The 112,415-nt window shown below is 63.7% G+C and carries 111 protein-coding genes (2 of these 111 running past the window's edge); 68 read left to right on the top strand and 43 right to left on the bottom strand.

The window, feature by feature from the left end; genetic code table 11:
• The 3 genes in view from BMI91_RS06540 to BMI91_RS06530 are tightly spaced (each overlapping or abutting the next) and all read left to right on the top strand, a layout consistent with a single transcriptional unit that may run on beyond the window.
• On the top strand, positions 1-94 hold the end of the coding sequence (locus BMI91_RS06540) for a flagellar motor switch protein FliM (RefSeq protein ID WP_078604335.1). The gene continues 860 nt to the left of window position 1, outside the view; 94 of the gene's 954 nt are visible here — the last part of the coding sequence; the start codon falls outside the window, past its left edge; the stop codon is at positions 92-94.
• On the top strand, positions 78-455 hold the full coding sequence (locus BMI91_RS06535; protein WP_078571478.1) for a hypothetical protein: 378 nt from the start codon (positions 78-80) through the stop codon (positions 453-455). The genes BMI91_RS06540 and BMI91_RS06535 overlap by 17 nt, the downstream gene beginning before the upstream one ends.
• The gene (locus BMI91_RS06530) at positions 449-1,081 is read left to right on the top strand and encodes a MotE family protein (RefSeq protein ID WP_078604334.1); all 633 of its coding nucleotides are present in this window, start codon (positions 449-451) and stop codon (positions 1,079-1,081) included. Before BMI91_RS06535 ends, BMI91_RS06530 begins: the two co-directional genes overlap by 7 nt.
• A gap of 77 nt (positions 1,082-1,158) precedes the next feature.
• Here the strand turns inward: BMI91_RS06530 and flhB are convergent, their stop codons facing one another.
• From flhB to BMI91_RS06490, 8 genes are read right to left on the bottom strand one after another with little or no spacing between them, the layout of a single operon-like run.
• Positions 1,159-2,292 (bottom strand): flagellar biosynthesis protein FlhB, encoded by a 1,134-nt coding sequence (gene flhB, locus BMI91_RS06525; RefSeq protein WP_244176563.1) that lies wholly within the window; start codon positions 2,290-2,292, stop codon positions 1,159-1,161.
• Between the two features lie 10 nt (positions 2,293-2,302).
• Complete coding sequence (locus BMI91_RS06520; protein ID WP_078604332.1) at positions 2,303-3,064, bottom strand: flagellar biosynthetic protein FliR; 762 nt, start codon at positions 3,062-3,064, stop codon at positions 2,303-2,305.
• Between the two features lie 3 nt (positions 3,065-3,067).
• Positions 3,068-5,158: a flagellar biosynthesis protein FlhA gene (flhA, locus tag BMI91_RS06515; RefSeq protein ID WP_078604331.1), complete on the bottom strand. Its 2,091-nt coding sequence runs from the start codon at positions 5,156-5,158 to the stop codon at positions 3,068-3,070.
• Positions 5,159-5,165: 7 nt separating this feature from the next.
• Positions 5,166-5,978, bottom strand: a complete 813-nt coding sequence (locus tag BMI91_RS06510) for a lytic transglycosylase domain-containing protein (protein WP_078604330.1) — start codon at positions 5,976-5,978, stop codon at positions 5,166-5,168.
• Positions 5,978-6,247, bottom strand: coding sequence for a flagellar biosynthesis protein FliQ (gene fliQ / locus BMI91_RS06505; protein WP_078540262.1), 270 nt, complete (start codon positions 6,245-6,247; stop codon positions 5,978-5,980). The genes BMI91_RS06510 and fliQ overlap by 1 nt, the downstream gene beginning before the upstream one ends.
• Positions 6,248-6,263: 16 nt before the next feature.
• Positions 6,264-6,584 (bottom strand): flagellar hook-basal body complex protein FliE, encoded by a 321-nt coding sequence (gene fliE / locus BMI91_RS06500; RefSeq protein ID WP_078604329.1) that lies wholly within the window; start codon positions 6,582-6,584, stop codon positions 6,264-6,266.
• A 7-nt stretch (positions 6,585-6,591) separates the two neighbouring features.
• On the bottom strand, positions 6,592-7,002 hold the full coding sequence (gene flgC / locus BMI91_RS06495; RefSeq protein ID WP_078604484.1) for a flagellar basal body rod protein FlgC: 411 nt from the start codon (positions 7,000-7,002) through the stop codon (positions 6,592-6,594).
• Between the two features lie 21 nt (positions 7,003-7,023).
• A complete protein-coding gene (locus BMI91_RS06490) occupies positions 7,024-7,350 on the bottom strand; it encodes a flagellar basal body rod protein FlgB (protein ID WP_244176562.1) in 327 nt (108 codons plus the stop codon).
• A 131-nt stretch (positions 7,351-7,481) separates the two neighbouring features.
• Here BMI91_RS06490 and BMI91_RS06485 point away from each other — a divergent pair, with 131 nt between their 5' ends.
• A complete protein-coding gene (locus tag BMI91_RS06485; RefSeq protein ID WP_208607950.1) occupies positions 7,482-8,831 on the top strand; it encodes a FliI/YscN family ATPase in 1,350 nt (449 codons plus the stop codon).
• Positions 8,832-8,852: 21 nt separating this feature from the next.
• Here BMI91_RS06485 and BMI91_RS06480 read toward each other — a convergent pair whose 3' ends face one another.
• Genes BMI91_RS06480 through BMI91_RS06470 form a run of 3 tightly spaced genes read right to left on the bottom strand, consistent with a single transcriptional unit; the run spans position 8,853 to position 13,192 of the window.
• Positions 8,853-10,709, bottom strand: coding sequence for a tetratricopeptide repeat protein (locus BMI91_RS06480; RefSeq protein WP_078604326.1), 1,857 nt, complete (start codon positions 10,707-10,709; stop codon positions 8,853-8,855).
• Entirely contained in the window at positions 10,706-12,052 is a 1,347-nt protein-coding gene (locus BMI91_RS06475) for an FkbM family methyltransferase (protein WP_078604325.1), read from the bottom strand. Before BMI91_RS06475 ends, BMI91_RS06480 begins: the two co-directional genes overlap by 4 nt.
• Positions 12,053-12,055: 3 nt before the next feature.
• Complete coding sequence (locus tag BMI91_RS06470; protein ID WP_078604324.1) at positions 12,056-13,192, bottom strand: hypothetical protein; 1,137 nt, start codon at positions 13,190-13,192, stop codon at positions 12,056-12,058.
• 232 nt (positions 13,193-13,424) lie between these two features.
• On the opposite strand from BMI91_RS06470, the gene motA reads away from it, so the two are divergent.
• From motA to BMI91_RS06455, 3 genes are all read left to right on the top strand, one after another.
• Entirely contained in the window at positions 13,425-14,294 is an 870-nt protein-coding gene (gene motA, locus BMI91_RS06465) for a flagellar motor stator protein MotA (protein ID WP_078521940.1), read from the top strand.
• A 7-nt stretch (positions 14,295-14,301) separates the two neighbouring features.
• Complete coding sequence (locus BMI91_RS06460) at positions 14,302-14,733, top strand: flagellar FliJ family protein (RefSeq protein ID WP_078604323.1); 432 nt, start codon at positions 14,302-14,304, stop codon at positions 14,731-14,733.
• Between the two features lie 79 nt (positions 14,734-14,812).
• Entirely contained in the window at positions 14,813-15,205 is a 393-nt protein-coding gene (locus tag BMI91_RS06455) for a DUF805 domain-containing protein (RefSeq protein WP_078602092.1), read from the top strand.
• A gap of 62 nt (positions 15,206-15,267) precedes the next feature.
• On the opposite strand, the gene ileS is transcribed toward BMI91_RS06455, so the two are convergent.
• Positions 15,268-18,252, bottom strand: coding sequence for an isoleucine--tRNA ligase (ileS, locus tag BMI91_RS06450; RefSeq protein ID WP_078604322.1), 2,985 nt, complete (start codon positions 18,250-18,252; stop codon positions 15,268-15,270).
• 384 nt (positions 18,253-18,636) lie between these two features.
• Here ileS and BMI91_RS06445 point away from each other — a divergent pair, with 384 nt between their 5' ends.
• The 17 genes from BMI91_RS06445 to BMI91_RS06360 all read left to right on the top strand — a co-directional run bounded on the left by BMI91_RS06445 (position 18,637) and on the right by BMI91_RS06360 (position 34,698).
• Positions 18,637-19,362, top strand: a complete 726-nt coding sequence (locus BMI91_RS06445) for a hypothetical protein (RefSeq protein ID WP_371326886.1) — start codon at positions 18,637-18,639, stop codon at positions 19,360-19,362.
• Complete coding sequence (gene ybgC, locus BMI91_RS06440; protein ID WP_078521933.1) at positions 19,352-19,753, top strand: tol-pal system-associated acyl-CoA thioesterase; 402 nt, start codon at positions 19,352-19,354, stop codon at positions 19,751-19,753. The genes BMI91_RS06445 and ybgC overlap by 11 nt, the downstream gene beginning before the upstream one ends.
• Positions 19,754-19,868: 115 nt before the next feature.
• Positions 19,869-20,564: a protein TolQ gene (gene tolQ / locus BMI91_RS06435; protein WP_078521931.1), complete on the top strand. Its 696-nt coding sequence runs from the start codon at positions 19,869-19,871 to the stop codon at positions 20,562-20,564.
• 2 nt (positions 20,565-20,566) lie between these two features.
• The gene (gene tolR / locus BMI91_RS06430; protein WP_078540251.1) at positions 20,567-21,046 is read left to right on the top strand and encodes a protein TolR; all 480 of its coding nucleotides are present in this window, start codon (positions 20,567-20,569) and stop codon (positions 21,044-21,046) included.
• Positions 21,047-21,065: 19 nt separating this feature from the next.
• Entirely contained in the window at positions 21,066-22,310 is a 1,245-nt protein-coding gene (locus tag BMI91_RS06420; RefSeq protein WP_158522108.1) for a cell envelope biogenesis protein TolA, read from the top strand.
• Positions 22,311-22,412: 102 nt separating this feature from the next.
• Positions 22,413-23,735 (top strand): Tol-Pal system beta propeller repeat protein TolB, encoded by a 1,323-nt coding sequence (gene tolB / locus BMI91_RS06415; protein WP_078540249.1) that lies wholly within the window; start codon positions 22,413-22,415, stop codon positions 23,733-23,735.
• A 71-nt stretch (positions 23,736-23,806) separates the two neighbouring features.
• Positions 23,807-24,340, top strand: coding sequence for a peptidoglycan-associated lipoprotein Pal (gene pal, locus BMI91_RS06410; protein ID WP_078604319.1), 534 nt, complete (start codon positions 23,807-23,809; stop codon positions 24,338-24,340).
• Between the two features lie 5 nt (positions 24,341-24,345).
• Complete coding sequence (gene ybgF / locus BMI91_RS06405; RefSeq protein WP_341853190.1) at positions 24,346-25,179, top strand: tol-pal system protein YbgF; 834 nt, start codon at positions 24,346-24,348, stop codon at positions 25,177-25,179.
• Positions 25,180-25,189: 10 nt separating this feature from the next.
• On the top strand, positions 25,190-26,413 hold the full coding sequence (gene tilS / locus BMI91_RS06400; RefSeq protein WP_244176561.1) for a tRNA lysidine(34) synthetase TilS: 1,224 nt from the start codon (positions 25,190-25,192) through the stop codon (positions 26,411-26,413).
• Between the two features lie 82 nt (positions 26,414-26,495).
• Positions 26,496-28,409 carry an ATP-dependent zinc metalloprotease FtsH gene (gene ftsH, locus BMI91_RS06395; protein WP_078521918.1) on the top strand — a complete coding sequence of 638 codons (1,914 nt, stop codon included), beginning with the start codon at positions 26,496-26,498 and terminating at the stop codon, positions 28,407-28,409.
• 18 nt (positions 28,410-28,427) lie between these two features.
• Positions 28,428-29,237 carry a methyltransferase domain-containing protein gene (locus BMI91_RS06390; RefSeq protein ID WP_078604318.1) on the top strand — a complete coding sequence of 270 codons (810 nt, stop codon included), beginning with the start codon at positions 28,428-28,430 and terminating at the stop codon, positions 29,235-29,237.
• Positions 29,237-29,827: an MOSC domain-containing protein gene (locus BMI91_RS06385; protein WP_078521914.1), complete on the top strand. Its 591-nt coding sequence runs from the start codon at positions 29,237-29,239 to the stop codon at positions 29,825-29,827. The genes BMI91_RS06390 and BMI91_RS06385 overlap by 1 nt, the downstream gene beginning before the upstream one ends.
• Positions 29,828-29,908: 81 nt before the next feature.
• A complete protein-coding gene (locus tag BMI91_RS06380; protein ID WP_078604317.1) occupies positions 29,909-31,576 on the top strand; it encodes a formate--tetrahydrofolate ligase in 1,668 nt (555 codons plus the stop codon).
• A 67-nt stretch (positions 31,577-31,643) separates the two neighbouring features.
• Positions 31,644-31,964 carry a chorismate mutase gene (locus BMI91_RS06375; RefSeq protein ID WP_078521910.1) on the top strand — a complete coding sequence of 107 codons (321 nt, stop codon included), beginning with the start codon at positions 31,644-31,646 and terminating at the stop codon, positions 31,962-31,964.
• A complete protein-coding gene (locus BMI91_RS06370; protein ID WP_078604316.1) occupies positions 31,945-32,823 on the top strand; it encodes a bifunctional 5,10-methylenetetrahydrofolate dehydrogenase/5,10-methenyltetrahydrofolate cyclohydrolase in 879 nt (292 codons plus the stop codon). Before BMI91_RS06375 ends, BMI91_RS06370 begins: the two co-directional genes overlap by 20 nt.
• A gap of 12 nt (positions 32,824-32,835) precedes the next feature.
• A complete protein-coding gene (folD, locus tag BMI91_RS06365; protein ID WP_078540244.1) occupies positions 32,836-33,738 on the top strand; it encodes a bifunctional methylenetetrahydrofolate dehydrogenase/methenyltetrahydrofolate cyclohydrolase FolD in 903 nt (300 codons plus the stop codon).
• A 138-nt stretch (positions 33,739-33,876) separates the two neighbouring features.
• On the top strand, positions 33,877-34,698 hold the full coding sequence (locus BMI91_RS06360) for a LytTR family DNA-binding domain-containing protein (RefSeq protein WP_158522107.1): 822 nt from the start codon (positions 33,877-33,879) through the stop codon (positions 34,696-34,698).
• Positions 34,699-34,703: 5 nt separating this feature from the next.
• Here the strand turns inward: BMI91_RS06360 and BMI91_RS06355 are convergent, their stop codons facing one another.
• From BMI91_RS06355 to BMI91_RS06295, 13 genes are all read right to left on the bottom strand, one after another.
• Positions 34,704-36,014 (bottom strand): ATPase, encoded by a 1,311-nt coding sequence (locus BMI91_RS06355; RefSeq protein ID WP_078604314.1) that lies wholly within the window; start codon positions 36,012-36,014, stop codon positions 34,704-34,706.
• A gap of 142 nt (positions 36,015-36,156) precedes the next feature.
• The gene (locus tag BMI91_RS06350; protein WP_078540242.1) at positions 36,157-36,657 is read right to left on the bottom strand and encodes a prepilin peptidase; all 501 of its coding nucleotides are present in this window, start codon (positions 36,655-36,657) and stop codon (positions 36,157-36,159) included.
• A gap of 4 nt (positions 36,658-36,661) precedes the next feature.
• Positions 36,662-37,534, bottom strand: a complete 873-nt coding sequence (locus BMI91_RS06345; protein WP_078521900.1) for a tetratricopeptide repeat protein — start codon at positions 37,532-37,534, stop codon at positions 36,662-36,664.
• Positions 37,535-37,561: 27 nt separating this feature from the next.
• Positions 37,562-38,131 carry a tetratricopeptide repeat protein gene (locus BMI91_RS06340; RefSeq protein WP_078604313.1) on the bottom strand — a complete coding sequence of 190 codons (570 nt, stop codon included), beginning with the start codon at positions 38,129-38,131 and terminating at the stop codon, positions 37,562-37,564.
• 4 nt (positions 38,132-38,135) lie between these two features.
• Entirely contained in the window at positions 38,136-39,143 is a 1,008-nt protein-coding gene (locus BMI91_RS06335) for a type II secretion system F family protein (protein WP_078602079.1), read from the bottom strand.
• Positions 39,144-39,153: 10 nt separating this feature from the next.
• Positions 39,154-40,113: a type II secretion system F family protein gene (locus BMI91_RS06330; RefSeq protein WP_078604312.1), complete on the bottom strand. Its 960-nt coding sequence runs from the start codon at positions 40,111-40,113 to the stop codon at positions 39,154-39,156.
• A 12-nt stretch (positions 40,114-40,125) separates the two neighbouring features.
• Positions 40,126-41,583, bottom strand: a complete 1,458-nt coding sequence (locus BMI91_RS06325; protein ID WP_078571446.1) for a TadA family conjugal transfer-associated ATPase — start codon at positions 41,581-41,583, stop codon at positions 40,126-40,128.
• Positions 41,584-41,602: 19 nt separating this feature from the next.
• The gene (locus tag BMI91_RS06320) at positions 41,603-42,871 is read right to left on the bottom strand and encodes a CpaE/TadZ family protein (RefSeq protein WP_078604311.1); all 1,269 of its coding nucleotides are present in this window, start codon (positions 42,869-42,871) and stop codon (positions 41,603-41,605) included.
• A gap of 262 nt (positions 42,872-43,133) precedes the next feature.
• On the bottom strand, positions 43,134-43,778 hold the full coding sequence (locus BMI91_RS06315; protein WP_078604310.1) for an OmpA family protein: 645 nt from the start codon (positions 43,776-43,778) through the stop codon (positions 43,134-43,136).
• A gap of 17 nt (positions 43,779-43,795) precedes the next feature.
• Positions 43,796-45,187 carry a type II and III secretion system protein family protein gene (locus tag BMI91_RS06310; protein ID WP_078545230.1) on the bottom strand — a complete coding sequence of 464 codons (1,392 nt, stop codon included), beginning with the start codon at positions 45,185-45,187 and terminating at the stop codon, positions 43,796-43,798.
• Positions 45,188-45,397: 210 nt separating this feature from the next.
• Positions 45,398-46,267 (bottom strand): Flp pilus assembly protein CpaB, encoded by an 870-nt coding sequence (gene cpaB / locus BMI91_RS06305; RefSeq protein ID WP_078604309.1) that lies wholly within the window; start codon positions 46,265-46,267, stop codon positions 45,398-45,400.
• Positions 46,268-46,371: 104 nt separating this feature from the next.
• Positions 46,372-46,599 (bottom strand): hypothetical protein, encoded by a 228-nt coding sequence (locus BMI91_RS06300; protein WP_078604308.1) that lies wholly within the window; start codon positions 46,597-46,599, stop codon positions 46,372-46,374.
• A 206-nt stretch (positions 46,600-46,805) separates the two neighbouring features.
• Positions 46,806-47,048, bottom strand: coding sequence for a hypothetical protein (locus tag BMI91_RS06295; RefSeq protein WP_078604307.1), 243 nt, complete (start codon positions 47,046-47,048; stop codon positions 46,806-46,808).
• 354 nt (positions 47,049-47,402) lie between these two features.
• On the opposite strand from BMI91_RS06295, the gene BMI91_RS06290 reads away from it, so the two are divergent.
• Positions 47,403-48,293 carry a lytic transglycosylase domain-containing protein gene (locus BMI91_RS06290; protein ID WP_078604481.1) on the top strand — a complete coding sequence of 297 codons (891 nt, stop codon included), beginning with the start codon at positions 47,403-47,405 and terminating at the stop codon, positions 48,291-48,293.
• Between the two features lie 37 nt (positions 48,294-48,330).
• Here the strand turns inward: BMI91_RS06290 and BMI91_RS06285 are convergent, their stop codons facing one another.
• The 5 genes from BMI91_RS06285 to tldD all read right to left on the bottom strand — a co-directional run bounded on the left by BMI91_RS06285 (position 48,331) and on the right by tldD (position 55,361).
• Complete coding sequence (locus BMI91_RS06285; protein ID WP_078521878.1) at positions 48,331-48,960, bottom strand: CoA transferase subunit B; 630 nt, start codon at positions 48,958-48,960, stop codon at positions 48,331-48,333.
• Between the two features lie 3 nt (positions 48,961-48,963).
• Entirely contained in the window at positions 48,964-49,668 is a 705-nt protein-coding gene (locus BMI91_RS06280) for a CoA transferase subunit A (RefSeq protein WP_078521876.1), read from the bottom strand.
• Positions 49,669-49,902: 234 nt separating this feature from the next.
• Complete coding sequence (topA, locus tag BMI91_RS06275) at positions 49,903-52,506, bottom strand: type I DNA topoisomerase (RefSeq protein ID WP_078604306.1); 2,604 nt, start codon at positions 52,504-52,506, stop codon at positions 49,903-49,905.
• Positions 52,507-52,608: 102 nt separating this feature from the next.
• Positions 52,609-53,739 (bottom strand): DNA-processing protein DprA, encoded by a 1,131-nt coding sequence (dprA, locus tag BMI91_RS06270; RefSeq protein ID WP_078604305.1) that lies wholly within the window; start codon positions 53,737-53,739, stop codon positions 52,609-52,611.
• 197 nt (positions 53,740-53,936) lie between these two features.
• A complete protein-coding gene (gene tldD / locus BMI91_RS06265) occupies positions 53,937-55,361 on the bottom strand; it encodes a metalloprotease TldD (RefSeq protein WP_078540231.1) in 1,425 nt (474 codons plus the stop codon).
• 222 nt (positions 55,362-55,583) lie between these two features.
• Between tldD and coxB the strand changes: the two genes are divergently transcribed.
• The 10 genes from coxB to BMI91_RS06215 all read left to right on the top strand — a co-directional run bounded on the left by coxB (position 55,584) and on the right by BMI91_RS06215 (position 64,525).
• On the top strand, positions 55,584-56,408 hold the full coding sequence (gene coxB / locus BMI91_RS06260; RefSeq protein ID WP_134332878.1) for a cytochrome c oxidase subunit II: 825 nt from the start codon (positions 55,584-55,586) through the stop codon (positions 56,406-56,408).
• Positions 56,409-56,442: 34 nt separating this feature from the next.
• Positions 56,443-57,378 (top strand): heme o synthase, encoded by a 936-nt coding sequence (gene cyoE / locus BMI91_RS06255; RefSeq protein WP_078540230.1) that lies wholly within the window; start codon positions 56,443-56,445, stop codon positions 57,376-57,378.
• A 3-nt stretch (positions 57,379-57,381) separates the two neighbouring features.
• A complete protein-coding gene (locus BMI91_RS06250) occupies positions 57,382-57,576 on the top strand; it encodes a hypothetical protein (protein ID WP_078540229.1) in 195 nt (64 codons plus the stop codon).
• Positions 57,573-58,166: a cytochrome c oxidase assembly protein gene (locus tag BMI91_RS06245; protein ID WP_078521866.1), complete on the top strand. Its 594-nt coding sequence runs from the start codon at positions 57,573-57,575 to the stop codon at positions 58,164-58,166. The genes BMI91_RS06250 and BMI91_RS06245 overlap by 4 nt, the downstream gene beginning before the upstream one ends.
• A 17-nt stretch (positions 58,167-58,183) precedes the next feature.
• Complete coding sequence (locus BMI91_RS06240) at positions 58,184-58,987, top strand: cytochrome c oxidase subunit 3 (protein ID WP_078604304.1); 804 nt, start codon at positions 58,184-58,186, stop codon at positions 58,985-58,987.
• 72 nt (positions 58,988-59,059) lie between these two features.
• Complete coding sequence (locus BMI91_RS06235) at positions 59,060-59,740, top strand: SURF1 family protein (protein WP_078604303.1); 681 nt, start codon at positions 59,060-59,062, stop codon at positions 59,738-59,740.
• Between the two features lie 9 nt (positions 59,741-59,749).
• Positions 59,750-61,147, top strand: coding sequence for a threonine synthase (thrC, locus tag BMI91_RS06230; RefSeq protein WP_078604302.1), 1,398 nt, complete (start codon positions 59,750-59,752; stop codon positions 61,145-61,147).
• A complete protein-coding gene (locus BMI91_RS06225) occupies positions 61,144-62,403 on the top strand; it encodes a M16 family metallopeptidase (RefSeq protein WP_078604301.1) in 1,260 nt (419 codons plus the stop codon). Before thrC ends, BMI91_RS06225 begins: the two co-directional genes overlap by 4 nt.
• Positions 62,403-62,987 carry a GNAT family N-acetyltransferase gene (locus BMI91_RS06220; protein WP_078604300.1) on the top strand — a complete coding sequence of 195 codons (585 nt, stop codon included), beginning with the start codon at positions 62,403-62,405 and terminating at the stop codon, positions 62,985-62,987. Before BMI91_RS06225 ends, BMI91_RS06220 begins: the two co-directional genes overlap by 1 nt.
• Before the next feature lie 134 nt (positions 62,988-63,121).
• The gene (locus tag BMI91_RS06215; protein ID WP_078604299.1) at positions 63,122-64,525 is read left to right on the top strand and encodes an FAD-binding oxidoreductase; all 1,404 of its coding nucleotides are present in this window, start codon (positions 63,122-63,124) and stop codon (positions 64,523-64,525) included.
• A 123-nt stretch (positions 64,526-64,648) separates the two neighbouring features.
• Here the strand turns inward: BMI91_RS06215 and BMI91_RS06210 are convergent, their stop codons facing one another.
• Genes BMI91_RS06210 through BMI91_RS06200 form a run of 3 tightly spaced genes read right to left on the bottom strand, consistent with a single transcriptional unit; the run spans position 64,649 to position 66,478 of the window.
• Positions 64,649-65,071 carry an NUDIX hydrolase gene (locus BMI91_RS06210; protein WP_078604298.1) on the bottom strand — a complete coding sequence of 141 codons (423 nt, stop codon included), beginning with the start codon at positions 65,069-65,071 and terminating at the stop codon, positions 64,649-64,651.
• A complete protein-coding gene (locus tag BMI91_RS06205; protein WP_078521850.1) occupies positions 65,068-65,598 on the bottom strand; it encodes an adenine phosphoribosyltransferase in 531 nt (176 codons plus the stop codon). The genes BMI91_RS06210 and BMI91_RS06205 overlap by 4 nt, the downstream gene beginning before the upstream one ends.
• A 7-nt stretch (positions 65,599-65,605) precedes the next feature.
• Positions 65,606-66,478 carry an S-methyl-5'-thioadenosine phosphorylase gene (locus tag BMI91_RS06200; protein WP_078604297.1) on the bottom strand — a complete coding sequence of 291 codons (873 nt, stop codon included), beginning with the start codon at positions 66,476-66,478 and terminating at the stop codon, positions 65,606-65,608.
• A 137-nt stretch (positions 66,479-66,615) separates the two neighbouring features.
• Between BMI91_RS06200 and BMI91_RS06195 the strand changes: the two genes are divergently transcribed.
• Positions 66,616-67,494 (top strand): DMT family transporter, encoded by an 879-nt coding sequence (locus tag BMI91_RS06195; RefSeq protein ID WP_078602064.1) that lies wholly within the window; start codon positions 66,616-66,618, stop codon positions 67,492-67,494.
• Here the strand turns inward: BMI91_RS06195 and BMI91_RS06190 are convergent.
• The gene (locus tag BMI91_RS06190; protein WP_078604296.1) at positions 67,484-68,083 is read right to left on the bottom strand and encodes a flavin reductase family protein; all 600 of its coding nucleotides are present in this window, start codon (positions 68,081-68,083) and stop codon (positions 67,484-67,486) included. The two genes, BMI91_RS06195 and BMI91_RS06190, sit on opposite strands and share 11 nt — an antisense overlap.
• A 77-nt stretch (positions 68,084-68,160) precedes the next feature.
• Between BMI91_RS06190 and BMI91_RS06185 the strand changes: the two genes are divergently transcribed.
• Together BMI91_RS06185 and BMI91_RS06180 are read left to right on the top strand one after the other, a co-directional pair.
• A complete protein-coding gene (locus BMI91_RS06185; protein ID WP_078545268.1) occupies positions 68,161-68,643 on the top strand; it encodes a GNAT family N-acetyltransferase in 483 nt (160 codons plus the stop codon).
• 48 nt (positions 68,644-68,691) lie between these two features.
• The gene (locus BMI91_RS06180; RefSeq protein ID WP_078545270.1) at positions 68,692-69,447 is read left to right on the top strand and encodes an EcsC family protein; all 756 of its coding nucleotides are present in this window, start codon (positions 68,692-68,694) and stop codon (positions 69,445-69,447) included.
• Between the two features lie 139 nt (positions 69,448-69,586).
• On the opposite strand, the gene BMI91_RS06175 is transcribed toward BMI91_RS06180, so the two are convergent.
• The gene (locus tag BMI91_RS06175) at positions 69,587-71,182 is read right to left on the bottom strand and encodes a GMC family oxidoreductase (RefSeq protein WP_078604295.1); all 1,596 of its coding nucleotides are present in this window, start codon (positions 71,180-71,182) and stop codon (positions 69,587-69,589) included.
• A 168-nt stretch (positions 71,183-71,350) separates the two neighbouring features.
• On the opposite strand from BMI91_RS06175, the gene BMI91_RS06170 reads away from it, so the two are divergent.
• The 4 genes from BMI91_RS06170 to ptsP all read left to right on the top strand — a co-directional run bounded on the left by BMI91_RS06170 (position 71,351) and on the right by ptsP (position 76,755).
• Positions 71,351-72,559 (top strand): 3-deoxy-D-manno-octulosonic acid transferase, encoded by a 1,209-nt coding sequence (locus BMI91_RS06170; RefSeq protein WP_078604480.1) that lies wholly within the window; start codon positions 71,351-71,353, stop codon positions 72,557-72,559.
• A 67-nt stretch (positions 72,560-72,626) separates the two neighbouring features.
• Positions 72,627-73,061, top strand: a complete 435-nt coding sequence (locus tag BMI91_RS06165; protein ID WP_078545274.1) for a DUF1178 family protein — start codon at positions 72,627-72,629, stop codon at positions 73,059-73,061.
• A gap of 156 nt (positions 73,062-73,217) precedes the next feature.
• Positions 73,218-74,471 (top strand): aspartate kinase, encoded by a 1,254-nt coding sequence (locus tag BMI91_RS06160; protein WP_078521836.1) that lies wholly within the window; start codon positions 73,218-73,220, stop codon positions 74,469-74,471.
• Positions 74,472-74,511: 40 nt separating this feature from the next.
• Positions 74,512-76,755, top strand: coding sequence for a phosphoenolpyruvate--protein phosphotransferase (ptsP, locus tag BMI91_RS06155; RefSeq protein WP_078604294.1), 2,244 nt, complete (start codon positions 74,512-74,514; stop codon positions 76,753-76,755).
• Between the two features lie 143 nt (positions 76,756-76,898).
• Here ptsP and BMI91_RS06150 read toward each other — a convergent pair whose 3' ends face one another.
• On the bottom strand, positions 76,899-79,967 hold the full coding sequence (locus tag BMI91_RS06150; RefSeq protein ID WP_078604293.1) for an efflux RND transporter permease subunit: 3,069 nt from the start codon (positions 79,965-79,967) through the stop codon (positions 76,899-76,901).
• Between the two features lie 10 nt (positions 79,968-79,977).
• Entirely contained in the window at positions 79,978-81,234 is a 1,257-nt protein-coding gene (locus BMI91_RS06145; RefSeq protein ID WP_078602059.1) for an efflux RND transporter periplasmic adaptor subunit, read from the bottom strand.
• A gap of 318 nt (positions 81,235-81,552) precedes the next feature.
• On the opposite strand from BMI91_RS06145, the gene BMI91_RS06140 reads away from it, so the two are divergent.
• A complete protein-coding gene (locus BMI91_RS06140) occupies positions 81,553-81,855 on the top strand; it encodes a hypothetical protein (RefSeq protein ID WP_078545282.1) in 303 nt (100 codons plus the stop codon).
• A gap of 50 nt (positions 81,856-81,905) precedes the next feature.
• Here BMI91_RS06140 and BMI91_RS06135 read toward each other — a convergent pair whose 3' ends face one another.
• From BMI91_RS06135 to BMI91_RS06125, 3 genes are all read right to left on the bottom strand, one after another.
• Positions 81,906-83,006, bottom strand: coding sequence for a quaternary amine ABC transporter ATP-binding protein (locus tag BMI91_RS06135; protein WP_078602058.1), 1,101 nt, complete (start codon positions 83,004-83,006; stop codon positions 81,906-81,908).
• Positions 82,999-83,910: an ABC transporter permease gene (locus tag BMI91_RS06130; RefSeq protein ID WP_078571404.1), complete on the bottom strand. Its 912-nt coding sequence runs from the start codon at positions 83,908-83,910 to the stop codon at positions 82,999-83,001. Before BMI91_RS06130 ends, BMI91_RS06135 begins: the two co-directional genes overlap by 8 nt.
• A gap of 92 nt (positions 83,911-84,002) precedes the next feature.
• Positions 84,003-85,010 carry an ABC transporter substrate-binding protein gene (locus BMI91_RS06125; RefSeq protein ID WP_078602056.1) on the bottom strand — a complete coding sequence of 336 codons (1,008 nt, stop codon included), beginning with the start codon at positions 85,008-85,010 and terminating at the stop codon, positions 84,003-84,005.
• Between the two features lie 249 nt (positions 85,011-85,259).
• Here BMI91_RS06125 and BMI91_RS06120 point away from each other — a divergent pair, with 249 nt between their 5' ends.
• Together BMI91_RS06120 and BMI91_RS06115 are read left to right on the top strand one after the other, a co-directional pair.
• Positions 85,260-86,345, top strand: coding sequence for a diacylglycerol/lipid kinase family protein (locus tag BMI91_RS06120; protein ID WP_078604292.1), 1,086 nt, complete (start codon positions 85,260-85,262; stop codon positions 86,343-86,345).
• Positions 86,342-87,127, top strand: a complete 786-nt coding sequence (locus tag BMI91_RS06115; RefSeq protein ID WP_078604291.1) for a metallophosphoesterase family protein — start codon at positions 86,342-86,344, stop codon at positions 87,125-87,127. Before BMI91_RS06120 ends, BMI91_RS06115 begins: the two co-directional genes overlap by 4 nt.
• Here BMI91_RS06115 and BMI91_RS06110 read toward each other — a convergent pair whose 3' ends face one another.
• Positions 87,128-87,607, bottom strand: coding sequence for a MarR family winged helix-turn-helix transcriptional regulator (locus BMI91_RS06110; RefSeq protein ID WP_078522117.1), 480 nt, complete (start codon positions 87,605-87,607; stop codon positions 87,128-87,130).
• Between the two features lie 253 nt (positions 87,608-87,860).
• Between BMI91_RS06110 and ectA the strand changes: the two genes are divergently transcribed.
• From ectA to BMI91_RS06075, 7 genes are all read left to right on the top strand, one after another.
• Positions 87,861-88,391 carry a diaminobutyrate acetyltransferase gene (gene ectA / locus BMI91_RS06105; protein WP_232621702.1) on the top strand — a complete coding sequence of 177 codons (531 nt, stop codon included), beginning with the start codon at positions 87,861-87,863 and terminating at the stop codon, positions 88,389-88,391.
• Positions 88,392-88,439: 48 nt separating this feature from the next.
• Positions 88,440-89,726, top strand: a complete 1,287-nt coding sequence (gene ectB / locus BMI91_RS06100) for a diaminobutyrate--2-oxoglutarate transaminase (RefSeq protein WP_093476885.1) — start codon at positions 88,440-88,442, stop codon at positions 89,724-89,726.
• A 53-nt stretch (positions 89,727-89,779) separates the two neighbouring features.
• Positions 89,780-90,181 carry an ectoine synthase gene (locus BMI91_RS06095; protein ID WP_078521813.1) on the top strand — a complete coding sequence of 134 codons (402 nt, stop codon included), beginning with the start codon at positions 89,780-89,782 and terminating at the stop codon, positions 90,179-90,181.
• On the top strand, positions 90,150-91,622 hold the full coding sequence (locus BMI91_RS06090; protein ID WP_078604290.1) for an aspartate kinase: 1,473 nt from the start codon (positions 90,150-90,152) through the stop codon (positions 91,620-91,622). The genes BMI91_RS06095 and BMI91_RS06090 overlap by 32 nt, the downstream gene beginning before the upstream one ends.
• Before the next feature lie 165 nt (positions 91,623-91,787).
• Complete coding sequence (locus tag BMI91_RS06085; protein WP_078604289.1) at positions 91,788-93,206, top strand: cytochrome ubiquinol oxidase subunit I; 1,419 nt, start codon at positions 91,788-91,790, stop codon at positions 93,204-93,206.
• On the top strand, positions 93,203-94,216 hold the full coding sequence (cydB, locus tag BMI91_RS06080; RefSeq protein WP_078604288.1) for a cytochrome d ubiquinol oxidase subunit II: 1,014 nt from the start codon (positions 93,203-93,205) through the stop codon (positions 94,214-94,216). The genes BMI91_RS06085 and cydB overlap by 4 nt, the downstream gene beginning before the upstream one ends.
• Positions 94,217-94,402: 186 nt before the next feature.
• Positions 94,403-96,685, top strand: coding sequence for an FdhF/YdeP family oxidoreductase (locus tag BMI91_RS06075; RefSeq protein WP_078604287.1), 2,283 nt, complete (start codon positions 94,403-94,405; stop codon positions 96,683-96,685).
• On the opposite strand, the gene BMI91_RS06070 is transcribed toward BMI91_RS06075, so the two are convergent.
• Together BMI91_RS06070 and BMI91_RS06065 are read right to left on the bottom strand one after the other, a co-directional pair.
• Positions 96,682-97,860, bottom strand: coding sequence for an MFS transporter (locus BMI91_RS06070; protein WP_078602049.1), 1,179 nt, complete (start codon positions 97,858-97,860; stop codon positions 96,682-96,684). The two genes, BMI91_RS06075 and BMI91_RS06070, sit on opposite strands and share 4 nt — an antisense overlap.
• 84 nt (positions 97,861-97,944) lie before the next feature.
• Entirely contained in the window at positions 97,945-98,958 is a 1,014-nt protein-coding gene (locus BMI91_RS06065) for an NAD-dependent epimerase/dehydratase family protein (RefSeq protein WP_078604286.1), read from the bottom strand.
• A 421-nt stretch (positions 98,959-99,379) separates the two neighbouring features.
• On the opposite strand from BMI91_RS06065, the gene rplO reads away from it, so the two are divergent.
• The 16 genes from rplO to BMI91_RS05985 all read left to right on the top strand — a co-directional run.
• A complete protein-coding gene (rplO, locus tag BMI91_RS06060; protein WP_078545309.1) occupies positions 99,380-99,847 on the top strand; it encodes a 50S ribosomal protein L15 in 468 nt (155 codons plus the stop codon).
• 103 nt (positions 99,848-99,950) lie between these two features.
• Positions 99,951-101,321: a preprotein translocase subunit SecY gene (gene secY / locus BMI91_RS06055; RefSeq protein WP_078521797.1), complete on the top strand. Its 1,371-nt coding sequence runs from the start codon at positions 99,951-99,953 to the stop codon at positions 101,319-101,321.
• Between the two features lie 30 nt (positions 101,322-101,351).
• The gene (locus BMI91_RS06050) at positions 101,352-102,002 is read left to right on the top strand and encodes an adenylate kinase (RefSeq protein WP_078521795.1); all 651 of its coding nucleotides are present in this window, start codon (positions 101,352-101,354) and stop codon (positions 102,000-102,002) included.
• 184 nt (positions 102,003-102,186) lie between these two features.
• Positions 102,187-102,555 (top strand): 30S ribosomal protein S13, encoded by a 369-nt coding sequence (rpsM, locus tag BMI91_RS06045; RefSeq protein ID WP_078521793.1) that lies wholly within the window; start codon positions 102,187-102,189, stop codon positions 102,553-102,555.
• Positions 102,556-102,570: 15 nt separating this feature from the next.
• Positions 102,571-102,960, top strand: coding sequence for a 30S ribosomal protein S11 (gene rpsK, locus BMI91_RS06040; RefSeq protein WP_078521791.1), 390 nt, complete (start codon positions 102,571-102,573; stop codon positions 102,958-102,960).
• Between the two features lie 120 nt (positions 102,961-103,080).
• Entirely contained in the window at positions 103,081-104,097 is a 1,017-nt protein-coding gene (locus tag BMI91_RS06035) for a DNA-directed RNA polymerase subunit alpha (protein ID WP_075775948.1), read from the top strand.
• A 140-nt stretch (positions 104,098-104,237) separates the two neighbouring features.
• Positions 104,238-104,657 (top strand): 50S ribosomal protein L17, encoded by a 420-nt coding sequence (gene rplQ / locus BMI91_RS06030; protein WP_078521789.1) that lies wholly within the window; start codon positions 104,238-104,240, stop codon positions 104,655-104,657.
• 245 nt (positions 104,658-104,902) lie between these two features.
• Positions 104,903-105,514, top strand: a complete 612-nt coding sequence (locus tag BMI91_RS06025; RefSeq protein ID WP_078521787.1) for an autoinducer binding domain-containing protein — start codon at positions 104,903-104,905, stop codon at positions 105,512-105,514.
• A 52-nt stretch (positions 105,515-105,566) separates the two neighbouring features.
• Complete coding sequence (locus BMI91_RS06020) at positions 105,567-106,157, top strand: acyl-homoserine-lactone synthase (protein WP_078545313.1); 591 nt, start codon at positions 105,567-105,569, stop codon at positions 106,155-106,157.
• 86 nt (positions 106,158-106,243) lie between these two features.
• Positions 106,244-107,560, top strand: a complete 1,317-nt coding sequence (locus BMI91_RS06015; protein WP_078571386.1) for a replication-associated recombination protein A — start codon at positions 106,244-106,246, stop codon at positions 107,558-107,560.
• A gap of 44 nt (positions 107,561-107,604) precedes the next feature.
• Positions 107,605-107,982, top strand: coding sequence for a fluoride efflux transporter CrcB (gene crcB / locus BMI91_RS06010; protein ID WP_078545316.1), 378 nt, complete (start codon positions 107,605-107,607; stop codon positions 107,980-107,982).
• Positions 107,979-109,019, top strand: a complete 1,041-nt coding sequence (locus BMI91_RS06005) for an RluA family pseudouridine synthase (protein WP_078604285.1) — start codon at positions 107,979-107,981, stop codon at positions 109,017-109,019. The genes crcB and BMI91_RS06005 overlap by 4 nt, the downstream gene beginning before the upstream one ends.
• Positions 109,016-109,681: an HAD-IA family hydrolase gene (locus BMI91_RS06000; RefSeq protein ID WP_078604284.1), complete on the top strand. Its 666-nt coding sequence runs from the start codon at positions 109,016-109,018 to the stop codon at positions 109,679-109,681. Before BMI91_RS06005 ends, BMI91_RS06000 begins: the two co-directional genes overlap by 4 nt.
• A complete protein-coding gene (locus BMI91_RS05995) occupies positions 109,678-110,388 on the top strand; it encodes an ATP12 family chaperone protein (RefSeq protein ID WP_078604283.1) in 711 nt (236 codons plus the stop codon). Before BMI91_RS06000 ends, BMI91_RS05995 begins: the two co-directional genes overlap by 4 nt.
• A 219-nt stretch (positions 110,389-110,607) precedes the next feature.
• Positions 110,608-111,624: an amino acid ABC transporter substrate-binding protein gene (locus BMI91_RS05990; RefSeq protein ID WP_078521773.1), complete on the top strand. Its 1,017-nt coding sequence runs from the start codon at positions 110,608-110,610 to the stop codon at positions 111,622-111,624.
• A 137-nt stretch (positions 111,625-111,761) separates the two neighbouring features.
• Positions 111,762-112,415: the 5' portion of an amino acid ABC transporter permease gene (locus BMI91_RS05985; RefSeq protein WP_078521770.1), read on the top strand. 609 nt of this gene lie beyond the right edge of the window; 654 of the gene's 1,263 nt are visible here — the first part of the coding sequence; its start codon is at positions 111,762-111,764; its stop codon lies off the right edge, out of view.

Here is a 112,415-nt window from a genome sequence, read left to right as displayed (position 1 = left end):
AATGGGCAAGAAGCAAAACGGGTCGATGGCACTGAAAGTGACCGCGAACCTCATGGGAAAGGACGAGTGGAGCAATGATGTCGATGCTGATTAACGCGATTATTCTCGTGTCTCTTGTCGGGCTGATGGCCTATGGCGTGGTGATCACGCGGCGGGTGAAGAAGCTCATGCTCGTTCTCGAAGAGATGGAGCCGCTCGTCGCGGCCTTCTCCGCGGCCGTGGACAAGTCGCAACTCTCCGTCGAGGAGATGAAGGACGCCGTGGCCGAGGCGCAGAAAGCGCCCGCGCCCGAACCGGCACCCTCGCAAGAGGCCGCGCCCGCCCTGACCTTCAACTCGCGCCGCGCCGCGCCGAAAGCGCCGATGGGTCTGACCCGCGTGACCGGCAAGGCCGAACTGGTCAAAAGCTTCTTCGAGCAGACCCGCGTGCGCCGGGAGGCGCAGGGCCAATGGTAAAGAACCGCCCCGTTCAGGTTCTCGTGGGCGTATTGCTGCTCTCTGGCGGCGCGAAACTCGCGACCAGCCTTCCATCCGACATGATCCCGTTTCCGGATTCGCTGTTGCAGGCCGCGCTTGCAAGCGGAGCGGAGAAGGATGCCGCCGCGACGCCGGCGAGCGATGCCTCCGCCGATGCGACCGGCGGCTGCGGGCCGACGCCGGAAGAGCTGCTGATGTCCGTGCGGCAGGAGCGCGACCTCCTCGCCGAGCAGAAGAAGAAACTCGACGCCCGTAGCGCCGAGATCGAGCTCGCCAAGCAGGGTCTCGACACCCAGTCGCAGCATCTGACCGAGTTGAAGGACACGGTGACCAAGCTGCTCGACAAGGTCGACAAATCGCATAGCGACGACGTGGATCGCCTCGTGTCGATCTACAAGAACATGAAGCCCGCGGCGGCGGCGTCGATCATGAATGACCTCGATATCGAGGTGACGGTCATGGTGCTGGCCACGATGAAGGAGCGCGACGTCGCCCCGATCATGGCCGAGATGAACCCGGTGCGCGCGCGAGCGGTCTCCAAGATCATTCTCGAACGCTCGAAGCTGCCGGGCGACCAGAAGCTGGTGAACGTCAAGCTCAACTGAACCGCGCGGGCGTCATGGTCCGTGCCGCGCGACGCAGTTGTTGCTGATTGGGGAAAGGGGGCGCGCAGCCCCCTTTTTTAGTCTTCGTCGACCCGCAACACCGAGCCTTTCGGCGGCGCGCGCCGGATGTTGCGGCGCAGGTCCATGACGTAGCCGATGATCTCCGCGACCGCCTGCCAATGCTCGACCGGCACCGTGTCGTCCACTTCGATCGTGGCGTGCAGCGTGCGGGCGAGGGGCTTGTTCTCGACGATCGGCACCTCGTTCTCGCGCGCGATCTGGCGGATGCGGGCGGCCACGGCATCGGCCCCTTTCGCGACGCAGACCGGCGCGGCGTCGCTGCCCTGCTCGTATTTCAGCGCGACGGCGTAATGCGTCGGGTTCGTCACGATCACGCTCGCGGTCGGCACCGCCTGCGCCATGCGTTGACGGGCCCGCTGGCGCGCGATCTCGGCGCGGCGGCCCTTGATCTGCGGATCGCCCTCGGAATCCTTCATCTCGTCACGGATTTCCTTGAGCGACATGCGCAGCTTTCGCCGCCACTCGAACCGCTTCCAGATGATATCGCCAATGGTGATCGGCACGAGAAACACCATCGCCGCGCTCAGCAGCCAGCTCGCCCAATGAGCCGCGTAGCTCGGGATATGCTCGGGCAGGAAATTCTCGCCCTGCCAGATCCCGGTCACCGCGCGTTTTGCCACCCAGAGCGCGAGCGCACCGATGACCAGAACCTTGGTGATGCTTTTCGCGAATTCGACCAGCGCGCCGGGCGAGAACATCTTCTTGAGCCCTGCGAGCGGCGAGAGCTTCGACAGTTTCGGCTTCATGCGCTCGGACGAGACTACGGTCTCGCCCTGGATCAACACGCCGAAAACCGCGGCCAGAAGCATCACGCCGAAGATCGGGGCGGCCCAGCCCGCGATCTCGCCGAAGAGCAGGCTGAGGATGTCGCCGATATCGCGCGCGCCTGCCGACCCCTGGCCGATCTTCACCTGGCCCGCCCCGGCGAAGACCTGACCGAGCGATGTCATTGCCCGGCCCGCGACGACCGGAAGGACGAACACCACGATGAGCAGCAGCGAGAAGACCGACATCATGTTGCCGGTCTCGCGCGAGGAGGGCACGTCGCCTTTCTCGCGCGCCGATTTCAGCCGCTTGTCTGTCGGCTCTTCGGTCTTGGAGGATTTGTCCTGTTCGTCGCCTTCGGCCACGGCGTGCTCCTTAGGGTATGACGAACGTGCCGAGCCAGTCGGTGAACTGGCCGAGGAAGACATGCAGCATGCTGGGGGAGGCCGCCGCGAGGATCAGCAGGCCCGACGCGATCAGCGCAGGCGCTGCGACGAAGAAGACCGGCAGAGCGGGCATCATCCGGTTCGCAAGCCCCATCCCGAGATTGAAGATCAGCCCCATGACGAAGAACGGGGCCGCGATCGCCGCCCCGATATAGAGGCTGGCCGATGCGGCTTTGACGATCTGCTTCGCCATGTCGCCCAGCAGAAGCGTGCCCGGCGGGAAGACGTCGTAGGAATAGAGCAGCGCGCGGATGATGATGTGATGCGTATTTGTGACGAAGATCAGCGCAACGCCGGAGATCAGCAGGAAGCTCGCGATCATGGTGGAGCCCTCGAACGATCCGAGGCTCGGTGCGAAAGCATTGGCGAGGCCCGAGACCTGTCCGGCCTGATGGCCCGCGAATTGCAGCGCGCTGAACAGCACCCGCGCCGTCAGCCCGATCCAGAGGCCCGTGGTCACCTCGAGGCCAAGGTAGATCGCGAAGGTCACGAGATTGTCGGGCTGCATCGGCATCACCGGCGTGGCGGGATAAAGCGCGAGGCTGAACACCACCGCCATCGCCAGACGGCTGCGGGTCGGCACCTGCATCTCGCCGAAGCCCGGCATGAACATCAGCGCGCTGCCCAGCCGGGCAAACACGATGAAGTAGCCGAAGAGCTGCCCGTCGAGAAATGCGCTCAGCCCGCCCATCGCTCAGGCCCCGATCGTCCCGACCGTCTTCATCGCGGCCTTCCGGTGCACCTCGTTGTGCGAGATTACCTGCGTCATCGGGCTCACGCGTTCGAGCATCGAGCGGACATAGCCACGCACTTCCGGCGCGACCATCAGCGCGGGCCATTCGTCGCGCGCCGCGTGGCGCTGGATTTCCTGTCGCGCTTCCAGCACGAATTCCTGCACGCGCTGCGGCGACATCAGGAAGGTCCGGTCCTTGCCGTTGATCTTCACCGCCTCGCCGAATTCATGCTCCCAAGCCCCCGACATGGTCAGCACCGGCACGAAGCCCGAACCATCCGCCAGCGCGCGGCAAATCTGGTTCGCAAGGCGGGCGCGGACCCGCTCGGTGATGACGGCGGGGTTGGTGCTAGACGGCGCAGCCTCGGCCACCGCCTCGATGATCAGCGGCAGATTGCGGATCGAAATGCGCTCGGCCAACAGCGATTGCAGCACGTGTTGCAGCAGAATCTCCGGCGCGGAGTTGGAAATATCGCTCGCAAGTTTCTGGTAGTCGCGGTCCAGTTCGGCCAAGAGCTTTTTCACCGCGCCATAGGTGAGCAGTTCGGACATATGCTCCTTGATGATCTCGGTGAGGTGGGTGGTGATCACGCTCTCGGGGTCGACGACCGTATGACCCTGCTGTTCGGCCTCGGACGCGCGTGCCGGGTCGATCCAGACCGCGCTGAGGCCAAAGGTGGGCTCCTTGATCCGTTCGCCGGGCAGCTTCACCTGATCGCCGGACGGGTCGATCACCATCACCAGATTGGGGCGCAGCTCGCCTTTCGCCGCCTCGACGCCCTGCACGAGGATCGAATAGCTGTTCGTCGGCAGCATCGGGTCGTCCTTGATGCGCACCGATGGCAGGACGAAGCCGTAATCCTTCATGAAGAGATTGCGCAGGCTTTTGACCTTGCCGGGCAGGGCGGCATCCATGCTCGAAATCAGCGGTACCAGACCCGCGCCGAGGCTGAGGCGCAGCTCGTCGAGCTTGAGTTGCTGCTGCGTCGTCTCGGCCGATGTCTCTTCCATCTGGGCCGCGCGGGCCTCCGCTGCCGCCTCGTCGCTCGCGCGCAGCGCAGCCTGCTCCTGCATCACATAGCCCAGCCCGGCGAGCAGCCCGGCCAGCGCGAAAAACACCACGATCGGGAAGCCGGGCAGCAGGCCGATCCCGAACAGCAGCACCGCCGCCATGTAGAGCGCCTTGGGGAAGTTCGACAGCTGCCCCAGCACCGCTTCGTTCGCTGCGCCTTCCGTGCCGCCTTTCGTGACGATCAGGCCTGCCGCCAGCGAGACCACCAGCGCCGGGATCTGTGTCACGAGGCCGTCGCCGATCGTCAGAACGGTGTAATTGCCCGCCGCCTGAGAGACGCTCAGCCCGTGCTGGACGACGCCGATCAGAATCCCGCCCACGACATTGATCAGCGTGATGATGATCCCCGCTACCGCATCGCCGCGCACGAATTTCGACGCACCGTCCATCGCGCCGAAGAAGCCGCTCTCGTCCTCCAGCTCCTTGCGGCGGCGCTTGGCTTCAACCTCGTCGATCAGCCCGGCACCGAGATCGGCGTCGATTGCCATCTGCTTGCCCGGCATCGCATCGAGCGAGAACCGCGCGGAGACCTCGGCGATCCGGGTCGAACCCTTGGTGATGACGACGAAGTTGATCACCACGAGGATCGCGAAGATCACGATCCCGATCACGAAATCCCCGCCCACGATGAAGCGCGAGAACCCTTCGATGACGCCGCCCGCCGCGCCGGGCCCAGTATGGCCCTGGCTGAGAATAAGCCGCGTCGAGGAGATGTTGAGCGACAGCCGCAGCATCGTCACCACGAGCAGCAACGTCGGGAAGGAGTTGAACTCCAGCGGCTTCGGGATCCACAGCGCCACCATCAGGATCAGCACCGACAGCGACAGCGAGATCGCGAGGCCGAAATCGAGGATAATTGGCGGCAGCGGGACGAACAGCATCCCGAGGATCAGCGTCACGCCAATCGCGAAGCCGATATCGCGGTTCTTGATACCAAGCCCTACGAGGTTCTTGCCGAAACTGGTCTGATTTTGGCTCATCCGTTGCTCAATTCGTTCGCGTGAAATTGGGAAGCACGGGTTGCAGGTCATTGGTCGAATAGATCGACAGCCGCATGTCCTGATCCGCCGTCAGGTCGGCCGACCAGAAGACGGGCAGTTTCCGGCGCGCAGGGCGCGGCGAGGGGCTCGGCGCGGGCGTGTCCACGGCGGCGGCGCCTGCGAGCTGGACGAAATAATCGCCGCGTTTCTGCGCCACCGCGAGATTGCGCTTGAGCGCGGTCAGATAGGTTTGGCGCGCCTCTGGCGTGAAGGAGTGATACGAGCCCGCCGCGAGCCACCAATCCCCCGTCCGCCGGTGCAGATCGACCAGAAACCGCGCGGCATAATCCACATTCGCCGCCGGATCGAAGGACTGGGCCAGCGAGTCGAAGGCGTCCGGGTGCCATTTGCGGTTCACCTGCATGCAGCCCGTATCGATTGAGGAGACGCCCGCGGCCTGTTTCTGGTGCACCCACGCCATCGCCGCCTCGCGGCTGTCGAACACGCGCCCTTCGCCAGCGGCGTTGACGCTCCACGGCCAGACCGTCAGGCGGCCTTCGTTGCGAAACCCTGCCTCCTGCAGTCCGATTGCGAGCAGCAGGTTATCGGGGATGCCGTAGCGGTCCTGCGCCGCGAAAATCTGGCGCAGGCATTGCTGGTCATTGCCGAGGGTGGCGGGAAGTGGCGTGGTTGCCTCCGGCACGCTGGGGCGGCTGGAGGTGTAGAACCCTGCCCAGCCTTCGGCCCGTGCGGGGCCTGTCGCGGCGAGGCTCGCAATCGCAAGCGCCGCCAAGGCCCGAAACCACCTCGCCCGCGCCATCACGCGGGTCCGTTCATGATGAGATCGAAGACGGTGTCCGACAGATGCGACAGCGTTGCGTAGATGAAGGGCAGGGCAAGCACGAGACCGACGAAGATCGCGACGATCTTCGGCACGAAGGTCAGCGTCATCTCCTGAACCTGGGTCAGCGCCTGAAAGATTGCGATGCCGAGCCCGACGAGCAGCGCGAGCGCAAGAATAGGGCCGGCCCCCATAAGGATCGTCCAGATCGTGTCCGACATGATCGCATAGACATCGGCTTCTTCCATGTCGCCCCCGCCTGCCTCAGATCGGCATCCGCATGATTTCCTGATAGGCCTCGACCAGCTTGTCGCGCATCGCCACCGTGACCTTGACGGTGGATTCCATCGCCATGGTCGCCTCGACGACCTGCTGCGTGCTGGCCTGCCCGGTCAGACCTGCCTGCGCCGTCGTATCGGCCGTGCGCATCGTCTGCACCGCCTCTTCGGCGGCGCCTTTGAGCATGTCGCCGAAGCTCTGCCCGGCAGATTTGGCTTCATGTGCGGAGGCCGGGCCGCCGCTCAGGCTGCGCGACGCGCCATAGGCGCCCCGGATCGCTGCATTGGAGAGGACTGGATCGCTCATGCTTCACCTATTTGAGGAGGTCGATCATCTCGCGGCGCATCTGGCGACCGGTCTCGAGCATGTTCAGGTTGGCTTCGTAGCTGCGCGCCGCTTCGCGCATATTGCTCATCTCGATGATCGGATTGACGTTCGGCAGTTTCACGAAGCCGTCGGCATTGGCGGCCGGATGAGCAGGGTCGTATTTCAGCACGAAATCCGACGTGTCGCGCCCGACTTCGGTGACATCGACCATCGAGGCGCCCGAGGCGTCATCGACCATTTCGCCGAAGGAAATGGTCTTGCGGCGATACGGATCCGCGCCCGGCGTCGAGCCGGTCGAATCCGCGTTCGCCACGTTTTCGGAGACGACCTTCAGCCGCTCCCCCTGCGCCCGCAGCCCGCTTGCCGCAATCGCACCGATTGATTTCAGAGGGTCCATGCTCATGGTCGTCTCCGCTCGTTATTCCTTGCCGCTGGCGGCGTTGAGAAGTTGATAGGCTTTGCGATAGAGGTTCGCCGCCAGCCGGTATTGATCGGCATTCTCGCTCGCCATCACGGATTGCTGTTCCAGCGCCACGTCGTTGCCGTCGAGGCTGCTGTCCCACGCGCTGCTGCCACCCACGGTTTCGACCGTGGTTTCGTGCAGCGGGCCGCCCGCCGAGCGGTTCGCGTCGCTCTTCTCGAGGAAACTCTGGAAGTCGGTCACATCCCGCGCGCGATAATTCGGCGTGTCGGCGTTGGCGATGTTCTCGGCCAGCACCTTCTGGCGGGCCGCAAGCCACTGCATCCGATCCGAGGCGAGGTTAAAAAAGGATATCGTATCAAGTTTCACGTTGGATCGCTCCGTTTTCATGGATAGTATATCGGTATGAGAATGGATTGGTAGGGTTTATCCTTGTGAATACGATTTTTTCTTCCTTGAATTATGCGGTTGATGAGGCCGACGAGGCAAGAATTGTCGGTCATGTCCATTCGGTGACCGGCCTGTCGCTGACTGTCGTCGGACTCGAACGCGCGATGGGAATCGGTCAGCGGTGCATCGTGCACGGTCGGCGCGGCCCAGTGCTGGCCGAGGCGGTCGGGTTGAACGAGGCCGGAACCCGCGTTCTGCCGTTCGGCAGCTGGGATGGCGTCTCGGTGGGGGATCGAGTCGAACTCGATCAGCATGGCGATCTGATTCATCCCGATGAAAGCTGGATCGGTCAGGTCGTGGATGCGCTGGGTCGTCCGGTGCGCAGCGGCACTAGTTGGGTTCCCGGCGAGACGGCGCGCGACCTCAAGGCCGCGCCCCCGCGCGCCTTCGACCGCAAGCGGGTCGGCGCGAAGCTGGAGACGCAGGTCAAGGTTTTCGATATCTTCACCCCGATCTGCCGGGGCCAGCGCATGGGCGTCTTCGCGGGCTCTGGCGTCGGAAAATCGACGCTGATGGCGATGCTTGCGCGCAATACCGATACGGATGTGATCGTGATCGGTCTGGTGGGCGAGCGCGGCCGCGAGGTGCAGGACTTCATCCAGAACGACCTTGGCCCCGAAGGGATGGCGCGCGCGGTTGTCGTGGTGGCGACCGGGGACGAGCCGCCTTTGCTGCGCCGTCAGGCAGCCTGGACCGCCACCGCCGTGGCCGAGCATTTCCGCGATCAGGGCAAGCAGGTGCTGCTGCTGATCGATTCCGTTACCCGCTTCGCGATGGCGCAGCGCGAGATTGGTCTCTCCGGGGGCGAGCCGCCGACCACCCGGGGCTACCCGCCGACCGTCTTTGCCGAGCTGCCGCATCTGCTGGAACGGGCCGGCCCCGGCGTCGAAGGGACGGGCGATATCACCGGGCTCTACACGGTTCTGGTGGATGGCGACGACATGAACGAGCCCATCGCCGACACCGTGCGCGGGATCGTGGACGGCCATATCGTGCTGGATCGTCACATCGCCGAGCAGGACCGCTACCCGGCGGTGAACGTGCAGAAAAGCATCTCGCGGATGCTGCCTGACTGCCACACCGATGCCGAGTATCGCATCATGCAGGCAGCCCGGCGCGCGCTCGGAAAATACGCGGATATGGAGGATCTGATCCGGGTGGGCGCCTATCGCCCCGGCGCGGATCCCGACACCGATGCCGCGATCCGGTTCCACCAAAGCGCGACGGTGTTCTTCTCGCAGCGGAAATCGGAGCAGCTTGGATCGATGCGGGCCTTCGCGGAAACCTACAGGCTGCTACTGGAAGCGGGGTTCGACGTGCCGCTTCCCGAAGAGGTGGATGGCGAGGGCGCGTAAGCCCCCAATCCCGAGCGGCCCTTAAAGCGCGGCGATCTCGGAGAGCGGACCGCTCCAGTCGCCAAGTTGCGTCTGACGATGAAGCTGCAGATTGCCGTACCAGCGATCCGGGCTTCCGTGGCGGCCCCAATACCACATGCACGCCGCCCCTTTCGGGATCAGCACATGGCTGTCGGGATGCCCCAACGCGCCACAGCCATGAGCGGTGGTGTTGTCGATGCTCACCACCCGGTCGAGCGCCATGATCTGCGCCGCGAACCCGTCGAGATCGGCGAGCTGGTCAATCTCTGGATCGTCGAAAAGCGTCAGATCGGGGCGCGTGCGGGCGGCCTGTGCAAGCTCTGCTTCCCGGTCGCCATATTGCAGGTTCACGACCAGCGCGCCCTCGGGCAGCGCCGTCAGCAGGGTCTCGAGCGCGAGGGAGCGATGCGCGCCGGTGATCGGGTCGTTGCTGTGCCAGGCGATGCCCACGACCGGGCCGCCCTGCGCCATCTCGCGGTAGCGGGCGCGGATCGCCTCGACCCGCGCGGCATCCGCGCGCAGATAGCCGCCCAGCGGCTGTTCCGCGAGCGCCTCGACGCTGAGATAGCGCACCAGATCGCCCACGAAGATCATCTCTTCCGGCGCGACGTTCATCTTGTCGACCTCGGTGGTCTCCGCGAAATCGACGCCAAGGCCGCAGCGCTCGATCAGCGGCTTCATCCGAGCCTCGCCCACGAAAGTCACCTTCGCCCCAGGGGGCAGGGGCGCACGGTCGATGATGGGCAGCAGCGCAAGCTGATCGCCGATCCCCTGTTCGTCGATCAGAAAGACACGCTCGCGCGCGGCGAGGCGATCGGGTTCGGAGTTCTCGTAGGGAATACGGCGACGGTTCGCCTCGGGTTGGCGTCCCGCGTAGTAAGGCGCGCCGCCAGCGAAATCGCCCTGACCCATCAGGAAGGTGCCATAGGCACGCTTCACCCAGAGCCCGCCACCATCGACAAGATGCAGCGCCTCCCGGAAGGCAATATGGGCCTCGTGGAACTCCTCGCGGTCGAGGTGGCAATTGGCGGAGAACCCGAGGGCACGCTGAAACTGGGCCGGATCCTGGAAGCGATGTGAGAGCGTCTCGAGCGCGCGCGGAATATCGCCATGCGCTCGCAGCGCGGCCATTCGCAGAGTCACGACGTCGTCTCGATGCGCGTTCGTTTCCTCAAGTTCGGACAGCAGGGCGTCAGCTCCGGCGATGAGACCCTGATAGTCCTGTCGGAAAAGTTTCGCCTTGAGCAGGCCGATCCGGTGGGAAAGCGGCTGCGGGGCGAGACGCGCGGCTTCCTCATAGGCGGGTGCGGCCTCCGCGTTGCTTTCGCCGGAGGCAAAGGCATCGGCGGTGATGAGCCACATCTCGGCCGTTTTCATGCGCTGAGCCATCTTGCGCAGATTTCGCCCGGCCGTGGTCGAGCGATCGAGCCGCCCCATCAGATCGGCATAAAGGCGGGCCATCGGGACGTCCTCGCTGCCACGCTCGATCGCCTGCGCGAACAGATCGATGGCCGCGAAGATGTCGGCTTTCAGAACCCGCGCTTTGCCTAGCCCCGCCAAACCCATCGCATCGGTGGGCGCGATCAGCAGCGCGCGGTCGAAGAACTGCGCGGCCGCCTCGGCCTCGCGGCTATCCAGCGCGACGGTGCCAAGCACGAGCCACGGGTGGCGGTTGGCCGGGTGGGTCTGGCTGACCTCATGCGCCAGTCGCGCGGCTTTCGGGCCGTCGGCCGCAGCCAGCGCCTCATAGGCTTCGTGCATCGTCAGTGCCGCGGCGCCATCAGCGATGCCGTAATACTTCGACGCCTTGGCGGCCCGGGCGCGCCGGTCTCTGCGCGAGAGGGTTGTCTGGGTCATGCGCGTTCCCTCGGAATGGCGAAGTAGTCGATCGAGTGGACGTAGAACACGCTGTCGATCAGCACGTAGTCATGCGCGCGGCACCACTCCTGCGCGAAGGCGAGGAGGTTGTCGCGGCGGGTCTCGACCCAGATCAGTGGGCGGTCGCGTGCAATCAGCGCCTCTGCCCCGGCGAGCACGTCCAGCTCCATCCCCTCGGCGTCGATCTTGAGGAAATCGGCGCGGGCATCGGCCATCAGCGCATCCAGCGTCACGACCTTCAACTCGCCCGCCTCGTCGGCGACCAGTGTCGTAGCCCCGAGGTTGTTTTCCTCCGTCGTCTCGGCGCGGAAACTACCTTCCGCGCGTCCGACGCCGAAGCCCATCCCGCGCCGGTCGATCAGGTCTTCGATCCTGTTCGCGGCGATATTGCCGTCCAGAAGCGTCAATGCGGCCGGGTTCGGCTCCACCGGATAGATCCGCGCCGGGCTCAGATGCTGCGCATACCAGACGACGTGGTTGCCGATATTCGCGCCGACCTCGACGATATGCGGGTGCGCCACGCCGATCAGATCGCGCAGCTTCTCGAGCGAGCTATCCTCGAAGAACCGCCCCTGAAGATGAGTGTTCTGGATGATGTCGAGCGGGTTGGTGATCTGCATCTTCGCAGCCACGCCCCGATGTTCGAGCTGCGCCCAAACCGGATCGCGTTCGACCGCGTCGGCCCACATCCGTTCGACTTGTCGGGCCCAATCGGCCCCCGTCGCAGAGCGCGGACCGGTGGAGTGTTGATCGCGGCGATTGACGAAGAAGATCTCGGGGCGTTTCGCGCAATTCCCGGTCTGCCAGAGCTGCAGGTAGAGCTTGTAATCCTCGCCCGTATCCATCGCTTCATCGAAGCCGAAGCGCGCGACCAGTTCGGTGCGGATGAAGGCGCCGATCTGAACCGCGAAGAAGGGCGGCGTGGCGAGAAACTCCGCATAGGCGGATATCTCGGCAGGCTGGCCGTCGCGCAGCTGCGGCTCGCCCGCCGCGTCGAATTCGCAGATCAGCCCCCAAAGCGCGTCGAGATCAGGCTCCGCCGCAAGTCGCGCGCCGAAGGCCTCGAAGGCGTTCGGGGTCAGCACGTCATCCGCATCGAGGAAGAAGATCCACGCGATGCCCGCTTCCTGCGCCTGCCGGATCGCGGCGTTGCGGCGTGCCGAGCGGCCGTGAAGCCCTTGCGTGTCGTCCATCGCGTAGTGATGGATCTGATCGAACGGGCCCTTGGAAAAGCCGATCGCGGTCTCGACGGAAGGCGCACAGCTCTCTTCGAACAGCGCGCGGTGGCCGGGGCCGATGGGGGTGATGATGGCGCAATCCATGGCTCAGCGCTCCTCGCCTGTTTGGTCGTCCGCAAGCGACTGGAAGACGGACTCGCGGATCGTATCGAGCGAGACCTTCCGCGCCTCGCCGTGGCTGAGCGCGGGCGTCAGGCCAAGTTGCAGCGCCAGCGCGGAGAAGAAGATCAGCGCCGCACCACCCAGCATCGTGCGCATCTGCGGCTTCGCGCCTGCGCGCTTCACCGGGAGCTTGCCGGTGGCCTCGCGCGGCGGGGCGGCGAGGGGGGCAGCCTGCGGTTTCGCGGCTTCGGGCGCGATGAAGATGAAATGGTCGAGTGCCGTCAGCCTCGCCGAAAGCGGGGTCCGCCGCAGCGTCGCAAGAAGCGAGGCAGGGAAATGGTCTGCGGGGGCGTGAATCTGACCGGGCATGGCGGTCGCGCCCTGTCGTGCCAGTTCGGCGACCGGAATGGCGAAGCTGTGCAGGTCGTCCCGGAAATACACGTCCCGCACCCCGAAGCTTTGCGCATCGGCACCGGCGTCTTCGATGGAAATGCGTACGGTATCGGCGCTGAGGCTCAGTTCGCACGTCGCCATCAGCGCTTCGGCCCGGTGCGTATCGCTCAACCGCCGGAAGCCGGGCGGGCCGCCATCCTCGCCGGCGGGGCGCGCGGGCTTCGCGTTGGCACGTGGCGCGGGCGCGGCGATCTTGCTTGCGGGCGGCGTGGTCGTGGATTGCTCCGGGTTCAGCTCCGACAGAAGCCGCTCCACCTCTCGCATCGCGGGCGAGACAGAGGCCGATTTCGCATCGGTCAGCGCTTCCGGGTCGAGCCCCTCATCGGCGGCATAGGCGAAATTGATCGCGTAATCGCGCGCGACCTCGGGAAGATCGTCGGTCTCATGCACGAGGGACAGGATCTTCTGCTCGTCGGAAAACAGCATCCGCCGGGGCCGGTAGCCCTCGACCTTCGGGATGACGGCGTACTCATCCGCCCGCCAGTTCATCGAGCGCGCGAGCCGGGGCAGGACGCGCTCGGCCTCGCTCGCGTGAAAGACCAGCATCGCGCAGCCGCCTTCCGGGTCGAGGCCGACGGCCAGACACATCTGCTGCGGCCATTGCTGGAACAGATGACGCAGGTCCTGCTCTTCGAGCAGAAAGGCTATGGCTTCCGCGCTGGCGCTCATGAAATGCCCTGAATGCAAGATCCGTGTTGGATTGAATCTATCTATTCATGGATAATCGGTCAAGTTTCCTTGTTAAGCCTCTGAAATATTAGATTTATGCTTAAACTTGCTCTCAATATCGGCATTTATACTTGACTTAACGGGAGCGTCACCGGAGATTTAGCCAAGAATTTCAGGAAACGGCGGCTGTCGGTGAAAGACCGCAGGGCGCGAAACACACGGACAAAGAATAATGACGATCATCCTTGGCCTGTTGGCCGTCGTGGGCCTCGTGTTCGGCGGCTTCCTTCTCTCCGGCGGCAGCATGGACGTTCTCATTCACGCTCTGCCCTTCGAGGGGATGATGATCGGCGGCGCGGCCTTGGGCTCTTTCCTGATCGCGAACTCGTTCAGCATGATCCGCCGCTCGGGGCGCGGGCTTGTGAAAGTGATGAAGGGCAGCCAGTGGAAGACCGCGGATTACACCGATCTGCTCAATCTGCTGTTCGAACTGTCGCGGCTGTATCGCAACAAGGGGATCATCGCGCTCGACTCGCATATCGAGACCCCGGAAGAGAGCGAGATCTTCGGTCGCTATCCGCGCATCCTGAAGGACCATTTCGCGATCCAGCTGATTACCGACAGCTTCCGGATGCTGGCGATGAACTTCGATGACAAATACCAGACCGAGGACGTCATCAACCGCAAGCTCAAGAAGCATCACCGCGAGGTCATGGCGCCGGCCTCGGCGCTGCAGACCGTCTCTGATGCACTGCCCGCCATCGGGATCATCGCGGCCGTTCTGGGCGTGATCAAAACGATGGGGGCGATCGACCAGCCGCCGGAAATTCTGGGCGGCATGATCGGCGGCGCGCTCGTCGGTACCTTCCTTGGCGTGTTCCTTGCCTATTGCTTCGTGCAGCCGATGTCCGGGCGTCTGCGCCAGATCGAGGAAGAGGATTCCGCGTTCTATGCCGTGATCCGCGATATCTTCGTGGCGCTGGTGAGTGACCACCCGCCGAATATCTGCATCGAGATCGGTCGCGGCAGTATCCCCACCGTCTATCAGCCCGATTTCTACGCCGTCGAACAGGCGCAGAAAGAGCTGCCGCAGGCGGCGTAAACAGGCGATGGCGCGCAACCGGATCGCAGCTCTGGAAGTGATCGGGCGGCTGCGGCGGCGCGAGCTCGAAGAGCAGGCTGGCGAGCTATCGAAACTGAATGCGCAGGTCGCGCGGCTGGAAGGCGAGCGTGATACGCTGACGGAGCGCGCCCGCGCCGAGCTTCACGTCACCTCGCCCGAGACCGCGCCCTATGCGGCCGGGTTTCGCGAGGCGGTGCGCGAGACGGTCTCGTGGCTCGATCAGGAAATCGGCACGCTGAACGAACGCCGCGTGCCGCTCGAAGACCGGATGCGAGAGCTGTTTCGAGAGGCGAAGACCTACGACACGCTTCTCGACCGTGCCCGCGCCGAACGCGCGGCGGAACTGGCAAAGCGCGAGCAGGCACAGGCCGAGGAGCGCACGCTACAGCGCTGGCTGCGCGACAGGGATGTCGTCTGAACCTGCATTGAGGCTGGCGTCGAGAGCGACCCTGCGGCTAAGCTTTCCCTACGGCATATAAACAGAGGGAGACGCTCCGATGGAGTTCAGCGACGCAATCCGCAAATGTTTCTCGAACTACGTGACATTCACTGGCCGCGCAGCCCGGCCCGAATTCTGGTGGTTCGTTCTGTTCATCTTTCTAGGCAACATCGTCTTCGGCATCTTGGACCGTATCCTCTTTGGTCCGATGATGATGCGGCACGACGCGTCGCTGCTCGGCGGGATCTTCTCTCTCGTCGTGTTCCTGCCAGCGCTCGCGGTGCTGGTGCGGCGGCTGCACGATCTCGACCGGACCGGCTGGTGGGCCCTGATCGCGCTGATCCCGGTGATCGGGACGCTGGTTCTGCTCTTCTTCACCGTTCAGCGCGGCTCCACGGGCGGCAACCGGTTCGGGCCTCCGGCTCTGCCGCCGCATCAGATGCCGTCCTGAGGTGACATGAAAAAGGGCACCCGCGCGGGGTGCCCTTCATTCTGTCTTTGGTAGCGGTCTGCTCAGTCCAGCGCCGCGTCGCACCGTTTGCAGGTGCCGGGATGCTTATGCGTGCCGACATCGGGCAGGATCTTCCAGCAGCGTTCGCATTTCTGGCCATCTGCCTTCTCGAAGACCACCGAGATGCCCGAGACTTCGGGCAGGCGGTACGCTTCCTGCGGGGCCGGATCGGCGGTCAGCGCGATATCCGAGGTGATGCAGAGATCCTCGAAGGGCACCGATTTCAGCGCCGCCAGAACGTCAGCATCCTCGACATGCACGACAGGTGCCGCCTCGAGCGAGGCCCCGATCACCTTGGCCGAGCGCTGCACTTCGAGCGCCGCCGTCACCACGCGACGGGCGCGGCGGATGCCGTCCCATTTCGCGGCAAGGCTCGCGTTGGCCCAGTCCGCGGGCGTCTCGGGGATGTCCTGCAGGTGGACCGAGGCGTCATCGCCCGGGAAGCGCGACAGCCACACGTCTTCCATCGTGAAGACGAGGATCGGCGCGAGCCAGGTCGTCAGGCGGTGGAACAGCAGATCGAGCACCGTGCGCGCCGAACGGCGACGCAGGCCGTCTTCCGGGTCGCAATAGAGCGCGTCCTTGCGGATGTCGAAATAGAAGGCCGACAGGTCCACGGTGCAGAAGTTGAACAGCTGCTGGAATACGCCCTGGAAGTCGAACGCGTCATAGCCCTTGCGCACTTCCACATCGAGCTGTGCCAGACGATGCAGCACCCAGCGCTCCAGCTCCGGCATCTCCGCCGGATCGACGCGCTCGGCGTCGGAGAACCCGTCGAGATTGCCCAGCATGAAGCGCAGCGTGTTGCGCAGACGGCGGTAGCTGTCCGCGACCCCTTTCAGGATTTCCGGGCCGATGCGCTGATCCTCGGTGAAGTCGGTCTGCGCAACCCAGAGGCGCAGGATATCCGCGCCATATTGCTTGATGACTTCCTCGGGCACGATCGTGTTGCCCAGCGATTTGGACATCTTCATGCCCTTCTCGTCGAGCGTGAACCCGTGCGTCACCACGTTGCGATAGGGCGCGCGGCCCTTCGTGGCGCAGGCCTGCAGCAGCGAGGAGTGGAACCAGCCGCGGTGCTGGTCGGTGCCCTCAAGGTAGACATCGGCGATGCCATCCTCGGCCCCGTCTGCGCGGTCGCGCAGCACGAAAGCATGGGTGGACCCGCTGTCGAACCACACGTCGAGCACGTCGAAGACCTGCTCGTAATCGTCGGGGTTCACCAGACCTTCGAGAACCTTCGCTTTGAAGCCGTCCTCATACCACGCATCCGCGCCCTCGGTCTCGAAGGCGGCGATGACGCGCGCATTGGCTTCGGCATTGCGCAGCAGGAAGTCCTCGTCGGTAGGCTTGGCGCCTTTCTTGACGAAGCAGGTCAGCGGCACGCCCCAGGCGCGCTGACGGCTCAGCACCCAGTCGGGACGGTTCTCGATCATCGAATGCAGGCGGTTCTTGCCCTTCTCGGGCGTGAAAGTCACCAGCTCCTCGATCGAGGTCAGCGCGCGCTTGCGGATCGTGTCACCATAGGTGCCCATGCCATCGTTGAGCGTGTGGTCGATCGCGGCGAACCATTGCGGCGTGTTGCGATAGATCAGCGGCGCTTTCGAGCGCCAGCTATGCGGGTAGGAGTGCTTGATCTTGCCCTTGGCGAGAAGCGCACCGGCCCAGGCCAGTTGCTTGATGTTCGACACATTTGCCGGGCCGTCCTTGCCGTCCGCCGCGACGATCGCCTCGCCGCCGAACAGCGGCAGATCCTTGCGGTAGCTGCCGTCGGGCTCGACGTTGTAGGTCATCGGCAGGCCGAACTTGAGGCCCATCTGATAGTCGTCGTCACCGTGCGACGGCGCGGTGTGCACGAAGCCCGTTCCCGCCTCGTCGGTCACGTGATCGCCCGGCAGGACCGGCACGTCGAAATCCCATTCGCCATTCGCGCCATCGACGCCGGCATAGGGGTGCGACAGCGTCAGCCCTTCCAGCTCCGCCGCCGACACATCGCGCACGCGGGTGAAGCTCTCGACTTTCGCCTGATCCATCACCGATTGCGCCAGCGCATCGGCCATCAGCAGCAGCTCGCCTTCTTCGGCGGTCGATTTCTCGCCCAGCGTGTCGACCCGGTAGAGGCCGTAGCCGATCGTCGGATGGAAGGAGACGGCGCGGTTCTGCGGAATCGTCCAGGGCGTCGTGGTCCAGATCACGACGCTCGCCTCATGCAACTGATCGGCCAGCAGCGCCTGATCGGCTGCATCATACTCGACCGCATCCTCGGTCGGCATTGCCGCGTTGCCGCCCCGGCGGACCTTGAAGCGCACCCAGATCGTGTGGCTGGTGTGGTCGTGATATTCGACCTCGGCCTCGGCCAGCGCGGTCTTCTCGACCGGCGACCACATCACGGGCTTGGAGCCCTGATAGAGCGTGCCGTTCATCAGGAACTTCATGAACTCCTCGGCGATCACCGCCTCGGCATGGTAGTTCATCGTCAGATACGGATCGGCCCAGTTGCCATAGACGCCCAGACGCTTGAATTCCTCGCGCTGGATGTCGACCCAGTTCTCGGCAAACGCACGGCATTCGCGGCGGAAGTCCACGACGTCGACCGCGTCTTTGTCGAGCCCCTTGGCACGATACTGCTCTTCGATCTTCCACTCGATCGGCAGGCCGTGGCAATCCCAGCCCGGAACGTAGCGCGCATCGCGGCCCATCATCTGCTGCGAGCGGGTGATGAAGTCCTTCAGGATCTTGTTGAGCGCGTGACCGATATGGAGATGGCCGTTCGCATAGGGAGGGCCGTCATGGAGCACGAAGCTCGGGCGGTTGTCCTTCGCGGCCTTCTCGCGCAGGCGGTCATAGACGCCGATCTTCTCCCAACGCGCCAGCCAGTCGGGCTCGCGCATGGGCAGGCCCGCGCGCATCGGGAAATCGGTTTTCGGCAGGAAGACGGTGCCGCGATAATCGGGGGCGGTCGTCTCGGTGGTCTGGTCGGAACTCATGGAATTGTCGTCCTTGGGAAAGGGAAGGGCGTGCGCGCGCACGCCTCGGGGCTTGGCGCAATATCCCGGCTACCCTGACGCGTCAGAGCGCCGGGCAGGTAATTCGCGGATATGCAGCCAGCAAGAACATGCCGCCCTTATAGGCGTGCGACCGCAGGGCGGCAAGCGCAGATCAGGAAGCGCTGCCGCCCGTCTCTGTGGGGGCCCGAGATGCCGAAGAAGAGGGGGCGCTGCCCCCACGCCCTGTCGGGCGCTCCCCCGGGATATTTGTGCCAAGCCGAAATAAGGCTGGAGGCAAGAGCCGGGGATGCGCGGCAGATGGGGTTGGCCCCTTTCCCCCTCCGGCGCGATCTCTTAGGGTCAGGGCGAAGCGAGGGAGGCGGCATGTCGGAACAGGCAGAGATCACGGGCGAAATGGTGGAGCAGCTCTTCCGGCGCTCTTCCGACGAGTATCTGTTCGCGCGCTGGGGGCGTCCGGTCGTGCCGGTGGTGTTCGGGGTGGAGGCTGCGACGCTGGCGACCGTGAAGGGCGCGGTCGAGGCGGTCGTGGCACTGGCCGGGCACAAGATGGCCGAGACCGATCCTGAGCTCGGTGCGAACCTGATGATCTTCTTCTTCCGTGACTGGCAGGAATTGCTCGAGGTGCCCAATCTCGATCATCTGATCGACGGGCTGCAGGATCTGGTGATCCGGCTCGACGATCAAGGCGCGAACCAGTATCGCGTCTTCCGCTTCGACAAGGACGGCGCGATCCGGGCCTGTTTCGCCTTCGTGCGGATGGATGCGGGGCTCGACGAGGTGCCCGCCGAGGTGATTGCGCTGAGCCAGGCGGTGCAGATGATCCTGCTCTGGTCCGACAAGGCTTTCGTGAAACGCTCGCCGCTTGCGGTGGCGCGCGGCGTGACCGTGCTGCGCCCCGAGATCGCGGCGATCATTGCGGCGGGCTACGATCCGACGATGCCGGCTGTGGCGAAAGATCCGAGCCACGCGCTGCGCCTTGCCGCCCGCGCAGGTCTGCGTCAGGGCGAGGCCGCAGAGGCGGTGCGGGAATTGTCGCGCGAAGTGGGCGAGGCGGAGCCGGACGATCAGGAGAACGAGAATGGCGCATGAGTTTCCGATCCGGGTCTATTACGAGGACACCGATCTTGCGGGGATCGTCTATTACGCCAATTACCTGAAGTTCATCGAGCGCGGGCGGTCCGAATTCGTCCGCGCGCTGGGCGTGGATCAGGTCGCGCTGAAGGCCGATCACGGCGTGGTCTTCGCGGTGCGCCGGGTCGAGGCCGACTATCTGCGCCCCGCGAAATTCGACGACGAGCTGGTGGTCACGACCGATCTGGTCGCCGAAACGGGCGCGCGTTTCGTGATGGAGCAGACGGTGCAGCGCGACGGCGAGGTGCTGTTCACCGCGCAGGTCACCATCGTCTGTCTCAATGAGGCGGGCGCGGCTCAGCGGCTTCCCGCCGATATTCGCCGGAAACTGGCCCCGAAACTGCATTGAAAAGCGGCGGGGTTTCGCCGGTTACATTGTTGTTATGGCGTTCCCCTTACTGCTGATATAGAATCGCTGGTAATCAGAGGCCCGATAACGTGGCCCCAACCGGCGAGCAGTACCTATGGACCAATCTTCGCTTGCGATGGCGCAGGAGATCGACTTCTCCCTGCTTGCGCTCTTTCTGCGCGCATCGCTGACCGTCAAACTCGTGATGATCATTCTCGTGGTGGCCAGCTTCTGGTCCTGGGCGATCATCATCCGCAAATTCATCGCCTACCGCGCAGCGCGCTCCGAGGCGGAAGCCTTCGACCGGGCCTTCTGGTCGGGTGAGCCGCTCGATGAGCTGTTCGACCAGATCGGCCCCGCGCCCGAGGGTGCGAGCCAGAAGATCTTCGCCGCCGGCATGCTGGAATGGCGCCGGTCGCACCGTCAGGACGGCGCGCTGATCACCGGCGCGCAGGCGCGGATCGAACGCTCGATGGATGTCGCGATCCAGAAAGCCACCGAGAACCTCAATTACGGGCTGAATTTCCTTGCGACCGTGGGCTCGATCTCGCCCTTCGTGGGCCTGTTCGGCACGGTCTGGGGGATCAAGGTCGCCTTCGAGGAAATCGCGATCTCGCAGAACACCTCGCTCGCCGTCGTGGCGCCCGGCATCTCGGAAGCGCTCGTCGCGACCGCGCTGGGCCTGCTCGCGGCGATCCCGGCGGTGATCTTCTACAACAAGCTGTCGTCCGATGCCGATCGCATCGCGGGCAACTACGAGGCCTTCGCGGACGAGTTCTCGACCATCCTGTCGCGCCAGTTGGATAGCTGATCATGGGCGCGGGTGTTGCAAAACGCGGATCGGGCGGATCGCGGCGCCGCAGGAGCGGACGGGGCCGTCATGCCGCGATGAGCGAGATCAACGTCACGCCGATGGTCGACGTGATGCTGGTGCTCTTGGTGATCTTCATGGTCGCCGCGCCGATGATGACCGTGGGCGTGCCGCTGGAGCTGCCGAAGACCGCAGCCAAGGCCGTGCCGACCGAGCAGGAAACGCCGCTGACGATCTCGCTTCAGGCGGACGGGAAAGTCTCGTTGATGAACTCGGAAGTGCCGCAGGATCAGCTGATCGACCGTCTCAAGGCGATCTCGGCCGAGCGTAACAGCAACAAGGTGTTCCTGCGCGCGGATGGCAAGATTTCCTATTCTCAGGTGGTGCAGGTGATGGGCGCGCTCAACGGCGCGGGGTTCTCGAACATCACGCTCGTCACCGATACCGGAGGGCCGCAATTGACGGCGCCTGCGGGGAACTGAGCCCAGGGGGCAGCATCGCATGAACCGTGCGGACAAGATCGGTTACGGCCTGTCGGGCGCGCTGCATGTGGGCGTGCTCTTCTGGGTCATTGCAGGGGGGCAGTGGTTCTTCCCGAAGCCGAACGAGCCGGTGGTAATCAGTCAGGTCGCGGTGATGTCCGAGCAGGACTTCAACACGATGATGGCCTCGGCGCCGAAGGATGCGCCGCAGCCGACGCCGGATCCGGTTGCGCCCACGGCGCCCGATACACCTTCCGAGACGACACCGCCGCCCGAGACGCCCGCGCCCGAGCCGCAGGCCAAGCCGGAACCCGAGCCGCAGGCGATGCAGCAGCCCGATCCGGCCCCTGATGCGCAGCCCGACGTCTCGGCCCTGCAAGAGCCGACGCCGCCCGCAGAGGTGAGCGACACGCCGCCCGAAATCGTCCCGCCGGTCGAGGAGCCCTCGCCGACGGTCACGCCCGATATCTCTCCCGCGCCGAAGCCGAAACAGGCGCCGCGCGTTGCGCCGACCCCTGCGCCCGAGCCGCCGCCCGAAGCGAAGGTCGACCCGCAGGCGCAGCCGCAAGAGGCCCCCAAGCCCGCCGACACGCCCGATCAGCCGGTCGAGAAGCCGAAGGAGGCGACCGCGCCGCCGGAAGCCTCGACGGAGATTGTGACCGAGGCGAACAAGACCGAAGACAAGCCAGAAAGCTCCGCGCCGCTGGCCTCGCCGCGTCCGAGCGCCAAGCCCAAGCCGCCCGCGCCGAAAGAGACGCAGACGGCCGCCGCGCCTGCCGAGAAGAAGCCTGAAGAACCCAAGCCCGCCGAGAAGAAACCGGCAGAGACCAAGCCCGCGCCGAGCGAGCCGAAGAAAGTCGACAGCGCCTCGGTGAACGATGCTCTGGCGGCAGCTTTGGGTGGCGCGGGCACGGGCGGCACCGGCTCCGCGCCGACCGGTCCGCCGATCACCGCAGGCGAGAAAGACGCGCTGATCGTCGATATCAAGCAGTGCTGGAATACCGGCGCGCTCAGCTCGGATGCGCTGCGTACCACGGTGACGCTGTCGGTCGACATGCAGCCCGACGGCCACCCGATCATCTCCTCGATCAAGCTGGTCGGGGCGACGGGCGGCACCGGCAACGCGGTCGATCAGGCCTTCGAGGCCGGGCGTCGCGCTATCGTTCTGTGCGGCTCGGACGGGTTCCCGTTGCCGCCGGAGAAATACGACCGCTGGAAAACGATCACCATCGACTTCAATCCCGAAAAAATGAGGATGAAATGACGGTGGATCGGCGAATTTCCGCGCGGTGTCATGGGGTTGTGATGCACGATCGTGCCGCAGCGCGTTACAAACCGGGCAAGACCCGGAAAGGGAGTGTGTGACATGATGCGTTTCGTTCTCAGTTTGCTGGCGGCTGTGATGCTGGCACCCATCGCCGCAACCGCGCAGGATTCCGAACCGCTGCATATCGAGATCACCGACGGTGTGATCGAGCCGATGCCGTTCGCGATCGCGGGCTTCATCCCCGAAAGTTCCGAGGCCGCCGATATGGCGAGCCAGATCACGCAGGTGATCTCGAGCGATCTGACGGGCACGGGCCTGTTCCGCGAAATCCCGAAATCCGCCTATATCCAGAACGTGTCGAGCTTCGATACGCCGGTGAAATATTCCGACTGGCAGGCGATCAACGCGCAGGCGCTGGTCGTGGGCTCGGTCGGGATGCAGGGCGGCAAGGTGGTCGTGAAGTTCCGCCTCTTCGACGTGTTCTCCGGTCAGCAGATGGGCGACGGGCAGCAACTTGCAGCCTCGCCGGCCAGCTGGCGGCGTCTGGCGCACAAGGTCTCGGACGTGATCTATTCGCGCATCACGGGCGAGGGCCCCTACTTCGATAGCCGCGTGGTCTTCGTCTCGGAAAGCGGGCCGAAGGACAACCGCCAGAAGCGGCTCGCCGTGATGGATTACGACGGCGCGAACGTGACCTATCTCACCGATGCCTCGACCATCGTGCTCGCCCCGCGCTTCTCGCGTGACGGCACCAAGGTGCTGTTCACCACCTTCGAGACCGGCTTCCCGCGCATCAAGATGCTCGACGTGGCCACCGCCTCGGCGCGGCTTCTGCCGGAAGTGCCCGGCACGATGACCTTCGCGCCGCGCTTCTCGCCAGATGGCACGAAGATCGTCTATTCGATGGAGCAGAACGGCAATACCGATCTCTGGATGATGAATATCAGCTCGGGACAGACCCAGCGCCTGACGACCTCGCCTGCGATCGAAACCTCGCCCAGCTTCTCGCCCGACGGTTCGCGGATCGTGTTCGAATCCGACCGCTCGGGCACGCAGCAGCTCTACATCATGCCCGCGGGCGGCGGTGACGCGACGCGGATCAGCTTTGGCGACGGGCGCTATTCGACCCCCGTGTGGTCGCCGCGCGGCGACATGATCGCCTTCACCAAGCAAAATCAGGGCCGTTTCCATATCGGCGTGATGCGCACCGATGGCTCGGAGGAGCGTCTGCTGACCTCGTCCTTCCTCGACGAGGGGCCGACCTGGTCGCCCAATGGCCGCGTGATCATGTTCACCCGGGAGAGCCCTGGCGCCCAAGGGTCGGCCTCGCTCTATTCGGTCGACATCTCCGGGCGCAACCTGAAGAAAGTCTCCACGCCGGGAGCCGCATCGGACCCGGCCTGGTCGCCGCTTCTGCCCTGAGGGCGGATTAACAAGCGTTAGAGAAACTGGTAGGCTCGCCCGCAATGGGCAGATCAACAAAGGCGGAACCAATGAATTTTGCAGTGAAGGCCGTGTTGGCCATCTCGATGCTGGGCCTCGCGGCCTGTTCGAACCCCGATCAATACGGCTCCGGCGCGACCGGCCCCGGCGGCGCGCTCGGCCCGGGCGGCGCTGGCATGGACGGCGTCAGCCAAGGCGGGATCAACGATCCCAACTCGCCGGCCTATTTCAGCCAGACCATCGGCGACATGGTGCATTTCCAGGTTGACCAGTCGACGCTGACCGACACCGCGCGCGGCATTCTGTCCCAGCAGGCAAGCTGGCTTGTGAGCCACCCGAGCTACACTGCGATCATCGAAGGCCATGCCGACGAGCAGGGCACCCGCGAATACAACCTCGCGCTCGGCGCACGCCGTGCCTCGGCCGTGCAGGAATACCTGATCAGCCAGGGCGTGGCCGGCAACCGTCTGCGCACGGTCTCCTACGGCAAGGAACGCCCGCTGGCGATTTGCTCCACTGAAGAGTGCTACATGAAGAACCGTCGCGCCGTGACGGTGATCTCGCAATCGGCGGTCGGGAGCTGATCGCGATGCTGAGAGCTTTGCTTCTCGGTGCGGCTGTTCTCGCAGCCGCGCCCGCGCTGGCTCAGGACGCGAACCGCGCCCAGACGCTGGCTGACATCAAGACCGAACTGGGACAGCTTCAGACCGAAATCGGTAGCCTGCGTCAGGAACTGCAAGCCTCTGGCCAGGCCGGTCTGCAGAAAGCGGGCGGCGATTCCGCTCTGCAGCGGATGGATTCGATGGAGCTGTCGCTGTCGCATATGACCGACCGTGTCGAAGAGCTGGAAAACAAGATCAACCGCGTCGTCGCCGATGGCACGAAGCGGATCGGCGATCTGAACTTCCGGGTCTGCGAGATGGAAGAGAACTGCGACATCTCGCAGCTGGGCAAGGCCAAGCCGCTGGGAGGCGACGCGCCGACCAACGCGCCTTCGGTCACTGGCCCCGCGCCGGATTCGACGCCCGGTCCCGATCTTGCGATTAACGAGAAATCGGATTTCGAGGCGGGCAAGAAAGCCTATGAGGATGGCGATTACGCCTCGGCGGCGGATCTTCTCACGACCTTCCGGCAGACCTATCCCGGCTCTCCGCTAACCAGCGACGCGATGTATTATCGCGGAATGGCGCTGCAAAAGCAGGGCGATGAGGCGGGGGCCGCGCGCGCGTGGCTCGACGGGTTCTCCGCCGATCCGAAAGGGTCGCGGGCGGCGGACAACCTGCTGTCGCTCGGCAAGGCTCTGGGCCAGCTCGGTCAGCAGAGCGAGGCCTGTACCACTCTGGGGCAGGTGAGCGCACGCTTCCCGGGCTCTTCGGCGGCGGGCGAGGCGCAGGGCGCGCAGCAATCGCTGGGATGCCAGTGAGCGCGGTCCGGTGACGCTGGACGACATCGCAAGACACGGTTTTGACCCCGATGCGCCCCGGCGCGTCGGGGTTGCCGTTTCCGGGGGCTCGGATTCGATGGCGGTGCTGGTGCTGCTGGCTGCGCATTTCGAGGTTGCCGCGGTGACGGTGGATCACGGGCTGCGCCCCGAGGCCGCCGAGGAAGCCGCATTTGTCGGGCGGTTCTGCGCGGATCGCGGCACTGCGCATACCGTCCTGCGTTGGGATGGCGCCAGTGCCGAAGGCAACCTGATGGATGCTGCGCGCCGGGCGCGTCTGTGGCTGATCGGCGCTTGGGCACGCGAAAACGGGATTGCCCATGTCGCGCTGGGGCATACCGCCAACGATCAGGCCGAGACCTTCCTGATGCGGCTCGCCCGAGAGGCTGGGCTGGAGGGGTTGTCGGGCATGCGCCCGCGGTTCGAGGCCGAAGGCGTGACATGGCATCGTCCGTTTCTTGGCCAGACACGCGAGTCGTTGCGCGACCATCTGCGCGCGGAAGGCATCACGTGGATCGACGACCCCTCCAACGCGAATGACCGCTTCGACCGGGTCAAGGCGCGTCAGGCGCTCGGGGCGCTCGCGCCTTTGGGCGTCGATGCGCAGGCGATCGCCGGCGTGACGGCGAACCTCTCGGCTGCGAATGCGGCGCTGCATCGGTTGCTGATGGCGGAGGTCGCGCGTCACGTCTCCGAGGCGTCGGGCGATCTGCTGATCGATGCCAAAGGCTTCGCCGCGATGGACCCGGAATTGCAACGTCGCCTGATCGTGGCCGCGCTGCGCTGGGTGTCCGGGGCGGAGTATGCGCCGCGCGCCGCGAAAGTGCAGGGCTTGCTGTCGGAGGTCGCGCAACCCGGCGACCGCACCCTGCATGGCTGCCGCATCACCTCCAGCAAAGACGCGATCCGCATCACCCGCGAGGCGCAGGCTGTGGCTGATCTGCGCGTGGCTGTCGAAGCTGGCGCCGCGCTTTGGGACCGTTGGGAGCTCACCGGGCCCGCAGCCGACGTGGCGGAAGTCGCGGCGCTGGGGGAGGCGGGATTGCGCCAATGCCCCGACTGGCGCGACACCGGCCTTCCGCGTGCCTCGCTTGCCGCAAGTCCTGCCATTTGGCGCGGCGAGACGCTTGTCGCGGCCCCGATCGCGGGCTTTGGCGCAGGCTGGCGGGCGCGGATTTCCCGCGACGCATTCGCCACTTGGCTAATTCGACGTTGAACCCCGGCGCGTAATGCCTATTTTCACTGAGGAAGAGGCGGCGACCGCAGGTCAGCCGCCCGATACGATTGGAGGATATTCCTTGGGTAATGCGCGCAATCTGGCCTTTTGGGCGGTGCTGTTCCTGTTGATTTTAGCCCTGTTCAACCTTTTCGGTGATGGGCAATCTTCGATGAACTCGTCCCAAGCGACCTACTCGGAGTTCATGGACGCCGTCGATAAAGGCGAGGTGAAGAACGTTCGCCTCGATGGCGAAGAGGTGCGCTACCAGCTCGCCGATGGCACAAGCTTCACCACCATCAAGCCGATGGAAGATCAGATCGCAGAGAAGCTGATCGACAAGGGCATCGCGGTGAGCGTCGTCAAACAACAGCAGTCGGGCTTCATGTCGCTGCTGGGCGTCTGGCTTCCCTTCCTCGTGCTGATCGGCATCTGGATCTTCTTCATGAACCGGATGCAGGGCGGCGGCAAAGGCGGCGCGATGGGCTTCGGCAAGTCCAAGGCGAAGCTCCTGACCGAGAAACATGGCCGCGTGACGTTTGACGACGTGGCGGGCATCGACGAAGCCAAGGAAGAACTCGAAGAGATCGTGGAATTCCTGCGCAACCCGCAGAAATTCTCGCGCCTCGGCGGCAAAATCCCGAAAGGCGCGCTGCTGGTGGGCCCTCCGGGTACCGGTAAGACGCTTCTGGCCCGCGCCATTGCGGGCGAGGCGGGCGTGCCCTTCTTCACCATTTCGGGCTCCGACTTCGTCGAGATGTTCGTGGGTGTGGGTGCATCCCGTGTCCGCGACATGTTCGAGCAGGCCAAGAAGAACGCGCCCTGCATCGTCTTCATCGACGAGATCGACGCGGTGGGTCGTGCCCGCGGTGTCGGCATCGGCGGCGGCAATGACGAGCGCGAACAGACCCTCAACCAGCTTCTAGTCGAGATGGACGGCTTCGAGGCCAATGAAGGCATCATCATCATCGCGGCGACGAACCGTAAAGACGTGCTCGACCCCGCGCTGCTGCGTCCGGGCCGCTTCGACCGTCAGATCCACGTCCCGAACCCCGACATCAAGGGCCGCGAGAAGATCCTGACGGTCCACTCGCGCAAAGTGCCGGTGGGGCCGGATGTCGATCTGCGTACCATCGCGCGCGGAACGCCGGGCTTCTCGGGCGCCGACCTGATGAACCTCGTCAATGAGGCCGCGCTGATGGCGGCCCGCGTCGGGCGTCGCTTCGTCTCGATGGAAGATTTCGAGAACGCCAAGGACAAGGTGATGCTGGGTGTCGAGCGCCGCTCGATGGTGCTCACCCCCGAGCAGAAGGAAATGACCGCCTATCACGAGGCCGGTCACGCCATCGTCGGCCTGTCGCTGCCGAAATGCGATCCGGTCTACAAGGCCACGATCATTCCGCGCGGTCAGGCCTTGGGTATGGTCGTCTCGCTGCCCGAGATGGACAAGCTCAACTACCACAAGGACGAAGCCAAGCAGAAGATCACCATGACCATGGCGGGCAAGGCAGCCGAGATCCTGAAATGGGGCGAAGAGCATGTCTCGAACGGCCCCGCGGGCGACATTCAGCAGGCGTCGGCGATTGCCCGCGCCATGGTGATGCGCTGGGGCATGTCCGAGAAGGTCGGCAATATCGACTATGCCGAGGCGCATGAGGGCTATCAGGGCAACACCGCCGGCTTCTCGGTCTCGACCAAGACGAAAGAGCTGATCGAGGAAGAGGTGCGCGGCCTGATCGAAGACGGCTACCAAGAGGCGCGCCGCATCCTGACCGAGCGGATCGAGGATTGGGAACGTTTGGCGCAAGGCCTTCTGGAATACGAAACCCTCACCGGCGACGAGATCAAGAAGGTCCTCTCCGGAGAGCCGCTGGGCGGTGACGACGACGACAGCTCCTCGGGGAGCCTGCCGTCGGTGACCGCGCTGCCCAAAACGTCCAAGAAGAAGGATCAGGGCGACGGCGGGGCGGAAACCACCCCCGAGCCTTCGGCCTGACCGCGAAGGTTCGCGAGAATGGTCACGCGTGACGCTTCAGTGCCGGGCGCAGCCGATTGGGACCCAGACGCTTATGCGCGGTTCCGCAATCTGAGGCTGCGCCCGGCACTCGACCTTCTGGCGCGGGTGCCGCAACTGCCCGAACGCGGCAAGATCATCGATCTGGGCTGCGGTAATGGCGCGGTGGCCGAGGCGCTCAACCACCACTACCCCAAGCGCAAGATCGTGGGCGTCGACAATTCCGAGGCGATGCTGAAGCGCGCCGCGGCGACCGGCGCCTATCATCGCTGCGATCTGGTCGACATTTCCGAATGGGTGCCCAACAAGCCGCCCGCGATGATCTTCTCGAACGCCGCGCTGCACTGGCTGCCCGATCACGCCGCGCTGTTTCCGCGTCTGGCCGGAGAGCTGCGCGAGGGCGGTGTGTTGGCGGTGCAGATGCCCGCCCAGCATGGCGCGCCGTCGCATCGCATCCTGCGCGACCTTTCGCAGGAGATGTTCCCCGACCGATTTAACTTCGCGGGCTGGGTGCCGCCCGTGGCCCCGGCGGTGGATTACGCGAAAATGCTTAGCCCTCTGGGCGAGGTCGATATCTGGCACACCGAATATCTGCAGGAGTTGCAGCCGACGCAGGGCGCGCATCCGGTGCGCCGCTTCACGGAAAGCACGGCGATGCGTCCTTTCCTGCGACTCCTAGGCGACACTGAAGCGCAGGTTCTCATCGAACGCTATGAAACCGCGCTCGAGACGGTTTATCCTCTGCGGGACGACGGCAGCGTCTTTTTCCCGTTCCGTCGTCTGTTTGTCGTCTTGTCAAAGAGGGGCTGATGGCCGCGCTGAAACCCACGCAATATCAAGGGGAGGTCGTCTGGCTCGGCCTGGTGACCACCGAGGGACAACTGACCTCGACCCCGGTCGAAGAGATCGACTTCACCTTCGACGGTCCCGTGGGAGAGCTGCATGGCGGGCGCACGCGTCCTTCCTGCTCGCGGGTGACCGATCAGCATCCCAAGGGCACCGAGATCGCCAATGTCCGCCAGCTGACGATCCTCTCGGCGGAGGAACTGGCCGAGACCGCCTTCGCGATGGGCGTGCCGGAAATCGACCCTTCCTGGGTCGGCGCGACGATCGTGCTGCGCGGTCTGCCGGACCTGACCCATATCCCGCCCTCGGCGCGGCTGCAGAACGAGACCGGGCTGACCTTCGTGGTGGATATGGAGAACCGTCCCTGTGTCCTGCCGGGCCGGGTGATCGAGGAGCACTATCCCGAGAAGGGCAAACGCTACAAACCGGCCGCCCAAGGTCGGCGCGGCGTGACCGCATGGGTGGAGCGTCCCGGTCGTCTGGTGGTGGGCGAAACGCTGCGGCTGCATATTCCCGATCAGCGCGCCTGGGAGCTGATGGACGAGGTCCGCTGAGGCGATTTAATCCCGCAACGGTCGCTTCTTTCCCTTTTACTACGCCGTCAAATGGCTACCCTCCCTCAGCAGGAGGACCCGATGACGAGTGACTTAGAGATTGCCCGTGCCGCGACGCTGCGCCCGATGCCGGAAATCGCGGCGAAGCTGGATATTCCCGAAGACGCGCTGATCCCCTATGGCCGCGACAAGGCGAAGCTGGAGGCGGAGTTCATCGCGGGTCTGGACGCGCGCGAGACCGGCAAGCTGATCCTCGTCACCGCGATCTCGCCGACCCCTGCGGGCGAGGGCAAGACCACCACGACAGTTGGCCTCGGCGACGGGCTCTCCCGGATCGGCAAGCGCGCCGCGATCTGCCTGCGCGAAGCCTCGCTCGGTCCGAATTTCGGGATGAAAGGCGGGGCCGCGGGCGGCGGCTACGCGCAGGTCGTGCCGATGGAGTCGATGAACCTCCATTTCACCGGCGATTTCCACGCGGTCGGGGCGGCGCATAACCTGCTCTCGGCGATGATCGACAACCACATCCACTGGGGCAACGCGCTCGAGATCGACGCGCGCCGGATCACATGGCGGCGTGTGCTCGACATGAACGACCGGGCGCTGCGCGACATCGTCGTCAGCCTTGGCGGCGTCTCGAACGGCTTTCCGCGCCAGACCGGCTTCGACATTACCGTGGCCTCGGAGGTCATGGCCTGCCTCTGCCTCAGCCGCGATCTGACGGATCTGCAGGAGCGGCTGGGTCGGATCGTCGTAGGCTATCGGCGCGACCGCTCGCCCGTGACCTGCGCCGAGATCGGCGCGGATGGTGCGATGGTGGTGCTGCTGAAAGACGCGCTGCAGCCCAATCTCGTGCAGACGCTGGAGGGCACGCCCGCCTTCGTGCATGGCGGGCCCTTCGCCAATATCGCGCATGGCTGCAACTCGGTGATCGCGACGCAAAGCGCGCTGAAGCTGGCCGATTACGTCGTGACCGAAGCGGGCTTCGGGGCCGATCTGGGGGCGGAGAAATTCTTCGACATCAAATGCCGCAAGGCCGGGCTAAGCCCGAATGCTGCGGTGGTCGTGGCGACGGTGCGGGCGCTGAAGATGAATGGCGGTGTCGCGAAAACGGATCTCGGCGCGGAGAACGTGGCCGCCGTCGAGGCGGGGTGCGCCAATCTCGCGCGTCACATCGCGAATATGAAGAAATTCGGCGTGCCGGTCGTGGTCGCGATCAACCGCTTCACTGCCGATACCGAGGACGAGATCGCAGCGGTGCGCGCCGCCGCCGAAGCGCAGGGCGTGGAGGCGGTTCTGTGCACCCATTGGGCCGATGGCGGCGCGGGGACCGAGGCGCTGGCAGAAAAGATCGTCGCGCTGACTGAGCGCCCGTCGCAATTCGCGCCGCTCTATCCCGATGACATGCCGCTACTGGAAAAGATCGAGACCATCGCAACGCGCATCTACCACGCGAGCGATGTCTATGCCGATCAGAAGATCCTCAACCAGCTTCGCGACTGGGAGGCCGCGGGCTATGGCAACCTGCCGATCTGCGTGGCCAAGACGCAGTATTCCTTCAGCGCGGACCCGACGCTGCGCGGGGCGCCCTCGGGCCATACGCTGCCGATCCGCGAAGTGCGGCTCTCGGCGGGGGCGGGGTTCGTCGTGGTGATCTGCGGTGAAATCATGACCATGCCGGGCCTTCCCCGGCACCCGGCTGCGGAGACGATCGGCCTCGATGCCGAAGGCCGCATCACGGGTTTGTTCTAGGGGCGCGGTCTTGAGCTTGTTGGGCCAAGCTGCGATAGGGGGCGCGAGTGTTCCGGGAGCCTTGTCGATGAAATCTCCGTCAGACCTGCACACGATGGAAGAGCTGCGCGTCGCCATCGATGCGCTCGACCGGGAGCTGGTCGAGATGCTCGGTGCGCGCACCCGGCTGATCGCCCGTGCGGCGGAACTCAAACAGGGAAATGGCTGGCCCGCACGCATCCCCGACCGGGTCGAGGATGTGGTGGCAAAGGTCCGCGCCGCCGCCGGTCCTGCCGGGCTCGATCCCGATCTCGCCGACCGTCTGTGGCGCGAAATGATCGAGCATTTCATCGCGCAGGAAGAACAGGTTCTGGGCAAGGGAGACCCCGATGAGCGCCACGATCATTGACGGAAAGGCGCTTGCGCAGGTCAAGCTGGACGAGACCTATGCCGAGGCACAGAGGCTTTCGGAGGCAGGCTGGGCGCCGCGCCTCGTCTCGATCTCGGTCGGCGATGTCGCAGCGGCCGAACTTTATGTGCGCAATCAGAAGAAATACGCCGAGAAAGCCGGCGTGGCCTTCGAGGTGCGCAACTACCCCGAGACGATCAGCCTCGAACAGCTTCAGGGCGTGCTGGCCGGTCTGAACGCCGACCCGCGCGTCAACGGCATCATCATCCAGCGCCCGCTGCCCGCCCATATCCCGGTCAAGGTTCTGCAGAAGGCGGTTCATCCGCTCAAGGACGTGGAGGGGATGCACCCGTCCTCGATCGGCAACATCGTCTATAACGAGCTGGAGCTCGGCCCCTGCACCGCCGTCGCGGCGGTGGAGATCCTGAAATCCCTTCCGCTCCAGACCGAAGGGCTCAATGTCTGCGTGATCGGCCACTCGGAAATCGTGGGCAAGCCGATCGCCTTCCTGATGATGGGACTCGGCGCCACCGTCACCGTGTGCCACCATATGACGCGGCAGGTCTCGGTGCATTCGCGCGCCGCCGATGCCGTGTTCGTCGCGGTCGGTAAGCCGGGGCTGGTGCATGGCGAAATGCTCAAGCCGGGCGCGGCGCTGATCGATATCGGCATCAACCGGGTCGAGGGGCGCACCGTGGGCGACGCCGATTTCGACAGCTGCGCCGAAGTGGCGGGCTGGATCACGCCCGTCCCGGGCGGGGTGGGGCCGGTCACGGTCTCGACGCTGATGAACAACGCGGTCCGCGCGACCCGCATGCAGATGGACCATTACCGCACGACCTTCGCGGCGGCGGAGTGACGGAGGAATGAAATGACGGCGACGATCATCGACGGGAAGGCCTTCGCAGCGAGCGTGCGCGAGAAAGTGGCCGAGCATGTCACCCGGCTGCAAGAGGAGCACGGCATCACGCCGGGCCTCGCGGTGGTTCTGGTGGGCGAAGACCCGGCCAGTCAGGTCTATGTGCGCAACAAGGGCAAGCAGACGCTCGAAGCCGGGATGAACTCCTACGAGCACAAGCTGCCCGCGGAGACCTCCGAGGCCGATCTGCTGGCACTGGTCGAAAAGCTCAACGCCGATCCGGCGGTGCATGGCATCCTCGTGCAGCTGCCGTTGCCCGATCATATCGACGAGGAGAAGGTGATCAACTCGATCACCCCCGCGAAGGATGTCGATGGCTTCCATATCCTCAATGTGGGCCTTCTGGGCACCGGGCAGAAATCGATGGTGCCCTGCACGCCGCTGGGCTGCCTGATGATGCTGCGCGACCAGCTGGGCAGCCTCTCGGGGCTGAACGCCGTCGTGGTGGGGCGCTCCAACATCGTCGGAAAGCCGATGGCGCAGCTGCTGCTGCGCGACAGCTGCACCGTCACCATCGCGCATAGCCGCACCAAGGATCTCGCTGATGTCTGCCGGGGCGCCGATATCCTCGTGGCAGCCGTGGGCCGCCCGCGCATGATCCCGGGCGACTGGGTGAAGCCCGGCGCGACCGTGATCGATGTCGGTATCAACCGGATCGACGCGCCCGAGAAGGGCGAGGGCAAGACCCGGCTGGTGGGCGATGTCGATTTCGACAGCGCCAAGGAGGTCGCGGGCGCGATCACCCCGGTGCCGGGCGGCGTCGGCCCGATGACCATCGCCTGCCTTCTGGCCAACACGGTCACTGCCTGCTGCCGCGCGAACAATCTGCCCGAACCTGAGGGTTTGACTGCCTGACAAAGGTAGGTAAGGATTTCCACAGGTTGGGTGGGGTAAGCGGCCTTTGCCGTTGTCGGAACCGTAACGCTTGCGTTACCCAAGCGTCATTGGGGCGTGACGGCAATGGCAGGTTTCTGGAAAATATATTGGCGGGCATTGAAGATCCCGGCTCTGCCGGTGATCTGGGTCGTGGCATCGCTATTCGGCATCGTCGCCGGACCGTTCAACACTCTCGAATCCATGTCGCTCGGCGCGCGCGTAATTTTCTGGCCGCTCAGTGTCGCGGCCGGCATCCTGATCGGCGCGGCGATCCGCATTTTTGTGCGGCGGAAGCTGGGTTTGCGCCGGTTCCGTTACGAGGCGCCCACGCTTGCCGGCCTTTCCGCTTTGGTGCTGACTGTGCCGCTTTACCTGCTCGTTCTGCTGCTTGCGGCGAAGCCCAACTTCCGGGGGTTCGAGATATTCCACATGGCTGGCTATATCCTCGGCCTCTCGATGGCAGGCTCCACCCTGCGGCACTGGATGGCGCCTCAGCAGGGGCATCCGAGGCGGGCGCAGGAGGCCTCGGTGGCCGCCGCGGAGAAGGAGGCCCGCCGGGACGTGAAGGCAGCGAGTAAGGGGGCTCTGTCTTCGCCCACGCCGCGTTTGCTTTATCGGCTCGAGCCTGACCTGCGCGCACCGCTGATCCGTCTCGCGGTGAATGATCACTATGTCGACGTGGTGACCGAGGCGGGGCAGACGAGCCTGTTGATCCGGCTTGCCGATGCGATTGCCGAGACCGAGGGCACGTCGGGCCTGCAGGTCCATCGCTCGCATTGGGTGGCGCGCGATGCGGTGCGCGGCCTGCGCAAGGAGAAGGGGCGCGTCTTCCTGCAGATGGCCGACGGCGAAGAAGTGCCCGTCTCGCGCACCTATCAGCCGCAAGTCGAGTCGGCACGGTTCCGCGCGCCCGGTGCAGATGGGATGGCCGCCCAGTAACGCCCTTAGTGGACGATCACCTCGTCTCTGACGAACATGTTGTCCCAGGCGCGATCCACCAGTTCCGGCGTCATCTGATAGGGGATGCCCTCGAATTCGCAGATCGAGATCATCTGGTCGATCAGGAAGACCGGCTGATAATTCGCGTAGATATTGTCGATGGTGGGGTACTTCACCTTGAGGAGATGCAGCAGCGCCTTCTCGTCGAGCGGCATGTTGCGCTTCTTCGCCATCATCTGGAAAATCTTGAGATAGTCGGACTGGTTCGGCCCGTCGATCTTGATCTTGAAGAAGATACGACGCAGCGCCGCCTTATCGAAGATCTCGTTCGGGTGGAAGTTGGTCGAGAAGATCACGAGCGTATCGAAGGGCACCTCGAATTTCTCGCCCGATTGCAGCGAGAGGATGTCGCGGTTCTCTTCGAGCGGCACGATCCAGCGGTTTACCAGCTTCTGCGGCGGTTCGGCCTGACGGCCAAGGTCGTCCACGATGAACACGCCGCCGGCCGATTTGAACTGCAGCGGCGCGGTATAGGTGCGGGCGGTCGCATTGTATTTCAGGTCGAGCATGTCGAGCGACAGTTCACCGCCGGTGATCACGGTCGGGCGCTCGCAATAGACGTAGCGCTGATCGAACTGCATCCCGCGCTTGCGCAGCGAGGTCGGGTCGTCTTCTTCGACCGGAACGGGGGTATGCACGATCGGGTCGTAGACGGTGATGATCTGGCCCGCATATTCGATGGCGCGCGGGATGAAGATATTGTCCCCGATCGCGTCGCGGATGCCGTTCGAGATCGAGGACTTCCCGTTGCCGGGCGGGCCGTACATCAGGATCGAGCGCCCCGAGGAGACCGCCGGGCCAAGCTGGCCGATCAGGTCCGGCGGCAGGATCAGGTGGCCCATCGCGCCCAGAAGCTGCTGGCGGGTCAGCTGGATGTTGCGGATCGACTGGCGCTTCACCTGCTCGCGATAGACGGTCAGCGGCACCGGCATCGCGCCGTAATATTCCGACTGCGCCAGCGCATCGAGCGCGCGCGCCTTGCCGGTGTCCGACAGCTGGAAGCCCATCTCGCCGCCGGAATTGGCGTGCAGCGTGCCCATCGCCTCCAACAGGCCCTGCTTGCGGCACATGTCGATCAGGTCCTGCACCATCGTCATCGGCAGGCAGAGCAGCTTCGACAGCGCAGAGGCCGTGTCCGTATTGGTGCGGAACATCGTCTTGAGCAGGATGTCCCGCATCATCACGACGTTTAGCCCGGTTTCCTCCAGCGCGCGCGGCGGGGCCGGGGCGATGACATTCGAGGTCATCATGTTCATCTGGCGCGTCCTCTCGGCTGTGCACCCCGCTTTGGTCCTGCGCGGGGGCTAAGATCGGTCCGGGCCAATCTTGCCGGTGATTGTGGCCAAATGTTGGAGAAACCGGGTAATCGCCGCGATACCCGATCGGGAGGCTCAACAATCAGCCGAGGGCCACGAGCAGGAGATACGCCCAGAGCGTGCCGACCAGCGCCAGCCCCATCGGGAAGTCCTTGCGCTTCCAGCTCACCCAGTCGGGCGTGGCCTTCACCACGGCCGGGATTGCGCGAAAGATCCGGTGCGCGGCGAAGGCCGCAAGCAGGAAGGCGCAGAGCAGGAACATCGTCAACTGCACGTCGAACAGTTCATGCGAGAAGAACGGCGCGGCTGCGGCTGCGAATTTCGCGTCGCCCGCACCGAAATGCGCGATCTGGTTCAGGATGTAGCCGATCACGAAGACGACCAGCGCGTGGCTCCACCGCCAGGCATAGACGTCGATCGGCAAGAGGAACGGCCCCGCAAAAGCGAAAATCACCAGAAGCGCCAGCACCGCCTTGTTGCGAATTTTCATGTATTTGAGGTCGGTGAAGACCACCCAGGCGCAAACCGGGGTGATCAGCACCAGAAAGATCAGCGCCGACAGGGGCGGGGCGAGACCGAGCATCCTCTTAGCCTTTCAGTGCGCTCGACGATCCCTGATCGAGCGCCTTCAGCGCCCGGTCGGCCTCCGCGAAATACTGCGGATTGGTGTCGATCGCGTCCTGCAACAGCGTCTTGCCGATATTGACGTCGCCGCGCTTCACCGCCGCCAGACCCGCCGTATACAGAAGCTGCGCGCGTTCCGTCTGAGTCATGTCGATCACGGGCAGGTCGTATTTCCCCTGGCTGGCCCGCGCGAGCACGAGGTTGTTCTTCGTGGTGAAGCGGGTCGGATCGTAGGTGAGCGCTTCCTTGAACAGCTTCTCGGCGCCTGCGGCATCTCCGCGGCTGAGCTTGGAGAAGCCCCAGTTGTTGTAGATACCCGCGGGCTTCGTGGTCAGGCCCGCCGCGGTTTCGTAGAAGCTGTCGGCCTTCTTCCACTGTTTGTCACTATCGGCCACCATCGCTTCGAGACGGTAGCGGTCATAGGTCTCGTGGGTCGGCGGCACGGTGTTCAGCGTGGCCTTCGCCCCGGACCAGTCATTGGAGCGGATCTGCGCCTCGGCCAGCGACACGCGGTCGTCATTGGTCGCGCCCGGCATCGTGAGAACCTCTTGCCAGACCTTCACGGCCTGCACGGGCTTTTGCGCGCGCACCAGCGATTTCGCGAGCCCGCGCTTGGCATCGATGCGGTCGGGATGGTCGTTGGACAGCCGGGTGAAATAGGTCACGGCCTCGTTCGGATCGGCGACCGTCAGCATGATGTCGGTAAGGTTGGTCTCATCGACGGCATTCACGCTTTTCATCGCGCGCGCGACTTCGGCGTCGCTGTTATTGCCCATACAGCCGGAGAGAGTCATCGCGCAGCCAGCCAAGGCTGCCAGAAAGATCGGGTGGCGCATGTTACCTGCGTCCTTTTTGCTCGAGCCTCAGTGCTTCGTCAGCAGCAGGTAGTCACCGACCCCTTTCCTGACGAGCGTGAACTGCTTGTCCTGTGGCGCAGCGTAACCCGGCTCTTCTATTTTTGCGAGCGCCCGCTTGAGGTTTTGCTTGATCGCGTCCGATTCGCCACTGTCCAGCGCGAAGGCGAGTTTGAAGACGCGCGCGGCTTCGGCGTATTTGCCGCGCTCCATCAGAACGACGCCAAGGTTGTTCCACGCCGGCACGAAGGTCTGATCGGCCTCGGTCGCACGGCGCAGCATCTGCTCGGCCTGGTTCAGGCGCCCCAGTTTCAGGTCGGCCGAACCGATGCCCGAGAGGATTTCCGCCGTCGCGCCATGCTGGCCCGCCGCGCGGTAATAGGCTTTCAGGGCAAGCTCGTATTCACCCGCTTCCATCAGCCGATGACCGACGAGAAGCCCGTCGACCGCCTCCGCACCGGGTTTCGTGCCGGGGGCGAAAGCGCCCCGTTTCTCAGCCGAAAGGCCGCCCGGGTTGCAGGCGGCCAGTGTGGTTACTGTCAGCGCGGCCAGTATCAGGCCGCGGCGCTTTGGGATCATGCCGTCAAATGCCCATATTCTTGAAGTTCTCAAGCATATCATGGATCGACGGGCCAACAAGAATGATCAGAAGCGGCGGCACGGTGAACATCATCGTGCCCAGCGTCATCTTGGTCGGGATCTTGTTGGCGGCTTCCTCGGCGCGCATGATCCGCTTGTCGCGCATGTCGGCGGCATAGAGGCGCAGGGCTTCGGCGATCGAGGTGCCGAATTGCTGCGACTGGATCATCACGGTCACGAAGCTTGCAATATCCGGCACGCCCGAGCGTTCGCCGAAATTGCGCAGCACGGTCGACTTGTCGAGACCGGCCTTGATCTCGTGGGCGACCATCGCGAATTCCTCGGACAGGGCAGGGTAGGATTTGTTCAGCTCTTTCGAGACGCGGATGATCCCCTGATCGAGCGACTGGCCCGCCTCGACGCAGACGAGCAGCATGTCGAGCGAGTCCGGGAAACCGTTCTGCATCTCGTCGGTGCGCGCTTTCACGCGCTTGTTCACCCAGTATTTCGGGCCGTAATAGCCGACGCCCCCGGGGCCGAGCACCCAGAGCACCGTGCCCAGCATCCCCATGCTTTGCCCCTCGGGCGCGCCGGAGTTGTAGAGCACGACATAGAGCGAGCCGAGCGCGAGCAGGCCGATACCCGCCGCGAACTGGACCGCGTGGAAGGTGCGCACGGCATTCGGGCCGCGATAGCCGGCCGATTGCAGCCATTTGCGCGACTCCGACAGTTCCTCGGCGTTTTGCGGCTCGAGGAAGGCCGAATATTTCTGCAGCTTGTCGCTCTGGGTGTCGCGCAGCTTCGGGTTGGTTTTATCCGCGTTGCCGCCGGTATTCTGGCGCGGCTGGCGCGGGGCTTTCCCACGGATCTTGTCGAACGGATCCTCGCGCTTCTTCAGGAGCGCAGGGATCGCGGCGAGCACCAGAAGCCCGCCGAGCGCCGCCAGTGCGATCATCGGCCCCATCGGCCCGAGCGCATCGGTCAGCATCTGGTTGATGGCAGCGAAATCCATTGGGCTCTCCTCAGACCTTGATGGTTGTCATGACCTTCATGAAGATCACGTTGGCGCCGAGCAGCAGGAACACCACGATGGCGGCCGGGATGAAGGCGGCGGTCGTTTTCACCTCGTCGTAATAATCGGGCGAGACGACCTGAATGATCACCATCACCACGACGGGGAAGGCCGACAGGAAGATGCCCGACCAGCGCGGCTCTGCGGTGATCGCCTTCACGCGGCGGAACAGCCGGAAGCGCGAGCGGATGACCTTCGACAGACCTTCGAGAACTTCGGCGAGGTTGCCGCCCGAGGTCTGCTGGATCGACACGGCGACCGCGAGGAAGCGCAGATCCTGCATATCCAGACGTTCGGCCATTTCCGAGATTGCCTCGGCCACGTTGCGCCCATAGGCGGCCTCATCGGCGATGATGCCGAACTCGGTGCCCATCGGATCGGGGATTTCGCGTGCGACCGCCTGGATCGCGGAGGCCAGCGGATGGCCAACGCGCAAGCTGCGCACCATCAGTTCCACCGCATCGGGAAGTTGCTCCTCCATCAGCGCCATGCGCTTCTTGGCCTTCGAGTTGACCCAGAAGAACACGCCGCCCACGCCCATGAAAAGCGCGAGGAAAATACGGATGAAGAGCCCCGCCTGCGAGGCCACCGTGAGCGCGATGAAAGCGGCGAAGCAGGCGAAGGCCATGATGCCGATCAGAGCCATCGGCGAGAAGGCGATGTTGCCCTTCTGCGCCTTGTCGGCCAGCAGCGAATAAAGCGGGATCGAGCGCGCGTCGTTATGCTGCGTCGCTTCCTTGCGCAGACGTTCCAGAACCTCTTCGCGCCGCTCGCCCTTGTTGAGCATCTCGAGGCGGCGATTAACCCGCTTGTTGAGCGAGATCGATTTGCCGAAGAACAGCAGATAGACGCCTTCGACGAGCAGAAGCACTGCGACGAAGATCAGCAGGTAGATAATGGGGGTCGCCATGGCGGGGTGTCCTTAGTCCTGCACGGGTTCGTAGATCGAAGCCGGCAGGTCGTAGCCCCATTGCCGGAACCGATCGGAATAATGCGAGCGAACGCCGGTCGCGGTGAAGCGACCAATGATCTTGCCGTCGGGGGCGAGGCCGAGACGCTCGTAGCGGAAGACTTCCTGCATCGAGATCACGTCGCCTTCCATGCCGGTGACTTCCGTCACCGAAACCATGCGGCGCGAGCCGTCCTGCAGGCGCGAGGCCTGCACGATCAGGTTCACAGCCGACGCGATCTGGCTGCGCATCGCCTTCATCGGCATCTCGATGCCCGACATCGAGATCATGTTTTCCAGACGCGCCACGCCGTCACGGGCGGAGTTCGCGTGGATCGTGGTCATCGACCCGTCGTGGCCGGTGTTCATGGCCTGCAACATGTCGATGACTTCCTCGCCGCGCGTTTCGCCAACGATGATACGGTCGGGACGCATCCGCAGCGCGTTCCTGAGACAGTCGCGCTGAGTGACCGCGCCCTTGCCTTCGACGTTCGGCGGACGGCTTTCCATCCGGCCCACATGGGTCTGTTGCAGCTGAAGTTCGGCCGTGTCCTCGATCGTCAAAATCCGCTCGGCGTTGTCGATGAAGGACGACAGCGCGTTGAGCGTCGTCGTCTTACCCGAGCCCGTCCCGCCCGAGACGATCACGTTGAGACGCGTCGCGACGGCGGCTTGCAGATAGGCCGCCATTTCCTCGGTGAAGGCACCGTAATTGACGAGATCGTCGATCCCGAGCTTGTCCTTCTTGAACTTACGAATGGAGACGAGCGAGCCGTCCACCGCGATCGGCGGTACCATCGCATTGAAACGCGAGCCGTCAGCGAGACGGGCGTCGACGTAAGGGTTGGATTCATCGACGCGACGACCCACGGCCGACACGATCTTGTCGATGATGCGCAGCAGGTGGCGTTCATCCTTGAAGGTGATGTCGCTCAGTTCGAGCTTGCCATCGCGTTCGATGAAGATCTGCTGCGGGCCGTTGACCAGAATATCGTTGACGGTCTCGTCCTTGAGCAGCGGCTCGAGCGGGCCGAGACCCATGACCTCGTCGTAAAGCTCCTGCTGCAGCGCCTGACGGTCCTGCGCGTTCAGCGCGACCGATAGCTCGGTCATCGCCTCGGCGGTGATGTCGGCGATCTCTGCGCGCAGTTCGCGTTCGGAGGCGTGCTCGAGCGCGGCAAGGTTCAGGTTCTCCAACAGCCGCTTGTGCAGCTCCACCTTGAGTTCCTGAAGGCGCTGCTTGCGCTTCTTCTCCTTGTCGACGGCCACCGGGTCGGCTGCGACCTTCGCGGGGCCCATCTTGCGATGGACCACCTGCGTTTTCGGCGCAGCGTCGATCGGCGGCGGCTTGGCGGCACCGGGCGCGGGCGGCGGGGGGGCGGCCTTGCCGTTGGTGGGCTTTGCCCCGTCTTTCTTGTAGCGCGAAAACATCTGGACGTGTCCTTTCGGGTCAGGCGGCCGCTTCGACGGCTTCGTTCAGCTCCACCAGCGAGCCGGCGAGCTTCTGGAATTCCTTGCGCAGCGGCACTTTCGGCGCCGAGAGCGCCAGCGGAAGCCCGTGGTCGTTGGCCTGCGTGATCTGCTTGCCGCCATCGCTCATCAGCAGTTCGAGCGAGATATCGAGGCTCTCGGCCAGTCGCTTCACGCGCGCCTTGCCGTTCAGATCGGTGAATTTCGGTGCGCGGTTGAGCACGTAGCGCAGCTTCTCGGTCGGCAGCCCTTCGGATTTCAGCGCGCGCTGCATCCGCAGCACGTTCTGGGCCGAGCGCATGTCCAGCTCGATCAGCGCGAAGTAGAGATGCGCCTTGTTCAGCACCGTCTCGGTCCAGCTGACCACGGTCGAGGGCATGTCGATCACGACGAAATCGTAATGCGCGCGCGCCATGTCGATCAGGCGCTCCAGATCCTCGCCGCTCAGCAGATCGAGCGGCAGCATGTCGGTCGGCGCGGTCAGCACATCGAGCTTGTCGTTGAAGCTGAGCATCGCCTGCCGGAAGGTTTCCTTATCCATATGCTCGGTATCGGCGAGCATCTCGTAGATCACCTCGCGGCGCGGCAGGTCGAGATAGGTCGCCGCAGCGCCGAACTGCAGGTCGAGATCGAGCAGGCAGACTTTCGGCGAGGTGGACGAATCTTTCTTCTTCTTTTTGCCGTCGTGGATTGTCGCCATTTCCCAGGCGAGGTTCACCGCGAAGGTGCTTGCGCCGACACCGCCCGAAAGGCCGTGGACCGGAAGAACGACGCCGTCATGGTTGCCGCTGGCCGAAAAGGTCGGGGCGTTCATGTTGGGCGCCATCTCGGGCGGCGGCGCGGCTTGGCCCAGACGCTCAATCGCGTCATGGAGCGCGCCTTCGGGAAGCGGGTAGGGGACGAAATCATCGGCCCCGAGGCGCAGCAGCTGATGCAGCGCGATCGGGCTGACCTCGTCGGCGATCAGGATGACGCGAATATTACGGTCCTTGGCCTCGGTGATGATGCCGGAAATCTTGGTCAGCTCATCCTCGTCTTCGCCATCCACGGCAATCGCAATGAACTCGAGCTGTTCCGCATCGGGTTGGCTCAGGAAGATTGCCGCTTCGTCAAAGGTCAGGTCGCCCCAGCTTTCACCAAGCTCGGTCTCCATATCCTCGATCAACAGGTCGAAATTCGACACATCGCGTGACACGGTGCACGCCTGAATCGGGGCCGGCTCCGAAGTCATGATAGCTGCTGCAGTCATTGCCTCTGTCCTCTTTTTCGTGACCCGCGGCGGGGTTCGGTTAACTCTGTTGCTACGCCGCAGACCGGACGCGACTCGCTGGACGCGCCTATTCCGTCGAGGATCAATCTCGTTTCCAATCTGGGCGACATTGGGGCCAGACTGTTTCAATTGTGGGATAAAGAGAGACGATAAAGAAAAACGGCGGGCTTTGTTGAAAAGCGCCCGCCGTCAAAAGATGTTCTTTGCCGCAAAACGCGACTATGTTCGCAATTTCAGAGGCTTAGTTGCCGCCGCCACCGCTATCTCCGCCGCCGGCCGCAGCCGAGGCGATGTAGTCGCGATAGATCACCGCCGCGTACTTGCCGTCGAGCAACATCGGTTTGCCCTTGGTCACGAAACCCGAGACCTCAGTGACGGTGCGACGATTCTGTTCGTTCGGGGCTTGGGTGTAGACCAGCGGATGTGTTTCGCCGTAGGATACGAGCGCCTCGAGCCGAGACCGCGAGATGCCCTGCGAGACGAGGAAATTCACCACGGCCCGCGCGCGGCGCAGCCCCAGAGCCTTGTTGTAAGCGTTGGAACCGACAAGGTCGGTATGTCCGTAGACGCGGAAGCGCACTTCCGGGTTCTGCCGGATCCAGTTCGCCTGCATCAGCAGCGCATTGCGCGCCTGCGCATCGAGCACCGAAGAGTTAAAGGCGAAGTGCACCGTGTTGGGCACGTCAGCGGCGAATTTGCGCGTCATGTTGATGACGTAGCTTTGGTTGCCGCTCATCATCGCCTGGTTCTGTGCGATGGCGGAGCCGAAGCCCAGCGAGCCTTCCGTGGTCGAGCCGACCTCCGAGTTGAAGGTCTTGGTGCCTTCCGAACAGCCAGCCAGCACGGCCATGGTGCCGACGGTGATCGCGAGAGTGCGTAGTTTCATGTTTCCAGCCATCTCGCTCACTCCATCACATAGCCATAGGAGCCGGAGAAGTCCTGCTTGGCGACTTCCGCGGCAGGGCCTTTTTGCGGCGCTTTGCCACCCGAGGTTCTGCCGTTGAGGAACAGCTCGGACTCGGTTGGCGGCTTCAGGCGATCCGTCGGCAGCGCCAGCGTGTCACCCTTGACGGGCGAGACAAGATGCGGCGTCACGATGATCACCAGTTCGGATTGCTTGCGTTCGAATTCGGTCGAGCGGAACAGCGCGCCGAGCACCGGAACATCGCCGAGCCACGGGATCTGGCCCACGGAATCGTTGAAGTCGTCCTGAAGGAGGCCCGCGATCGCGAAGCTTTCGCCGTCGCGCATCTCGACCGTGGTCGAGGTCGAGCGTTTCTTGAAGGCGCTGACGTTGAACGTACCACTCGTATAACCGTTCGCCGTATCGATCGAGGAGACCGAGGCGGCGATTTCGAGGTTGATCACGTCACCGTCCACCACACGCGGCGTGAAGGACATCTCGACGCCGAAGGGTTTGTACTGGATCGACACGTCGCCATTGTTGAGCACCGGGATCGGATATTCGCCACCGGCGAGGAAGTCTGCCGATTGGCCCGAAAGAGCGGTCAGGTTCGGTTCCGCGAGGGTGCGCACCACGCCTTTGTTTTCCAGCGCTTGGATAAGAACGCCCAGCTGGAACGTGCCGCGGCCGATGCCAATGCCGATCCCGTTGTCGTAGGTCTGCGCGGGTGCGGTTGCGGTGGTGGTCCTCGTGCCGCCGAAGCCCGCACCCGCGCCCAAGGTTCCGTTCGGCCCAACGCTTGCATTGATCGAGGAGCTGAGGCTTTTGGCAACCGAGCGCTGCATCTCTGCGAAGCGCACTTTCAGCATCACCTGCTGCGTACCGCCAACCATCATCAGGTTCGACACCCGGTCCGGCGCGTAGCGATTGGCCAGCTCAAGCGCGCGGCTGAGTTTCTGCGCCGAGGAGACCGTGCCTGAAAGGACGATCCCGTCATTCGCAGTGCGCACCTGGATGTTCTCGCCCGGCAGGATCTGTTTGAGGCGTTCCTTGAACTCCGCGAGGTCCGGGGTCACCTGAACGTCGACATTCGACACCAGCTTGCCGTCGGCACCAAGGATCGTCAGCGTCGTCCGGCCCGGCACCTTGCCCAGCACGTAGATCGAACGATCCGAAAGGGTCTGGATGTCTGCGATGCCGGGATTGGCGATCGAGAGTTCCGAAAACGGCGTGTCGCTTTCCACGACCACCGCGCGGTTCAACGGAACCGTCAGCGGAGCTTGAGTTGCCCCGGACAGAATCCGCAACGTGTCTGCTTGCGCCGGGCTCATTACCGCGACGCTCAGCGCCATGCCGCATAGGCAGGCCTGCATTAAGGTTTTCAATTTCATCTGTGACCCTGCCTCTCCGATCACGCCACTCGCAAATCTTTTGTCTGCTTAGGGACTGTTTTGGTCCATTATTGCAAAGGAGAATGCGCCAAGACCTGTTTTTTTGCAAGAATCAATGGATTGAGCGGCGTTGTTGATGTGGATAAACGGTCACATGTAAAAGCGGGGCCCCGAAGGACCCCGCGCAAATGACTGATATTTGTCATTTATTTAGTTCGTGCAGGGGATCGGTGTCTCGACGACGTCCGTGCCCTTACGGGTCTTGATCGTGCAAACCTCTGCCTTCTCGACCTTTTTGACCTCGTCTTTCTGGATGCCAAGCAGCTCGTCACGGTTGATTTCGATCTGGCTCACCTGCTCCGTGTTCGAAAGCCCGACGAGCGACAGCGTAATGTTCCCGGTATTCTGAGCTAGCGTCAGAGCCGCGACCTGTTCGGGGCTGACCTCGGCAGTAACCGAGCGCGCGATCTGCGTGGCGTTGCTGCGGTCCGGATCGGTGCTTTGATCGATCGCGATCAGTTTGAGGTTGGTGTCGATGAGCTTGGTCACCGGCTCGCCGTTAATCGTGCCGGACCAGTAGACGTCGACGAGATCGTTCGGACGCAGGAAGCCCGAGACTGCTGAGGTCGACGAGACCTGGATCGTAAAGGCACGGCGGTTGTCGGGCAGGCTTGCCATGATGCCCGCGTTTTCGCCGGGTTGAGTGACCCGCGACGCCAGAATGACTTCTCGCGGCGAAATCTCACGCATGGAGGCGCGCTTGCGCGTTTCGCCTTCAAGGAAGACGGCCTTCTTGGCCTCTTCGGTGCCGGGTTTTGCGGAGATCGTGTCGAAAGCATATTTCGGCACGGCATTTGCCTGCACCTTGATCACGGCGAGATCTTCCGGGCCAAAATGCTCGCCGTATTTGAGCGGTTTCCGCGCGACTACGACATCGGCGAGCTTGGGGGCATTCTTCTGCATCTCGGCCAATTGATCGCGTTCCGCTTGGAACTGCGCGATCTGTCCCTGCGCCATCATCACGGCGACACCAGCGAGGCCGACACCGGCCACGAGGAAAAGAACAAAAATCAGTCGCATCGCTTCTTCCTTCTGTTGTCTGATCGGCGACAATCCTGTGAATAGAGCCGCTTATTACAGATCAAAGTGGCGAAAACTTGGCGCATCCGCAGCACTGGTGAGTTTCAGCCCTCGTCGTCGGCGAGTTCGTCGGCCGTGAAGGCAGGGGTAACTTCCTGCTTGTCGATATATTTTGCGATCTTGCCCGAAGTGCCGGCGGTCTGGGTCCAGATCATGGCAGTCGCCATGAAACCCAAAGCGACCAGCGATGCCGTGAGTACGACCCAGTCGACCGTTACGGCGCCATCTTCCGCGCGAAGTACTTTCTTCAAATTGAAAATCAGTTTGTTCATCTCTGTGTCTCGACTTTCTCAACGGGACCTTTGGTGAAAACTTGGCGGGAGGGAGTGGCGGAAATTGGGCGGTCGCGGGGTATTTTCTGCAACCTGGCGCGCCTGCTGTGCGCGACGCGTTAGTGAAGATTGCATGAGCCCGCGATTTGAAATGATGAGACCGCCCGGGAAGGGGCGGTCTCTGCATCTTCCGACTGAGCCGGAAATTACTGCGGCAGGTAGCCGTCAGCTTCACCAGCGGTGACTTCGTCAGCGGTGAAGGACTCGGTCACTTCTGCGCCGTCGAGGTAGCTTGCGATCTTGCCCGACAGACCAGCGGTCTGGGTGCGGACCAGGGCCAGTGCAGCAGCGCCGAGGCCGACGACAGCAGCGGTCAGCACAACCCAGTCAACGGTCACAGCGCCGTCTTCTTCGTCGTGGAACTTCTTGATTTTGAAAAACTTCATCATGGTGTCTCTCCTAAGGTTTGTCTCTGCCCCGCGGTCTCGGCTGGCGTCCGTGCCGGTTTCCGTCTCGCGGTATGGGGACATATGGCCCCCGGAACGTGGCGCGATTTGGGCGCATCGCAGGCGATTTCGCGAAAATGAAAATCCTGCCTGACGAAGGCGCTAAGTCATTGTTAATTAAAGAAACAAAAAACTGAATTTTTGTGAGATTTGCATTTTGCGTCCGAGTTTCGGCCGTCAAACCGCGATTCGTCGGCCTGAAAACGGCGGATTTTCTGGAATTTTTCCGGGTTTTCAGGGATAGTCGGGCCAAAGCGGCCCTCGAGAGCCGCGCGAGGCAGTGAGCAGGTGGCGCAGATGCGCAAGGTTTTCGCAGGGATTCTCTGCAGTGCGATGGTGGCCGTGGTCGTGCCCGTGTGGGCCGAACCTGCAGCCCCCGTCTTCAAGAGCGTGAAGCCCAAGACGGTCAAGCCGCCTGCGCCCGGCACCAAACGCTTCATCACGATCCAGATCGATCCCGAGGAACAGAAACGCCAGCTTGCTGCGATGGCGAAGCAGCCTTGGGAGCCGGAAACAGCGCCTGCGAAAGACGACAGCGCGACGGGCGAGGCACCGGCCTCTACGCCCACGCCGCGCGCGCCTGCGCATTACGCGTGGTATTGGAACAAGGTCTCGCCGCGCCTTGGAGAGAGGGCGGGGCGGTTCGATCAGGCGATCTCAGCGCTGTCGCAAGGGCCGAAGGGCACACGGGTGCGCGAGCCGCGGCTCAATGATCTGGCGAAGATCGCGCGCGCCCATGGCACCGATATCCTGCGCTCCACCATCGGGACCGAGGTCTCGCCCGCGCTGGTGCTGGCGATGATCGCGGTGGAATCGGGCGGGCGCTTCGACGCGCAAAGCCATGCGGGGGCCGTGGGGCTGATGCAGCTGATACCGGCCACGGCCGAGCGGTTCGACGTCGCAGACAGCAAGGACCCCGCGCAGAACATCGCGGGCGGGGTGAGCTATCTCGACTGGCTGATGAAGGAATTCGACCGCGATCCGCTGATGGTCATCGCCGCCTATAACGCGGGCGAGAACGCGGTGAAGAAGAATGACGGTGTGCCGCCCTATGCGGAGACGCGCGACTACGTGCCGAAGGTGCTGGCGGCGTGGAACGTGGCGCGGGGGCTTTGTGCGACGCGGCCGCAGCTGGTGAGCGACGGCTGCGTCTTCCAGGTCACCCAAATGGCAAAGAGCGGCCCCTGAGGGCCGCTCTCTTCGTCTCTAGCCTATCGAGAGGCGATCAGTTGACGATCGTCGCCTCGGTCGCTTCGCGGATCTCGTCTTCGGTGACGCCCTCGGCGCACTCGACGATCTTCAGCCCGCCCTCGACCACATCGAGCACACCGAGATTGGTGATGATGCGGTTGACGACGCCGGTGCCGGTCAGCGGCAGGGTGCATTCCTTCAGCAGCTTGCTGTCGCCATGCTTGTTGGTGTGGTCCATCACGACGATGACGCGCTTCACGCCCGCCACGAGGTCCATCGCGCCGCCCATGCCCTTCACCAGCTTGCCCGGGATCATCCAGTTCGCCAGATCGCCATTCTCGGCCACTTCCATCGCGCCGAGGATCGCCATCGCGATCTTGCCGCCGCGGATCATGCCGAAGCTCATCGAGCTGTCGAAATAGACCGTGTTGGGCAGTTCGGTGATCGTCTGCTTGCCGGCATTGATCAGGTCGGGATCCTCTTCGCCCTCATAGGGGAAGGGACCCATGCCGAGCATGCCGTTCTCCGATTGCAGCGTGACGTGCACGCCCTCGGGGATGAAGTTCGGGACCAGCGTCGGGATACCGATGCCGAGGTTCACATAGGTGCCGTCTTCGAGCTCCTGCGCCGCGCGGGCGGCCATCTGATTTCTATCCCATGCCATGGGTCAGGCCTCCTTCTTTTCGCGGGTGGTGACTTTCTCGATGCGCTTCTCGTGCTCGCCCTGAATCAGGCGGTGCACGTAGATGCCGGGCAGGTGGATACAGTCGGGGTCGAGCGAGCCCACGGGCACGATCTCTTCGACTTCCATCACGCAGACCTTGCCGCACATCGCCGCCGGCGGATTGAAGTTACGCGCCGTCTTGCGGAAGATCGCATTGCCGGTCTCGTCGGCTTTCCACGCCTTCACGATGGAGACGTCGGCGAAGATGCCCTCTTCGAGGATGTAGTGCTCGCCGTTGAATACCTTCACCTCTTTACCCTCGGCGATCTGCGTGCCGTAGCCGGTCTTGGTGTAGAAGCCGGGGATGCCGTGGCCGGCGGCGCGCATGCGCTCTGCCAGCGTGCCCTGCGGGTTGAATTCCAGCTCGAGCTCGCCGCTCAGATACTGACGCATGAATTCTGCGTTCTCGCCCACGTAGGACGACATCATCTTCTTGATCTGCTTGGTGTCGAGCAGCTTGCCGAGGCCGAACCCGTCCACGCCGCAGTTGTTCGACGCGACCGTGATGTCCTTGACCTTGCTCTCGACCAGTGCGTCGATCAGCATTTCGGGGATGCCGCAAAGCCCGAAGCCCCCGGCCGCGATCAGCATTCCGTCGAAAAGAAGCCCGTCGAGGGCCTCTTCCGCGGAACCGTAAATCTTGTTCATGGATATCCTCCGCTCATGTGCGCGTGAAGATGACGCCGGGGCGGGGGGGAGTCAATTGCTGCGATGCGGCGAGCGGCGGTGCGGAAGGTAAACTTCGCGCGTAAATAGGCCGGGGGAGGGGGCTCTGCCCCCGTCGCCGTAGGGCGACAAGGCTTGAGTGAGAGGGGGCTCCGCCCCCGCGCTATCGCGCTCCCCCGGGATATTTTTACCAAGAGGAAGGGGCGCGCGAGCGCCTCACGCCTCGTCAGTCTTCTTGGTCGCCGTCTTTTTCGCCGCGGGTTTCTTCGTGGCGGTCTTCTTGGCGGCCGGTTTCTTTGCAGCGGGCTTTTTCGCGGCCGTCTTCTTCGGCGCGGCTTTCTTCTTCGTGCCGCCCTTCTTCGCCGCTTTCGCCTCGATCAGCGGAAGCGCGTCTTCGAGCGTGACGGATTCCGGTTCCAGCTCTTTCGGAAGGGTCGCGTTGATCTTGCCCCACTTGACGTAGGGCCCGTAGCGCCCGGGCATGACCGCGATCGGGCCGCCCTCGGGATGCTCGCCCAGCTCCTTGAGCGGTTTCGCAGCCGCGCCACGTCCGCCTTTGGCGGCTTTCTGAGCGATCACTTCCACGGCGCGGTTCATGCCGATGGTAAAGACCTCGTCGACCTCGGGCAGGTTCGCGTAGATCCGGCCCTTCTTGACGTAGGGCCCGTAGCGCCCGATCCCGGCTTCGACCAGCTCGCCATCTTCCGGGTGCGGGCCGATCTCGCGCGGCAGGCTCAAGAGCAGCAGCGCTTTCTCGAGGTCGATCTCTTCGGGCTTCCAGCCCTTGGGCAGCGAGGCCCGCGGCGGCTTGGGCACATCCTCGGTCGGCTCGCCCTTCTGGACGTAGGGGCCGAAACGACCGACGCGCAGCGTGATCGCCTGATCCTCGTCATAGCCCAGTACCTTGCCGTCGAGTGCCTGCACCTCGTCATCGCCATCGGGCGCGGAGAGGGGCCGGGTGAAGCGGCATTCGGGGTAGTTGCCGCAGCCGATGAAGGCCCCGCCGGAGCGCGCGGTCTTCAGGTGCAGCTTGCCACTGCCGCAAAGCGGGCAGATGCGCGGGTCGGACCCGTCGGGGCGCGGCGGATAGAGGTGGGGCGCCAGAACTTCGTCGATCTTGTCGAGCACTTCCGAGATGCGCAGCTCCGACGTCTCTTCCAGAGCCGCCGAGAAATCGCGCCAGAAGCGCTTGAGCACTTCCTTATAGTCGCGATCGCCCGCCGAGATATCGTCGAGCTGGTCTTCCAGATCGGCGGTGAAATCGTATTCGACGTAGCGCTTGAAGTAATTCGACAGGAAGGCCGTCACCAGCCGCCCGGTATCCTCGGGCATAAGGCGGTTCTTGTCCTTGCGCACATAGCCGCGGTCCTGAATCGTCGTGACGATCGAGGCATAGGTGGAGGGGCGCCCGATGCCGAGCTCTTCCATCCGTTTGACCAGCGTCGCCTCGGTGTAGCGCGGCGGCGGTTGGGTGAAGTGCTGCTCGGGCGTGATGTCGCCCTTCTTCGCCTCTTCGCCCTCGTGGATCTGCGGCAGGCGGTTGCTGTCCTCGCCCTCGTCATCGTCGCGGCCTTGGTCGTAGACTTTCAGGAAGCCGTCGAACACGACGACGGAGCCGGTCGCGCGCAGTTCGACCTGCTCATCGCCGGAGCCGACGAGAACGGTCGTGCGCTCGAACCGGGCCGCTTCCATCTGGCTCGCGATCGTGCGCTTCCATATCAGGTCATACAATTTCCACTGATCGTCGGAGAGCTTCAGCTTGTCGGGCGATTTCGACATATCCGTCGGGCGGATACATTCGTGCGCTTCCTGCGCGTTCTTCGCCTTGTTCTTGTACATCCGCGGGCTTTTCGGGACGTAGCTGTCGCCGAACTTGTCCTTGATCGCATCGCGGGCCTGCATCACGGCCTCGGGGGCCATGTCGATGCCGTCGGTCCGCATATAGGTGATGTGACCCGCTTCATAGAGACGCTGCGCCGCCGACATCGTGGCCCGCGCGCCGAAGCCGAACTTGCGGCTGGCTTCCTGCTGCAGCGTCGAGGTCATGAAGGGCGGGTAGGGGTTGCGATTGGCTGGTTTCGCCTCGACCGAGGTCACGCTGAGATCGCGCGACGTGATCGCCTGCACCGCCATCTCGGCTGCGGTCTCGTTCTCAAGGTCGTATTTCTCGAGCTTCTTGCCGCCCAGAACCGACAGACGCGCCTCGTATTCCTGACCGCGCGGCGTCGTCAGGATCACTTTCACCGTCCAGTATTCGCGCGGCTTGAAGGCTTCGATCTCCATCTCGCGCTCGACGATGAGACGCAGGCAGACCGATTGCACGCGGCCCGCCGATTTCGCGCCGGGCAGCTTGCGCCACAGGACCGGCGAGAGGTTGAAGCCCACGAGGTAGTCGAGCGCGCGGCGGGCCAGATAGGCCTCGACCAGCGGGGCATCGACATCGCGCGGATGCTTCATCGCCTCGAGGATTGCGGTCTTGGTGATCGCGTTGAAGGTGACGCGGGAGACATTCTTGCCCTTGAGCTTCTTCTCCAGCGCTTCCTGCAGGTGCCACGAGATCGCTTCGCCTTCGCGATCGGGGTCAGTTGCGAGGATCAGCGTGTCGTCATCTTTCAGCGCGTCGGTGATCGCCTTGATGTGCTTTTTCGAGTCGCTCGCGACTTCCCATTTCATCTCGAAATCTTGCTCGGGATCGACCGAGCCGTCTTTCGGAGGCAGGTCACGGACGTGGCCGAAAGAGGCGAGCACGGTGTAGTCAGACCCTAGATATTTGTTGATCGTCTTGGCCTTGGCAGGGGATTCGACGACAACAACAGCCATAAGGTCCTCACTATTCAGTGCAAAAAGGGTCTGGGCGCGGAACATGTGGGCGTTTGGGGCGAATTGTCAATGCGTCCTGACCCTGAGGTAATCCCTTCCCCCTTAGAGCGGACGACTGATCAGGCCGCCCCGATGCCGCTCTATCCGGCCCTCGATTTCGAGCGCGGTGAGGGCTTGCGAGAAGGCCGCCGCAGGCACGTCGAGATCGCGGATCACTTGGTCCTCGGCGGTGGGGGAGGGGCCGAGACGTTCGAGGATCTTCGCGCCGAGATCGCCGCTTTTCACGGCGCGGCGCGTTGGCGGAGGGGGCGGCGCAGGATGCGGTGCGGGAGGCGCCGCGCGGGCGTTCAGCGCGGCCAGCACATCCTCGGACCCGCGCACCAAGGTTGCCCCATCGCGGATCAGCGAATTGCAGCCGCCCGCGCGCCCGTCCATCGGATGGCCCGGCACGGCCATCACCTCCCGCCCCTGATCGAGCGCGTCGCGCGCTGTGATCAGGCTGCCCGATTTCAGCGCCGCCTCGACGACGACGACGCCCGCGCTCAGCCCCGAGATGATCCGGTTGCGCGCAGGGAAGTGGCGTGCCTGCGGCTGGGTGCCGGGCGGGGCTTCGGTCAGCCGCAGTCCGGTCTCGGCCATTTGCCGGGCGAGCGCCGTATTCTCCTGCGGATAGATCACATCGATGCCGCCCGCCTGCACCGCGATTGTCCCCGTGGGCAGGGCGGCCTCATGGGCGGCGGCGTCGATTCCGCGCGCCAGTCCGGAGACCACGCAGATGCCCGCCTCTCCGAGACCTTCGCTCAACCGCTTCGCCATGCGCAGGCCCAGCGAAGAGGCATTGCGCGCGCCGACCAGTGCGATCATCGGGCGGGTGAGCAATTCCAGCTGACCGAGCGCCCAGAGCACGGGCGGCGCGTCGTCGATCTCTGCAAGCGCAGTGGGGTAACCCGGCCCGCCATGGATCAACAGCCGAGCGCCGGCCGCCTTGCCCGCCTTGATCTCGGCGCGGGCCTGTTTCTCGGGGCAGGGGGTATAATCGGCGACGCCCGCCGCGCGGGCGACTTCAGGCAGGGCCGCGAGCGCTGCCGCCGCTGAGCCATGTTCACCGATCAATCTGTGGAAGGTTGTGGGTCCGACACGTCGGGAACGAATGAGGCGAAGAACCGGCAGTTCATCTTCTTCCGTGGTGGGTGGGGTGAAGGGGGTGGGGTAAGAAAACAAATCTGTTTCCATCCGACCCTCCGCCTCAATCGCTCACCCTTTCTGCCGCGTTAGTCTTAATAACTCGTTACCAAAACCCGTATCGCGACGGGTTTGGAATAAATTTTTCACGTTTTGGTTGCAGATTTTTTTGGCGCTACCGATTTGCAGCTTGGGGCCGCGGGGGAGACCTCGCCGGATCATCTCCCCCACGCCCGTCGGCGAAACGTTTACGCGGCCGAGCCGCCCACGGTCAGCCCGCCGATCATCAGGGTCGGTTGGCCGACGCCCACCGGCACCCATTGGCCCGCCTTGCCGCAATTGCCGATGCCGGGATCCAGCGCGAGATCGTTGCCGATGGCGCGGATATGCTGCATCGCGGTCGGCCCGTCGCCGATCAGGGTCGCCCCGCGCACCGGCGCGCCGACGACGCCGTTCTTCACGCGATAAGCTTCGGTGCAATTGAAAACGAATTTGCCATTGGTGATGTCGACCTGACCGCCGCCGAAGCCGACTGCATAGATGCCGTCCTTCAAATCGGCGAGAATCTCGCCCGGATCGGCATCGCCGCCCAGCATGTAGGTGTTGGTCATCCGCGGCATCGGGGCATGAGCAAAGCTCTCGCGCCGCCCGTTGCCGGTGGCCTCCACGCCCATCAGGCGGGCGTTCTGGCGGTCCTGCATGTAGCCCACGAGCACGCCATCCTCGATCAACACGTTCTTGCCCGAGGGGGTGCCCTCGTCGTCGATCGTGATCGAGCCGCGCCGGTCGGGGATAGTGCCGTCGTCGAGCACGGTAACGCCTTTCGCCGCCACCTGCTGACCCATCAGCCCGGCAAAGGCAGACGATTTCTTGCGGTTGAAATCGCCTTCCAGCCCGTGGCCAACCGCTTCGTGCAGCAGCACGCCCGGCCAGCCCGGCCCAAGCACCACATCCATCACGCCGGCAGGCGCGGGTTCGGCGCGCAGGTTCACCAGCGCGATGCGCAGCGCCTCGCGCGCGACCGGCTGCCAATGCGCGGGCTCGATCAGGCCCGACAGGCCGAACCGCCCGCCGCCGCCATGGCCGCCGGATTCGCGGCGTCCGTTCTCTTCCACGATGACCGAGATGTTGATCCGCGCCATCGGGCGGATATCCGAGACCAGCCCACCCTCGGGGCGCAGGATGAACACTTCCTGTAGGCTGGCGGCCATCGAGGCCGAGACCTGCACGACGCGCGGGTCGAGGTCGCGGGCAAACGCGTCGATCTCGCGCAGGATGTCGATCTTCGCGGCGAAGGGCGTGTCCGAGACGGGATCGGTATCACTATAAAGATGCAAATTCGTGCCCTTGGGCGGGGGCGCCATCGTGCCGCCGCCATCGCCCACGGCGAGGCGCGCGGTCTCTGTCGCCCGCTTCAGCGCGGCTTCGGAAATCTCGGTCGAATGGGCATAGCCCGCCACATCGCCCTTCACCGCGCGCAGGCCGAATCCTTCGGAGGCATCGTAAGAGGCGGTCTTGACGCGCCCGTCATCGAAGACCAGCGCCTCGGACCGGCGCTGTTCGAGAAACAGCTCGCCATCCTCGGCCCCTGCGGTCGCTTCACGCAGCAGATGCAGCGCGCGATCCTGGTCGAGCTTGTCCTCGAAAGGGGCGAAACGGTCGGGCTTGGTCATCTGGACTCCTGCTAAGGCGATCAATTTTGACAAAATGTCGCAGCTTTTGCTTGCGCCACCCTCCCAATATGATTTTAAAGTGAGAACACGCAACGGTGAACGGTTTGGGAGATCCGAACGCCGTCGGGCGGCAGGGAGAAACGCCGCCAAAAGGGAGACATGGGACTTATGCGCTTTGCAAGCAAGGGCCGCGGCATCGCGGCCGCTGTCACGTCGGCTGTTATGTTGACGCTCGTCGCCGGGCAGGCCTCGGCTCAGGACATGATCAAGGGGCTGCCGGTGATCGGTAAGCCGCATCTGGGCGGCACGGGGTTCCAGCCCGCGTCCTCGAACCTCGCGGAAGATCAGCAATGGCTCGACCATATGCTGCTGGTGATCATCGCCGCGATCTGCGTTTTCGTGTTCGCGCTGATCATCTACGCGATCCTGCGCTTCAACAGCCGCGCCAATCCGACGCCGCGCAGCTTCACCCATAACACGCCGCTCGAGATCACCTGGACCTTTGTGCCGATCGTGATTCTCGTGGCGATCGGGGCCTTCTCGCTGCCCGCGCTGTGGAATCAGCAGGAAATCCCGGAAGGTGACATCACCGTGAAGGTGACCGGCTACCAGTGGTACTGGGGCTACGAATACCCCGATGAGGGCGTGGCGTTCGATTCGCTGATGTTGGCGAAAGACGAGCTTGCAGATCATGGCTATGCGCCCGACGAATATCTGCTGGCCGCCGACAACGCGATGGTGGTGCCCGCGGGCAAGACGATCGTCGTGCAAGTCACTGGCGCGGACGTGATTCACAGCTGGACCGTGCCGGCCTTCGCCGTGAAGCAGGACGCCGTGCCGGGCCGGATCGCGCAATTGTGGTTTAAGGCCGATCAAGAAGGTGTGTATTTCGGCCAGTGTTCGGAGCTTTGCGGCACCAACCACGCTTACATGCCCATCGTGGTCAAAGTTGTCTCACCGGAAGTTTACGCTAACTGGCTTGAGCGTGCGAAGAATGACTTCGCCTCGGTCGAGACGGATGGCGCGGTTCGGGTCGCACAGAACTGAATTCATTGTGCGATAACACCCGAGGGACGCTTTCATGAGTGACATCAGCTATATCCGCCAACAGGACAACGAGGCGCGGTTCGGCGACTACATCGCGCTTCTGAAGCCGCGCGTGATGTCGCTGGTGGTCTTCACCGCCTTCGTCGGCCTCGTGGTTGCGCCGAATCCGGTGCATCCCTTCGTTGGCTTCGTCGCGATCCTGTTCATCGCGCTGGGCGGCGGTGCCTCGGGCGCGCTGAACATGTGGTATGACGCGGATATCGACCGCATCATGCGCCGCACCCGGAACCGTCCGATCCCGGCGGGCCGCATCTCGGAGCGCGAGGCGCTGGGCTTCGGCCTCGCGCTGTCGGGTATCTCCTGCGTGATGCTGGCGCTGGCCACGAATATCTTCTCGGGCCTGTTCCTCGCCTTCACCATCTTCTTCTACGTCGTCGTCTACACGATGTGGCTCAAGCGGGCGACGCCGCAGAACATCGTGATCGGCGGCGCGGCGGGCGCCTTCCCTCCGATGATCGGCTGGGCCGTGTCGACGGGTGGCATCTCGATCGAATCCGTGGCGATGTTCCTACTGGTCTTCCTCTGGACGCCGCCGCATTTCTGGTCGCTCGCGCTGTTCATGAAGGCCGATTACGACGAGGCGAAAGTGCCGATGCTGACCTCGACCCACGGTCGGGTGGTGACGCGCAAGAACATCCTGTTCTACGCTTTCATCCTCGCCCCCATCGCGGTCGGCACGGGTTTCACCTCGATCGGCGGCCCGGTCTATTTCGCGACGGCGCTGATCATGAATGCGCTCTTCATCAAGGGCGCGATCGAGATCCACGCCCGCACCGAAGCGCAGGCGGAGGCCGACAAATACGCGGTCGAGAAGCGCTTCTTCTATTTCTCGCTCATCTACCTCTTCGCGCATTTCGCGGCTTTGCTGGCCGAAGCGGGGCTGAGCTATATCGGTTTGGGAGTCTGGTAAGCGATGGCAATCACCCGGGACAGTGATCTTCATATCCGTCGGTTCTCGCGCAATGCGGGGCTGGGCGCGGTTCTTCTCGGGTTCGTCGCAATCGTCTTCGGTCTGACCGTGGTCAAGGTCGAGAACGGCTCGAAAATGGAAGCCTACGATCACCAGCCGCGCGCCTCCGTGCTGCCGGCGGAAGGGGCTTCGCAATGACCCAACGCCCCGCAGATCGGTCGAACACGCGCGTGCTGCTCTCGCTGCTCGCGGTGATCGTCGTGATGGGGGCAGGGGCCTGGGCTGCAGTGCCGTTCTACAACTGGTTCTGCAAGACCACCGGCTATGGCGGCACGACCAACACCGCCGAGGTGCTGCCCGACAAAGTGCTCGACCGCGAGATCCTCGTGCGTTTCGACGCGAATGTCGCGCGCGGCATGCCGTGGGAGTTCAAGCCGGTCCAGACCGAGATGAAACTGAAGATCGGGCAGAACGGGCTCGCCTTCTACGAGGCCTACAACCCGACCGATCATCCGATCGCGGGGACGGCGAGCTACAATGTCTCGCCCGACGTGGCTGGCTACTATTTCGACAAGATCCAGTGTTTCTGCTTCACCGAACAGGTGCTGCAACCCGGGGAGAGGGTGCAGATGCCGGTGAGCTTCTTCGTCGATCCCGACATTGTCGAGGATGCCGATGCGAAGCGGATTCACGCGATCACGTTGAGCTATACTTTCTATGAAACCGACCTTCCCGAGCCGGAGGAAACTGCCTCGGTCCGTCAAAGGGAGACGGAGACGGTCAACTAGCCATCGGAGGGAGACGCATGGCCCACGCAAAGAACCACGACTACCACATCCTACCGCCCTCGATCTGGCCCCTCCTCGGGGCAGTGGGCGGCTTCATCATGCTCTTCGGGGCGGTGCTCTGGATGCAGAGCATTACCCATTACGTCTTCTTCGGCGGCCTGCTCGTGGTGCTCTACACCATGTATGGCTGGTGGTCGGACGTAGTCCACGAGGGCGAAGTGGGCGATCACACCCCGGTGGTGCGGATCGGCCTGCGCTATGGCTTCATCCTGTTCATCATGTCCGAAGTGATGTTCTTCGCGGCCTGGTTCTGGAGCTTCTTCAAGCACGCCATGTACCCGATGGGCCCGATGAGCCCCATTCAGGACGGCGTCTGGCCGCCCGAAGGCATCGTGACCTTCGATCCGTGGCACCTGCCGCTGATCAACACCGTGATCCTGCTCCTGTCGGGTGTGACGCTCACCTGGGCTCACCACGCGCTGGTGCATGAAAACGACCGCAGCCAGGTCAAGCAGGGCCTGATCCTGACGGTGATCCTCGGCGCGTCCTTCACGGTCCTGCAGGCCTACGAGTACAGCCACGCGGCCTTCGGTCTGGCGGGCAATATCTACGGTGCCAACTTCTTCATGGCGACGGGCTTCCACGGGGCGCACGTGATCATCGGGACGATCTTCCTGCTGGTCTGCCTGATCCGCATCGTCAAAGGCCAGATGACCCAGAACGAGCACGTCGGCTTCGAGGCCGCCGCCTGGTACTGGCACTTCGTCGATGTGGTCTGGCTCTTCCTGTTCGCGTCGATTTATATCTGGGGCAGCGCGTAAGCGCCCCCGGCCATCACACGCAAAAGCGCAGATCGGCGCGGGGGGCGACCCTCGCGCCGCTTTGTTGGAGGCTTGATGAAACGCTACATCTTTCCGCTGCTGCTGGGCGTCGTCGGCTGCGCGATCCTGATCTCGCTCGGCATCTGGCAGGTGCAGCGCCTTGGCTGGAAAGAGGCGATGCTGGCCGAGATTTCCGCCAAGATCGAAGGTCAGCCGCAGGCGCTGCCGACCAAGGGCACCGACACCAAGCCTCTGAAATACGAACCCGTCACGGTAAGCGGGCGCACGACGGGGCAGGAGATCCTCGTGCTTTCGGGCCAGAAGGGCGTCGGCGCGGGCTACCGGGTCATCGACGCTTTCGAGACCGATCAGGGCCGCAAGATCCTGCTCGATCGCGGCTTCATCCCCGAGGGCGAAAAGGGCACCGACCGCCCCGCCACGGCGCTCAGCGTCACCGGCAACCTCCATTGGCCCGAAGAGACCGACAGCTATACCCCCGAGCCCGACGCCAAGACCGGCATCTGGTTTGCCCGCGACGTGCCCGCGATGGCTGCGAAGCTCGGCACCGAGCCGATCCTGATTGTCGCCCGCACCGTTCAGGGCGCCGCGCAGGGCATAACGCCGGTCCCCGTCACCATCACCGGCATCCCGAATGACCACCTCGGTTACGCGATCACCTGGTTTTTGCTCGCAATCGTCTGGGCTGGGATGACAATCTTTCTTCTCTGGCGTATCAGGCGGCAACAGGCCTGAGGATTGACGATGCGTTATGTTTCCACTCGGGGCAAAGCCCCGGTTCTGAATTTCGGCGATGCGATGCTGACGGGGCTTGCCCGTGACGGCGGGCTTTACGTGCCTGAGACCGTGCCGCAGTTCTCCGCCGATGAGATCGCAGCGCTCGCAGGGCAGCCCTACGAAGAGGTGGCTTTCCGTGTGATGAAGCCCTTCGTCTCCGAGACTTTCTCGGACGAGGAACTGCGCGGCGCCATCACGCGTGCCTATTCCGGCTTTGGCCATGTCGCCCGCGCGCCGATGGTGCAGCTGGCGCCGAACCATTTCCTGCTGGAGCTGTTCCACGGCCCCACGCTCGCGTTCAAGGATTTCGCGATGCAGGTGATCGGGCAGCTCTTCCAGATCGAACTGCAAAAGCGCAACAAGAAGATCACCATCGTGGGTGCCACCTCGGGCGATACCGGCTCGGCGGCGATCGAGGCGTTCCGCGGGCTCGACAATGTCGACGTGTTCATCCTCTTCCCGCATGGCCGGGTGTCCGAAGTGCAGCGCCGCCAGATGACGACGCCCATCGAGAGCAATGTCCACGCGCTCGCGCTCGATGGTGATTTCGACGATTGCCAGGGCAAGTTGAAGGACATGTTCAACGACTTTGACTTCCGCGATGAGGTCGGTCTGGCGGGCGTGAACTCGATCAACTTCGCCCGCGTGCTGGCGCAGATCGTGTATTTCTTCTCCTCGGCCGTGGCGCTTGGTGCGCCGCATCGCAAGGTCTCCTTCACCGTGCCCACCGGCAATTTCGGCGATATTTTTGCGGGCTTCCTTGCGAAGGAAATGGGCCTGCCGGTCGAGCGTCTGGTGATCGCGACGAACCAGAACGACATTCTGCATCGTTGCCTCGAGAAGGGCGATTACACCAAGCAGGGCGTCACACCCTCGATCTCGCCGTCGATGGATATCGAGGTGAGTTCGAACTTTGAGCGCGCGCTGTTCTGGGCCTATGGCAAGGACGGGGCCGCGATCGAGAAGCTGATGGACGAGCTGAAAACCGAAGGCTCCTTCACCGTCTCCGAAAACGCCATCGGGAGCTTGCGCGATATCTACGACAGCGGCTCGGTCGGCGAGGCGCGCACGATGGAAGAGATCGGCGACACGCTGAAGGAAACCGGCGAGCTGCTCTGCCCGCATTCGGCGGTCGGCGTGAACGTCGGCAAAACGGCGGTCGCGCGTGACCCGGCCACGCCGATGATCACGCTCGCCACCGCGCATCCCGCCAAGTTCCCCGATGCTGTGGAAGAGGCGACGGGCATCCGCCCCGACCTGCCGCCGCGCATGGCGGACCTGTTCACCCGCGAGGAGCGCGTGACCCGCGTGCCGAATGACCTTGCAGACCTTGAAGCCCTGATCCGGGAGCGCCGCCGCACATGATCGAAATGACCACCCTGAAGAACGGTCTGCGCATCATCACCGAGTCGATGCCGGGCCTCGCCTCTGCCGCGATCGGCGTCTGGATCACGGCCGGTGGCCGCCACGAGCGCCCCGAGCAGAACGGCATCGCGCATTTCCTCGAACATATGGCGTTCAAGGGCACGAAGACGCGCTCGGCGCTGCAGATCGCGGAAGCCATCGAAGACGTGGGCGGCTATATCAACGCCTATACCTCGCGCGAGATGACCGCCTATTACGCCCGCGTGCTTGCCGAAGACGTGCCGCTCGCGCTCGACGTGATTTCGGACATTCTGCTGAACCCGGTCTTCGACCAGCGCGAGATCGAGGTGGAGCGCGGTGTGATCCTGCAAGAGATCGGCCAGTCGCTCGACACGCCCGACGATGTGATCTTCGACTGGCTGCAAGAGGCCGCTTACCCCGATCAGCCGATGGGCCGCACGATTCTCGGCCCGGCGGAGAAGGTCCGCAGCTTCGCGCGTGACGATCTCTCGGCTTTCGTGACCGAACATTACGGCCCCGATCAGATGATCCTCTCGGCGGCGGGTGCGGTCGATCACGCGGAGATCGTGAAACGCGCCGAGGATATCTTCGGCGACCTGCGCCCCGCGCTGAACCCCGCGCCCTATCCCGCGAAATGGGTCGGCAACGAGCGGCGCGAGATCAAACAGCTCGAACAGGCGCATTTCGCGCTTGGCATCGAGTCGCCCAGCTATCGCGACGCCGATCTCTACACCGCGCAGGTCTATTCGGTGGCGATGGGCGGGGGGATGTCCTCGCGCTTGTTCCAGAAGATCCGCGAAGAGCGCGGGTTGTGCTACACGATCTTCTCGCAGGCCGGCGCCTACGAGGATACCGGCATGTTCACCGTCTATGCGGGCACCTCCGGCGACGAGGTCCGCGGTCTGGCCGAACTGACCATCGACGAGCTGAAACGCGCCGCCGAGGACATGACCGAGGTCGAGATCGCCCGTGCCCGCGCCCAGATCAAGGCAGGTCTGCTGATGGGGCTGGAAAGCGCCTCGGCGCGCGCGGAACGCATGGCGCGCAGCCTCTATATCTGGGGCCGGGTGCCCGGGATCGACGAGGCCTCGGCGCGGATCGACAGCGTCACCCGCGATGCGGTGCGCGATTTCGGCGAACGGCTCGCCACTGGCGGGCGCACGGCCATGGCGCTTTACGGCCCGGTCAAGGATGCGCCCGAGCTCGGGGAGCTGCGCGAAAGGCTCGCCGCCTGATGTTCGCGCGTCGTCGTCAGCTGCGGATCGATACGGATCGAATGATCCTGCGTCCGCCGCAGCATGGGGATTATCGTCCTTGGGCCAGCCTGCGCGAGGACAGCCGCGACTTCCTGGTGCCGTGGGAGCCGAGCTGGTCCTCCGACCACCTTAGCCGCAAGGCGTTCTCGAACCGGGTCTATTGGGCGGCGCGCGCGATCGCGAACGGCACCGCCGTTCCCGTATTTCTGTTCTCGCGCCGCGATGACATTTTTCTGGGGGCGATCACGCTCGACAATATCCGGCGTGGGCCCGCGCAGGCGGGCACGCTGGGCTATTGGATCGGCCAACGCCACGCGCGTCATGGCTATATGCGCGAGGCGATCGAGGCCGTGGTTCATTACGCTTTCACCAAGCTCGACCTGAGCCGCATCGAGGCAGCTTGTCTGCCCGAGAACGCGGCTTCGCGCGGGGTGCTGGAGAAGTCCGGTTTCAAATATGAGGGTGTTGCGCAGAGCTACCTGCAGATCAACGGGCGCTGGCGCAATCACGTGCTTTATTCCAACCTGCGCTCGGATCGCCGGGGACGGACGGATGTCCGATAGGGACGGATATGCTGGCGACGGACGTCCGGCCCTTCGCTTGCGCTACGGGCGTTCGCCGGGGCGTCCTTCCACCGGAAGGCCGCTGATCCCGGCTCACCCCCCGGGATACTTAAGCCAAGCCGAAGGAGGCAGAGATGCGCACCGCCGCTGATGAAAGTTTCGTCGAGACGCTGCGGGACGCGGTGCCGGGCCTGAGCCTCGGGGCGCCGGGCGCGTCCTATCTGGAAGAGCCGCGCGGGCGGTATCACGGCCTTGGCGGAGTTCTGGTCAAGCCGACGTCGACCGAAGAGGTCGCAGCGGTTCTGAAGCACTGTCACGCGGCGGGCGTCGCCGTGCTGCCCTATGGCGGCGGCACCGGTCTGGTCGGTGGCCAGATCACCGAAGACGGTCCCGTGCCAGTCATCCTGAGCCTCGAAAAAATGAATGCCGTCCGTGCGGTCACCGGCCATGTTCTGGAGATCGAGGCCGGCGCGACGCTGCTCGAGGCCCAGCAGGCGGCGGAAGGCGCGGAGCGGCTGTTCCCGCTGACGATCGCAAGCCAGGGCTCTGCCCGGATCGGCGGTGTGCTGGCGACCAATGCGGGCGGGGTGAACGTACTGCGCTATGGCAACGCGCGCGAGCTGTGTCTGGGCGTCGAGGCGGTGCTGGCCGATGGCACGGTGATCTCCGGCCTCAAGCATCTGCGCAAGGACAATACCGGCTACGATCTGAAGGACCTGCTGATCGGGTCCGAGGGCACGCTCGGGATCATCACGGCGGCGACCCTGCGGCTGTTCCCGCGCCCGGCGGCGGTCGGCACGGCGATGATGGTGGTCGAAAGCCCCGCCGCCGCGCTGGAACTGCTGGAACTCGCCGAGGCCCGGATGCCGGGCTGCGTGTCGGCCTTCGAGATGATCTCGGGGCAGGGGCTGCGCTTTCTCGATGAGGTCGGGCCGGAGGTGCACCAACCTTTTGAGGCCCGCCCCGACTGGTCGGTGCTTATCGAGATCGGTCTGCCCGAGGGGCTGGCGCCGGAGGAGGCGCTGGGAGAGCTGTTTGAGGCGGCCGAGGGGCTGGTCAGCGATGGGGTGATCGCAAGCTCCGAGAGCCAGCGCGCCGAGATGTGGTCCCTGCGCGAGAGCCTGCCGGAGGCGAACAAGCGGATCGGATCGATCTCGAGCCATGACATCTCGTTGCCGCTGCCGAAACTGGCCGCTTTCATCGAAGAGGCGCGTGGCGCGCTTCTCGACCTCGGCAATATCCGGATCAACTGCTTCGGCCATGTCGGCGACGGCAATCTGCATTTCAACGCATTCCCCGCCGAGGGGCGCGACCGCAAGGAATACGAGAATCTGCGCCGCGCGATTCCCGAGACGGTCTACGATCTGGTCGACCGCTTTGGCGGCTCGATCTCGGCCGAGCATGGGATCGGACGGCTGAAGGTGGGCGATCTGGAGTGCTACGGCGATCCGGGCAAGCTGGCCGCGATGCGCGCGATCAAAGCGGCGCTCGATCCGAAAGGCATCCTGAACCCCGGCGCGGTGCTGGCGGAGCGCTGAGGGCCAAGAAAAACGCGCCCCGCCAGGAGAGCAGGCGGAGCGCGGCGTTCCGGTTCACGTGTCATTGCAAGCAGCCGAACCATCAGCCCCGCTCAGGGTAGGTCGATTCGCGTAAGAAAGACGTTAACGCGGTCCGAGCGCGGCGGCCTGCCGCGCGATCCGCGCCACGTCGCGGCTGAGGGGAAGGTCCTCCTCCATCCGGTCGATAGCGACCCAGCGTGCATCCAGCGCGTCGTCGTCCGCGACCGGCTCTCCTGCCTGCCACCGGCATTCGACAGCGACCAGCACGAAGTGATGCTCCAGCGTGCCCTTTCCATCCTCGGCGAGGACGTCGAGCGCGTTGAAGGCATGGGTGGCCCGCGCCTGCACGCCGGTCTCTTCAAGCAATTCGCGCTCTGCCGCCGCAAGAAGCGTCTCGCCGAACTCGACCTTGCCGCCGGGAAAGCCCCAGAGCCCGGCATCGGGCGGGTTCGCCCGCTGCACCAGCAGCGCCTGCCCGTCGCGGATCACGACGGCAAGAATGGCGGGGACGGGACGGGGGCTCACGCCCCCTCGAATTCGCACAGAACGCTGACATTCATGCCGCGATCTTCGAGCAGTTTGCGCCCGCCCAGTTCCGGCAGATCGACGATGAAGGACAGGCCCACGATCTCGCCGCCGACGCGCTCGATCAGTTGGATGCCCGCCTGCGCGGTGCCGCCGGTGGCTAGAAGATCGTCGACGACCAGAACCTTCTCGCCCGGCTTGATCGCATCTTCATGCATCTCCATCACCGCCTCGCCATATTCCAGCTGATAGGCCTGGCTGATCGTCTGACCGGGCAGCTTGCCCTTCTTGCGGATCGGCACGAAGCCTTTCGACAGCTGATGCGCGATCGCGCCGCCGATGATGAAGCCGCGCGCCTCCAGACCCACGACCTTGTCGATCTGCTGGCCGGCCCACGGGTGCAGCAACTGGTCGATCGCCATGCGGAAACCGCGCGGATCGGCGAAGAGCGTCGTCACATCGCGGAACATGATCCCCTCATGGGGGAAATCGGCAATGGTGCGGATATAGTCTTTGACGTTGGTCATGGGATCCTCAGAGGTCGAGCACGCGGCCCGCGATGGTCTTCAGTTTGCGCGCCATCTCGGGGTCGCACTTGTCGGGGGCGGTCATGATCGCGCTGTCGAGGGCGTGGGTGCAGCCGGTGGCGCAATCGCCCGCCGCGCCCTTCAGCAGACCGGGCAGAGCCGCGACCAGATCGCGCGCCTTATCGGCGTTCTTCATCGCGACGGCAACGACCTGCGCCACATCCACGGCATCATGATCGGGGTGCCAGCAGTCGTAATCGGTGATCATCGCGACACAGGCATAATGCAGCTCCGCCTCGCGGGCGAGCTTGGCCTCGGGCATGCCAGTCATGCCGATCACGTCGGCGCCCCATTGGCGGTAAAGCTCGCTCTCGGCCTTGGTCGAGAATTGCGGGCCCTCCATCGCGACGTAGGTGCCACCCTCATGGACGCTCACGCCGGTTTTGCGCGCGGCCTCGGCGCAGGCGGCCGAGAGGTCGGAGCAAACAGGATGTGCGACCGAGACGTGGCCCACCATGCCGGGGCCGAAGAAGGTTTTCTCACGCGCGAAGGTGCGGTCGATATATTGGTCCACGATCAGGAAATCGCCGGGCGCATAGGCCTCTTTCAGCGAGCCCACGGCGGAGACGGCGATCAGATCGGTGACGCCCAGCTGTTTCATCGCGGCGATATTGGCGCGGTAGGGAACGGTGGTCGGCGTCTCGACATGGCCGCGCCCGTGGCGGGGCAGGAAGGCCATCTTCACACCGTCCAGCGTGCCGGTCAGCACCTGATCGGAGGGCGCGCCGAACGGCGTCTCGACGGTGATCCATTCGGCCCCTTCGAGCCCGTTGATCTGATAGACGCCCGAGCCGCCGATCACCCCGATCATTCTGTCCATTCTGCGCATCCTTCGCCTGTCTTTTCCGCGTCGCAGCGAGCCTAAGCGCCACGGCCCCGGGAGGAAAGAGGGATTGCAGCCACTTGCCGCGCGGTCTATCGGCGCAGGGGGGTATGGGAGTCCCCACGGGAGGATCTATGGAAAATATCCGCGGCTCGGTGCTGATGGTCGTCGCGATGGCGGCCTTCGCGATGGAAGACATGTTCGTCAAATCCGCCTCGACCCATCTCGCGGTGGGCGTGGTGCTGATGCTATTCGGCCTCGGCGGGATGGTGGTCTTCGGTGTGCTCATCACCGCGCGGGGCCAGCGGCTGCTACATCCGGCGCTCGCTTCGAAACCGCTCCTGATCAAGCTCGCGCTCGAAGTGGTTGGGCGTCTTGGCTACACGCTGGGGATCGCGCTGACGCCGCTCTCGAACGCCTCCGCGATCCTGCAGGCAACGCCGCTGGTCGTCGTCGCAGGCGCGGCGGTGGTGTTTTCCGAACGCGTCGGCATCCGCCGCTGGGTCGCGGTGGGGATCGGGTTCATCGGCGTGCTGATCGTGCTGCGCCCCGGCCTCGACGGCTTCGTCCCGGCTGCCCTTTGGACCGTGCTGGGGATGCTGGGGTTCGCGGGCCGCGATCTGGCGACGCGCGCCTGCCCGCCGGTCCTGTCGAATTTCCAGCTCAGCTTCTACGGCTTCATGATGCTGATCCCGACCGGCGTGCTGATCCTGCTGATCTTCGGCGGTGTGACGACGCCTGATCTCTTTGCGCTGCGTGACGTGGCCGGTGCGGTGGCCTTCGGCAGCCTCGCCTATTGGTCGCTGACCAAGGCGATGCGGATGGGCGAGGTCTCGGTCATCACGCCCTTCCGCTACACCCGCCTGATCTTCGCGCTGATCCTCGGCGCGGTGGTGTTCGGCGAGCGGCCCGATGCGGCGATGATCGTGGGTGCGGCACTAATCGTGGCGAGCGGCCTCTACACGCTGATTGAAGGCCGCCGCAGCCGGGCGCGCGCCCGGATCAGAGCTTAGGCCGCAGCATCTCGAAGGTTTCCGAGACAGCTGCGTAATCGCCGCGATTGCCGAGCCGCACGAGACGATCGGGCGGGGAATAGAGCCCGTCCTTGAGGCAATCGTCCGCGATATGGATGCCTGTCACCTCGCCATGCACGAGGTAATTCCCCTCGCCCAACAGCTTGATCACCTGCACCACGCGACATTCGAGCGAGGCAGGCGCCGCGGCCACACGCGGGCAATCGATCGTCTCGCATTCCGCCTTCTCGATCCCGCATTCGGCGAACTCATCCGTGCCGGCCGGAAAATTCGCGCAGGAGGCGTTCATCTGATCTTTCAGCGCATAGGTCACGAGATTGGCGCAGAACACGCCCGCTTCGCGCAGCTGCGAGACACTGTCCTTCGTGCCGTCGCGGTCGGGCTTCACACCGGTCGAGGAGAAGATCACCTGCGGTGGCGTATAGGCGACCGCGTTGAAGAAGGAGTAGGGCGCGAGGTTGTCGCCCATCTCGCTGCGCGTCGAAATCCAGCCGATCGGACGCGGGGCGACGATGGAATTGAACGGGTTATGGGCGAGAGGGTGGCCATCCGAGGTGCGATAGAACATGCTTTCTCCTGTTTGATCCCGAACTTAGCGCATGCTACCGCGCAGGAAAGGGGCAGCCTGAAAGGGGCGGCGGGCGTATGTATCAGCTCGAACAAGAGACGGCGGAAGACTGGTGGGAAGTCGAGGCACTCTATGATCTCTGCTTCGCGCCGGGCCGCACGGCGCTGTCCTCCTACCGGCTGCGCGACGGGGTCGATCCGGTGCGCCCGCTTTGCCTGACGCTGCGCCAGGACGGCATCCTCGCCGCCGTGATCCGCTTCTGGCCGGTCAGGGTCGGCGGCAAGCGCGTGCTGCTGCTGGGGCCGATCGCGGTCCACCCGACGCGTCAGGGCGAAGGACTGGGCGGAATCCTGATGCATGAAAGTCTTTCCCGCGCTGCCGATCTCGGCTGGGAGCGGGTGCTGCTGGTGGGCGACGCGCCCTATTACCAACGCTTCGGCTTCGAGAAGCTCGACGATGTCGAGATGCCGCCGCCCACCAACCCCGACCGCGTTCTGGGCCTCGAACTGGTGCCCGGCGCCTGGGACGGCGTCAAAGGCCAAGTCGAGAAAGACGACTGATTGCCGAAGCGCCTCCGCCGCCCCATATCAGGGAAAGGCAAGGAGGCGATGATGGCAGATATTCTTCCCCCCGTGAGCGACCCGGCGATTCTGGGTCAGCTCGACTCGCTCGCGAAACGCCACCGCGCGGCAGGCGGCGTGGTGATGCAGGTGATCGGCTATATCGGAGGCTCTGCCGAGGGGCTGCTGGGCAAATTGCCCACCCCGGTCCGCAATGGGCTCGACGGGGCGACCGAACGCGCGTTGTCAGGGGCGATGACCGCTGCTGAGCGTTCGCGCGGGATCGTCTCGGACCGGCCCGATTGGATGAATCGCACGCTGACCACCGCGATGGGGGCTGCGGGCGGCGTCGGGGGTCTGGGCAGTTCGCTCGCCGAATTGCCCTTCACGGTCACCATGCTCCTGCGCGCCATACAGGGTATCGCTGCCGAACATGGCTTCGACCCGGCGTCCGAGGAAGTGCGGCTGGAATGTCTGCGGGTCTTCGCCTCTGCCGGGCCGCTCGAGGATGATGACGGGATGGATCTGAGCTTCCTCGCCGCGAGGGCTACGATCACCGGGCCGAGCCTGAAATCGCTGATCGCCAAGGTCGCGCCACGCCTGTCGATCGTGCTGGGTCAGAAGCTTGCGGCTCAGGCGGCCCCGGTTCTTGGCGCGGTCGCAGGTGCGGCCGTCAACTACGCCTTCACCAGCTATTATCAGGAAATCGCTCGCGTCCATTTCGGCCTCAAGCGCCTTGCCCGCGACACCGGCACCGATGAGGGCGTGCTGCGCGAGGAGCTTGTCGCCCGCATCGCCAAGTGATCGAAGCGTCGCGCCTTTGGTCGCGGTCGGATGCCTCCGGCGGGGATATTTAGACCAAGAGGAAGAACGCCCCTCTTCCTCTTGGCGAAAATATCCCGGGGGGCTCCGAAGGAGCGGGGGCAGCGCCCCCTCCGAACCCTCAGCCCTTCGCGTCCTCGAGGATCATCTGCGCCGCCTTCTCGGCGATCATCATCGTCGGCGCGTTGGTGTTGCCCGAGGTGATCGTCGGCATCACCGAGGCATCCGCGATGCGCAGCCCTTTCAGCGCTTTCAACCGCAGCCGCGAGTCCACCACCGCGCCGTCATCCGAGCCCATCCGGCAGGTGCCGACGGGGTGGAAGATCGTGGTGCCGATATCGCCCGCCGCTTTCACGAGATCCGCCTCGGTCTGATAGTCCGGGCCGGGCTTGTATTCCTCGGGTTTGTATTTCGAGAACGCCGGCTGCGACGCCACGCGACGCACTTGCCGGATCGCTTCGGCGGCGACGCGGCGATCGCCCTCGGTCGAGAGGTAATTCGGCGCGATCTCCGGATGGGCGCGGAAATCGGGCGAGGTGATATGCACATGGCCGCGGCTTTCGGGGCGCAGGTTGCACACGCTCGCCGTCATGCCGGGGAAGGGGTGGACCGCATCGCCGAACTTGTCGAGGCTGACCGGCTGGACGTGATATTCCAGATCGGGCGTCTCCTTCTCGGGGAAGCTGCGCGTGAAGATGCCCACCTGCGAGGGCGACATTGACATCGGCCCCGAGCGGAACAGCGCATATTCCATCCCGATCTTCGCCTTGCCCCAAAGGGTCGAGGACATGGTGTTGAGGCTCTTTACGCCCGAGACCTTGTAGACGAGGCGCAGTTGCAGGTGATCCTGCAGGTTCTCGCCCACGCCATCGACCTCGGCCACCGGGGTGATGCCATGCTCGGACAGCACGTCACCGCGCCCGATCCCTGACAGCTCGAGGATCTGCACCGAGCCGACCGAACCGGCGGAGAGGACGGTTTCGCCCGCCTTCACGTCATGGCTCTGGCCGTTCTGATTGTAGCGGATGCCGACGACGCGGCCCTCCTCGATCAGGAGCTTCTCGACCTGCGCATTGGTCTCGATCCGCAGGTTGGGGCGTTTCATGGCGGGTCTTAGGAAGGCTTTCACCGCGCTCCAGCGCCAGCCGGCTTTCTGCGTGACGTGGAAATAACCGCCGCCCTCGTTGGTGCCGGTGTTGAAATCGTCGGTGCGCGGGAAGCCTGCCTCTTCGGCAGCCTCTAGGAAGGTGTCGAGCATCTCCCAGCGCACGCGGGCTTCTTCCACCCGCAATTCGCCACCCGCGCCATGCAGGTCGCTCTCGCCGCGATAGAAATCTTCCTGCTTCTTGAACAGCGGCAGCACGTCGTCCCAGCTCCAGCCGGGATTGCCCGACTGCGCCCACATATCGTAATCGCGCGCCTGACCGCGCATGTAGATCATGCCGTTGATCGAGGAGCAGCCGCCGAGGATACGCCCGCGCGGATAGAGCAGCTCGCGCCCGTTCAGCCCGGCATCGGCTTTCGACTTGTAGCCCCAATCGGTGCGCGGATTGCCGATGCAATACAGGTAGCCCACCGGGATATGCACCCAGTGGTAATTGTCGCGCCCGCCTGCTTCCAGCAGCAGCACCTTGTTTTTCGGATCTTCCGACAGACGGTTCGCCAGAACGCAGCCTGCGCTGCCACCGCCGACCACGATGTAATCGTATTGCTCCATGAGCCCCTCCCGAACTGCGCCTCCGGGCAAGACTTTCGCAAGCTGCCGTCCGGGAAACAAGGCCATGACCCGTTCATTCGCGCAAAGTCGCTTTGCGAAAACGCAAGGAGGGGCTTGCCTGTGAGGGGGGTGATCCGTTCTATGGCGCAAATCTCGCCGGAGCCTTTCATGGTCCTTTACCGCCTTCTCGTCAGTATCGCGAGCCTGCCTGTTCTGGCGGCTCTGCTCTGGCGCGTTCTGCGCGGGCGGGAAAGCCGGACCGCTTTGACGGAGCGATTGGGCGGCGGGGAGGCCGCGTCGCACCGTCTGTGGCTGCATGCGGCTTCGAACGGAGAGCTGACCTCCGCCAAACCTTTGATCGATGCGCTGCTGGCCGCAGATCCCGCGTCGCAGCTATTGGTGACGGTGAACACGGTGACGGCGCGCGAGCTGGGACAGGGCTGGGCCGATCCGCGCATCGCGATCCGCATGGCCCCGCTCGATCATCGCGCCGTGCTGCGGCGGTTTCTGTCGCGACACGATCCCCGCGCGCTCGTCGTGATCGAGAATGAGCTTTGGCCGAACCGCATGGCGCTGATGGCCGATGCGAAGCGATCGATCTTCGTGATCGGGGCGCGGATGTCGGCCCGCTCTGCGGCGCGCTGGGCGAAAATCGGGATGGCGCAGCCGATGATCGCCCAGATCACCGCACTCTCGGCGCAGGATGCGGGATCCGAGGCGCGGTTCCTCGACCTTGGTCTGCCGCGCGACCGACTTTTGCCGCCCGCCAATCTCAAGACGGCGATCACCGTCGCGCCCGGCACGCCGCTCGACTGGCCGCGCAGCGATACGGTGTTGGCCGCCTCGACCCATGAGGGGGAAGACGCGCCGATCCTTGCCGCCTTCGCGAAGGCGCGCGCGCGCCGCGCCGGCCTGCGCCTGATCCTCGCTCCGCGCCATCCGCGCCGTGCGCCCGAAATCGCGGCGCTGATCGCCAAGGCCGGGCTGCGCCATACCTCCCGCTCGAAGGACGAGCCTCCGACGGCGGAGGTCTATCTGGCCGATACGCTGGGCGAGATGGGCCGCTGGTATGCGAGTGCAGGGCTGTGTTTCGTCGGCGGTTCGCTGGTCGAAAAGGGCGGCCATACCCCCTATGAGCCCGCGGGCTTCGGCTGCGCTTTGCTGCACGGTCCCGATGTCGCGAATTTCGCCGAGGCCTATGCCGCGCTCGATGCGGCAGGCGGAGCGCGGCTTTGCAAAACCGAAGCCGATCTTGCGACCGCTTTCACCACGATTGACGCCGACGCGCAGGCCGAAATGGCTAGCGCCGCACGGGGGGCTCTCGGTCCGCCTGCCGATGTCGAAAGCCTTGCAAAGGCGCTCCTCGCACGGCTCTGAGCGACGGCGACGCGCTTGCATTGCGGCCTAAAACGCTTATTTCCATATGCATCCGGGAGATGCAGACATGATCCGTTATACGCTGCAATGCGAGAATGAGCACCGCTTCGACAGTTGGTTCCCCTCGGCCTCCGGGTTCGAGGCGCTCAAATCCGCAGGCCAGTTGGAATGTGCGATCTGCGGTTCGAAAAAGGTCGAGAAATCGCTGATGGCGCCGCCTGTCGCACAGACGCGCAAGACGGGCGAGCCCGCCGCCGAACGCCCCCTTTCGCAGCCGCAATCCGAGGCCGAACAGGCCCTCGCCGCGATGCGTCGCGAGATCGAGAAGAATTCCGATTACGTCGGCATGAACTTCGCCACCGAAGCGCGCGCCATGCACGAAGGCACCGCCAAGAAACGCGCGATCCACGGCGAGGCGAAACCCGAAGAGGCGCGCAAGATGCTGGAGGACGGGCTGCCGGTTCTGCCGCTGCCCTTCCTGTCGACTCGCAAGACGAACTGACCCTTTTCGCTCTTTCCAAATATCCCGGGGTGAATTCGCGCGAGCGAAGAGGGGCAGCGCCCCAGCGCCGATCTGAGACCCTCGAAACGCCAAATCTCTTGCGCGGCCCAACGGCTTGAGCTAGCAGAGGCCCGACTCTGCCCAAGGGGGATTTCCATGCCCATTCTGGTGATGAAATTCGGCGGCACTTCCGTCGCCGATCTCGACCGGATCGCCAACGCCGCCGAAAAGGTGAAGCGCGAAGTCGAACGCGGTTACGATGTCATCGTGATTGTCTCGGCGATGTCGGGCAAGACCAATGAACTCGTCAACTGGGTCGAGACGACCTCGCCGCTCTATGACGCGCGCGAATATGACGCCGTGGTCGCCTCGGGCGAGAATATCACAGCCGGTCTGATGTCGCTGCGCCTGCAGGAGATGGGTGTCTCCGCGCGCAGCTGGCAGGGCTGGCAGGTGCCAATCAACACGACCTCGGCGCATGGCGCGGCGCGCTTCGTGTCGATCCCGCGCGAAAATCTCGACCAGAAATTCTCCGAGGGCTTCAAGGTCGCGGTGATCGCAGGCTTCCAGGGGCTTTCGCCGGAGAACCGGATCACCACGCTCGGCCGGGGCGGCTCCGACACGACCGCCGTGGCCTTCGCCGCCGCGTTCGGCGCGGAGCGTTGCGACATCTACACCGATGTCGACGGCATCTATACCACCGACCCGCGCGTCTCCTCCAAGGCGCGCAAGCTCGACCGCATCGCCTTCGAGGAGATGCTGGAACTCGCGAGCCTCGGGGCGAAGGTTCTGCAAACCCGCTCGGTCGAGCTCGCGATGCGCTACAAGGTGCCGCTGCGCGTGCTAAGCTCCTTCGAGGAAACCACGGAGAATTCGGGCACTCTGGTCTGCGACGAGGATAAAATCATGGAATCGAAAGTTGTCTCCGGCGTCGCCTTTTCCCGCGACGAAGCGAAAATGACCCTCGTGACGGTCGAAGACCGCCCCGGCATCGCCAGCGCGATCTTCGGGCCGCTCGCGGATGCGGGGGTGAACGTCGACATGATCGTCCAGAACATCTCCGAGCGTCAGGCCGAGCATGAGGTCAAGGTCACCGACATGACCTTCTCCTGCCCGGTCAATCAGGTCGCCCGCGCCCGCAAGGCGATGGAGGACGCCCGCGACGCCGGGCTGATCAAATTCGACGAGCTGGTCGCCGACGAAGACGTGGCAAAGATTTCCGTCGTGGGCATCGGTATGCGCTCCCACGCGGGGGTCGCGGCGAAGATGTTCAAGGCGCTGGCCGCTGAAAACGTCAACATCAAGGTTATCGCTACGTCGGAAATCAAGATTTCGGTGCTGGTCGACCGCAAATATCTGGAACTGGCGGTTCAGGCCCTGCATGATGCCTTCGAACTCGACAAGGCCTGAGTAACCCGAAGGGCCGCAGCAACAGGGGCAACCTGCGCGGATGGTGGAACTGAGCGAAAGTGATAGTCGCACGCTGTTGCGACGCCTGCGCGATACGCTGGCCACGGAGGGCGACGGGCAGGACCGGCTCAATCACATCACGCAGATCATTGCGGATTCGATGGGTACCGAAGTGTGCTCGATCTACCTGTTCCGCGATCCCGAAACGCTCGAGCTTTGCGCAACCGAAGGCCTGAAGGCAGAGGCTGTCCACCACACGCGGATGCGGCTGGGCGAGGGGCTCGTGGGCCGCGTGGCGCGGTCGGGCCGGCCGATCAACTCCGCCGATGCGCCTTCCGAGCCGGGCTTCCGCTACATGCCGGAGACGGGCGAAGAGATCTATTCCAGCTTCGTCGGCGTGCCGATCCAGCGCGTGGGCGAGAAGCTGGGCGTTCTGGTCGTGCAGTCGAAGGACGAGCGCAGCTTCTCGGATGATGAACTTTACGGGCTCGAGGTCGTCGCGATGGTGCTGGCCGAAATGACCGAACTCGGTGCTTTCACCGGTGGCGAGAATTCCGAGATCGGCGCGACGCATCGCTTCCCGGTCATGTTCCGCGGTGCGACGGGTCAGGAGGGTGCCGCCGAGGGGCGCGTCTGGCTGCACGAGCCGCGCGTCGTCGTGACGAACCCGGTCGCCGAAGATCCCGAGGCCGAGGCTGCGCGCCTCGAAGAGGCGATCACCGAACTGCGCGGCAAGATCGACGAGATGCTGGCCAGCCCGACCCTGATCGACAAGGATCAGCGGCAGGTGCTCGAGACCTTCAAGATGCTCGCGGCCTCGAAGGGCTGGAAGCGGCGGATGCTCGAAGACATCGCCGCCGGCCTTTCCGCCGAAGCCGCAGTCGAGAAGGAACAGAACGCCGCGCGCGACCGGATGCGCAAGGCGCCCGACCCCTACCTGCGCGAACGTCTCAACGACCTCGACGACCTGTCGAACCGCCTGCTGCGGCAGCTGACGGGGCAGGGCAGCGATACCGGCGCCGAGATGCCGGAGAACCCGGTGCTGGTGGCGCGCAATATCGGCCCGGCGGAACTGCTCGATTACGACCGCAAGCTCAAGGGCGTGGTGCTGGAGGAAGGCTCCGTCGGCTCGCATGCTGCGATCGTCACCCGCGCGCTTTCGATCCCGCTGGTGATCCACGCGGGCCGGATCACCGCCGAGGCGCTGAACGGCGATCCGATCCTCGTCGACGGCGATCAGGGCGTGGTGCATCTGCGGCCCGAGGAAAGCGTGGCCCATGCTTTCCGCGACAAGATCGCGATGCAGGCGGAGGCCCAGAAACGCTACGCCTCGTTGCGCGATCAGCCCGCGATAGACAAATCGGGCCAGACCGTCTCGCTGATGATGAATGCGGGGCTGATGGCGGACTTGCCTTCACTGAAGGGCTCCGGCGCTGACGGGGTGGGCCTGTTCCGCACCGAGCTGCAATTCCTGACCCGCACCAAGGTGCCGCGCCGCAACGAACTCGTGCAGCTCTACAAGCGGGTGATGGATGCCGCCGACGGCAAGCGGGTGAATTTCCGGACGCTCGATATCGGCTCCGACAAGGTCGTGCCCTACATGAAGCCGCAGGACGAGCCGAACCCCGCGATGGGCTGGCGCGCGCTGAGGGTGGGGCTCGACAAGCCGGGGATCCTGCGGATGCAGCTGCAGGCGCTGCTGCGCGCAGCCGACGGCCGCCCGACCTCGATCATGTTCCCTTTCATCGCGCTGCCAGAGGAATTCTACGCCGCGCGCGACACGCTGCTGCGGGTCCGCGACCGCGAGGCGCAGATGGGCCGCCCCGTGCCCGAAGAGCTGCGCATCGGCGCGATGCTGGAAACCCCGAGCCTCGGCTTCGCGCCCGACAGCTTCTACCGCGATTGCGATTTCATCTCCATCGGCGGCAACGACCTGAAGCAGTTCTTCTTCGCCGCCGACCGCGAGAACGAACGCGTGCGCCGCCGCTACGATACGCTCGACGGGTCGTTCCTGAACTTCCTAGAACGGATCATCGCGCGCTGTGCGGTCTCGGACACCCAACTCAGCTTCTGCGGCGAGGATGCGGGCCGCCCGATCGAGTCGCTGACCTTCGCGGCGCTCGGCATCCGTACGCTCTCGATGCGGCCCGCCTCGATCGGCCCGGTCAAACACCTGATCCGCCGCGCCGATCTGGGCGAGCTGCGGCAGGTGATCCAGCAGGCGCGCAATGCCGGCCAATCCAGCGTGCGCCCTGCCGTGACGAGTTACCTCGCCCATCTCTGAGCGGGGCAGGGGCTGCCGCTCCTATCCACGAAATCTCACCCCCGGAATGATTTTGGGCCAAGGCGAAGCTCTGACACTTCGCCTTGGCCCAAATATCCCGCGGGGGTCTGGGGGCGCGAAGCCCCCAGCCTTGTTTTCATGCGTCAGCCTGCGGCCAGACGTTTCGCTTCCGCTTCCTTGAAGGATTTATCCGAGGGCGCGATGAACGTGTAGAACATCGGCACCACGAACAGCGTGAACATCGTCCCGATCAGGATCCCCGAGAAGATCACGAGGCCCATCGCCTTGCGCGCCTCTGCGCCCGCGCCTTGCGCGAGGATCAGCGGCACCACGGCCAGCGCCATTGCGGCGGTGGTCATCAGGATCGGACGCAGACGGGTCTGCGCGGCCTTCACGATGGCCTGCCTGCGGGTGAGGCCCGATTGCTCGCGCTGCTGATTGGCGAACTCGACCATCAGGATACCGTGTTTCGTGATCAGACCGACCAGCGTGATCAGCCCCACCTCGGAATAGATGTTGAGCGTGCCCAACCCAAGGTTCAGCGGCAGCACGGCCCCGAAGATCGTCAGCGGCACCGTCATCATGATGATGAAGGGGTCGCGGAAGCTCTCGAACTGGGCGGCGAGCACGAGGTAGATCACCAGCACCGCCGCCGCGAAGGCGATCAGGATGGTGTTGCCCTGCTGCGTCTCGATCCGCGACTGGCCCGAATAGTTCACGTAGAAGCCTTCGGGCATCACCTGCTTGGCGATGTCGACGATGGTCTGCACGCCCTCGCCGGTGGAGCCACCGGGCAGCGGCAGTGCCGTGATCGTGGCCGCGTTCAGCTGGTCGAACTGTTCGATCGAAGACGCGTTCACCCCGGTGTCGATCTTCACGAGCGACGACAGCGGGATCATCGCCCCCGAGGACGAGCGCACGAAGTAACGGCCCAGCTCTTCGGGATTCGCGCGGAACTCCTGCGGCACCTGCGGGATGATGTCGTAGCTGTTGGAGTCGCGGTCGAACTGCGCCACCGACGCCTCGCCCACCAGCAAGCCCAAGGTCGAGCCGATATCGGAGACCGGCACGTTCAACGCCGCCGCCCGGTCGCGGTCGATCGTGACATTGACCTGAGGGCTGTCGAAGTTGAGCGAGTTCTGCACGACGATGAACTTGCCCGAAGCCTGCGCCTTGTTCTTGATCTCCTCGGCCACCTCGGCGACGCGTTTCGCGGAGTGGATCGACTGGATCACCACCGAGATCGGCAGGCCGCCCCCGGTGCCCGGCAGCGACGGCGGGGCGAAGGCAAAGCCTTTCAACCCGGTCGATTTGCCGAGATCGCCCTGAATTTCCTGCTGGATTTCCTTCTGGCTACGGGTGCGGTCCGCCCAGTCTTTTAGCGCCCAGATATAGATGCCCTGAGAGCTGTCCCCGCCGAAGCCCGCGATCGAGAAATCGGTGCGCACTTCGGGAATATCGGCCGTGTCGCGCCCGACCTGGTCGATATATTTCTGGGTGTACTCGCTGGTCGCGTAGCGCGGCCCGTTCAGGATCGCGAAGAGCGCACCGTTATCCTCATCCGGGGCAAGCTCGGAATTGGTGTTCATCAGCATGAACCCGGTCACGCCCACGAGCGAGGCGACGATGAGAAGGGTGATCCCCCGCAGATCGAGCGAGCCATCGACGCGCCGCCCGTACCAACCCGAGAGCCGGTCGAAATTGCGGTCGACGAAGGCCTGGAAGCCCTTGGACTCGCCATGTCTCAGCAGGCGGCCCGACATCATCGGCGTGATCGTCAGTGCGATGATCCCCGACAGGATCACCGACCCCGCCAGCGCGAAGGCGAATTCCCGGAACAACTGCCCCGTCAGCCCGCCGGTGAAGCCCAGAGGCGCGAGCACCGCGGCCAGCGTGATCGTCATCGCGATGACCGGCCCGGTGATCTCTTTCATGCCCTGCACGGCCGCCGGGATCGGTTTCATTCCCTCTTCAATATGTCGGTGGATATTCTCCACCACCACGATCGCGTCATCGACCACGAGCCCGATCGCCAGCACCATTGCCAGCAATGTGAGAAGGTTGATCGAGTATCCCAGCGCCAAGAGCACCGCGAGCACCCCGATCAGCGAGAGCGGAATGGTCACGATGGGCATCGCGACGGAGCGCAGCGAGCCGAGGAACAGCAAGATCACCACGGTCACGATCGCGACCGCTTCGCCGATGGTCTTGAATACCTCGTGGATCGAGGCCGAGATCGTCTCGGTCGAGTCGTAGACCAGCTGGATTTTCATCCCTTCGGGGAGCGAGGCGTTGATGTCGGGCAGCGCCTTGCGCACTGCCGCCGCCGTATCGAGCGGGTTGGCGGCGGGCGTCGGGTAGACGCCGAGGAACGTGCCCTCCTTGCCCTCGAAAGTGACGATCTCGTTCTCGGAGGCCTTGGCGAGTTCGATCTTCGCGACATCGCGCAGCCGCACCACGTCATCGCCCTTGCCCGAGATCGGCAGCTTGCCGAAGGCTTCGGGCGTTTGCAGCGTGGATTGCAGCGTGATCGACTGGGCGACGTACTCGTTCTTCGTCTTGCCCGGGGCCGAGAGGAAGTTCGACGCCTGAATCGCACCCACGACTTCCGATGCCGTGACGCCGCGCGCGGCGAGCTTGTCCGGATCGATCCAGACCCGCATCGCGTAATCGGAAGCGCCGATGATCTGGGTCTGGGCCACGCCCGGAATCGTGGACATGCGCGGACGGATCACCCGGCGCAGATATTCGGTCAGCTGCTCGGGTGTCATGTTGGGGTTGAGCGCCGCGAGATACATCAGCGCGAAGGTCTGGCCGGTGCCCTTCTGGATCACCGGATCCTTCGCCGCCGAGGGCAGCTGGCCTTTGACCTGCTGCACCTTCGAGAGCACCTCGGTCATCGCCGCGTCGGAGTTCGACCCGAGCTTCATGTGGACCGAAATGACCGAGGCCGAGGGCCGCGACTGGGTGGTGACGTAATCGACGTTCTCAGTAGTCGCCACGGCGGCGGCCAGCGGCGAGGTGATGAAGCCCTGAATCAGTTCGGGCGAGGCGCCGGGATAGGCGGTGGTGATCGTGACCACCGTTTCCTCGACTTCCGGATATTGGCGGACGGGCAGGTTGAAATACGCCTGTGCGCCCAGCAGGAGCATGAACGCGCCCAGCACCATCGACAGGACGGGGCGGCGGATGAAGATCTCGGAGATGTTCATGGGCTTGGCCTTACTGCGCCTTCGCGCCGTCTGATGTCGTGTCCGATGCCCCGTCAGAGGCGGCGTCCGAAGCGCTATCCGCGGAAGCGTCCGACGTCGCGTCGGAGTTTGCCTGCGCGTTGCCCTCCATGCCGAAGGCTTTCATCACCTCTTCGGTGGAAGGCGCGTCGGGATCGGGCGAAATCGCGTTGTCGATGCTCACCGTCGCGCCGGAGTTCAGCTTGTTCTGGCCCGCGTTGACGACCATGTCGCCCGCCTTCAGCCCCTTCGTCACTTCGACGAGCGTGCCCGAGCGGCGTCCGAGCGTGATGAAGACCTGCTTGGCCACCAGTTGCGGCTGGTCCGCGCCTTCGGGCGTTTGCTTGCGCACCACGAAGACCGAGTCGCCGTAGAGGTTGGAGCTCACCACCGTTTGCGGCAGCGCGATCACGTTGTCCTCGGAGGGCAGCACGACCGTGACATGGACGAACTGGCCGGGCGTCAGCTTTCCTTCGCCATTGGGCACCTCGGCGCGCAGGGTCACGAGCCGCGAATTCGGGTCGATCTTGGGCTCGATGCCGGTGATCTTGCCTTCCAGATCGACCGAGCCGTCCTCGGTCTTCACCTTGACGGTCTGGCCCGCTTCGGCGTGACGCGCCTGCTGTTCGGACAGGGTGAAATCGACGCGCATGTGGTCGCGATCCTGCAGCGTCGCATAGGTGGTGCCGGTGCCGACATACTGACCGACCTCCACCTGCGGGATGCCGATGATGCCTGCGAAGGGCGCGGTCAGGCGCTTCTTCTCGAGCACGGCCTGCAGCTTCGCGACGCTTGCGCGCGCTTCCTGCGCGCTGGCTTCAGCCTGATCGAGATTGGACGTGGCGGACACGCCCCGGTCGGCAAGCTGGCGTGCGCGCTTGAGATTGGTCTCCGCCAGATCCTGCGCGGCCTTGGCCGAGGCCAGATCGGCGCGCTCGGAGCTGTCGTCGATCTGCATGAGGACCTGGCCCTTCTCGACCTTGTCATTCGCCTTGAAATGGATCTCCTGCACGGTGCCGCCCATTTCGACGGCCAGTTCGGTGCCGCGCACGGCGGCGGCGGTGCCGATCGCCTCGAGGCCCGGCTGCCAGGTGATCGGCTTCACTTCGCTGACCGAAACCGCCACGGGGGGCTGCGTCATGTTTGCGAAGAACTGCGCGATCATCTTCGAGCGGAAAAGATTGTAGCCGACGACGCCACCCACCACGAGGATGAGCGCGACGAGGGCGATGAGGAGGCGTTTGATCATTTGGCTGTCCCGTCAAAATCCCTGTTTGCACGCAAATACGACCCCGCCGGCCGAGCTGCGCGCGATTTCTGAACCATTTGGTTCACGTCCTTGTCATGTCAATACGCGAGTGACGTTAAAAGGATGGGTCACAGTGCCGTGAAGGCAAGGCGGAAAGTCTGTGCGTCAGAGCAATTACAGGGCTTCACGAATGCTCACCTCGCGAAAATCTGATTTTTCTGTGCTCGACGGTGAAGAAGAGTGCATTATCTCAACCTGTACCTGCGATCCTGACGACCTGACGTCGCTTTGCAGCGATGTCTGGTTTTAGGAGTTTATATGGATCCCCTGTCTTTTATGCGTATCGGCTTCGAGGCCGCGCGGATCGGCTTTGAGGCCCAAGCGGTGATTTCGATGCGCGTCGCGGGAATGATGGGGCTCTGGGATGTCTCCCCGCTCGAATCGCTCCAGATGGTGCAGGAAAAGCCCGTGGCGGTCGTAGCTGCGGCGGAGGCTGCCGCATTCGCGCTTCTACGGGGGCAAACGGCGGATCGGGCGATTTCGGCGTCGATCACGCAGATCGGAAACCACACCAGCGCCAATATGACGCGATTGTCGCGTCGTGGACCCAGCTGGCTCTGACGGCACTGGCCCGGCAGGGCCGCCACGCTGACGCGGCGACCCCGTAGTCTTCAGGCGGCGCTGTCTTCCTCGACCTCGTCATCGCCTTCTTCGACGCTTGCGGGCGTCACCATGGCGGTCAGGATCGTCGTCATGTCGACCATGCCGATCGGCTTGTTGGCTGCGTCGACAACCGTCGCCGTGCGCACCTCGGCATCGGCCATCCGGCGCGCGATCTTTTCGAGCACCGAGCTGGCTTTCACCTTCATCTTCGGCAACTCGCCCTCGGGCAGCGGCAGCGCGATGGTTTCGGCGCGGATGACCCGGCCACGGTTCACCTCGCGCACGAACTCGGCGATGTACTCGTTCGCCGGGCGCAGCACGATTTCCTGCCCCGTGCCGACCTGATTGAGCGCCCCGTCCCGCAGGATGGCGATCTTGTCGCCAAGGCGCAGCGCCTCGTCGAGGTCGTGGGTGATGAAGACGATCGTCTTCTTCAGCTCGGCCTGCAGGTCCAGAAGCACCTTCTGCATATCCATCCGGATCAGCGGATCGAGTGCCGAGAAGGCCTCGTCCATCAGCAGGATGTCCGCGTCGTTGGCCAGCGCGCGGGCAAGGCCCACCCGCTGCTGCATCCCGCCCGAGAGCTGGTTCGGATAGTTATCCTCGTAGCCCGCGAGCCCGACGCGCTCGATCCATTTCTTCGCGATCGGTTCCGATTTCGACCGGTCGACCCCTTGGATATCCAGCCCGTAGCAGGTGTTTTCCAGCACGGTCCGGTGCGGCAGAAGCGCGAACTTCTGGAACACCATCGCCGTCTCATGGCGACGGAATTCCCGCAGCTCCTCTTCGTTCATCTTCACCACGTCGCGGCCGTTATAGAGGATCTCCCCGGCCGTGGGCATGATCAGCCCGTTGATGTGGCGGATGAGCGTCGACTTGCCCGAGCCCGACAGGCCCATGATCACCGAGATCTTGCCCGGCGGCAGGGTAAGATTGATGTCTTGCAGGCCCAGAACGTGCTTGTGCTTGTCGTTGAGCTCTTCCTTGCCCATGCCGGCCTGCACCTTCTCCACGTAATCCTTGGGGCGCGCCCCGAAGATCTTGTAGAGATTGCGGATCTCGATGCCCGAGCGGTTGCCGGTATCGGTGTTGGTCGTGGCATCAGTCATGGCCAGCCTCCGAATGTTTCTGCAGCCGCTTGCCGAACGCCTGGCTCGCGCGGTCGAAGATGATCGCGATCGCAACGAGTGCAAAGCCGTTCAGGAAGCCGATGGTGAAGAACTGGTTGTTAATCGCCTGCAGCACGTTTTTACCGAGGCCACCAACGCCGACCATCGAGGCCACGACGACCATCGCCAGCGCCATCATGATGGTCTGGTTGACGCCCGCCATGATCGTGGGCAGCGACAGCGGGAGCTGCACGCCCCAGAGCTTCTGACGGGGGTTGGCGCCGAAGGCGTCCGCGGCTTCGATGACTTCCTTGTCCACGAGGCGGATGCCCAGATTGGTCAGGCGGATCATCGGCGGAATCGCGTAGATCACCACGGCGATCACGCCGGGCACCTTGCCGATACCGAAGATCACGACGACCGGGATCAGGTAGACGAAGGATGGCATGGTCTGCATGACGTCGAGCACCGGCGTCAGGATTTTCTGCATCCGGTCCGAGCGCGCCATCAGGATGCCGATCGGCAGGCCGAGGATGATCGCGATCAGCGTCGCCACGGTGACCATCGCGAGGGTGGTCATCGTGTCTTCCCACAGTCCGAAGATGCCGATGAAGGCAAGGCCCATGGACGAGCCGAGCACGATCTTCGGATTGCGCGAGGCGAACCACACCACGACGAGGATCAGCGCGAAGATGATGAACCACGGCGTGTCCACGAAGGCGTGTTCGAGAGTGTTGAGAAACCATTGAAGCGGCCGGGTGGCCGCGTCGATTTGATCGGAATAGGCGCGGACGATGCCGCGAAACCCGTCGTCGATGCCCATGCGCATGTGGCGCAGGGTGGAGTTGGGAAGGGAAGGGAACTCACACATCAGTTCCGGCAAGCCCCAGCATGAAGATGCCATCTTGTTATGTCCTCCGGTCGATTATTTGCGCCGGTTAAAAGAAAACGCGCGCGAGGCTCCCCTCACGCGCGCCAAAATCTCGGATCGCCCGCTCAGAGCGCGTCCTCGACCTTCTTGATCACATCGTCAGAAAGCCAAGCCTTCCAGACGTCCGGATAGTTCTCGAGGAAGTAGTAAGCGGTGTCCTCGTTGGTGCCTTGGTTGTCGGCCTGCCATGCGAGGAATTCGCCCACGGTCTTGTTCGACCATTCACGCTTGCCAAGGTAGTCCATCGCCACCGCGTTGTTCTCGGCGAACTCCTTGGTCACGACCGTGTACACGTCCGAAGTCGGGTAGGCGTTGGGCTTGGGATCGACGCAATCGGCCTGCGAGTTGCACTTGTCCCAGGCTTCCTTGTCGCCCTCGACGCCCGCGTCGAGCTTGACCATCGGGTATTTGCCGAGGATCGCGGTCGGGGCCCAGTAGTAGCCCAGCCAGCCCTTCTTGGACTCGTAGGCATTGGCGATCGAGCCGTCGAGGCCCGCAGCCGAACCGGTGTCGACCAGCTTGAAGCCCTTCTCCTCGGCCTTGTGAGCCTTGAAGCGGTTCGCGGTCGAGATCTGGCAGTTCCATCCCGACGGGCAGTTGTAGACGCCACCGATCGAGGGTTCTTCCGGATCGGGGAACAGATCGGGATGCGCCAGCGCATCGTCGACCGTCTTGATCTCGGGGTGCTCGTCGGCGACGTATTTCGGGATCCACCAGCCTTCTTCGCCGCCATCCTTGAGGATTTCGGCAGCGATCACGAGGCGATCTTCGCTGACGGCCTTGTCGAGCGCGACCTTCACCGCGTTCACCCAAAGCTCGGGTGCGATGTCGGGCTCGCCCTTCTCGTTCATCGAGGTGAAGGTGGGCATCGTGTCGCCGGTCACCAGCGTCACGTCACAGCCGTAGCCGTTTTCGAGAATGATCTTGTCGACCCAAGCAGCGACCCCGGCCGAAGCCCAGTTCATTTCGGCCTCGGTAACGGAGCCACATTCGCCATCGGCGGCGAAGGCGGGCGCCGAGAAGGTCGCCAGCGGCAGTGCCGTCAGTAACGCAGCAAGCGCTTTCTTGTTCATACAGTTCTCCTGTTGTGGCAGCTTTGATTGAAGCGATCCGCGCGGGCTGCCGCCGTGATATCGGTCGCGTTAAGTCCCGGTTTTTCCCCAGGTTGGAATCTTCGCACAGTCACGCTCACGCGATAACGGTCGCAAGACTTGCCAAATTCCGACACTCTATGTCGTAAATAACCAAGTCCCGAGGCGCAACCTTTTCACGGACCTTTCCACCTCCCTGCGGCGTTACAGCCGCGACGAAGAGGTGACATCATGACTGCCGAGCCAAAGGATTCCGTCAAACCGGAGAATGATACGGGGCCTGAAGGCCTCGTGGATCGAGACGCGAAATCCGCGCTCCAGTCCGGGTTGAATGACGAAAAGGGCGATGAAAAATTGACGAATGGCACCCCGCCGGAGCCAAGCGTCGCATTACGCCGGCAGGCGGTCGCGCTGATCGCGAACCCCTCTTCGGGTGGCAACGCTAAAGATGAAGAGGCGATCCGCCGCGCGATGGATGCGCTTGGTGACGGTGCGTCCCTTTATCGCTGGTCGCCGGAAAGCGACATTGTGGCGACCGTCCGCAAGGCGCTCGACGATGGCGCGGAGATGATCGTCGCCGCCGGTGGGGACGGCACTGCAATGGCCGTCGCGGGCGCGCTGGTGGGGCAGGAGGTGCCGATGGCCGTGCTGCCGCTCGGCACGTTCAACTTCTTCGCGCGCGGGCTGCGCCTCTCCGAGGATGCGGAGGAGGCGGCGCGCGCGATCCGCGAGGGCAGCGCCCATCCGATCCGCGTCGGCGAGGTGAACGGGCGAGTTTTTCTGAACAACGCGTCGCTCGGTATCTATCCGTCGATCCTCAAGGCACGCGAAGACATTTACGCCCGCTGGGGCCGTCGCCGGATCGTTGCGCATTGGTCGGTCTTCAAGACTTTCCTGCGCTTCCAGCGCCCGATGCGCCTGAAGATCACGGCGGACGGGGAGACCAGGAACCGCCGCACCGCGCTCGTCTTCATCGCGCGCTCGGCCTATCAGCTCGATTTCTTCGGGCTCGACGGGGCGACGGTCATCAGCGACGACGCCTTCGCCGTGCTGGTCGCGAAGGCACAGAGCCGTCGCGACCTCTTCCGCCTGTCGTCGCGGCTGGTGCGCCGCAAAACCAAACAGGGCGAGGATTACGAATTGATCCGTGCGAAAACCTTCGAGATCGAAACCGCCCGCGGGCGCGGGTTGCTGGCCTTCGACGGTGAGAAGTGCCGCGAAGAAAGCCCTTTCCGCTTCAAGATGTCCGACGCGCCGCTCTGGATCGTGCTGCCAGCCAAGGACACGGACACCGAGACCCAAGACACGACCGCATGACCAGTATCGTTCACCTTTCCGATCTGCATTTCGGGCGCAGCCTGCCCGAGCTTGAGGCGCCGCTGCTGACGGCGGTGAACCGGCTCGCGCCGGACCTGACGGTGATATCCGGGGACTTCACGCAGCGCGCCCGGCGCGGCCAGTTCGCGCAGGCGCGGCTGTTCGTGGAGCAGATCGAAAGCGAAACCCTTTCGGTGCCTGGGAACCATGACACACCGCTCGACAATCTCTTCCTGCGGATGCTCAAACCCTTCGGGCGCTACAAATCCGATATCAATCATAATCTGGAGCCAGTTTTCGAGACCGATCGCCTGAAGGCGGTCGGCGTGAATACCGTGAACCGCTTCGCCTGGCAGCGCGGCAAGATGCCCGAGCGCACGATCTCCCGGCTGTGTCGCGAGTTCGGCGAGGCGGGCGAGCGGCTGCGAATCGCGGTGATGCACCATCCGCTCGAACATGGGCCCGAAGTCGACAAGGCGCTCATGGATGGGGCAGGGGATGCGCTGGAGGGCATGTCGGACTGCGGCGCGGATCTCGTGCTGTCGGGGCATCTGCACAGCGGATCGGTGGCGCCCTTCTCGGCGGTGCCTGGCATTCTGTTCGTGCAGGCGGGGACGGGGCTGTCCTCGCGGCTGCGCGGCGAGCCGAATACGTTCAATGTGATTGAAGGGGGGCGCGACGCTCTGTCGATCACGCTCTATGGCGCGCGCGACATGAGCTTCGAGCCAATCGGGGCCGACGAATTCACGCGGGGCCCCGATGGGGCTTGGGTCAAAGGCTGATCAGTTCGGCTTGCCCGAGATGTCGCCCCAGTCCAGAACCGGCGCCGCGTCGATATCGTGCGCGTCGAGCATCGAGGCCACACGCTCGAGCGATGCGATGATCTGCGCCTGCTCCCAGTCTTCCAGCGCCTCGAAGCGGCGCACGAAGATCTGTTGCAGCGCGTCGGGGGCCTCGTCGATCGCACTCGCGCCCAGTTCGGTAATCACGATGTCGGTCTGACGGCGATCCCGCTCGGAGCGCTGACGGGTCACCATGCCCTTGCGCTCGAGCTTGTCGATCAGCGCTGTCATCGTCGCCTGACTCACGCCCATGCGCTGTGCGATCGCCTTCGGTGTGGACCAACCTTTTTCGGAAATCACCTGCAGCACGCGGAACTGCGCAGGCGTCAGCCCGGCAGCCTTGGCTAGGTCGCGGCCGAACATTTCGGTCGCGCGCAGGATTCTACGCAAAGCGATCAGGCTCGTATCGACACGCTCCATCAGGCGGCGGGCCCCTTTTTTATCAAGACGACCCAGTATCGCAGAGAGTTCCGTGCTCTGCAATTGCTTGGCTTTGCTAAGTTTATCGTGTTCGTTTTTACTCATTTGCTTTGTCATGCTAATGGTATTTAGGGCTTATAAGCAAGAATATAAGGCTATGAGCGGAACTTTTCCGGGTTCCATTAGTTAGGTGGTTGAAATTTTCGACCACATGAACTACTTAGGCTACCGAAGCAAACGAGAGGAAAGAGCCGTGCCGCAAGTCGAGTCGATCAAGAAGGGTTCTAAACTGGTCTTCCGTAAGCCGGAGTCCGAAGACGGCAGCGAAATCTGGAAGCTGATCCGCCGCTGCAAGCCGCTTGATGAAAATTCGATGTATTGCAACCTTCTGCAGTGCGATCACTTCGGGGACACCTGTGTCCTCGTGGAGCGCGAAGGCGAAGTCGTCGGCTGGATTTCGGGCTACATCGCCCCGTCCGAGCCGGACACGTTCTTCGTGTGGCAAGTGGCTGTTTCCCCCGACGCACGCGGTCTTGGCCTTGGTAAGCGCATGCTGCGCCACCTCATCCAGCGCGACGTCGCCGAAGACTGCACCAAGTTGAAGACGACCATCACCGAAAGCAACGAAGCGAGCTGGGCGCTCTTCCGCTCCTTCGCACGTTCGATGGGCGGCGAGCTGACCGATGAGGCGCACTTCCACGAAGAAGACCATTTCGACGGCCATGCCTCGACCGAGCATATGGTCACCATCACCTTCCCCGAGGAGGCGCGTGCCGCCGCCTGATCTCAGGCCGCGCACCCTCCTCATTCCCCCAATTCTATGGAGTCCCCCATGACCGTTCATTCGACGGATAAAACGATCTTTACCCAACGCGAATCTGAGGCCCGCTCCTACTGCCGTGGCTTCGATACCGTTTTCACCAGCGCGCAAGGCTCGGAACTGACCGACGCCGAGGGCAACACCTATATCGACTTCCTCGCCGGTTGCTCGTCGCTGAACTACGGGCATAACGACCCGGACATGAAGCAGGCGCTGATCGAGCACCTGACCGAGAACAAGATGGGTCACGCGCTCGACCTGCACACCGACAGCAAGGCCAAGTTCCTGAGCGCTTTCGAGGAGCATATCCTCGCACCGCGCGGCATGGACCATAAGCTGATGTTCATCGGCCCGACCGGTGCGAACGCCGTCGAAGCCGCGATGAAGATCGCGCGCAAAGCGACCGGCCGCACCAACATCATTGCCTTCACCAACGGCTTCCATGGCGTGACCATGGGTGCGCTGGCGGCGACCGGTAACGGTTACCACCGCGGTGGCGCCGGCATGGACACGCATGGCGTGACCCGCATGCCGTACGACGCCTATGCCGATGGTGTGGATTCGGTCGCGCTGCTCGACCAGATGCTCTCGGACGCCTCGGGCGGTATCGACGCTCCGGCGGCGATCATGCTGGAGACGGTTCAGGGCGAGGGCGGTCTCAACGCCGCAAGCCCGGAATTCGTGAAAGGCGTCGAGCAAGTCGCCCGCAAGCACGGTGCGCTGTTCATCATCGACGACATTCAGGCTGGCTGCGGCCGCACCGGCACCTTCTTCTCCTTCGAGGAGATGGACGTGATGCCGGACGTCGTGACCCAGGCGAAGTCGATCTCGGGCTTCGGCATGCCGATGGCGCTGGTTCTGGTGCGTCCCGACTACGACGTGTTCGGCCCGGCCGAGCATAACGGTACCTTCCGCGGCAACACCCATGCCTTCGTGACCGCCACCGTGGCGATCGAGAAGTTCTGGGCCGACGACAAGTTCCAGAAGGAACTGGCCGTGAAATCGGACGTCCTGCGTGAAGGTCTGGCCGCTGTGGCCGATCTCGTGCCGGGTGCCTTCCTCAAGGGCCGTGGTCTGATGCAGGGTGTCGATGTCGGCACCGGCGAACTGGCTTCGGCGATCTGCGGTCGCTGCTTCGAGAAAGGTCTCGTGATCGAGACGTCGGGCAATGACGACCAGGTCGTGAAAGTTCTCGCACCGCTGACCACGCCGATGGAACAATTCCGCAAGGGTCTGGAAATCCTGCGCGAAGCCGCCACCGAGGTGACGGGCGAGCGCACGGACATCGCGGCGGAATAATCCGCCGCTGCCTCACCCAGCGACCAAGAAATTCAGATACGGAGACACATCACATGATCGTTCGTGATTTCAACAAGCTTAAAAACACCGACCGCGACGTGTCCGACGCCGATTGGAGCAGCGTGCGCATGCTGCTCGCCGACGACAAGATGGGCTTCAGCTTCCACATCACCACGCTGAAGGCAGGTTCGGACCACACGTTCCACTACAAGCACCATTTCGAGAGCGTCTACTGCATCTCGGGCAACGGCCACATCACCGAGCTCGACAACGGCACGCGCCACGAAATCAAGCCGGGTGTCATGTATGCGCTGAACCTGAACGACCACCATCGTCTGGTCGCAGGTGACGAAGACCTCGTCATGGCTTGCTGCTTCAACCCGCCGGTGACCGGTAACGAGGTTCACCGTGAGGACGGCTCGTATGCGCCGGCCGAAGAACTGGAAAATTCGTAAGGGGGCCAAATTGACCCACCAGAATCACACAGTCGAAAAGATTGGCGGCACCTCGATGAGCCGCGTGGACGAGTTGCTCGACACGCTGTTCATCGGAGACCGCAAGGGCGCCGATCTTTACAACCGCATTTTCGTCGTCTCTGCGTTTGGTGGCATCACCAATCTGCTGCTCGAACATAAGAAGTCGGGCGAGGCGGGCGTCTATGCGCAATTCGCCAAGGCCGATAGCGAACATGGCTGGCACGAGGCGCTGAGCCGCGTCTCGTCGGCGATGGTCGAAGCTCATGAGAGCGTGCTGACGCATCCGGGCGACATCGCGCAGGCCACCGAATTCGTGCGTGAGCGTATCGAAGGCGCGCGCAATTGCCTGATCGACCTGCAGCGCCTGTGCTCCTACGGGCACTTCCGCCTCTCGCAGCATATGCTGCAGATCCGCGAGCTGCTGTCGGGTCTGGGCGAGGCGCATTCCGCTTTCGTCACCACGCTCCTGCTGCAGCGCAACGGCGTGAACGCACGTCTCGTCGACCTCTCCGGTTGGCGCGACGAGACCGATCACGACCTCGAAGGCCGGATCATGGGGGCGATGAAGGATGTCGACCCCGCGACCGAGATGCCGATCGTGACGGGCTATGCGCAATGCGCCGAAGGCCTGATGCGGGAATTCGACCGTGGCTATTCCGAGGTGACCTTCTCCAAGCTCGCAGCCCTCACCGGCGCGCGCGAGGCGATCATCCACAAGGAATTCCACCTGTCCTCTGCCGACCCGAAGCTGGTGGGCGAAGGCAAGGTGCGCAAGCTGGGTCACACGAACTATGACGTGGCCGACCAGATGTCGAACATGGGCATGGAGGCGATCCACCCGAAAGCCGCCAAGACCCTGCGCCAGGCGGATGTTCCGCTGCGCGTCACCAACGCGTTCGACCCGGGCGATCCGGGTACGCTGATCGACGACAAGCCTGCCAAGGAAGCGGCGGTCGAGATGGTGACCGGGCTCGATATCATCGCGCTGGAAGTGTTCGAGCAGGACATGGTCGGCGTGAAGGGTTACGACGCCAAGATCCTCGAAGTGCTGACGCGTCATGGCGTGCGCATCGTGTCGAAAGCGTCGAACGCGAACACGATCACCCACTATGTCGACGCGCCGATCGAAGTGCTCCAGAAGGTCGAGAAGGACCTCTGCGAAATCTACCCGTCGGCGGAAATCTCGGCGCGGATGCTCTCGATGGCTTCGGTCATCGGGCGTGACCTGAAGGGCCTCTCGGTTCTGACCCGGGGTCTGCAGGCAATCGCCAAGGACGGCATGGAAAGCCTCGGCGCGACCCAAGGTCCGCGCAATGTCGATGTGCAGTTCGTGCTCGAACGCGGTGATCTGAAACCCGTTATCAAGGCGCTCCATGAGGAGTTCATCCCGGAAGAAAGCGCCCTCAAACAAGTCGCCTGAAATAAGCGACATTGAACTGATGAAGCCCGTGCGGATCTCCGTGCGGGCTTTTTTCTTTGGCTGCGACAACCCGTCCCAGTTGGGCTTAGAACCACGTTCCGGCGGTTGCCGTATCCTTGGGCAAGTCTAGTTCTTATCACGCAACGTGCAGAAACGCGGACGGCCATGAGCATTTTCGACATACCGACACTCGATCTGGCGCGGGCGCAATTCGCCTTCGTCGTCTCGGCGCATATCGTCTTTCCAGCCTTCTCCATCGGGACGGCAAGTTACCTGATGGTGCTGGAAGCCCTGCGGATGATTACCGGCAAGGAGGTCTTCCTGAGGATCTTCGAGTTCTGGAAACACATCTTCGCGGTGGTCTTCGGGATGGGCGTCGTCTCGGGCGTCGTGATGTCTTATGAGTTCGGCCTGAATTTCGCGCATTTCTCTGACAAGGCGGGACCGGTGATCGGGCCGCTGATGGGCTACGAGGTTATGACCGCCTTCTTCCTCGAGGCGGGCTTCCTCGGGATCATGCTCTTCGGGCGCAACCGGGTGAACAAGTGGATCTACATGTTCGCCGTGACGATGGTGGCCTTCGGTACGTTGCTCTCGGCCTTCTGGATCCTCTCCGTGAACAGCTGGATGCAGACGCCCGCAGGCTTCGCGATGAACGATGTCGGCCAATTCATCCCGCAGAACTGGTGGGAGGTGATCTTCAATCCCTCGCTGCCCTATCGCTTCGTGCACATGGTGCTGGCGGCCTACCTGACCACGGCGCTCGTCGTGGCTGGGGTCGGGGCTTGGCATCACATCAAGGGCACGGCGGATGACGCGGTGCGTACGATGTTCCGCATGGCGGTGGCGATGATCCTCGTGACCGCGCCGATCCAGATTTTCGCAGGCGACCAGCACGGGCTCAACACGCTCGAACACCAGCCCGCCAAGATCGCGGCGATGGAAGGCCATTGGGAGACCAGTAAGGGCGCAGGCCTGATCCTGTTCGGCATCCCGAACCCGAGCCAGGAGCGCACCGATTACAAGATCGAGGTGCCCTATGCGTCCTCGCTGATCCTGACGCACTCGCTCGACGGCGAAGTGCCCGGCCTCGGGGACTTCCCGGCCGATGAACGCCCGCCGATGACGATCGTCTTCTTCACCTTCCGGATCATGGTGGGGCTCGGCTTTGCCTTCGCCGCGATCGGGCTTTGGGGCGGCTGGCTGATGTGGCGCAAGCGCCTGCACGAGCCGGGGCTGTTCCACAAAGTGGCGCTGGTCTTCGCGCCGGGAGGGTTCCTCGCGATCATCATGGGCTGGTTCACCACCGAATTCGGCCGCCAGCCCTATACGGTCTATGGCCATTTCACGACGGCGGAGTCGGTGTCTAACCTCAGCCATGGCGCAGCCTGGGCGGCGCTGATCGGCTTCGTGGTCGTTTATGCCTTCCTGTTCGGCTCGGGCACCTTCTACCTGCTGCGACTGATGCGGCGCGGGCCGGAGTCGGCGGAGCCGGTGGAGAACACGCCGCAGCGCGCCGGCGGCGTGGCGGGCGCGATGCTCGCCAATGATGTGACGACCGAGAAAGAGGAGGCCCACGTATGAGCGGCTTCGCCCATTATCTGCCCGACATCTGGGCCGCGATCATCGCCTTCGCGATCCTGACCTATGTGGTGCTCGACGGGTTCGACCTCGGCATCGGCATCCTCTTTCCCTTCCTCGGCTCTGAGGAGAACCGCACCCGCGCGATGAATTCGGTCGCGCCGGTCTGGGACGGTAACGAGACATGGTTGGTGATGGGGGGCGGCGGTCTGCTCGCCGTCTTCCCGCTGGCTTACGGGATCATCCTGAACGCGCTTTACGTTCCGATCATCATCATGCTGCTCTCGCTCGCCTTTCGTGGCGTGGCCTTCGAGTTTCGCGGCAAGACCCGGCGCTGGCAGAAGCTCTGGGACAAGGCGTTCTTCGGCGGCTCGCTGATCGCGACGCTGGCGCAGGGCGCGATCCTCGGCGGGCTGCTGCGCGGCCCCGAAGTGACCGACCGTACCTTCACCGGCGGCCCGTTCGACTGGGTCAGCTGGTTCTCGCTCGGCACGGCGCTGGCGCTGGTCGCGGGCTATGTGATGCTGGGCTCGGCCTGGCTCGTCATCAAGACCTCGCACGGGCTCTATGATCTCGCGCGGCGCGTCGGGCAGGTGTCGCTGATCGTGACACTCGGGTTTATCGCTCTCGCCTCGCTCGCGACGCCATTCCTGCATCCCGAATATTATCACCGCTGGTTCCAGTGGCCGGGCGTCATCTGGAGCGCCGTGGTGCCGCTTTTGCTGATGGTGGCGGGCTTCGGCTACTGGACCGCGATCCGCTCGGATCGAGGCGTGGTCGCCTACCTGTCCGGTATCGCGATCTTCGTCCTGTGTTTCGCGGGGCTCGGCCTTTCGATCTTCCCCTATATCGTGCCCGCCTCGATCACGATCCGCGAGGCGTCGACCACGGCAATGTCGCAGGGCTTCATTCTGGTCGGTGCGGCGATCTTCCTGCCGATCATTTTCGCCTATACGGCCTATGCCTATTGGGTGTTCCGCGGCAAGACATCGGAGCATGAGCATCACTACTGAGTGAGACTACGGGACGGCTGGAACCGACCGGGCGCAGGCAGGGTTGGAACGATGTGACCAACATCCCGCGCATCATAAGCAGAGCCTTTCCCTCTGCGGTCTTCAGCCGGTCGGCTGGCCTGCGCGCGCCCCTCGGGGCGCGCGCAATTTCATATGCGCGGATCGACCCCGGAGGAGCGACGCGCCATGTCTGACAAGCTTGATAAACTACCCGAAGAAAGCGGCCCCTCCGGTGGTTGGGGCTCGATGCGGGGCATTGCCCGGGTCTTTGGCGACTCCTGGCCCTCGCCGGATGTGCTGCGCGAGCTGGAGCGTCAGAACAAACCGGGCGGTCTCATGTGCTCGTCCTGTGCTTTCCCGAAACCCGCCAATTACCACCCGTTCGAATTCTGCGAGAACGGGGCGAAGGCGACGCTGTGGGAGATGACCAAGTCGCGCCACACGCCCGAGTTCTGGGACGATCACACGGTCTCGGACCTGATGGACTGGTCCGATCATGAGCTGGAAAAGACCGGCCGTCTGACTGCGCCGATGCGCTTTGATCGCGCCACCGATCGCTATGTCGAGGTGAGCTGGGACGAGGCCTTTTCCGAGATCGGGTCGATCCTGAAAGGTCTGCCGAAGAAGGAAGTCGTGTTCTACTCATCGGGCCATGCGGGTCTGGAGGCCAGCTATCTCTGGGCGCTGATGGCCCGCGCCTATGGCAACAACAACCTGCCGCAAAGTTCGAATATGTGTCACGAGACGACGTCGGTCGGCCTGAAGAAGGTGATCGGCTCGTCGGTGGGCACGGTGCTTTGGGAAGACCTCGAAGAGACCGATTGCTACTTCTTCTTCGGACAGAACCCCGGCACCAACTCGCCACGCTTCCTGCATCCACTGAAGGCGGCGAAGGATCGGGGCGCGAAGATCGTCACCTTCAACCCGGTGAAAGAGCAGGGGCTCGTCAGCTTCGTCGATCCGCAGAACCTCTACGATATGGCGACGGGCCGCGAGACCAAGATTTCCGACCAGTATCACCAACTCAAAGCTGGCTCGGACATCGCGGCGCTGACCGGCCTATGCAAGGCGGTCATCGAAGAGGACGAAAAAGCGCAGGCACAGGGCCGCTCGGCGATCATCGACTGGGACTTCCTGAAGGAACACGCGGTCAATTATGACGGGTTCCTGACCTTCTGCCGCACGACACCGTGGGACAAGATCACCGAGGAATGCGGGCTTTCCGAGGCCGAACTGCGTCAGGCGGCCGATGTCTATATCCACGCCGAGAAGGTCATCGGCGTCTATGGGATGGGGCTGACCCAGCACGCCCATGGCGCGACCAATATCGGGATGCTGGTGAACTTCCTCGCGCTGCGCGGCAATATCGGTCGCAAGGGCGCGGGCTGTTGCCCGGTGCGCGGACACTCCAACGTGCAGGGCCAGCGAACCGTTGGCATTGCCGAGAAGGCAAAGCTGATCCCGATGGACAAGCTCCGCGAGCTTTACGGCTTCGAGCCGCCGCAGGAAGACGGCTTCCACATCGTCGATGCGGCGCAGGCGATGATGGAGGGCAAGGTTTCGGCCATGTTCTCGCTTGGCGGTAACCTCGTGCGCGCGCTGCCCGATAGCGAGCGGATCGAAGAGGCTTGGCCGAAGCAGAAGCTGACGGTGATGATCTCGACCAAGCTCAACCGCTCGCATCTCTATCCGGGCAAGGTGGCCTATATTCTGCCCTGCCTGAGCCGGTCCGAGAGGGACGAGCAGGAGAGCGGCAATCAATATGTCTCGGTCGAGGACAGTTTCTCGAAAATCCACGGCTCGCTTGGCAAAAGCACGCCCGCCTCGGACAAGCTGAAATCCGAATTGGCGATCACCTGCGGCATTGCGAAAGCGGCCTGCGCGCCGAACCCGAAGCTGCAATGGGACGAATGGGTGAAGGATTATTCCGTCGTCCGCGATCTGATCGAGGCGACCTACCCGGACGACTTCCGCGGCTTCAACGAGCGGATGAACGAGCCCGGCGGCTTCTGGCGCGGCAACCCGGCGCATGATCGCATCTGGAAGACAGAAAGCGGCAAGCTGGAATTCACCACGCCGTCTAAGCTCAACGCGCTTGGGTTCGAGGACAAGCCGGGCCGTTTCCGGATGATCACCATGCGCTCGAACGACCAGTTCAACACCACGATCTACGGCTATTCGGACCGGTTCCGCGGCATCGAAGGGACGCGCGACGTGCTGTTGATGAACAAGATCGACATGGCCGATCTCGGGCTCGAGCACGGCGATCCGGTCGTGGTCCATGGCGACATGGATGACGGGATCGCGCGCCGCAAGACCGGGCTGAGCGTCATCACCTTCGAGCTGCCGCGCGGCACGGTCGGGGGCTATTACCCGGAATGCAACGTGCTGGTGCCGGTGGGGCTCAATGACGAGCTGTCGAAGACGCCCGGCTCGAAGGGCGTCCCGGTCCGCATCGAGAAGGCCTAAGCGGGAACGGCGGCGGGGCGGCGGCTATCGAGCCATGCGATGGCGAGGAAGACGAGCCCCGCCGCCGCCAACCCCGCGCCGACATAGCCGGTAGCCGTCCAGCCATAGCCGTTCGCAAGCGCGATCCCGGCAAGGAACGGCCCGATCGCATTGGCGAGGTTGAAAGCCGCGTGGTTGAGGGCGGCGGCGAGTGTCTGGGCCTCGCCCGCGACCTCCATCAGACGCATCTGCATCGGGATCACCATCCCGGCGGTCGACCCGAGTGCGATCATCGCCACCGACATCGCGACCCAGTTGCCGATCGTGAAGGTGTAGAGGATCGACATCACGATCATCCCGCAAAGCAGGATCACGCCTGCGCCGAAGCGCGACCAATCCGACAGCTTGCCCGAAATCCAGTTGCCCAGAGTGCCGCCCACGCCAAAGGCGGAAAGCGCCACGGGGATCGTCCAGGCGGGGCCCGCCTGCGTGTCGATCATCGCCGCCGACAGGTAGGAATAAACCGCGAAGATACCGCCGAAGCCGATGGAGCCGACCAGCAGCGTCAGCCAGACCGAACGATTGGCCAGCGCGCCCAGTTCGCGCATCGGGCTGGCATTCGGGTCGCGCGGCGTCGCGGGGGCGACGCGCGCGATCATCAATGCGGAGGCCGCGCAGATCACCGCGACGATGGCAAAGCCCCAGCGCCAGCCGAAATTCTGCCCGATCGCACCTGCGAGCGGCACGCCCACGATGTTCGCGATGGTCAGCCCAGTGATCACCATCGCAATGCCCTGCGCGCGTTTGCCCACGGGCATCAGATCGGCGGCGAACAGCATCGCCATCCCGAAATAGGCGCCATGCGGCAGGCCGGAGGCGAAACGCGCTGCCATGAAGCTATCCATGTTCGGCGCGAACCCGGCCAGCAGGTTCGCCACCGCATAGAAGCCCATCAACCCGATCAGGAACTGCTTGCGCGGGATTTTCGCGCCGATCACCGCCAGAAGCGGCGCGCCGATCACAACGCCAAGCGCATAGGCCGAAATCGCATGACCCGCCCGCGCCTCGGAGATACCGAAATCGGCCGCGTAATAGGGCAGCAGCCCCATGGACGCAAATTCGATCACGCCGATACCGAAAGTGCCAAGGGCCAGCGACAGGATCACGGCCCGCGCGTGGCGGGGTTCGAGCGTCATGGGTAGTCTCCGAAAATAGGTGTAGCGCCGGGTATCAGCCCCGTGACTTAGGCGATTGCTGCGCTGCGGCAAGGGGAGGAGAGGTTATTTCCCGTAATAGTCGCGGAACCACGCCACAAATTTCGCGATCCCCTCGCGCACATCGGTCTGCGGGCGATAGCCGGTGAGGGACTGCAGAAGCGAGGCATCGGCCCAGGTCGCGGGCACGTCGCCTTTCTGCATCTCCATGTAATTGCGCTTTGCGGGGCGACCCAGCTCGGCCTCCAGCGCATCGACGAAATCCAGCAGCTTCACCTTGTCGGAATTGCCGATATTGACGATCCGATAGGGGGCCACGGGCGAGAGGCTGTCGCCCTCGGCGATCTCGTCACGCGACGCCGGGCGCTCGGGGGCTGCGTCGATCAGCAGGCGGATGCCGCGCACGAGATCTTCGACATAGGTGAAGTCGCGATACATCTCGCCGTGATTGTAGATGTCGATCGGACGGTCGTTCAGGATCGCATCGGTGAACTTGAACAGCGCCATGTCGGGACGGCCCCACGGCCCGTAGACCGTGAAGAAGCGGAACATCGTCGTCGGTAGGTTCCACAGATGAGCATAGGAATGGCCCATCGACTCGGTCGCCTTCTTCGTCGCCGCGTAGATAGTCAGCTGCGTGTCGGCCTTGTCGGTCTCGGCATAGGGCATGTCCTCGTTCGCGCCATAGACCGAGGAGGTCGAAGCCATCAGCAGGTGCTGTACCTCGTGGCGGCGCGCGGCCTCCATCACGTTGAAGGTGCCGACGATGTTGGCGTCGATATAAGCGCGGGGCTGCTCGAGGCTGTAGCGCACGCCCGCCTGCGCTGCGAGATGGACGATGATCTCCGGTTCGAACTCATCCGCCATCGCGTCGAACGTCTCGAGATCTTCGAGCATCCCCTCGGTCGCGGAGAAATTCGGGTTCTGCAGCAGCATCGCGTGGCGGCGCTGTTTCAGGGCGACATCATAATAGTCGGTCATCCCGTCATAGCCATGCACCCGATAGCCCTCGTCGAGCAGCAGCTTCGCCAGATGGTAGCCGATGAAACCTGCGGTGCCGGTGATCAGGATGCGCGTCATGAAAGTCCCTCGCCAATGCTGTCTGTGCAGTAGCGAGCGGGGGGCGGGAAGGTCAAGCGCCGCACGGGATAAGAGAAGGCCCCGGCCGTGCGGACAGCTTCGTCTGCTCGGGCTCGCTGGCCGGCGCTTTGGCGTCTATATAGACCTGCGGCTGGCTCATCGCGGCATCGTGATGGGGCGGCGAGAGATCGGAGGCGCCATACCACGCCCGAGGTGCGTGACCTTCGGGCGACCGGCCCGGTGGGGCAGGGCGCGCGCTGGCCGCGACACCGCCCCGATTGCGCGAAAACGCGGGAGTTGCGTGCGAGGGGCAAACGCACTATACGCCCCCGGTGGCCCGACGGCCGCATCAGAATCAACACGAAAAGCCGTGTCCCTTCCGCACTCGCTTCGGGAAGGTGTTCCGGCAAGGAGAAGCGATATGAAACTCAATGAACTGCGCGACAACGAAGGCGCGGCCCAGAAGAAAAAACGCGTCGCCCGCGGTCCCGGCTCGGGCAAAGGCAAGATGGCTGGCCGTGGTATCAAAGGTCAGAAGTCGCGTTCGGGTGTGGCCCTGAACGGTTACGAAGGCGGCCAGATGCCGCTCTATCGTCGTCTGCCGAAGCGTGGCTTCACCAAGCCGAACGCGAAGAAGTTCAACGTCGTGAACCTCGGCCAGATCGAGAAATTCATCGAAGCCGGCAAGCTCGACGCGAAGTCGGACATCACCGAAGACGCGCTGGTCGCGGCCGGTGTTGTGCGCCGCAAGCTCGATGGCGTGCGTGTTCTCGCCAAGGGCGACATCAAGTCGAAAGTGGCTCTGAAGGTCACCGGCGCTTCGAAATCGGCCGTTGAGGCTGTCGAGAAGGCTGGCGGCTCGGTCACGGTGGCGCAGGCCGCTGAATAAGCTGTTGTGAGCGGGCTCCGGCCCGATTACATAGGCGAAGGTTTTCTAGGCGCCGCCGACCGGGAACCGGTTGGGCGGCGCTTTACATGAAAGAGACGAGCATATGGCATCTGCTGCAGAGCAAATGGCGGCGAACCTCAGCTGGGACGCCCTGGGCAAAGCCACCGAGCTGCGCCAGCGCATCTTCTTCACCATTGGTTTGCTGATCATCTACCGCCTCGGGACCTATATTCCGGTTCCGGGCATCGACGCGCAGGCACTGCGCGAATTCATGCAAAGCGCGGGCTCTGGCCTCGGCGGCGTGTTGTCGATGTTCACGGGCGGTGCGCTCGGCCGGATGGGCGTCTTCGCGCTCGGCATCATGCCCTACATCTCGGCCTCGATCATCATCCAGCTTCTGACCGCTCTGGTGCCCGCACTCGAGCAGATGAAGAAGGAAGGCGAGCAGGGCCGCAAGAAGATCAACCAGATCACGCGCTATGCGACCGTGGCTCTGGCGACCTTCCAGGCATGGGGTCTGGCCGTATCGCTCGAGAAGGGCGATCTGGCGCATGATCCGGGCCTGTTCTTCGTCGCTGCCGTGGTCATCACGCTCGTCGGCGGCACCATGTTCCTGATGTGGCTGGGTGAGCAGATCACCGCACGCGGCATCGGCAACGGCATCTCGCTCATCATCTTCGTCGGTATCGTCGCGGAAATCCCGGCGGCTCTCGCCCGCTTCCTCGAGCAGGGCCGCGCCGGTGCGATCTCCACCCCGGTGATCCTCGGGGTGATCCTGATGATCGCGATCGTGATTACCTTCGTCGTCTTCATGGAGCGCGCCCTGCGCAAGATCCATATCCAGTATCCGCGCCGCCAGGTGGGGATGAAGGTCTATGACGGCGGCTCCAGCCACCTGCCGATCAAGGTGAACCCGGCGGGCGTCATCCCTGCGATCTTCGCCTCGTCGCTGCTGCTGCTGCCGACCACCATTGCGACCTTCTCGGGCCAGAATACCGGTCCGGTGATGTCGACGATCCTCGCCTATTTCGGCCCGGGTCAGCCGCTGTATCTGTTGTTCTACGTCGCGATGATCGTGTTCTTCGCCTACTTCTACACCGCGAACGTGTCGTTCAAATCGGACGAGGTCGCGGATAACCTGAAGAGCCAAGGCGGCTTCGTGCCCGGCATCCGTCCCGGCAAGAAGACCGAGGAATATCTCGACTACGTCGTCAGCCGCGTTCTCGTGATCGGTTCCGCCTATCTCGCCGCGGTCTGCCTTCTGCCCGAGATCCTGCGTTCGCAGCTGTCCATCCCGTTCTACTTCGGCGGCACCTCGGTTCTAATCGTGGTCACCGTGTCGATGGACACCATCAACCAAATTCAGTCGCATCTTCTGGCCCACCAATACGAGGGTCTGATCGAGCGCTCGCAGCTTCGCGGCCGTTCGGGCAAGAAGAAGAAGGGGCCGCGCAAGCCGCCCGCGCGCCGCTAAATCCGCCAAGCGTTTTCAGGGGGAGCCGACATGGCAAATATCATTCTTCTCGGCCCGCCCGGCGCGGGCAAGGGCACCCAGGCCCGCCGTCTCGTCGAAGAGCGCGGCATGGTCCAACTCTCCACCGGCGACATGCTGCGTGAAGCGAAGGACTCGGGCACCGAGATGGGCAATCTCGTCGCCGATGTCATGGCCAAGGGCCAGCTCGTGACCGACGAGATCGTCATCGGTCTGATCGAGGAAAAGCTCGCCGCCGGTGGCGAGGGCTTCATCTTCGACGGCTTCCCGCGCACGCTGGGGCAGGCCGACGCTCTGGGCAAGCTGCTCGCCAAGATGGGCACCAAGCTCGACGCGGTGATCGAGATGCAGGTGGATGACGAAGCGCTCGTCGCCCGCATCACCGGTCGCTCGACCTGCGGCGGCTGCGGCGAGGTCTATCACGACCAGACCAAGCCTTGGCCCGCAGACGGCAAATGCGAAAAGTGCGGCAGCACCGACGTGAAGCGCCGCGCGGACGACAACGAAGACAGCCTGCGCACCCGGTTGATGGAGTATTACAAGAAGACCTCTCCGCTGATCGGCTACTACTACCACGCGGGCGATCTTTTCACGATCGACGGGCTGGCCGAAATCGAGACCGTGGCGACGTCGATCGCTCGAATTCTCGATCAGCAAGAGTAATCGTAAATGAAGCCTTGACCCGGAGGGCGTTTACCTCTAGGTCACGGCGTCTCCGACGGGAATCGTTTCCGAGAAGGGAAGATTCTCGAGGGAGTTAATCGTGGGGTCCGAAGCGCCAGTTTCGGGCCTCGTGTTGTGAAAAAAGGGCCTGGGGTTACGGGCTCGCAACGAAAGGATACACGCTTTGGCACGTATTGCTGGCGTCAACATTCCGACCGGGAAACGCGTCCCGATCGCACTTACCTACATCACCGGGATCGGTCCTCACTCGGCTAAGCAGATCTGCGAAGCAACCGGTGTCGACGTGACCCGCCGCGTCAACGAGCTTTCGGATTCCGAAGTGCTCGCCATCCGCGAACATATCGACGCCAATTACACCGTCGAGGGCGACCTGCGCCGTGAAGTTCAGATGAACGTCAAGCGCCTGATGGATCTCGGCTGCTACCGTGGCCTGCGTCACCGTCGCAACCTGCCCGTGCGCGGTCAGCGCACCCATACGAATGCGCGTACGCGCAAAGGTCCGGCGAAACCCATCGCTGGCAAGAAGAAGTAAGGGGAGGCAGGACAAATGGCTCGTGATAAGGTTCGCGCTAAGCGCAAGGAACGCAAGAACATCGCCGCTGGCGTCGTTCATGTGAACTCCTCGTTCAACAACACCAAAATCCTGATCTCTGACGTGCAGGGCAACGCGATCTCGTGGTCGTCGGCTGGCACGATGGGCTTCAAGGGTTCGCGTAAGTCGACCCCCTACGCCGCTCAGATGGCTGCAGAAGATGCGGCCAAGAAGGCTCAGGATCACGGTCTGCGCACCGTGGACGTCGAAGTTCAAGGCCCCGGTTCGGGTCGTGAATCGGCGCTGCGCGCGCTGGCTGCGGTCGGTCTGACCGTCACCTCGATCCGTGACGTGACCCCGATCGCCCATAACGGCTGCCGCCCGCCGAAGCGTCGCCGCGTCTAATCAAGATTACGACGGTCGGGCCGTGCGGATTTCCCGTGCGGCCCGCCCGCATTTTTCGGTTTTATCCTCGGGCGTCCCCGACTTTGGGCATGGGTCTGGGACAGGTATGGAGGCAAACGCATGATCCACAAGAATTGGGCTGAACTCATCAAGCCGACGCAGCTTGAAATCAAGCCCGGCAACGACCCGCTGCGTCAGGCGACGATCGTCGCTGAACCGCTCGAGCGTGGCTTTGGCCTGACGCTCGGCAACGCACTGCGCCGCGTGCTGCTCTCGTCGCTTCAGGGCGCCGCGATCACCAGCGTACAGATCGACAACGTGCTGCACGAGTTCTCCTCGGTCGCAGGCGTTCGTGAAGACGTCACCGACATCGTCCTGAACCTCAAGGGCGTGGCTCTGCGTATGGACGTTGAAGGTCCGAAGCGCCTCTCGATCTCGGCCAAGGGCCCGGGCGTCGTGACCGCTGGCGACATCACCGAGACCGCGGGCATCGAGGTCCTGAACAAGGATCACGTGATCTGCCACCTCGACGATGGTGCCGACCTGTTTATGGAATTGACCGTGAATACCGGCAAGGGCTACGTCGCTGCCGACAAGAACCGTCCCGAGGATGCGCCGATCGGCCTGATCCCGGTCGACGCGATCTATTCGCCGGTGAAGAAAGTTGCCTACGAAGTGCAGCCGACCCGTGAAGGTCAGGTTCTGGACTATGACAAGCTGACCATGAAGGTTGAGACCGACGGTTCGCTCTCGGCCGAGGACGCGGTGGCTTTCGCTGCTCGCATCCTGCAGGACCAGCTGTCGATCTTCGTGAACTTCGAAGAGCCGGAATCGGCTGGCAAGCAGGACCAGGACGACGGTCTCGAGTTCAACCCGCTTCTGCTGAAGAAAGTGGACGAGCTGGAACTGTCCGTGCGTTCGGCGAACTGCCTGAAAAACGACAACATCGTCTATATCGGCGACTTGATCCAGAAGACCGAAGCCGAGATGCTCCGCACCCCGAACTTCGGCCGCAAGTCGCTGAACGAGATCAAGGAAGTGCTCTCGGGCATGGGCCTGCATCTCGGGATGGAAGTCGAAGATTGGCCGCCGGAGAACATCGAAGATCTGGCCAAGCGTTTCGAAGACCAGTTCTGATTGACGAATTGAGGGGCGTTGGCTAAACGCCCCTCCAATGCCCGGGCTGCCGGGGACGATCTGGGTCACAAGACCCCAAGGTGAGCCGGTGACACGCATCGCTGGCCTGACAAAGCAAAACGCAAGATTGGAGATAGACAATGCGTCACGCACGTGGCTACCGCCGCCTCAACCGTACCCATGAGCACCGCAAGGCGCTCTTCGCCAACATGGCTGGCTCGCTGATCGAGCACGAGCAGATCAAGACGACCTTGCCGAAGGCGAAAGAACTGCGCCCGGTCATCGAGAAGCTGATCACGCTCGCCAAGCGCGGCGATCTGCACGCACGCCGTCAGGCGGCCTCGCAGCTCAAGCAGGACCAGTATGTCGCGAAACTCTTCGACATCCTCGGCCCGCGCTACAAGGACCGTCAGGGCGGCTACGTTCGCATTATGAAAGCCGGTTTCCGTTACGGCGACATGGCTCCGATGGCGATCATCGAATTCGTCGAGCGCGATCTGGACGCAAAAGGTGCGGCAGATAAGGCACGCGTCGAAGCCGAAGAGGCTGCCGAGGATTGATCCTCGCGACCGATTTCCCTGCGAAATCAATGAGAATTGCGAAATCCCGCCTATTAGGCGGGATTTTCTTATTTCCGCCTGCATTTTCCCGCATTTCTCACGCAAAAGGTTATTGCGCAGATGATGCGCATTCGCGAGTGTAAGCGCGTGGGCGGGTAGGGACGTAATGTCACTGTCGGAGCGAACTCCGCACGGCGCGAACACTTTTAAGTTGACCGGGTTAATTCCAAACTGTCTAAAAAGATATGTCGATACAGAGCAGAATCGATTTGAAACTTCGTGACTTGGATCGTTTAGCTCCAAGCGGTTATTTTGTTGGACTGCATATTCGTTTTACGGCGCCTTTGATGACGTTCCAGACTTACGACAAAGCCTGGCTCGATCATTATACCGCAAACGGCTATGTGCTCCGTGACCCTATGACTGCTTGGGGGTTTAGCGAGACCGGCTCAATCCGGTGGAGCGACCCGCGGTTACCCGATCCTTTCCGTCTCTTCGATGAGGCCAAACACTATGGTCTGATCTACGGGGCGACAGTCTCATGCGGCCCGATCCGGTCCCGTACTATCGCAAGCATGGCGCGCGATGATCGGGAATTCGACCTACCCGAGATCGAGACCTTTGAGCTTATCGTGCGCGAATTGCACGACATGACTCAACCGCCTGAGGAACTCACGAGAGCTCAGATCGAAGCCCTGCGCTGTGTTGCTGGGGGTGACCGACACGCGGCGGCGGCCGCGAAACTTGGAATTTCGGAAAGCGCGCTCAAGGCGCGGCTGAATTCTGCGCGCGCAAGACTGATGGCTCGGACGACCGCCGAAGCTATTCAGCGCGCAAAGGATTTCCGCCTGTTATAGTGTTGTTGACCCTCCGCACGGCTGTACTGTGACTAACCTGCAGGAGGAAGACATGCAGACCACTACGCTTTCGTTCACCAATTTTCATAATCACGGTGAGCTTTTCGCAAACATGCTGCGCGCCAGGCGCGAGCTCTTCATTGTCCAGAATAAATGGGATCTCCCAGAAGCGATGGGCATGGAATATGACCAGTATGACACCCCGGCGAGCCGCTGGGTGGTCGTCCATGACGAGCTGGGCAAGGTGCTGGCAGGCAACCGTCTGACGCCCACGACGACGACCTGCGGGATCTATAGCTACATGATCCGCGATGCGCAGCGGGGGCTGCTCGCGACGATCCCGTCCAATCTTCTCTATGACGAAGCTCCGGTCAGCGAGACCGTCTGGGAAAGCTCGCGCCTCTTCGTGTCCCATGACGTCCCGATGGCGATGCGCCGCAAGGTTCATGCGCGTCTCGTGCAGGAAATCGGCAATTCGGCGCGTGAGCTTGGCGCAAGTTCCGCCCTTACCCTTCTGAACGCGAATTGGCCGCGTTGGGCGGGTCGGGTTGGCGTGGATATGACTGCGATGGGACCGGTGCTGGAGATCGACGGGATCAAGAACCAGGTCGTATCGATGAACTTTTCCCAAAACCTTCATTAAAGGGATGGGAAAGATTAGAGCCCCCGTGCGCCCCACACGCGCGGGGGCTTTTCGTTGGCGGACCGAGACACTAGGTTCACGCCATCATGGCCGACCTATTCGACACGCCCCCCGACCCCAATGCGCCTGCGCCCGAAGCGCCGCGCCCGCTCGCTGATCGCATCCGCCCGAAAACTCTGGGTGAGGTGATCGGTCAGGAACAGGTACTCGGTCCCGATGGGCCCTTGGGGGCAATGCTGGCTGCAGGCTCGCTCGGATCTCTGATCCTCTGGGGGCCGCCGGGTGTCGGCAAGACCACCATCGCACGACTGCTGGCCGATGCCTCCGATCGCGCCTTCGTCCAGATTTCCGCGATCTTCACCGGCGTGCCGGAACTGCGCAAAGTCTTTGAGGCCGCCAAGCTGCGGCGCGGGCAGGGCAGGGGAACGCTCCTCTTCGTCGACGAGATCCACCGCTTCAACAAGGCGCAGCAGGACAGCTTCCTGCCGCATATGGAAGACGGCACGATCATGCTGGTGGGCGCCACCACCGAGAACCCGAGCTTCGAGCTGAACGCCGCTGTGCTCAGCCGGGCGCAGGTCATGGTGCTCGAGCGGCTCGACCTCGCCGATCTCGAACGCCTTGCGCAACGCGCCGAGAAGGCGCTCGATCGTCCACTGCCGCTGACCGGCAAGGCGCGCGAGGCGCTGCTGGAAATGGCCGACGGGGACGGGCGTGCGCTTCTCAACCTGATAGAGCAGGTGGCGGCGTGGAAAGTCACCGGCACGCTCGACACCGACGCGCTATCGACCCGGCTGATGCGCCGCGCAGCGAAATACGACAAATCCGGCGATGAGCATTACAACCTGATTTCGGCGCTCCATAAATCCGTGCGCGGTTCGGACCCGGATGCCGCGCTCTATTGGTTCGCGCGGATGCTGGAGGGCGGCGAGGACCCGCGCTATCTCGCGCGGCGCTTCGTGCGCATGGCGGTCGAGGATATCGGGCTGGCCGACCCGCAGGCCCAGACCCATGCGCTGCACGCTTGGGAAATCTACGAGCGGATCGGCTCGCCCGAGGGGGAACTGGCTTTGGCGCAGACGGTGATCTACCTCGCGCTCGCGCCGAAATCCAACGCAGGTTACGTCGCCTATAAGGGCGCGCGGGCGCAGGCGCAGAAGACCGGATCGGAGCCGCCGCCCAAACATATCCTCAACGCCCCGACCAAACTGATGTCCGAACAGGGTTATGGCGCGGGCTATGCCTATGACCACGACGCAGAGGACGGCTTCTCGGGGCAGAACTACTTCCCCGACACGATGAAGCGCCCGGTCCTCTATCAGCCGGTCGAGCGTGGCTTCGAGCGCGAGTTGAAAAAGCGGGTCGACTGGTTTGCCAAGCTGCGTGAACAGCGCAAATCTTGACATTCAGGCCTGTGAACGCTCTTAGGGCGCCAAAGGAGACAGCGATGCTTTCTACGATTTTGCAGGTCGCGCTTGGCGGCGCGATGGGCGCATCGGGGCGTTACCTCGTCGGCGTCGGGATGATGCGCAGCTTCGGCGCGCAGCCGTTCCCGCTGGGCGTCATCACGGTGAACATCCTCGGCTCGTTCCTGATGGGCGCGCTCGTGGTGTTCCTCGGTGACAAGCAGCTGACCCATTGGAACGCCTTTCTCGCGACGGGCTTTCTCGGGGGCTTCACCACATTCTCCTCTTTCTCGCTCGAAGCATATCGCTTGATCGAGAAAGGCGATGTCACATTGGCAGTCAGCTATATCGGACTGTCGGTCGGCGCGGGGCTTCTGGGACTCGTCGCTGGCATTCTATTGATGAGGGCCATGCTATGAGCGGCGTCCAGCATATCACCGTCACCGAGGACGAGGGCGAACAGCGCCTCGACCGGTTCCTGAAAAAGCGTTTCCCGCATCTGTCTCAGGGCATGATCGAAAAGTTCTGCCGCAAAGGCGATCTGCGCGTGGACAAGGGTCGGGTGAAGGCCAATTCGCGCGTCGCGCCGGGGCAGGAAATCCGGGTGCCGCCGATCCCGGATTCCGCGCCCGCGCCGAGGACCGAGGGTATCTCGGAGGAGGATGCGAAATTCATCCAGAGCTGCGTGCTCTGGAAGGACGAGCATATCATCGCGCTCAACAAGCCGCCGGGGCTGCCCTCGCAGGGCGGCTCGGGGCAGGGCAATCGCCATGTCGACGGGCTGAGCGAGGCGCTGACATTCGGCTACAAGGACAAGCCGAAGCTGGTCCATCGCCTCGACAAGGACACCTCCGGCGTTCTGCTGCTCGCGCGCACCGACCGCGTCGCGCGCCGCCTGTCCGAGGCGTTCCGCGGCAAGACCACGCGCAAGATCTATTGGGCGGCCGTCGCAGGCGCGCCCGAACCGAAGACCGGCACGATCCGCTTCGGTCTCGTGAAAGCGCCGGGTCACGGGCGCGGCGGCGAAGGCGAGAAGATGATCTGCATCCATCCCGCCAAGGTCGACAAGACCGAGGGCGCCAAGCGCGCCACGACCGATTACTTCACGCTGCACATCCTCGGTCAGCGGGTCAGCTGGGTCGCGCTGGTGCCGATCACCGGGCGCACCCACCAGCTGCGCGCGCATATGGCCGAGATCGGCAGCCCGATCATCGGCGACGGCAAATATGGCGGCTCGAGCCAAGAAAACATGGGCGACGGCTGGGGCGCGCAACTGGGCGGCGAGATTTCCCGCAAGCTTCACCTGCATGCCCGTCAGATCAGCTTCGACCATCCGATCAGTGGCAAGCGTATCACGCTGACCGCGCCGCTGCCCGAGCACATGAAGCGGACCTGGGACCTGCTGGATTGGCACGAGAAAGACGTGCCGGCCGACCCGTTCGAGGATCTGAAATGAAGCTCGCGATCTTCGACGTCGATGGCACGATCTCGGATAGCCAGAACCACATCACCCATGCGATGACGATCGGGTTCGAGGCGGCGGGTCTGCCAGCCCCGTCGGCCTCCGCCGTGTTGCAGATCGTCGGCCTGTCGCTGCCGCTCGCGGTGGCGCGGCTTGCGCCGGAGCACGATGCCGAGACGCAGGCGCGCATCGTCGAGGGCTACAAGCAAAGCTACAAGACCGCCCGCGCGGCCTCGCCCGCGCCGCTCTATCCCGGGGCAGAGGCGCTGCTGCGAAAGCTCGCCGCGCGCGATGACATGCTTCTGGCGGTCGCTACGGGTAAATCCCGCCGCGGACTGCGGGCACTGATCGAGTATCACGGTCTGGACGGGCTCTTCGTCAGCCAACAGACCGCCGACGATCACCCCTCGAAGCCGCACCCGTCGATGATCGGCGCGGCGTTGAGCGAGGCGGGCGTGGACGCGCGCGACGCGGTGATGATCGGCGATACCAGTTTCGATATCGAGATGGGCCGCAGCGCGGGCGTCGCGACCATCGGCGTGCGCTGGGGCTACCACGCCCCCGCTGCTCTGGAGGCCGCGGGCGCGCATCAGATGGTCGATGATTTCGACGGGCTGGAAACGACACTTCTGGATCTGTGGGAGATGAGTGCATGAGCGAATGGGCGGCCAAGCGGTTCTGGACGGAAACCACCGTCACCGAGCACCCCGAGGGGTTCGGCGTGGCGCTGGACGGGCGTGCGGTGAAGACGCCGGCAAAAGCCGCGCTGACCGTGCCGACGCGCGCCTATGCCGAGGCTATCGCGGCGGAATGGGACGCGCAGGACGGCGCGATCCAGCCCCATACGATGCCGGTCACCCGCTCTGCCAATGCGGCGATCGACAAGGTGGCGCATCAGCATCCCGAGGTCGTCACCCATGTCTGCGAATTCGGCGGCACCGATCTTCTGTGCTACCGTGCCGAGGCTCCGACGGAACTGGTCGAGCTTCAGGCCGCGAAATGGGACCCGCTGCTGGAATGGGCGGCGCAAACCTATGGCGCGGAGCTGAAGGTCACGACGGGAATTCTTCCGGTCGATCAGCCTGCCGACCATCTGGCGCGCCTGGAGACGGAGGTGGCAAACCTCGACCCCTTCGCGCTGGCGGCGCTGCATGATCTCGTGGGCATCACGGGCTCCCTCGTGCTGGGGCTGGCCGTCACCCGCGGCAGGCTCTCGGCCGAGGAAGCATGGGAAATTTCGCGGCTCGACGAGGACTGGCAAATCGCTCAATGGGGCGATGACGAAGAGGCGGCGGAGATCGCCGCACACAAGCGCGAGGCGTTGTGTGACGCGGCTCGAATCTGGACGCTCACCGAAAGGTGACCGCCGCGGATTCTCACGCCGCTTATTGACCTGCCAAAAGCATCATCACTTGCTGACGATTTACGCAGGGGCCCTCACGAATTCCGGAAACTAGCCTTGACCTTCTTTGATCGGATGGACCAAACTTTCGTTACTCCGTGTCATGGAGACACGATCGACCAGGTCCGTGAGGGACCAAGAACCGCTCTGTCAGAGCGGCGACAACAGGAAGAGGTAAAAATGAAGAAATCCGTCTTTTTCGGCGCGCTGACGGCTGCGACGCTGACTGCCGGTCTGGCTGGCGCGGCCACGCTCGATGACGTGAAATCGCGCGGAGAGCTGATCTGCGGCGTGAACACCGGTCTCGTGGGCTTCGCCGCGCCGGATGCCAACGGTAACTGGTCCGGCTTCGACGTCGCGGTCTGCCAGGCCGTCGCCGCCGCTGTGCTGGGCGACCCCTCGAAGGTTAAATACGTCCCCACCTCGGGCCAGACGCGCTTCACCGCGCTCGGTTCGGGCGAAGTGGACCTGCTCGCACGCAACACCACCTGGACCTTCTCGCGCGACACCGACCTGAAGCTCCAGTTCACCGCGACCAACTACTACGACGGTCAGGGCTTCATGGTCCGCAAGGATTCGGGCGTGACCTCGGCCAAGGAACTCGACGGTGCGTCGATCTGTATCCAGACCGGCACCACGACCGAGCTGAACCTCGCCGACTACTTCAAGGCCAACAACATGTCCTATCAGCCGATCACGGTTGATTCGAACGCCGAGGGCGAACAGCAGTTCCTCGCCGGCGCTTGTGACGCCTACACCACCGACGCGTCGGGCCTCGCAGCCACCCGCGCCGCTTTCGCGAACCCTTCCGACTACGTGATCCTGCCGGAAATCATCTCGAAAGAGCCGCTGGCTCCGGCCGTCCGTCAGGGCGACGATCAGTGGACCGACATCGTCCGCTGGACCGTCTTCGCGCTGATCGGCGCTGAAGAATACGGCGTGACCTCGGCGAATATCGACGAGCTGGCCAAAGGCACCGACAACCCGGAAGTCAACCGCCTGCTCGGCACCGAGGGTGACCTCGGCGCGATGATCGGCCTCGACAAGGACTGGGCCGTCAAAGCCATCAAGGCCAACGGCAACTACGGCGAAATCTTCGCCGCGACCATCGGCGAGCAGACCCCGATCGGTCTGGCCCGTGGCCTGAACGCTCAGTGGACCCAAGGCGGTCTGATGTACGCTCCTCCCTTCCGCTAAGAAGGGCCCGGCAGGGGCGCGGTTCAATCCGCGCCCCTGTTCCGTTTTCAAGAGACCGTGCGTAGGGGAGACATCCCCACTAAGGCCCGCAAGAATGGCCAGACAAAAATAACGACGCGGCAACAGGGGAAATAAGAATGACAAGCGCGCCCGACGCGCCGGAGCAGGGCTTCCGGCTCAGCCAGCTTATCTATGACACGCGTTATCGCTCCCTGACGATTCAGGCGATCGTCTTCATCCTCGTGATGGGCGGCGCGGCATGGCTGGTGGACAATGTGATCCAGAACCTCAACGACCTCGGGAAGGATTTCAATTTCTCCTTCCTCGGGCAGAGGGCCGGTTACGATATCGGCAATGCGATCATCCCGTATAACAACGACATGAGCCACGGACGTGCGCTGCTTGTCGGCCTCATCAACACGCTCTGGGTGTCCTTCCTGGGCTGCGTCGCCGCGACGATCATCGGGATCTTCGTGGGCGTGCTGCGCCTGTCGAAGAACTGGCTCGTGGCGCGGCTGATGACCGTCTATGTCGAGGTCTTCCGCAACATTCCGGTGCTGCTGTGGATCCTCGTGGCGATCGCGCTGCTGACCGATGTGGCCCCGTCGCCCAACGCCTATAAGGTGAACCAGCAGACGGGCGAGGCACAGGCTTCGATGCTGCTCGACTCGGTCGCTTTCACCAATCGCTACACCGCGATCCCCTCGGTGCATTTCGATCGCTCGCTCGGGTCGCTCGACACGGCGCTGGCGCCGATCTCGCTGAACTTCCTCGCGCTCGTGATCGTGCTG

It is taken from the genome of Thioclava sediminum, assembly GCF_002020355.1.
Lineage (GTDB): Bacteria > Pseudomonadota > Alphaproteobacteria > Rhodobacterales > Rhodobacteraceae > Thioclava > Thioclava sediminum.
This window is presented reverse-complemented; position numbering and strand designations above follow the sequence as displayed.

Coding starts and splice junctions, on each gene's coding strand:
- BMI91_RS06535 (WP_078571478.1), top strand. CDS start 78: ATGTCGATGCTGATTAACGCGATTATTCTCGTGTCTCTTGTCGGGCTG.
- BMI91_RS06530 (WP_078604334.1), top strand. CDS start 449: ATGGTAAAGAACCGCCCCGTTCAGGTTCTCGTGGGCGTATTGCTGCTC.
- BMI91_RS06520 (WP_078604332.1), bottom strand. CDS start 3,064: ATGGGCGGGCTGAGCGCATTTCTCGACGGGCAGCTCTTCGGCTACTTC.
- flhA (WP_078604331.1), bottom strand. CDS start 5,158: ATGAGCCAAAATCAGACCAGTTTCGGCAAGAACCTCGTAGGGCTTGGT.
- BMI91_RS06510 (WP_078604330.1), bottom strand. CDS start 5,978: ATGGCGCGGGCGAGGTGGTTTCGGGCCTTGGCGGCGCTTGCGATTGCG.
- fliQ (WP_078540262.1), bottom strand. CDS start 6,247: ATGGAAGAAGCCGATGTCTATGCGATCATGTCGGACACGATCTGGACG.
- fliE (WP_078604329.1), bottom strand. CDS start 6,584: ATGAGCGATCCAGTCCTCTCCAATGCAGCGATCCGGGGCGCCTATGGC.
- flgC (WP_078604484.1), bottom strand. CDS start 7,002: ATGGACCCTCTGAAATCAATCGGTGCGATTGCGGCAAGCGGGCTGCGG.
- BMI91_RS06490 (WP_244176562.1), bottom strand. CDS start 7,350: ATGCAGTGGCTTGCGGCCCGCCAGAAGGTGCTGGCCGAGAACATCGCC.
- BMI91_RS06480 (WP_078604326.1), bottom strand. CDS start 10,709: ATGACCCAGACAACCCTCTCGCGCAGAGACCGGCGCGCCCGGGCCGCC.
- BMI91_RS06475 (WP_078604325.1), bottom strand. CDS start 12,052: ATGGATTGCGCCATCATCACCCCCATCGGCCCCGGCCACCGCGCGCTG.
- BMI91_RS06470 (WP_078604324.1), bottom strand. CDS start 13,192: ATGAGCGCCAGCGCGGAAGCCATAGCCTTTCTGCTCGAAGAGCAGGAC.
- motA (WP_078521940.1), top strand. CDS start 13,425: ATGACGATCATCCTTGGCCTGTTGGCCGTCGTGGGCCTCGTGTTCGGC.
- BMI91_RS06460 (WP_078604323.1), top strand. CDS start 14,302: ATGGCGCGCAACCGGATCGCAGCTCTGGAAGTGATCGGGCGGCTGCGG.
- BMI91_RS06455 (WP_078602092.1), top strand. CDS start 14,813: ATGGAGTTCAGCGACGCAATCCGCAAATGTTTCTCGAACTACGTGACA.
- ileS (WP_078604322.1), bottom strand. CDS start 18,252: ATGAGTTCCGACCAGACCACCGAGACGACCGCCCCCGATTATCGCGGC.
- BMI91_RS06445 (WP_371326886.1), top strand. CDS start 18,637: ATGTCGGAACAGGCAGAGATCACGGGCGAAATGGTGGAGCAGCTCTTC.
- ybgC (WP_078521933.1), top strand. CDS start 19,352: ATGGCGCATGAGTTTCCGATCCGGGTCTATTACGAGGACACCGATCTT.
- tolQ (WP_078521931.1), top strand. CDS start 19,869: ATGGACCAATCTTCGCTTGCGATGGCGCAGGAGATCGACTTCTCCCTG.
- tolR (WP_078540251.1), top strand. CDS start 20,567: ATGGGCGCGGGTGTTGCAAAACGCGGATCGGGCGGATCGCGGCGCCGC.
- BMI91_RS06420 (WP_158522108.1), top strand. CDS start 21,066: ATGAACCGTGCGGACAAGATCGGTTACGGCCTGTCGGGCGCGCTGCAT.
- tolB (WP_078540249.1), top strand. CDS start 22,413: ATGATGCGTTTCGTTCTCAGTTTGCTGGCGGCTGTGATGCTGGCACCC.
- pal (WP_078604319.1), top strand. CDS start 23,807: ATGAATTTTGCAGTGAAGGCCGTGTTGGCCATCTCGATGCTGGGCCTC.
- ybgF (WP_341853190.1), top strand. CDS start 24,346: ATGCTGAGAGCTTTGCTTCTCGGTGCGGCTGTTCTCGCAGCCGCGCCC.
- BMI91_RS06390 (WP_078604318.1), top strand. CDS start 28,428: ATGGTCACGCGTGACGCTTCAGTGCCGGGCGCAGCCGATTGGGACCCA.
- BMI91_RS06385 (WP_078521914.1), top strand. CDS start 29,237: ATGGCCGCGCTGAAACCCACGCAATATCAAGGGGAGGTCGTCTGGCTC.
- BMI91_RS06380 (WP_078604317.1), top strand. CDS start 29,909: ATGACGAGTGACTTAGAGATTGCCCGTGCCGCGACGCTGCGCCCGATG.
- BMI91_RS06375 (WP_078521910.1), top strand. CDS start 31,644: ATGAAATCTCCGTCAGACCTGCACACGATGGAAGAGCTGCGCGTCGCC.
- BMI91_RS06370 (WP_078604316.1), top strand. CDS start 31,945: ATGAGCGCCACGATCATTGACGGAAAGGCGCTTGCGCAGGTCAAGCTG.
- folD (WP_078540244.1), top strand. CDS start 32,836: ATGACGGCGACGATCATCGACGGGAAGGCCTTCGCAGCGAGCGTGCGC.
- BMI91_RS06355 (WP_078604314.1), bottom strand. CDS start 36,014: ATGAACATGATGACCTCGAATGTCATCGCCCCGGCCCCGCCGCGCGCG.
- BMI91_RS06350 (WP_078540242.1), bottom strand. CDS start 36,657: ATGCTCGGTCTCGCCCCGCCCCTGTCGGCGCTGATCTTTCTGGTGCTG.
- BMI91_RS06345 (WP_078521900.1), bottom strand. CDS start 37,534: ATGCGCCACCCGATCTTTCTGGCAGCCTTGGCTGGCTGCGCGATGACT.
- BMI91_RS06340 (WP_078604313.1), bottom strand. CDS start 38,131: ATGATCCCAAAGCGCCGCGGCCTGATACTGGCCGCGCTGACAGTAACC.
- BMI91_RS06335 (WP_078602079.1), bottom strand. CDS start 39,143: ATGGATTTCGCTGCCATCAACCAGATGCTGACCGATGCGCTCGGGCCG.
- BMI91_RS06330 (WP_078604312.1), bottom strand. CDS start 40,113: ATGGCGACCCCCATTATCTACCTGCTGATCTTCGTCGCAGTGCTTCTG.
- BMI91_RS06325 (WP_078571446.1), bottom strand. CDS start 41,583: ATGTTTTCGCGCTACAAGAAAGACGGGGCAAAGCCCACCAACGGCAAG.
- BMI91_RS06320 (WP_078604311.1), bottom strand. CDS start 42,871: ATGACTGCAGCAGCTATCATGACTTCGGAGCCGGCCCCGATTCAGGCG.
- BMI91_RS06315 (WP_078604310.1), bottom strand. CDS start 43,778: ATGAAACTACGCACTCTCGCGATCACCGTCGGCACCATGGCCGTGCTG.
- BMI91_RS06310 (WP_078545230.1), bottom strand. CDS start 45,187: ATGAAATTGAAAACCTTAATGCAGGCCTGCCTATGCGGCATGGCGCTG.
- cpaB (WP_078604309.1), bottom strand. CDS start 46,267: ATGCGACTGATTTTTGTTCTTTTCCTCGTGGCCGGTGTCGGCCTCGCT.
- BMI91_RS06300 (WP_078604308.1), bottom strand. CDS start 46,599: ATGAACAAACTGATTTTCAATTTGAAGAAAGTACTTCGCGCGGAAGAT.
- BMI91_RS06295 (WP_078604307.1), bottom strand. CDS start 47,048: ATGATGAAGTTTTTCAAAATCAAGAAGTTCCACGACGAAGAAGACGGC.
- BMI91_RS06290 (WP_078604481.1), top strand. CDS start 47,403: ATGCGCAAGGTTTTCGCAGGGATTCTCTGCAGTGCGATGGTGGCCGTG.
- BMI91_RS06285 (WP_078521878.1), bottom strand. CDS start 48,960: ATGGCATGGGATAGAAATCAGATGGCCGCCCGCGCGGCGCAGGAGCTC.
- BMI91_RS06280 (WP_078521876.1), bottom strand. CDS start 49,668: ATGAACAAGATTTACGGTTCCGCGGAAGAGGCCCTCGACGGGCTTCTT.
- topA (WP_078604306.1), bottom strand. CDS start 52,506: ATGGCTGTTGTTGTCGTCGAATCCCCTGCCAAGGCCAAGACGATCAAC.
- dprA (WP_078604305.1), bottom strand. CDS start 53,739: ATGGAAACAGATTTGTTTTCTTACCCCACCCCCTTCACCCCACCCACC.
- tldD (WP_078540231.1), bottom strand. CDS start 55,361: ATGACCAAGCCCGACCGTTTCGCCCCTTTCGAGGACAAGCTCGACCAG.
- coxB (WP_134332878.1), top strand. CDS start 55,584: ATGTTGACGCTCGTCGCCGGGCAGGCCTCGGCTCAGGACATGATCAAG.
- cyoE (WP_078540230.1), top strand. CDS start 56,443: ATGAGTGACATCAGCTATATCCGCCAACAGGACAACGAGGCGCGGTTC.
- BMI91_RS06250 (WP_078540229.1), top strand. CDS start 57,382: ATGGCAATCACCCGGGACAGTGATCTTCATATCCGTCGGTTCTCGCGC.
- BMI91_RS06245 (WP_078521866.1), top strand. CDS start 57,573: ATGACCCAACGCCCCGCAGATCGGTCGAACACGCGCGTGCTGCTCTCG.
- BMI91_RS06240 (WP_078604304.1), top strand. CDS start 58,184: ATGGCCCACGCAAAGAACCACGACTACCACATCCTACCGCCCTCGATC.
- thrC (WP_078604302.1), top strand. CDS start 59,750: ATGCGTTATGTTTCCACTCGGGGCAAAGCCCCGGTTCTGAATTTCGGC.
- BMI91_RS06225 (WP_078604301.1), top strand. CDS start 61,144: ATGATCGAAATGACCACCCTGAAGAACGGTCTGCGCATCATCACCGAG.
- BMI91_RS06220 (WP_078604300.1), top strand. CDS start 62,403: ATGTTCGCGCGTCGTCGTCAGCTGCGGATCGATACGGATCGAATGATC.
- BMI91_RS06215 (WP_078604299.1), top strand. CDS start 63,122: ATGCGCACCGCCGCTGATGAAAGTTTCGTCGAGACGCTGCGGGACGCG.
- BMI91_RS06205 (WP_078521850.1), bottom strand. CDS start 65,598: ATGACCAACGTCAAAGACTATATCCGCACCATTGCCGATTTCCCCCAT.
- BMI91_RS06200 (WP_078604297.1), bottom strand. CDS start 66,478: ATGGACAGAATGATCGGGGTGATCGGCGGCTCGGGCGTCTATCAGATC.
- BMI91_RS06195 (WP_078602064.1), top strand. CDS start 66,616: ATGGAAAATATCCGCGGCTCGGTGCTGATGGTCGTCGCGATGGCGGCC.
- BMI91_RS06190 (WP_078604296.1), bottom strand. CDS start 68,083: ATGTTCTATCGCACCTCGGATGGCCACCCTCTCGCCCATAACCCGTTC.
- BMI91_RS06185 (WP_078545268.1), top strand. CDS start 68,161: ATGTATCAGCTCGAACAAGAGACGGCGGAAGACTGGTGGGAAGTCGAG.
- BMI91_RS06180 (WP_078545270.1), top strand. CDS start 68,692: ATGATGGCAGATATTCTTCCCCCCGTGAGCGACCCGGCGATTCTGGGT.
- BMI91_RS06175 (WP_078604295.1), bottom strand. CDS start 71,182: ATGGAGCAATACGATTACATCGTGGTCGGCGGTGGCAGCGCAGGCTGC.
- BMI91_RS06170 (WP_078604480.1), top strand. CDS start 71,351: ATGGTCCTTTACCGCCTTCTCGTCAGTATCGCGAGCCTGCCTGTTCTG.
- BMI91_RS06165 (WP_078545274.1), top strand. CDS start 72,627: ATGATCCGTTATACGCTGCAATGCGAGAATGAGCACCGCTTCGACAGT.
- BMI91_RS06160 (WP_078521836.1), top strand. CDS start 73,218: ATGCCCATTCTGGTGATGAAATTCGGCGGCACTTCCGTCGCCGATCTC.
- ptsP (WP_078604294.1), top strand. CDS start 74,512: ATGGTGGAACTGAGCGAAAGTGATAGTCGCACGCTGTTGCGACGCCTG.
- BMI91_RS06150 (WP_078604293.1), bottom strand. CDS start 79,967: ATGAACATCTCCGAGATCTTCATCCGCCGCCCCGTCCTGTCGATGGTG.
- BMI91_RS06145 (WP_078602059.1), bottom strand. CDS start 81,234: ATGATCAAACGCCTCCTCATCGCCCTCGTCGCGCTCATCCTCGTGGTG.
- BMI91_RS06140 (WP_078545282.1), top strand. CDS start 81,553: ATGGATCCCCTGTCTTTTATGCGTATCGGCTTCGAGGCCGCGCGGATC.
- BMI91_RS06135 (WP_078602058.1), bottom strand. CDS start 83,006: ATGACTGATGCCACGACCAACACCGATACCGGCAACCGCTCGGGCATC.
- BMI91_RS06130 (WP_078571404.1), bottom strand. CDS start 83,910: ATGGCATCTTCATGCTGGGGCTTGCCGGAACTGATGTGTGAGTTCCCT.
- BMI91_RS06125 (WP_078602056.1), bottom strand. CDS start 85,010: ATGAACAAGAAAGCGCTTGCTGCGTTACTGACGGCACTGCCGCTGGCG.
- BMI91_RS06120 (WP_078604292.1), top strand. CDS start 85,260: ATGACTGCCGAGCCAAAGGATTCCGTCAAACCGGAGAATGATACGGGG.
- BMI91_RS06115 (WP_078604291.1), top strand. CDS start 86,342: ATGACCAGTATCGTTCACCTTTCCGATCTGCATTTCGGGCGCAGCCTG.
- BMI91_RS06110 (WP_078522117.1), bottom strand. CDS start 87,607: ATGGAGCGTGTCGATACGAGCCTGATCGCTTTGCGTAGAATCCTGCGC.
- ectB (WP_093476885.1), top strand. CDS start 88,440: ATGACCGTTCATTCGACGGATAAAACGATCTTTACCCAACGCGAATCT.
- BMI91_RS06095 (WP_078521813.1), top strand. CDS start 89,780: ATGATCGTTCGTGATTTCAACAAGCTTAAAAACACCGACCGCGACGTG.
- BMI91_RS06090 (WP_078604290.1), top strand. CDS start 90,150: ATGCGCCGGCCGAAGAACTGGAAAATTCGTAAGGGGGCCAAATTGACC.
- BMI91_RS06085 (WP_078604289.1), top strand. CDS start 91,788: ATGAGCATTTTCGACATACCGACACTCGATCTGGCGCGGGCGCAATTC.
- cydB (WP_078604288.1), top strand. CDS start 93,203: ATGAGCGGCTTCGCCCATTATCTGCCCGACATCTGGGCCGCGATCATC.
- BMI91_RS06075 (WP_078604287.1), top strand. CDS start 94,403: ATGTCTGACAAGCTTGATAAACTACCCGAAGAAAGCGGCCCCTCCGGT.
- BMI91_RS06070 (WP_078602049.1), bottom strand. CDS start 97,860: ATGACGCTCGAACCCCGCCACGCGCGGGCCGTGATCCTGTCGCTGGCC.
- BMI91_RS06065 (WP_078604286.1), bottom strand. CDS start 98,958: ATGACGCGCATCCTGATCACCGGCACCGCAGGTTTCATCGGCTACCAT.
- rplO (WP_078545309.1), top strand. CDS start 99,380: ATGAAACTCAATGAACTGCGCGACAACGAAGGCGCGGCCCAGAAGAAA.
- secY (WP_078521797.1), top strand. CDS start 99,951: ATGGCATCTGCTGCAGAGCAAATGGCGGCGAACCTCAGCTGGGACGCC.
- BMI91_RS06050 (WP_078521795.1), top strand. CDS start 101,352: ATGGCAAATATCATTCTTCTCGGCCCGCCCGGCGCGGGCAAGGGCACC.
- rpsK (WP_078521791.1), top strand. CDS start 102,571: ATGGCTCGTGATAAGGTTCGCGCTAAGCGCAAGGAACGCAAGAACATC.
- BMI91_RS06035 (WP_075775948.1), top strand. CDS start 103,081: ATGATCCACAAGAATTGGGCTGAACTCATCAAGCCGACGCAGCTTGAA.
- rplQ (WP_078521789.1), top strand. CDS start 104,238: ATGCGTCACGCACGTGGCTACCGCCGCCTCAACCGTACCCATGAGCAC.
- BMI91_RS06025 (WP_078521787.1), top strand. CDS start 104,903: ATGTCGATACAGAGCAGAATCGATTTGAAACTTCGTGACTTGGATCGT.
- BMI91_RS06020 (WP_078545313.1), top strand. CDS start 105,567: ATGCAGACCACTACGCTTTCGTTCACCAATTTTCATAATCACGGTGAG.
- BMI91_RS06015 (WP_078571386.1), top strand. CDS start 106,244: ATGGCCGACCTATTCGACACGCCCCCCGACCCCAATGCGCCTGCGCCC.
- crcB (WP_078545316.1), top strand. CDS start 107,605: ATGCTTTCTACGATTTTGCAGGTCGCGCTTGGCGGCGCGATGGGCGCA.
- BMI91_RS06005 (WP_078604285.1), top strand. CDS start 107,979: ATGAGCGGCGTCCAGCATATCACCGTCACCGAGGACGAGGGCGAACAG.
- BMI91_RS06000 (WP_078604284.1), top strand. CDS start 109,016: ATGAAGCTCGCGATCTTCGACGTCGATGGCACGATCTCGGATAGCCAG.
- BMI91_RS05995 (WP_078604283.1), top strand. CDS start 109,678: ATGAGCGAATGGGCGGCCAAGCGGTTCTGGACGGAAACCACCGTCACC.
- BMI91_RS05990 (WP_078521773.1), top strand. CDS start 110,608: ATGAAGAAATCCGTCTTTTTCGGCGCGCTGACGGCTGCGACGCTGACT.